We start from the raw sequence: 110,529 nt of genomic DNA, 5'->3' as shown, positions 1-110,529 counted from the left end.
AAACGTATTTGACAACTTTAGCAATTGCCTCAAAACCATCTTCCGAATGTTCAACAGTGACCGTATCCCCCAAAAGAACTCTCTCCAGTACTGCAAATTGCTCGTATTCTTTAGTTTTTGACAATTCAACAAAGTCAACTTCATAGCTTGATTCGGGTGTGTCAATCTCGCCAAATAAAGCACGAGATAACTCTCTCATTTTTTCGTAGGCATCTATCACAGGTATAGCATCCTCATCGTCTGCATACTCCCCAATAGCTGCCTTAACTTCTGCAAATTCAACCTTATCTATCCTCGGAAAAGGATATTGACTTAATCTAGGACTATCTACATATTTCTCTGGCAAAAGCACCCCATTGAAGCCCACAGGCATAATACGAGTAACTACCGTCGAGTCATCAATTTTAGCTTTATAGCCAATCAAATTTTTCTTGTGGACAATCTTATAATTTCGATTAAGCCCCATAGTCTGTTTAAAATGGATTGTAAAGTTGTCTCGGTAGATTTCGCCACCAAAGCGAGATACAAAAGACTGGTCTAAACTATTATCCAGTAAAATCTCAACAAGATTTTTCCGAACCACTCGGGACCCTCTCACATCAGGAATATCACTGAAAAATGTGAACGGATGACTATACTGAGCCGAACGGCTCAACTGCTCCAACCACCCCTGCGCTGACTTCCCAACGATGTTTGTATCCTCCACCAGATTAAACGCCAAATCATAAAAAATATGCAAACAAGTGATAGTCAGCATTCCCATGCTTGGCTCACACTGATATACCCTAAAAAGTTGAGGACCAGATGGAGTAGGCGCTTTGATAAGCATTTGGTTTTTGATAGTTTTTCCGTGTTTAGCAGACAAAGGATACTGCAACGTTAAGCTGTAGAGACCGTTTAATTCCTCCTCAACACTCGCACGTTTACAGGCCTTATCCAAAGTCCCCAAACCATGATGCTCAAAGTTCGTCTCATTAGCTCTATAGAGCGTTATCATACGTGACGCCACCTCCCCTCACCAGTTATACGACGAATACTGCCCGAAAAACTCACTTGGTTATCCCCTGGAGCAAAAACAGGATAATCCCCCAAGACATGATGATTCATATCCTGTCCTCCTTTATAAGCATTCCAAGTTTCGCAATCTAATTCAATAAAATCAGCCACATCACGAATGACAAAGGCTTTTCCGTTGACTGTCAGAGTTCCAGATCCATAAACCTTTAAATAAGGTTGCGAAAAGTACGAGCCCGGATTCCTAAGGTTCCCACTTGTCGATAAGTCAAAATCACTCTCCAAATCATACTGGAAAGGGTCGCAAGTAAAAGTAACTGTAAACGCTCCATATTGCTCCTCTTCGTTATCTATCTCAGATATAACCATGCGTTTTATCTTATAAAGTACAGTGTCATCAGAAAGACGAAGGGTCTTCTTACCAAGGAAAAAGGCCTTGATACGTCGCATCAAAGCCTTGACATTGTAAAGTTCCAGTACGTTGTATTGACAATCAAAGGTAATATCTTGATACCCCTTTTCAATCGTCAGAGAGCCGTCCCTACCTGGTATCTCAATAACCTCATAAGACATCTCTGGAGAGGGAATAACAGGGCGCTCGCTCAAGCAACAAAACAAATCATCAGGAAATTCCCCATCTAATAATGTTTTTAACATCAAAACTCCTTTCTAGCGTGTGCCACTAGTCGCAAATTGTCTAAGACTACTCTTGTCAGCCAGCCACTTATCAACTCGTTCAAACAAACGTTCGCTGCTATAATCGCTATCCACCTGAGCAGTCATATTAACCGTATTATAGATAGTAACTTCCTGACCTGACATTCCAGCCGCCTGAAACTGTGCTCGGCCAATATCCCCTAAGACCTTGCTCGTAAGTGGCAAGATAGCTTCAGGACCTGCTTCGCCACCTACCATCAAATTATTCCCATTTCGCCCAAATGCTGTTGGGTTCATCATAATACCACCGTCCTTATACCAAGAAATGCCAAACTTAGGTACCCGTGGAGGATTGATACTAAATCCGCCTGTAATACTGATGTGCGGTAATTTAAGGTGTGGTAATGACCAACTAAAGTTCATAATCGATTTGATAGTTGAAATAGCATTTGACACGGCATTCTTAGCCCCGTTGATAGCATTCGATATCGTGCTTCTGATGTTTTCGAATACGGATGAAGCTGTGTTTTTTGCACTATTAAATCCATTAGAGATAGTAGACTTAACATTGTCAATGGCCCCTGAGACAGTTCCTCTAATCGTAGACCAAACTGATGAAAGCGTCGAACTGATTGATCTCCATATAGATGATGTTGTTGAAGAGACATTAGACCATGCTGACGAAATGACCCCAGAAACAGCATTAAAGACACTAGAAGCAGTTGACGAAATCTTGTTCCATATTCCTGATAGAAAGCTAACGATAGATTGCCATACCGAAGACGCCACAGATGAGACAGTCTGCCAAGTGGATGATAAGAAATTAGAAATACTGGTGAAAATACTTTCAGCAGTAGCTTTCAGAGTTTCCCATATCGGCATAACGAAACCAACTATAGCTTGCCAAGCGTTAGAAAATGCTGATTTGACAGTTTCCCACATAGTGGCGAACCAGTTTGCCAAACCCATCCAAAATTCTTGCGTAAACGCCCAGAAAATTTCCCAAGCTAGTCTAAGTGGTGTAGAAACCAAGAGCCATCCAATGTTAAAAGCCTCTTTGATTAGTAGCCAAACGAATGTAAACACATTGACAAGGGTATCCCAAAGACCTTTTGCACTTTCAATGAAGCTAGTCCATGTTTCACTTAGCCAAATGGTTATGCCTTCCCAAATTTCGACAGTTTTATCTTTTACAGCTGTCCATTTTTCAGCAAACCACTCGCCAATTGGTTCAAAAAATGCCTTTATTTTTTCCCAAGCTTGACCTACCCAAGCGACAATTTCGTCCCAGTGAGTCACTACCAATGCGACCAATGCGACGAGCGCTGCACCTATCAACACCGGCCAAGAAAAGATAGCTGTGACAATTGATCCTAGTGCAGGTACTAATGTTCCAGTAATCCAAGCCCCTACACCGGCAAGAGCCCCTCCACTGCCAAAAAGAGCGGCTATGCTCCCTATAGCACTCGCTATTTTTCCCACAAAGATTAATACAGGTCCAACCGCCGCCAAAATAGCCCCCACAATCATGATGAGCTCCTGGGCTGGTTTAGGCATATTAGCAAACCCGTTCGCTATATCGCTAATGACTTCAAATACAGGGGTCAAAGCATCAAGAGCTCCAGAGATGGCATCCATCAATGGACCTCCAAACTCTATAGCGATATCATTGATTTTGTTCTTAACGACACCTAGTTTACTTTCAAACGTCTCGTAACGTTTAGCAACCTCTTCAGAAAGAGCTGTATTGTCTCTAAATGCACTGTTCGCACGTTCGAACGCTCCCGGCAGTAAATCACCAGCTGAGGCTAAACGTTTAATCGTGTCTGTCTCACGAATTCCAGTTATACCTAATTCGCTTAGTACCTTGTCTAAGTTCTCTCCGCTTTCGGTTACTTCTCCAAGGCCTTTGACAAATTTAGTAATGGCTTCAGTTGGTTTTTCTTTCCACAATTTCGCAAATTCATCAGAAGTCATTCCTGCTTGTTTTGCGAAAAGGTCCAGACTTTCTCCGCCTTCAAAGACAGCTGTATTGATCTTCTTCATGACTGTGCTCATGGCAGTACCACCAGCTTCGGCACTAAGTCCAACAGAGGACATCGCAGCAGACATGGCCATGATTTCCGCCTCAGTTAACCCTATTTGATCACCTGCAGCAGCAAGCCTTAGACCGAGTTCGACAATTTCGCTCTCAGTGGTTGCCATGTTATTTCCGAGCTCTACAATAGTAGAACCTAGTCTGTCAAATTGATCTTGAGGTAGTCCGGTAATATTTGCTAATCGAGCCAGTGCAGTTGCTGCTTCTTCAGAGGATATGTTGGTTGCCTGCCCCATGTCAATCATGGTTCGAGTGAAATCTAGGACATTTTCTGTCTTAATCCCCAACTGCCCTGCCGCCTCAGCGACGCTAGCTATTTCAGTTGTGCTAGCAGGAATTTCTTTAGCCATCTCACGAATACCAGCTCTCAAGTCATCATAGCTGACAATGACCTTGCCATTGGCATCCACCACTTCATCGTTGGTTTTCATGACGCCAGCAAAAGCGGATTCAAAATCGCTTGCTGCCTTAACTGCCAATCCTGTACCAGCGACGATTGGAACGGTTAATCCTGTTGTCAATGACTTACCAACTGATTGGAGTTTCTCCCCTGTCTTCTTGGCTTTGTCGCCAAATTGACCAATCTTATCATTGGCCTTCTCAGATTCATTGGCATACTCTTGAAATGCGGTCTTAGCTTCAAGTAACTCACGCTCTAGCTTATCAACTTCCTGACTGCTTTCACCATATTCAGATTTTGCAAGTTCAAGTTGCTTTTCCAAATTTTGGACTTGCTTGCCAGTGTTCTCCATCTGATCAGCAAGTTCTCGCTTCTTGATTTTAAGCTTGTCTGATTCTTTGGCATTATTCCCAAGTTCAGCTCTTTCAAGCCTATACTTGGCAGCAATCTTGTCTGTTGATTCATTCAAGCGTTCTTGTTCGGCTTTTAACGTCGCTAATTTCTCTTTTCGGTCCTGCGAAGCCATAGCTGACTGACTAACTGCCTGACGTTCTTTATCTAGAGCACTCTTTGTTTGCTCGATAGAATTCTTGAGGAATTCTTCATTCTTCTTAGCATCTAATAGCTTGTTTGTCCAGAGCTGAGTTTCTTTTGAGTTTTCACCAGTTGCTTTAGTGACTTCTCTTAACCCTTGTTCGACCAACTTCGTCTTTTCTTTAGCAAGATCATACTCACTCGTCAGCTTGGTTAGTTTGCTTTCGAGCTTGTCCGTCTCACTGGCAGTTAGACGCATCTGTTCTTGTTGCAGACGAAATTCTTTGTTTAAGGTAGTCACTTTGGAATTCATCTCGGAAATGCCTTTGTTAAATTCCGAATTGATAACCTTATAGGTAACTTTTACTTCTGATTTTTTAGCCATCCATCCTCCTTCCTAATCGTTTTTCATGGATAATTGGTTACTAAAAAAATAAACAAGCGCTGAGAATCGCAATCTCAGCGCTTGTTTTAGTCACTATTTTTCCAAAGCTCTATCGCAACCTTACAACCTGTCATCTCTTCGATTTCTGTTATAGTCATCTCAAGTAATAGGTTCATTTCAAACTCAAAAACAAAAGCATAGTAATACAGAAATTCCTCAATTTCCATTTTTTCAAAATCGATTTTAGGAGTTCGGCGTTTACTTTTTTCTTTAGGCTTTTTGGTTGCTCTTTCAAACGCTAGTTGGAGTTGGCTTTTTTGGGCTTTTTTCCGCCTTGGACAATCTGGCTATAAATCTGACTAGCGATTTCAAGGTCAAAAACCACATTCTTTTCAAATTCAGCCTGAGAGAGCTGGCCTCCTGCTGCACGATAAGCAACGAAAGGCGCATTCTCCAAATCCTTATCATTAATGTTAGGATTAGCACCACCGTTCTTCATTGCACTCGCAAAGGCATTTTGAGTCAACAAGCCATCTTTCTTAGCTTTTTTCCAGTCGTACATAGTAATAGGAGTCCTGATTGGTACAGTTTCTCCGTTCGCAAATTTAATCTCTGTAATATTTTCAGCCATGCTTTACCTTTCTTAAACTACCTTTGCTACAAGTTCTGGTGTAAATGTTTTATTCCAACCAGTCTTCACGCTATCATCATCAAGATCGCCTTCAAACGCTTCATAGTAACAATAGCCATTCTCATCAAACATGGCAGAGAAATTGATTTCCACTTCGGCAATCTCTTCCTGACCATTCGTGATAGTAAATTTCAAACCATCAGTAAATGTGATGTTAGGGAATGCTATCAACTTCTTGTTCTCACGACCAAGGTCATACACATCAAACGTGATAAGACCGCTAGCGCCAACAGAAGCTTTCCCATACCCGTGAATACCTTTCTTTAGAGCATTGTTTGTCAAACCAAAGACATTACGCAACACACCAACAGGCATGTGCCCCTTGAACGTACCATTTAATTTTTCAATAACAGTAACTTCTTTAGCGACTTTCCCCTCGCATTTTTTAGTGATAGTTTTTGTTTCAGCCTCTACTGAGATTTCCCCAGTACAGCCAAGTTTAACGGCTTCTTGTAGCACGTTCTTGCTTTTTAATCGAAACTGACCATTTGTGATTTCAAACTGATCAAATTGTTCTAAAACATCAAATTCCATTCTGTCCTCCTAGACACTTAATAATTCTTCTTGCGCTCGGACCAGTTCATCAATAACATAGTCCAAGATGATATCTTCCCTCGATGCCAGTCCCTTTTCAAAGAACTGTTGAGCAACAGGGTTGCTCGGACCTCGTCCTTCATTTGGAAAGACCAGGTAACCATACGAGCCTTTATTATTAGCAGCTCCACCTTTAGTAATGACATCAAAGCCGAGATTAAACATGACCTCTTTCAAAGGATTTGAAAATTTGGCATGTTTTTTATTTCTCTTACTCACAGGCATAAAGCCAATAATCCCCTGTATCACTTCCTTAGCGCCCCTGTCTTTCAAGACACGGTTGACCACTTCTTCGGACTTTGAGGGGATTTTAGACATAGCCTCAACTAATCTCTGAGAGCCAGAGTAATCTAAAGTCGCTCTATTAGCCATGTATCACCTCTCAACCTTGATGACCTGATGAAATGTCAAAGTCCTTGCGACAGCTTGCTCCTCAGTGTTAAGCAAACTCCCACGTTCGATTTCTGACCGGTCAAAGACCAAGCGACAAAGCTTCATCTTCTCAATCAATTCCAGTTCGTCAAAGGTCGCGCCCTCTCGACTAATAAACATCAAGATAAAACTCTTAATGTACTGATTAGCGTGCGTAGAGGGTTCCAGCCCTCCATCGTCCATATAGACAAAAAACGATGGGCTATCAGCCACCTCATCCCGTCCAACATCACTGTCAAAGCATGGATAGCCAAAAGAAAGAATTTCTTTTACAATTCTCTCAATATCAAGTGGTTTGGATAAAATTTCCACCATCCCAATACCCCACCTTTCTAAGGAATAAATACATGTACTCCTGATTATGGTCGATGTCCAAGCCTTCAACGTCATAAAGTGAGTGATTGATTTTAACCTTATGAGATTTTTCAAAATCCTTGACATAAAAGCATTTTACTTTAACATCTACGGCAGATAGACTAGACACTTGATAAGTATCAAATCGAGCATTGATAGACTGATAAGAGAAGAAGAGGGAGCCGATTTCAACGAACCCCTCCCCAAGTTTCTTAGCAGTCGCTATATCACGCTTGGTTTTAACTTGACCATATTCAAGCAATCCATCATTGAGAGGTGTTTCATTTCGAGTTCTATTTGCCCTCATTCTTCCTTCCTCTCTTTAAATCGTTTCAACCCATTGTCGTGTTGCAAGCGCAGTAACTGTCTTTTGTAATTTTCCTCAAACATAGACCCTGTACCAGACCAGGTATATCGGCAATAAGCTTTTAAAAGCCTACGAGCGAGACCAGCTTCCGAAAATTCACTGGGACCACAAATGCTGTTAATCTCGGACTTCCCATCCTCAATCAATTCCAAAATTTCAGAGTCTTGATAATTCCAAGTCACCCGAAGATGTAACTTGATATCTTTTAACAAATCTTCTTTCACTTCCTCGCTCATAGCGTCTCCTGTTCTAGCCTAAAAGTTCTAAAAGCTCTGTCTTGTTGGCAGACTTTTTAAAAGCAATACCACGCTCTGTCAATAGGGCTTGTAGCTTAGTGACAGACAACTTCGACAAATCCTCTGTTTGAGTAGCTTCCTCAACTTCAGAGGCATCATCTTTACTAACTTTCTTGACAAAAGGCCTATTGTAGCTGTTTTCTCCTGCTAACTGTCGGAATCGTTCATCACTAACCTCAAACACCTCGCCAAATTGGCGAAGTGTTCCAGTTGCTTTATCTTTAAAACTTTCAGTAACCTCGACGGTAATAAGTTTCATAACTTACCTCCTAAATTTCTGGAGTCGGATTGATTGTATCTTCTGACTTGATTTTGGCAGCATCTTCTAAGTTGGCAACTGTTGCACCATCAACTGATGAGATATCGGCCACGAAGAATGCATTAGGATTCTTAGCGATACCTTTACCAAAGAATTTTGCAACATAGAGGTCCATGTCCTCAATCGCAAGAGTCTCTTTGTACTCTGTAATGGTAACATCGCTAGCAACTACCAAGAGATAGTTCTTCAAGACACCGAACACCATTTTGTTTTCCGGCACAGCATGAGTCGTGATAATGTTTTCACCAGTTGGCAACTGAGCCGTTACCCATACACCAGCTTGTGTTTGATAAGCAAGAGATGGATAGAGCTTAGCCCAGTAGCTCATTGGATTTACAAGAACAGAAACAAGTCCGTTATCTGTTTTAGCTTTGGCGAGTGCTGCACGCACGCCAGCAAGCGTCTTAGGTTCTAAATTCGCTAATGTAATTGTTTCTTTTTCAGGATATACACCACCTGTGTCGCCTGATAGTTTGCGCATCATACCAAGTGGTTTTTTATCCCCATCACCATTAACAATCGCTTCTTCAAGAGATGCAGCCATAACTTCTTGAAGGAAAGTTACAATATAGCTAGCCAACCAAGATGGTCCAAGTTCAAAATACCCTTTAGGCAATGCCACATAGCCAGACAGCTTGGATGCGGAAATGTCCAATTCTTTGAAAGAATCAAGCAAAATTTGCTTAATATCCGCTGGGATAGTTCCCCAGAAAGCACGTTTGGTTGTAGCATCACCGTAGACAAACTTGCCACGAGCAGTCCCTTTCTGCACATCAACCAACGAGATGATTGGGTGCTCTTGGACAAGGTTGCGGTAGATGTCTTCGATGATCGTTTCAGGGAATTGATTTACGAGCCCTGTAATGGTTTGTTTCTCAACAGCTTCGTTAAAGAATTTCTTCTCCTTGCTAGTTAGTTTACGACGCAAACCACGCTCAGCCAAGATAGCTTCATCTTGAAGTCCTTCTTGGAAGGTGTCTGCTGCTGCTTTAATTTGAGACGTTACACTTGTTTCAAGGCCTTCAACAAAGTTTTGGAAAGCAACTTTTTGAGCGCCCTCATCATCAGTCTGTAAAGCCAAGAAAAGCTGTTCACGGAAATCGTTCATGGTTTCGTTAGTGAAATCTGGATTTTTCATTTAGTTTAGTTCTCCTTAATTTTTAGGTGCAAACAAAAAGGCAAATCGTTCGATTGAACGGTTACCTTTTTCAGTAGATTCAGTTGGTCCATATTTAGCCATTAGACTATCTAGGACAGTTTCTTGTTCAGCTTCAGTCTCAGCCTCTTCATCAGGGGTATCACTTTCAGCCGCATCATAAATGCCATCAGCAAGACCAAGCGCAACAGCTTCATCAGCTGTCAAGAATGTTTCTTCATCCAGCAATGCTTTCAACTCTTCTCTCTCGCCCTTGAAGCGTTTGAGATAGGTCTCCTGAATTGACAATTCAGCCTTATCCAAATCATCAGCGACTTTCCGCAATTCCTTAGCATTGCCATAAGCAAAGGTCCAAGGATTATGGATCATCAACTGCGTGTCAGACGGCATAAAAATCTTATCAGCTCCCATAGCAATAATCGACGCTGCGCTTGCTGCTAAACCATCAATAATCACCGTCACCTCTTCAGGTCGTTGGGCTAGATAGTTTTTAATAGCAATGCCTTCAAACATATCACCTCCGTAGGAATTGATATGGACCTCAATAGCTGAGCCGTTGAAGTTGGCTAACTCGTCTCTGATATCAGAAAAATTGATACCTTCCCAGTAGCCACCAACCGTACCATGCAAATAAAGCACGGCCTTATCATCGTTAGCTATTGAAGCTTCAAAACGATATGGAATTGTTTTTTTCATCTAACTTTCCTCACCTCCTTTCATCATCTGATTTTCAGACTGATAATTCTTCGTCACATAGTAATCTCGGCTAGTCTTATCATTGATTTCTTCCTCACCAAGTTTCCTACGGATTTCATCCCGATTGTAAACACCAATTCGGAATAGCCCCTCGGCAGAGCTAGCGAATTTTTCCAAATTATAAACCAAGATTGAATTGGTCTGAATTTTAAATTTAGAACCCTCTTTTACTCGGGCATGGCCGTATAGCTTACGATTCACCTCAGTCTCAATGATGTCGGCCCACGGCCTGACACCAAAGTTCACAAAGTTATCTCGCATAGCCTCGGCATCCGCAACATCACCTTTTAAAATCCCTCGTGGAATGTTAAAGGCATCAGCCGCTAAATTGATCACATCCGAAATCACATCTGCAATATCTCTTGTTGTCACTGCCCCACTTTTAGTATTGGCGCTAGTATTGACAAGATTTGTAATTTCAAGACCTTCTTCTAAGGGTGTGATGGAGTCTTTGTCAGACAAGACAGCAGCAAAGCGGTTCTCATACATCTCATCAATGATTTGATCTGCTTCGGTAATGTCGTTTCCATCTTCGTCCTTGTCAACCACCTTATTTCCAAATTGTTGGTCAAATAAGGTTTTGATATTTAAACCAAGCTTGAGCGCATTCCCCCGATTATAATTTCGGATAGCACCTCCAATCAATTTCCCATACTCAGAATATAGATCGTCTAAGTAGGCCTTGATTTTTGAATCATTGAAAGTAAAGTGAAGTACATCTTCTTCCAAATAGACCCTATCCATCTTAAACCCGCCAGAAACCACAATATTGTGATAAATGTTAGGCTTGAAGGCTCGATAAGTGACTTCAAAGTTTGTTGCCAGTATGAACTCATCATTATGCAACAAGACTAATGCCCCATCAGGATTACGAACCATCTCTCCGATAACCCCTGCTAGAAATTGATTAAGTGTTTGGTTCTGGTTAGGTTCGTAGTTAAACCGCCACCAGATCTGTCCATGGCTTAACTTCTTCTTGTCGTAGGTCTCAAAATCAGCCAAAGACAAAGCGTTTGCTATTCGGTCTATGCATAACTGTAAAGCGTATTCCATAACCTGAATCCGCTGACCAGAACGAGCAATCATCGCTTCCAGCTCTCGCTTAGATACCGTCTTCACTTCTGATTTGTTAGATGAGAAGAAGCCAAAAAAATTGTTTAATATCCCCAAGATCCCCCTCCTTTCTATCTGTATTGGCAAACGGGACAAGTCTCACCGTTATTTTCTGTGTGACAGTAACAACATCTGGTATAACTTATCGAACCACCCCCAATCATTGCAACCGCAACAAATTCATTTCTAGGACTATGAATGATTGATTGAGAAATACTGTTGTCTATCTGATTACCAAAGAATTCATTTTCTAAATTCATCCTGTATAACTCCTTAGTCTGCGATTGATTTTAACGGTTGGTGTGCTGAGTTGTTCCTCAATGGCCATGGCGTGTATCATAGCCATGAATCCATCTGTCTTGCGACGTTCAGGGTCAATCTTCTTATACGTTTTATTTCCCTTACCATCCATGTCAACATAGACATTATTGGTATACCAGCGCATCATGCGGTCTTCTCCAAATGCGATTTCATGGTTGGCAAACATCATATCAACCACAGGAGCAAGTTTAGAGTGAGTTAGTGCCCCACTTCTCACGACTTGTATTGGTAATCCGACCTTATCAAAGGCTTCTTTAACGGTTGCCCTGCGATAGTCGTCCATTGCGATGTTCTTGATAGTGTACTTCTCAGCCATCTTCAAAAACCAATTAGCCACATATTCAGGATCCATGACCTTGCCTGGTACAATAGTCACCAACCCCTCATTGACTGGTATCTGAAAATCCATTTTAAAATCTTGAATCTTCAATGCCTCAGAAACTATAAACGTGTGATGAAGCCAATAACGCATATTCCCACGCTTAAACAAAAGACCCACACCGATAAAATCTCGTACATCCGCATAGTCAATCGCTCCGACACACTCAGCACCTTCTAGATCATCTGGTAGTGGTCTGCTTGCAGCAACAATATCTTCCCATTCAGCAACACCATGTGTCGTGTCCTCCATAGGGAAGTTACATCGTTTTGTCAAAAACTCTAAAAACATTTCTTTGCTTTTCTTAGCCTCTGCATAAGCGTCACGGTATTCTTGCATTAGATTTGGTAGATACGGCAGCATTGGATTGGCTTTAACCCAAGAGGATTCATCTTCCCACTCTTCAAAAGCCTCAATCCGTGACCAGATAGGTAACATACCAGCTCTATAGTCGCATGTTGATAAGATGTCTCTTGCTTCATCTTTGAAGTCGTCCAGCACAGCACCTCTTACATAGCCCTCTGTGGTTAAGTACAACCGTCTAGGGTCAGCAGTCTTTCCCAGCGCTGAAGTAAATACCTTGATGTTCGCATAGTTCTCATACTCATGGATTTCATCAAAGATAATCATTCCAGGACGCAGACCATCTTTGGTTCTAGCGTTTGACGTATGGTATTTAAGATTAGAGTTAGTTTTTCTAAATTTAACCAGCGTGAGAGTGTATTTAAAGGCCTTCTGTAAAGTTTCATTCCCCTTGATGGTATCGTAAACATCATCAAAGGAAGTCCTGGCTTGCAATTCGCTCGTTGCCACGATATCCACATTGTACTTAGGAATGCCGTTTCGGTTACTAAGGGCATAAAAAGAAGCATCTGAAGCGATGCTGTTTTTTCCAAATCCCCTTGCGCACAATAGTAAAAGCCGTCTGAATAACAAACGGCCATCTTTCCAACGCAATCCAAATATAGCTGCATGGATAAACCTCTGAGGAGGCGCCAACTCATACGGTCGGTATTTGTTGATAAAATCAATGCAGTCATTAATTTTCTGGTGGTCAACAACTACATCAGGATCATCAATTGCTGTCATCACTAGCTCAGCCATCTGTTTCATTTCCACATTGACCTTGTAGCGCTCCGACATGATGTCATGAATAAAATCATCGATGTGGCAATTTCCACTGGTCCAACTAAATGTCTTCGCCGTCATCGTTCTTCACCTCGGCGGCCGAAATGTCCAATTTTTCCAGCATGACCATCATCTGCTTGTTGACATTCACCTGTAGGGAGACAGAGTCATTTTTCTTCCCCCCAATCCTAATGCCATTTAACTTAATGTCCTGACGAAGTAGTTGAGAAGTCTCCCAAAGAGATGTGTACTGTTCAACAAAATCTTTGAACGGCTCGACATACTTATTGCGACTTTGTAAAATTCGTATCAATGTGATGCGAAGATCATCTCTTGCCTTAACATATTTTTTTTGACTCGTTAAGGGTCTTTCCCAGTCAAATTCTGGGTACTCTAAAAAACCTGCCATTTCTCCCCTTTCTGTTTATTTTTTTGAGGTCCTTGATAAAATTTGCGTAAATGTTTTTTCCGAGCACCCCCCACCGTTGCACGGCCCCCCAAGAGAATTTGCATTTGGTTTGACCGGGGGGCTTACCAGCGCTCCTCGTTCTCAAACCTCGGTTTTCTGAGTGAACCTAACTTTTCTGGGTGTTCTTTGTTGTGACACGAATTACATAGACACTCGACATTAGCAAGTGTGAGAGCCAGTTCAGGATAGTACCTTACTTCCTTCTTGTGGTGCACCATCTCAGCTGGACTGTGTCGACCTGCTCGCTTGCAACGTTGACACTCGTTGTTGTCAACTTGTCGTCTAACCTTACGCAAAATTCTCCAAGGCTTTGACCAATAGAACTGTTTGATGTTGTCTGTCTCAAGTAGCTCACGAACCCACTCAAGCAACTCAGGCGTCATCAAGTTCATTTCTTCAACAGTCCTTGGCTGTCTAGCCATTCGATGGTCAGTAGCATTTGAATCTGACTAATTGCTTCTGGGTTTAGCTTGCCTGAATCAAGACCTAGCCTGTCAAGTAGTGCTTGATTGTGTGAAGTGGTGAGCACTTGCCTCATCAGCGATGTAAATAGTGCAGCAACTTCTCCAGTTGTTAACTGATTGAGAATGATTGTGTCATAGATATGTTGTTGGATTTCATCCATGCTTTTTTTATTCTCTCGAAGTAGTTTACTGATTTTCTTTTCTGTAACTGAATTACTCATATATTTTGCTCCTTCCTGATATTTTTGCTGATTTCTGTCGCTAAGTTTGATATATCTTATAATCTTTTAAATTCCAGCCATAAGTCGACATCCTTGTTTTAAAGGCTTTTACTTGACTTGGTTTAAATGAGTTTCGTGTTTCCACGTTATATTAAACTGGTTACAAAATAAATAAAAATCACAAGCTAAACTTACGCATTTGATTATCTAATCGGTCTTGAGTTATACCTATATACCTTAGCGTAATGGTTGGGCTTGCATGATTAAATATGACCATCAATTCCGTAACATCACCAAACTTCTTGTAGTAGTGGTATCCAAAGGTTTTGCGCATGGAGTGAGTGCCTATGTTTTCAAGGCCCAGAAACTCAGCAGCTTCCTTGATGATGTTCCAGCATTGATTAGTGGTCAGTGGTTTGTTTTTTCCTTCTCTGCTCTGAAAGATGTAGTGATGATGTGGTCTGTCCTTAACATATTCTCTCATAGCAGACTTGAGAGGTTTCGGCATTCGGAAGGTTCGAATCTTACCTGTCTTCTGTTCTTTAACTCTGATATGCCAACCTTGGACGTCTTTGACTTTTAACTTGACAATGTCGCCAATCCTCAGTCCTGAGTTGATACCAGTCATAAAGATCATATAGTTGCGTATTCGTCTATCTTCATTGATAGCACTCTCAAACTTCAAATAGTCTTTCATAGCTTGGATATCATCCAAGTCTCTGATAGGTTCGACAAGGTTCACATCATCACCCCCTTTCTTTTATACAAAAAAAGCCAATCAATTATTTGATTAGCTTTTTTTCTTTTTTTGGCATAATACAAATATATCAGTTTCTTTTTGTCAATTCTATATGTTTTTTTGACAAGTTACATGAATAATATTTTTGCAAGTGTGTCAAGGATGACTTCACGCCTTCTATAAATCTGTTTGCTATGCTTATACAGATAGCCAGTTTCTCCGTTCTCCATAATGTGCCAGACTTGAATCCAGTCATATCTGGTATGTTCTCCCCACCTAAGATGGAAGATTTTCTTGTCATCTGGCTCAAGAACATCAAGCAGTCTTGAGATTGCTGTTTGAAACTCTTCAAGCTTTAGAATCATTGGATCGCTAGCATAAGCGACGGCTAAGTTTTCAGAAGTATTGGTCGAAGTGCCGCTACGACTAGCCCCTGAATCGTCTATTCCTGACATAGTTAGATTTTTTACCGCATAAGCTCTTTCTAACTCGTGGCGACGCTGTCCAATTAGTTTATCAATTTTAAGATACTTGGCCTCAAGCTCAAACTCAAGGAAATCACGTCTTGTCTTACTCGCTGTTTTCTTTGTCAAATTGTTCTCCCCATCTTTTACAATGTTCAGCTACATTATTAAAGGCTACTGATAAATTGGCGAATATATTACTAAGAGTAGTACCTACCGACTTAAAAGCTTGGCGAATCTGCTCAGGATCCAGTTTCAACTCTTCTAGTTCCTGCCGCCTCCTTAACTCAGCCTGCTTAGCTTTCTTCTTCTTGATTCTTTTGTTCATCAGAATTCCTCCAAATTTTGGTTATATTATCAAAGATGCTCATGATAGTACTACCAATGACAACGGCTAGGAAGCTTGTCAAAAAGGGATGCTGTGCCATAAATTCATATCCGCTCATAGTTGTCTCCTCTCTTATCTACTTTTTACCCACCTGATCACCTTTTTCTGGCAATTACAATGCGGCTCCTGTACAGTAGGTGATTGCGAATTATTGATTTCTAATGAGTAAGTCTCCATTAGCTTTGAGTTGCCCATATCATCACTCCAGCCAACTAACCACGCTGGGCTGACATTATAGGCTTGAGCTATTTTCTCAATTGGTGGAATCAATGGCATCCCACCTTTTTCATAATGGGCCAATGATGTCTGGGAAATCCCAGTCGCCCTGTAGACATCGACAATCGTAAGGTCTAGTTTCTTTCTGAGTTCTTTTAATCGAAATTTCACCTTGCAAACCTCCTCCGTCTCATTCTCTTTCGCCTCTCTGTAAGAGTCATTTTATCCCAAACATATCCAGATAACTCATTGAGTAGATTCTCACATTTTTCCTTCAGTTGCTCAATTTCTTGCTGATCCTCTTCTTTCTCTCGGTAACAAGCATTGAGCTCCTTTTTTAATTCAGCCACTTCCTGGATATACCGATCTTCAGCAAATTGCAAGTCACGACTATTGAAAGTGATTGTTTCAATCGGACGACTTAGCAAAGAGGAAAGCACCATCTCAACATTATCTATGATAACTCCCTCATCTCGTGAAATTAGATTGTATCCTTGGTGATAAAGGTCAAATGGAGTCAATGGATAGTGTATGGTATAACCTAACTGTTTTGCATAATCGAAAGTATGTTTTGCCATTTGGCGGTTAGCACTTATGATATATTTTCCTGTTGCATAACTTTCTAAGATGGCCATTGTTGTTTTACCCAGGCATCTTCCAAATCCTATTAGTTTAGTCATTTATTACCTCCTAAAATGGCAAGTCATCATCTGAAATATCCATAGGCTGGCTATTCCCAAAGGATGGTGGCAGTTGGTCATCCATGCTGGCTTGATTCGCTGAATTATCACGCTTTTCAAGAATCTGGAAGCTGTCAGCAACAACCTCAGTCACATAGACACGCTGACCTTGCTGATTTTCGTAGCTTCTTGTCTGGATTCTTCCAGTAATACCAATTAGCATTCCTTTTCTTGTCCAGTTTGCCAAGTTTTCAGCTTGTTGTCGCCACATGACGCAGTTGATAAAGTCAGCTTCACGTTCACCAGATTGATTCTTGAAATTACGATTGACTGCAAGTGTGAAAGTGGCGACTGCTTGATTAGATGCTGTATATCTTAATTCTGGGTCCTTTGTAAGACGTCCCACTAAAACGACATTATTAATCATTGTTACCTCACTCCCATCTGAAAACTATCCTTAGCCATGCCCTTGATGGCTAATTCTTGCTTACTAATCAATGTCCTGTCACGATTGACTATAGAGTTTGTAACATCATTGATCAGTGTTTGACTGATTGTTACCTTCTCGAAAGTCGGCAAGGGCGAAATATCAAGAGTAACCGTTCCACCATTTGCAACGTGCTCTAACTGGTCATCAGATAATCTGATTTCCAGAGTTGTTTTTCCGTTCGATTTTATACCAGTAAATGTCATTCGCTATCCTCCTTGTCTAACTCTTTCCATTTTGGAAACAGTTGCGTAAACTTACCAGATATTTCCATTTTGGAAAACAACTGAGTATCTGTGTTTCGGTATCATCACTCCACCTCCATTAGATTTAATTTCTTGTGTTGTACCCATAGTCTGGATTAGTAGCATTGTATTCAGAGATATATTGGCTTTCTAAATCCAATAAATCTCTTTCAGTTCCATCTTTCAGTACATCCAGTACTTCACATGCCCAATCTGTGATGTTGCTCTCTTTCATGACTTCATGGAAATAGCTACCTGATTGAGCTTTGAAATGCTGGAACCAACGAAAAATTGGATGATTGATGGTTTTGCCAATGTAAACTTTTCCTGTTGATTTATGGGTGATTTTGTAGATAAATCCAACCACCCCTCCATTTTTATAAGTCCGTTCATCTTCTGCTAACCTATTAGCGTAAAAAGTTTCTTCATGCTCTAAGCAACAAAAATAATAGCCACTGTAATTGTTATTTTTAATATCAATACGATTGACAGGGTTTTGACCACAAAATTGACAAGGGATTTGTTCTGTCCAAAACTTTTCCCAATATTCTCCAAGTGCATAAACATTGACATAGAACATCTCGCCATTAACAGTCCTCTGAGGTACTTTCTCGGTAAAATATTCTGGATAATCTTCTTTTATTTTTGTCAAAACATCCTTTTTTGTATCGATGTCAAAATACAACCTGCGTTCAACTTGCTCTGAGTAAAAATCCGTTTTATTTGATTTTCTGTGGTTTATTCGTACAAACCAGTTCGGCATCACTCCACCTCCTTGAAATCTACCAGTAGACCTCCATCTCGGTGCAATCCCATCCATGTTATTGTTTTTTCTAAAAACGGATCATCTGAAGTCTTACTGGCATATACCATGTAACCTTTGTGCCAATATTCTACAGATACCCCCTCATCAATTACATTTAATAATTCTTTGAGCTTCATTCTTCCACCTCCTTAGCAAACCCCTCGTTCCATGCCCAAGCGTAGCCTGCTTTTTCAAATTCTGATTTCGTCTTCTTTGCGTAAAGCTCCTTACCAGCTATACGATTACCAAAAAACAGCGCACCTGACTCACTTTCACACAGCCCTTGACCGTTTGGTAATTTAATCATATACAGCTTTTCCCGCTCCACCTCGTAGCCGTCTAACCAAGCACGGGCGAATTCGGTTTGGTTTCGTCTTAACCAGATTTGACTCTTTTTTAAATCCCCGTCAAAACCTTCAGCCAAAGCTTCTCCAAAATGTCCAATAGGTTCAATGGCTCCTATTAGGGTTATTCCGGCATCTTTACAAAAATCAATCCACTCCGCCACAAACTTAGGTATTTTGACTTTCTCATCTGTGCGGGTTTCAACTAGAGGAATTTCATTTTTAAAAATACAAAATATAAAATCTTCGCTTACATCGCCAACGATATCTCCTTCATAGTCCACCACACCCTTAACCCAAACTTCTTGTCCTTTTTTAAATTCCATCTCAATCTCCTTTTATGCTTAAAATCGTCGCTATTACCAAAACTAACAGACCGAAAATCGTTGAAATCCATAATGGCGACAGTACCCACCACCATGACCAGTTAATAACACCTAGTAATTTAAGTGTGATAAAAACCAATGTTAATGCTCCAGTAAATCCGATGTTACTACTCGTTTTATTCTCCATCTTCCTTCTCCATTTCTTCAATCAACCAATCAAGGTTCTTTCTTGCTTTTTTCAGGTCTTCCAGACCGTTTTTCTTTTGAAAACGTAGCTGATACTTCAAGGCATTTCCGAGATGAAAGCCTTTCAGCTGTTCTGGTGTCATGAAGTTTCTAAGCACATCAATTGACTCCATGCCATAGTTGCCTTGATAATGACTTGGATTGTTAATGTTGTCATGTATAACCCTGAAACCAGTATAATGACCTTCATCACTCGGCATGTTTAATCGCTTAGTCGTAAAATCACAATGTGTCATCAACTCCCACGTCCTTTCAGAAAATCTGGTATTGGATCGCCTATGTTAATTTGGTCATATTGCTCTTTAGTGACCATAAATTTCCCATAGGATCCAACCGTCACAATGTATCTGCTTTGGATAATTTCCTTGTCCGTCACAGTTCCAACCATTTCAGCACCCGCATTGTCTACTTGATAGACAATGATTTTGGGTTGTTCTATCTTGGCATCTAGCTTGTCAAGCTTATAGATGATCAGCAAAGGTGCCACGAGGATTGATAGTAAAATGCAAAAGTTACCGATACCTGTTAAAGCCTTTCTCACAAGTCTGCCTCCTTCACGAACACCCCATCAACCATCTTGCCCTTTCGGTCTTTGATTTCGTCATAGGCTATCCTTAGACAGGTGTCAGCCGTTGTGCAATTATGGATAGCGACAGAATGGATGTTGCTGTGTAGCATAATCAAATCTGGCTTGATTAGTGGTGTCTTGGTTTCATCGTAAAATACATGCTTGTGTAATTTATTGGCAAGATTGCCAAGACTGGCAACCATTAGCAGCAATTCCATTTCTTCTGGTGTCGCTCGAATATCTGCACCATTCTTGATCTGCAATTCCAGACCAGTCAAAACAACCTGCATGTCACCCAAAGCATCCTTAATCAGATCAGACTTGCCTTTGGCTACACCTTCAAACAATTCTCCAGCCTCTTCCATAAGTTTTTCAAATTGTTTGACTGGATTTGCTTCGTGTAAATTGCGGTCAATAAACCACTGTTCAACCTTTTCTTCAAGTGTCATTGTTTTAGTCATGTTGTTTTTCCTCCATTTTGGGAAATTGTCCCAGTGATTCAATAATCTTATTTAAGTGATTTTTATGTAATGTAAAATAGCGGTTTTTCTTAATCTGTTCTGAAAAAATACATAGCCGTTTTCCAAAATATAAAGCATGATCTGTTCGGACAAACCTTTCATCAGCCTCAATATCCTTTTGATTTGCTAAGCTGAAAAAAACAACCTCATCCTCCTGTCGCCAGTCATTATCCGAAACAGCTTTCATGACATTCTCCCATGCTAAATCTCTAAAAATATCTCTAGCCATTATTTCCCTCCGTTTTATTTTTTATTAAAGTGATTAAGTAGTAGCAAGTTTTAGAACCATAATCAATCCTGATTTCCTTGCTTCGTATTTTCATAGTTGCAACTACCCTGGGTCTAGGTATGCCAGAGTTTTCAATGATGTGGTCAACAATTGCTTGAGCGCCCAACTCTTTTGTTTCAAACTCGCCAATTGTAACAGCTTTGTAACCATATAGCATGAATGTAGCTTCATAGGTCATAGCAATCTCCTTGCAATTGCAGCAATGACGTTGACTGTTACGCTATTACCAGCTTGTTTATATAATTGACTGTTGCTATTGACCTGACTCGCCTTATCAAAAGCCCAGTCTGGAAATCCTTGCAGTCGCCAACACTCACGAGGTGTTAGTTTGCGGATGCGGAATCCGTCAGATACACCAAAAGTACCAGAAGGCGTACTGCCAGAATGTCCTCCTGCTGTCAAGGTTCCAACGATGTCTTTTTCTGACTTGTTATAAAGGTCATAAATCTTAACATGATTGTTCTCATGATAGCTATTGCTGGTGAGAGTTGGTGCAATCTGATGTTCTCCACCAGAATTGAAACCATGCCCACGTTGAATAATCTTCGGTTCACGGTTACCACCACCATTACAGTTCAAGCAGGGAGCCAAACCTTCCGGATCGTATACACGACCTCTGTGTGGATTCCCACCAAAACTGTCTGTATCAATTAAATTCCCGATTTGAACAACTACTTTCAACGGGTCCTTTTGTGTCGTGGTACTACACAAAGTTGGCGCTAATCCATCAGCAGAAACCACATCACCACTCTGAGACTTCCCCATCTTGCGAATATTGCCCACTTTGTTTATTTTTGTAGGTTTACTATTAATCTCTGCACCATCTTCTCCGAAAGGAAATATTTCTCGTCCACCTGATCCTCTAAGATGTCCGATAATAAACACCCGCTCTCGGTTTTGGGGGACTCCAAAATTCTTGCTGTTGAACACTTGCCATTCCGCATCATACCCCAATTCATCCAACGCTCCGATGATGATCTCGAACGTATCTCCCCCTTCGTGGTTGAGGAGTCCTGTGACGTTTTCAAGGAATAAATATCGAGGTCTGAGAATAGATGCAAACCGAGCGATTTCAAAGAATAAAGTCCCTCTAGTATCTTCAAATCCTGCTCGCTTTCCAGCAATGCTGAAAGCCTGGCACGGAAATCCTCCACAGATAATGTCCACACTTCCGATTCCTCGAACAGACTCATCTGTGACTCTTGTGATGTCATGTAATTCAATTTCTCCTTCTGTATCGTGTATTGCTTTGTAGCTAGCTCTGGCAAATTTGTCTATCTCACAGAAGCCAACACATTCATGTCCTGCCGCTTCCATGCCGAGACGAAATCCACCTATGCCAGCAAAGAGGTCTAAAAATTTCATCAATACCTCCTATCTTCCATGTCCTTCGGATAAGCAAAGCTATTACCAGTCACACCCTCAAGAATCCGACTAGAAAGAGCACCGTTGCCATAGTTGTCAGCATACAAGGCCTTAATCTCCTTACTGCTTAGATTAGTGTTGATTATCGTGTTGCTCCGATTGTCCAAAATCTCATACAGAATCTGATGAGTCCACTCATTGTTCTGACTATCCCCTTTGCGACTCTCTTTTCCAAGATCGTCCAGAAAGAGAAAATCAACCTTACTGAGTAGCTCAATCATGTCAGCCTGTCTGTACCCATTGTCAGCTTTGAAGCTTTCTCTGATTTTGGTAAAAAGGCTTACCAGCGATATAAAGAGCACCGACCTCGGATGTCCGTAAGCCTTAAATTGCTCATTCATGTACTTGGCCAATCCGTATGTCAGATGACTCTTGCCAACACCTGACGGTCCAGTCACAATGGCATTGCCGAAGCCTTCATGCCGATAGAATTGCTCAATCCTTTTTGCGAAATTGATAGCCTTCTGGTCAATGTCAGCCTTGACCTCATAATTTTCAAGGCTCTTGCTTTTCAGCTTGTCTGATACCAGACTGTCTCTCTCAAAGATTGCGAAGGTATCAGCAAGCTTATTGTTGACCTTACTCTGACTGTTCAACTTATTTTCAAAGATGTTAATAGCGGCTTTGGTACACTCTGGACATTGCTTGAGTTCTTCAAGCCGTCCCTTAATCAGTACTTTAGTTAGCCACAACTGGCAACCATGCACCTCACAGGTTTCATCCAAGACTTGCCTGGTTTCAAAATTCTTAAAAGGATTCATTTAAAAGCCCAACCTTTCGTCAATTTTATCCACTTCTCTATTTTTTTGGTTTTTCTTAGCTTTTTCTAGATATTCTTCAAATTTTGACACTTTAAAGAGGGTTGACGGACGTAGATATTTCTCCATATCTTGGTCCTTTTGCCACTCTGGTATTCCAATTTTATGTAGCCATTCATCTGTCTTGTCTTTAATAACCAACTTAATATCATCGACAGTATAACCTTCATTCAATCTGGCAGTAATGAGCCTTTGAGTATTCTTATTAGTCACTCTAAAGCTAGAGTTGGTTAGTACATTCAAATAATCAAGAATTTCTGAAATAACACTATTTATATTGTTATTCTCAGTCTTAGTATTCTCAGTCTTGATTGTGTGTACTTTTTGCACTTCCGAAAGTGTACTTTCTACACTTCCAAGGTGTACTTTTTGCACTTCCTGAAATGTATTTTCTACACTTCCATTAAGAGCCTCAAGATAAATACGGTTTGGCAAGTTCATTCCTTGTCTGACTTCTGTCATTAGACCAGCGTCTTTCAATTCCTTTTTGATTTTGATAATCGTCTTGTTGCTATTGCAATTTAAGTCAATCATCAACTGGTCATTTGTGTAATATTGGAAGACATTCCCTTCTTTATCATGCCAACCATTCTTTAGAGAAAGCTCCAATCTATCGAATAGAAGCATATAGAGCATTTTTGCATTGTTGCTCAGTCCTTTATACTTTTCATCATAGATGAATGGTTTTGGAAACTTAAAGAAGGCTAGAAAACCAGTGACGTCATTCTTTTTAATCATCGTCATCATCCCCCTAACTCGTATGGTAAATCTCCATCTGAGATACTTTTCGTATCGATCATCAAGAAATCATTGACACAGTCTTGTGAGCAAAAACAGTTTTCAACATCATTAAACAATGCTAAGATGACATGATTTTCCTGTACTATGTAAAAATCATCTTCGATTTCTTGACAGCAGTTTGAACATTCATATCTCATTTTCATTCCTCCTTCACGCTCGAAAATTTGGTGTACTCCTTATGGAAGTACAGATTGACCGTGCCTAAGCTACCATGCCTATTCTTTTTGATAATCAGCTCCGTCAGGTTACTTGCTGGCTGATTGTCAGTTTTATCTTGATAGTAGTCATCACGATAGAGAAAAGCCACAATATCAGCGTCCTGCTCAATGGAACCCGACTCCCTCAAATCTGACATGATAGGCCTCTTATCCTGTCTCTGTTCCACGCTACGACTGAGCTGAGACAGAGCAATGACTGGCACTTTCAATTCCTTGGCAATAATCTTCAATTGACGGGAAATCTCAGACACTTCCTGTTGTCTATTGTCTGACCGTGACCCTTGTATCAATTGCAGATAGTCAATAACAATCAGGCCTAACCCTCCTGTTGCTTGGGCTAGCTTTCTCGCTCTGGACCTAATTTCAGCTATTCTAATTCCAGCCGTGTCATCGATATAAATTGGTGCTTCTGCTAGTTGCCCTTGTGAATAGATCAACCGTTGCCACTCAATCGGTGTCAGCTTTCCTGTCCTGATGTGATAACTTTTGATAGTTCCTTCAGCTGCAAGCATACGCTCCACCAAACTCTCTGCACCCATTTCCAAAGAGAATATAGCCACAGGCTTATTGGACTTGCAAGCAACATTCTGAGCAATATTGAGGGCAAATGCCGTCTTACCCATTGCAGGCCTAGCAGCTAAGATTATCAACTGATCCTCATGTAGTCCAGTTGTCAGCTTATCAAAATCGGTAAATCCAGTAGCAATTCCCGTCACACCGCTTGACACATTTGAGCGTTGCTCAATCTTGCTATGACTGTCTAAAATCACATCATAGATTGGTTTGAAACCTGTGTTATGATTAGAATTACTAGCATTGACCAAGGCTTGCTCAGTTCTTGCAATCAGGTCATTGGCAGACATTTCGCCAGAATAGGCACCAGAAACAGTGTCCGAAAGATTTGCAATGATTTTCCTTAACAAGGCCTTCTCAGCAACTGTCTTAGCGTAAAATTCAGCGTTGGAACTTGTTGGCACAGCGTTGATAATCTCAGCAATGTAGGCCAATCCTCCAACACCACTCAAGTCTCCCTGGTCTTCCAGAGCGGTCTTCATCGTGACAGCATCAATCGCCTGCCCTTTATCAGATAAGGTCTGCATGGTCCGAAAGATAATCTGATGCCCTGGTCTGTAAAAATCTTCTGGCTTAAGATATTCAGCAACTACAACAATTTTTTCTGGGTCAATAAAGATTGACCCTAAAACTGCCTGCTCGGACATGATGTCCTGTGGCGGTATGTTTGAGATTGCCATATCAACCTCCATTTTGACCATACAGATTAAAAATCAATGTCCGATAAGTATTGAACTCCCCTTGCAGATTGTTAACCTGCTCTTGCAACTGTTCGGTTTTATAAAGGATACCAGCAAGCATCAAAAACATCAGCAAGATAATACTAGCTAAGATGTAATTAATAATTGATTGCCTTTTCATTCTTTCTCCTCCCACATTTCCGTCTGTACTCCCTGATTCCACAGGTCTTGTTGATAGACCCTAGCTTCTTGCCAGGACTCAAAGCATCGTTTCCGATAGAGTCTGCAACCCTTGGCAGTCTTTGTCTTTTTTGCAACAATCCAAACCATATCTAATTGAACTTTACCCTCTCCGTAATCCCCTGGATAGCCTCAAGAGCCGTCTGCAATTCCAAATTTCGCTGGCGCAAATGACAATTTTCCTCATGTACCGCTAAGTATTCATTTAAGGATAAAGTCACCAAGTCATCATGAAAGCCAATAGTTTTAGTTTCTGCCATAGTCCGCCTCCCTCAACTGCACATGTCTCCGATAATTTTCCCGAGCCACTTCCTCGAAAACAGCCCGACGAAACTCCCTAGAGTTCATGGTCTTGGTCAACCGAAAACCATACAAAATAGCAGCTAGAGCCACCCCGCTCATGGCTACAAATCCAATCAATAATACATCTGTCATATTACACTCCTGTTCTATGCCAATTGTTGTGATACCATTCAATCACGGCATCACGAGGAAATTTGTCACGTTTTAATTTAATTCTCGGAAAGTCCTTGTGACAGTTGAAACGCTCGTCAAATGTCCCTGTATCTCTTGTGCCAAGCAACATTTCAGAGCATTCCGATTTGTTTAATTCCATTGGATAACGCCTTTTCTCGTCCATGACAACGTTCATGACTTTCAAAGCCCTATCCATCAAAGCTGATTCAAATTCATCAACCATTTGTAATAATCTACTATCCATGATATAATCCTCTTGTATATTTATTTAAGAGCCTGATTGCCGTCAGGCTTTTTTGTTCACTATTCAACACGTCTATCCTCGATAACATTTTCTAGGTGTCCCTTGTATGTATTTATAAATATATTTGAAATTTCATAATACACACTTCTAGCTATTTCGACATCTCTACCATCTAACTCCCTAACATTTTTTGCTCCAAACATTAAGCAAACAAGTTTTCTGATGAGCGTTTCTGGATCAGCATATGACGACGGTTTAGTGAACATAAAACCATCTCCCCAACGGCTTCTCTCATGCACAAGTTCTGTAAGAGATATGTGATAAGCAGGTGGTCTTTTTGACTGTTCCTGTACATACTGAACAATCTCTGGGTATTCTCTATTTATTTCTGCAACTCTTTTATCAATAATAGCTAGGTCTTTGAAAACAGAATTATTTGCTTGTGAGGTAATTTTTTTAGCCACCTCTTTAGCAATCAACTCCTCTAGTTCATTTTTGTTTATTGTTATTGTTTCTGTATTCATTGTGATACAATACCTTTATATAGTTTTTCATTGAGCCTGATTGCCGTCAGGCTTTTTCTGCGCCATTGAGAGCATAAATGCGCATCTTAGTATTAGTACTTGGCTCCCAGTTCATCCAGTATGCAAAGGCTTGACCTTCAGCTTTCTTTGGTAACATGTCATAGCGACTGATGTTAAAATGGTCCTTGAAGTCAATCTCGGCTTCTCGAAAGACCGATTGAGCAAAAGGCTTATCTGCATAAGCAGGGCTCTCCATACCACCAAGCCACATGACAACACGGGATTTCCGCTTCTTAAGCAAAGCTTGAGCGGTGCTAGGGTGGATAGGTTGCTCACTCTTGAGATAGTCCACATCCTCTTTCAATTGCTTTTGCTGCTCTTTTAGTGCCTTCTGTCCAGAGAATAGACTGATGAAAGCTTCCTCATTCAGATTTTCTGGCACATAAGCGCCCTGTCTGCGAATAGCTGGCAAGACCTCTCTGGTCACCCATCGTTTAAATTCCTTGGCCTGTGGTAACTTGCTGGATAAGATCAGCGAGTACAGACCAGATTCATTGATGATGATTGTTTCTTGAATGCGTCCTAGGCCATCTGTGAGGCCCTGTTTTAGGGCGTCATCTTCATCTACATGAAGAGCGATTGCATTTCTTGATTTTGAGTAACCAAGAATATCAGCCACATCTTTTCCAACAAACCAAGGTTCATCGTCAATGGTTAACGTACGGACTTCCTGTCCGTGAAAATGATAAATTTCGTTCATAAAATGCCTTTCTTTTGATATAATAAAGATAAAATCACTCAGAGGTAATTATGCAATTAACACTGTCTTCATTGGCGATTCAAGATATTATCCAAATACTCTCAATAATTGTATCTACGCTTATTGGCGTCATATCAATCTATTACTCTAGCAAAGCAATCAAAATAGCAACTGAAGCAAATGAACTTACTACCAAGATAACAGCTGAAGCTAATAGACCTGTTATTGTTGCGTATATTGAAACTATTGAAATAAATAACTTCCACAAATACATGGTGATAAAAAACTTCGGTAGCACTCCAGCAACAATACTTGACTTAAAATTTATTAATAGTATTGATGAACTGGACTTCAATATGTCTTCATTGATTGGGTATACTATTGCGCCATCTCAGAAATTTATGCATGTGTTAGATACTAATCTAAAAGGTACTGTCATAGTAAATATCATCTACCAAACTGTCACAGAACAAGTTTTTGATGAAGTGTACCAAGTTAAACTGAATCCGACAGATAAGCTTCTTTGGATTGGCAACGGTGATAAAGATAAAAATTATAAATTATTACAAAACTCTGTTGAAGCTTTAATAAAAGCAATCAAATAAATCACACAGATACGATTGAAAAATTTTCAATATCATTAATTGTTTCCGTGAGGACAATCTTAGCAGTACCGCTTTGTAGACTGTGCTTTACCAATACATTGATGATTTCATTCTTGATGTTTTCAACTTCTGCACTTGATATCGTTATTTGTTTATTCATAAACCTACTCTCCTTATCTCTCCCAACGCCAGCACCGTCTCCCAGACATCTAGCCCCTCAAGACTATCAATCATCAGTTGACTCAGCTGATGATTTTTCTTTTGCCAGTTATCAATCAATTTAGCTGTCATATCACTCCTCCAAGCTTGTCCAGCTCTCAGAAATTCTAAGTTTCTTGTTGACTTTTAGTTTTAAATCATCACTACCATGACCTTCGTTCAAGAGGCGTGTTACCATTGCAGGAGTAACCCCTAAAACAATAGCGAGATCCGTCTGAGACCAACCACGTTCGTGTAGTCGCTTTTTAACCAAATCAATCCATTTTTGATGTTGTTGGCTCATATTTTCCCTTTCTATTTTTGGTATAATTGACTTGAAATCTTTAGTGAAAGGAGGACAAGTCATGAAACAATTTATTCTCGATTGTATTTGTGACCGTGATGATTTTACAATCACAATCACTTTCTCAAACGGAGACAAGATTGACTTTTTCCAAGTCTATGACGACTGCTCTGAAACTGCTAATGCCATAGACCTTGTTGAAGTCGGAACAGATTTCCGTCATCTAGTCAATCTTGACTACGTTGTTCACGTTCGACTGAACGTTTGATTTCTTGACACCTAATCCTTGTGGTTAGGTGTTTTTTGCTGACAAGCCCTACGCTTGATTGCGATTTCTAAACTTTTGATAAGACTCCCTGGCTGATGAATACCTAGGACCGAAATCTTTTTCAAGCTTGAAATAGCTTCTTCATAGGTTTCTGACGAAAGCAAAATCTCATCAACCATATTCTCAAAATGTTTTTCAATGATTTCTTTCATCACTTTCTCCTTCCTTTTTTATAAAATAGTTAAAAAGTTAGTAAATTTTATATTTTTGAGTTGACATTCTTTACACGATGATGTAAAATCATAGCATAAAGAAAACACTTGAAAAAACGTTAGTTCAATCAATGAAGTCGCTCGCCAAAGCTTTTTATTTTTGAATTAGTTTTAACCTGTGTTTTTACTAACTCTTTAACTTACAAGAATTATTTTACACGAAAGAGTAAATGTTGTCAACTATTTTCTCACGATAATGTAAAATATTTTTTGTCATGTCTTAGAAAGGCTGAAATGACAATGTTTGAGCTCTATAAAAAAATAGAAGAACTCGCAAAAAAGAGAGGAGTTTCTCTGCAAAAAGTAGCTATCGATCTTGGTTTGAGCGAAAATTATATCTATAATTTAAAAAATAAAAAGACGGCAAATATGGAACCTATTGAAAAAATTGCAGATTACTTCAATGTTTCAATGGATTATTTAACTGGCCGTACTGATAATCCTCGGATTGCAAAAGAATCCGATGCACCCTCAGAGGTTGACCTCAAGGAATTAGCTAAAGAATCATTCTTTTACGATGGTCACCACCTCAATGATGAGGATATAGACTTGATAGCGTCATTGCTTGAGACAAGAATTAAAAACAGACAGGACTGATGCCATATGACACAAATTGCCTACTTCGATGGCAGAGACACTGGAGTCAACGGTGTCTATAATAAACCTTTTGACACAGTCTTTGTTAACAGTTACCTGGATGACATTGACAAAAAGAAAGTCACCTATCACGAACTGGGGCATAAGCATCACACCAAAGCGGACTATGAGTTCAACCGTGAGCGCTGCGAACTTCAAGCTGATAGAAACATGATCCATCATCTGCTGAAAGAAGAACTGGATCTCATGGACGACCATAAAGAATTCAACTATGTCAGCTTTATGGAAAAATACAGATTAAAAACCATAGCTGATGAGACCATGGTCAAAGAAGAATTTAATAACTTGGCTAATATTATTTAATAAAAAAGGAGATTTATTATGAAAAAGACTTTGCTTAGTGCAGTGATTTTATTATCAACTATCCCATTAGTTGCTTGTTCCACTAATTCTGATAAGACTCCTACAAACTCATCGGAAACTACAAAAGTTACTGAGACAACACAAACTCAAGTTGCTGTTGATAATTCACAATACGATGCCATAGTAGAAGAGATTAAAACAACTCTTGACCCAGAAGGGACTGGAGAAGTATCTGTTGAAATAGAAAATGATGTAGTAGATTCTGAATATCCTGATGGTCACAATATTATTCGTGTTCTGTTATCTGGTGAATCTCAAAAAACAGCAAAAGAAGCGTTAGATGCAGTTTACTCCAATTCAGCAACTACTGATCAAAGTAATGCCATTACATTACTTCGCATGACAATCTCTGATTTGGCTAAAAAACTCCCAGATGATACAACAGTTATTGATTTTGGTTATAAAAAATCAGCTGATCAGTATGACCTGATTGCAAAATCCTCAAAAACAAATGATATCATTCCAGTTGGTGATTTAATTGTAGAATAAAAAAAACCCCACGCTCAAAGTTTGGTCATGAAGAGCGTAGGGCGACAGTATAAGAAAAATTGCCAAGTTGGCAAGTGTTTTCTTGTACTCATTTTATCAAGAAATGAGGTGAAAATCAATGGCATATTTTAGACAGCGTGAGAATGGCTGGGAATATCGAATTAGTTATAAATCCCCCGATGGTAAGTACCGACAGAAATCAAAGAGTGGTTTTAAAACCAAGAAGCTAGCTTCTGCTGCTGCGTTAAAAGCAGAGAGCCAACTTAATCAGACTGTTAGTCTAGACATAGACATTAGCTTTGTTGACTACTTCAGCCATTGGGCGAATACCTTTAAAAAGCCTAACTTAGCTAAAGGAACATGGCGAAACTACGAGCAAACTCGAAAAATTTTAAAAAAGCACTTTGGACAGACTAAGCTAGCCGGTATCACAAATAGTCTCTACCAACGCTTTCTTAATGACTTGGGAGAACAATACTATCATGGCACGATAAGGGTTATTCATCATCGTTTGCGCTCTTGTGTTAAGTATGCCATTGCAGATAGAATCATTACTCACAACTTCACTGATCTAGCCGTTATCAATTCTGAAAAGAAATCAAAACCAATTGATGAAAAATACCTTGAACTGGATGAATACCACAAACTTCTTGATAGCTTAAAAAATAATATTGAGACTAACCGATACATGCAGCTTTATCTGATTGCTGTGACTGGCATGCGGGTTTCAGAGAGCTTGGGGCTTACCTGGTCTGACATTGACATAGAAAATGGTATAATTGATATAAACAAGACTTGGGACATATATGATCAAACAGGATTTATGCCTACTAAAAATCCTCAATCTATCAGAACAGTCCCTATTGATACTACAACTTGCCAACTATTAAGAGATTATAAAGCTAACCGATGGGCCAAGAATGGCCTTAATCGTGTTTTTACAGAGCCTCATCATGTGTGGCTCAATCGTCTTATCAAAAAGCTTGTTGGTAGAAATGTCCACCTTCACTCCTTGCGTCATACCTATACCAGTTATCTCATTACACAAGGAGTTGAGTTGTTGTCCATTTCCAAAATCATCGGTCACAAAGATTTGACCGTTACGCTTCAAACATATGCCCATCTCTTAGAAGATAAAAGAGAGAAAGATTTTCAGAGAGTTAGAAAACTTTTTGAATAAGAATTGGGGCAGATTTGGGGCAAAGTTTTTATAAACACTATTAAATAAAGGATTTTAAGACTATATCATGATTACCAAAGAATTTGATACCATTGCAGCGATAGCAACCCCTCTTGGAGAAGGGGCTATTGGAATTGTCCGCCTTTCTGGGACAAACGCGATTGCCATCGCTCGCTCGATTTTTAAAGGAAAAAATTTGGAGACGGTCGACTCGCACACCCTCAACTATGGCCATATTGTTGATCCTCAAAAAAATGAAGTCCTCGACGAAGTCATTGTTGGAGTCATGAAAGCACCCAAGACCTTTACCCGTGAAGATGTTATTGAGATCAACACACACGGTGGAATTGCGGTGACCAATGAAATCCTTCAACTCTTGATTCGCCAAGGAGCCCGTATGGCAGAACCCGGTGAATTTACAAAAAGAGCCTTTTTAAATGGCCGCGTCGATTTGACCCAGGCTGAGGCTGTCATGGACATTATCCGGGCTAAGACAGACAAGGCCATGAACATTGCGGTCAAACAATTAGATGGTTCCCTGTCTGAACTGATTAACAATACCCGCCAAGAAATTCTCAATACTCTGGCCCAAGTTGAGGTCAATATTGATTACCCTGAGTACGATGATGTCGAAGAAATGACAACAGCCCTTATGCGGGAAAAAACCACAGAGTTCCAAGAACTGTTAGAAAGTCTCTTGCGAACCGCCAAACGTGGTAAAATCCTGCGTGAAGGCCTCTCGACAGCCATTATCGGACGGCCAAATGTCGGAAAATCCAGTCTCTTGAACAATCTCCTGCGTGAAGACAAGGCCATTGTCACAGACATCGAAGGCACCACCCGTGACGTCATCGAAGAGTATGTCAATATCAAAGGTGTTCCCCTCAAGCTGGTGGACACAGCTGGTATTCGAGAGACAGATGATATTGTCGAGAAGATTGGTGTGGAACGCTCCAAACAAGCCTTAGCAGAAGCCGATTTGGTTCTACTCGTGCTCAATGCATCAGAATCCCTCACAGAGCAAGACCGCGCACTTTTAGCCATTTCAGAAATGACCAACCGCATCATTCTGCTCAATAAAACGGATTTACCAGAACAAATCGAGGCCGCAGAAATTCCAGAAGATGCCATTCGAATTTCCGTCTTGGAAAATCAAAATATCGACCAAATTGAAGACCGAATCAACCAGCTCTTCTTTGACAATGCCGGTTTGGTGGAACAAGATGCAACCTACCTGTCCAATGCCCGTCACATTTCCTTGATTGAACAAGCTGTTCAAGCGCTTCAAGCCGTTAACGATGGGTTGGAGATGGGGATGCCTGTTGATCTGCTTCAAGTGGACATGACCCGTTGCTGGCAAATACTAGGTGAAATCACTGGTGATGCTGCTCCAGATGAACTCATCACCCAACTCTTTAGCCAATTCTGTTTAGGTAAATAAAAGAATGCCTCCTTCGGGAAGCATTCTTTTTTTGATATCATCTGCCAACTTTCTACCAATCAACTTGGTAAAAACAAGGTAAATAAGCGAATTCTATTTCTTTCCTTTTTTGGACATTGTTATTGCTGCAATAGCCAGTCCGACAACCACCAAAAATCCAACTATTTTGAAATATTTTGTCACATCTATCATTACAGTTACCTTCTTATAAAAGCATCAAAAGAATCCAATAAACCTGCGTCTTTATTTAATCAACTCATAAATGGCTTCAGCATAGATAGCTGTTGCACGGTACAAATCTTCTACGTCGATAAATTCATTGGCTTGGTGCATGGTATCGGTGTAACCAGGGAACATAGCCCCATAAGCAACGCCACGTTTCAAGAGACGGCCAAAGGTACCGCCACCGATAACTTGTTCATGTCCCCGCAGACCTGTTTGCTTTTCATAAACATCCAATAAGGTCTTCACCAATGGATCTTCCATCGGAACATAATGTGGTGTGTGTTCATGCTCAGAGAGTGTCACACTTTCCACTCCTGGCAAGGTTTCAAGCTGTGCTTTAATGCTAGCAGCATCCGTCCCTTGTGGGTAACGGAAATTAAGGGCAATGGTATTGTCTTCTTGTGCTTGGTCAAAGGAGAAGACACCCGCATTCATGGATAAAGCTCCCATACGGTCATCTGTATAGGCTACACCAAGCTTTTCTCCCTTGTGGTCGTCCAACAAATAACCAGAAGCAAGAGCGATATAATCTTTAGCACTGCCTTCAAAGGCAAAGTCATGTAAGAAGCGGGCCAAGTAAGTTGCTCCATTGATGCCCGATTGTGGGGAAGCACCGTGAGCCGATTTTCCGATCATTTTGACCTGGAACTTTCCATCCTCTTCTGTCACTTCAACTTGAACAGTGTGCTCTGCTTCAAAAGAATTGGCACGAGCCTGTAATTCCTCAAGCGTCATTGGCGCTGTGAAAATAGCTGTCGCGGATTCAGGTACCATATTTTCACGAAGACCACCCTTGAAAGAATGAAGGACATAGGTCTCCCCATTGCCGTTGCCAAAATGGAGGTATTCGGTGATATTTCCTTTTTCCCCGTTGATAATTGGGAATTCTGCATCAGGAGAAAATCCAAAATCTGGTTCTGGTAAACCGACATGCTTGAAATAATACTCCATGTCTCCCCATCCTGATTCTTCGTCCGTACCCGCTACAAAACGAACCCGCTTGGAAACAGGAAGTCCTAATTCCTTGATGATTTTCAAGCCATAGTAACAAGCCATAGTTGGGCCCTTGTCATCTGATGAACCACGGGCAAAGAGTTTGCCATCAATGATTTCAGGTTTGTAAGGATCTGTATTCCAACCACTTCCAGCTGGTACCACGTCCATATGCGCAAAAATCCCCAACTCTTCCTCTCCTTGACCAAAGGTGAAGTGTCCGGCATAATTGTCGACATTTTTGGTTTCATAGCCATCACGAGCTGCGATTTCCAAGAATTTCTCTAGGGCTTTAACAGGTCCAGGACCAAATGGATGCTGGGCATCCGCCTTGCTGTCATCGCGTTCGGAATTGATTTCCAATAGACTGCACAAATCAGCCATCAAATCATCGCGTCGTTTCTCGACTTCTGCTTTAAAATCAATCGTCATATGATTCTCCTTTTTTATTTTTATTGTATCACAAACAGTCTTATTCTGTACGCTAAAAAGAGGCATTTCTGACCGCTGTTTATACTAAATTTTTTCCAAACAACAGACTTATGTTAAGTCATTAAAATCCCAAACATCATGAACCCAACCTTCGTAGAAATCAGGCTCGTGACAAACCATCAGAATGGAGCCTTTGTAGGCTTGGAGGGCGCGCTTCAACTCGTCTTTAGCATCGACATCCAAGTGGTTGGTCGGCTCGTCCAAGATCAAGACATTGTTCTCCCTGTTCATCAGCAAACAGAAGCGAACCTTGGCCTGTTCTCCACCAGAAAGAACTTGGATTTGGCTTTCAATATGCTTTGAGGTCAAGCCACAACGGGCAAGAGCCGCCCGAACTTCTGCTTGATTGAGGGCTGGAAAAGCATCCCAGACTGCTTCAAGAGGTGTTTGACGATTGCCGCCAGGGACTTCTTGTTCAAAGTAACCCAGCTCCAAATATTCGCCACGCTCTACCTCGCCTCCAAGGGCTGGAATCAAACCAAGCAAGCTTTTTAAGAGGGTCGATTTACCGATACCGTTGGCCCCGACAATGGCAATTTTTTGGTTGCGTTCAAAGGTCAAATTGAGAGGTTTACGGGTCAAGACACGGTCGTAGCCAATTTCCAAATCCTTGGCCTGGAAGATAAAGCGACTGGGGGTACGGGCCATTTTGAAATCAAAACTTGGTTTAGGTTTCTCTGATTGCAACTCGATGATGTCCATCTTGTCCAATTTTTTCTGACGGGACATGGCCATATTTCGTGTGGCCACACGGGCCTTGTTGCGGTTGACAAAGTCCTGAAGATCTGCAATCTCTTTTTGTTGGCGTTCGTAAGCAGCTTCCAGCTGCGCTTTTTTCATAGCATGAACTTCTTGGAACTGATAGTAATCCCCAGAGTAGCGGGTCAAGAGTTGATTCTCAACGTGATAAACGATATTGATGACATCGTTAAGGAAAGGAATATCATGTGAAATGAGGACAAAGGCGTTCTCATAGTTCTGTAAATAGCGCTTCAACCAGTCGATATGCTCCGCATCCAGGTAGTTGGTCGGCTCATCCAGAAGTAAAATATCTGGTTTTTCTAACAAGAGTTTTCCCAACAAAATCTTGGTCCGTTGTCCACCAGAAAGTTCTGTTACGTCGGTATCCATCCCATAATCCATAACCCCAAGTGCACGCGCTACTTCATCAATCTTGGCATCCAAGGTATAAAAATCACGGGATTCCAAACGGTCTTGGAGCTCACCGACCTCTTCCATAAGGGCATCCATATCGACTCCTTCGTCTGCCATGGACATGTAGATGTCATTGATGCGGGCTTCTGTTTTGAACAATTCGTCAAAAGCAGTGCGCAAGACATCACGAACAGTTTGACCTTTTTCCAAAACTGCATGCTGGTCCAGGTAGCCTGCTGTCACATAGCGTGACCACTCTACTTTTCCTTCATCTGGTAGCATTTGTCCTGTTACTATGGACATAAAGGTTGACTTTCCTTCGCCATTGGCCCCAACTAGGCCAATATGCTCCCCTTTTAAGAGGCGGAAGGAGACATTCTCAAAAATGGCCCGGTCACCAAAACCATGGCTCAAGTTTTTAACTTCTAAAATACTCATACTATTTCCAACAAAAAATGTTTGTTTTCGATTCCTTTCATTCAAAGAAAGAGAGTGAGACGATTTGTCCCAATCTCTTTTTCTATCTGTACTTAGTCAATGCCGATTTCTGCACGAACCACATCTGCAATGGTATCAACATAATAGTCAACCGCTTCATCGGTTGGCGCTTCAGCCATAACACGAAGAAGAGGCTCTGTTCCACTTGGACGAACAAGAATGCGACCATTTCCAGCCATTTCTTCTTCCATTTTGGCAATAATGGCAGCAATAGCCGGCACTTCCATAGCCTTGTCTTTCATGCTATTTTCCACACGAATATTGACCAATTTTTGTGGGTAAATCGTTACTTCTGCTGCCAATTCGGATAAGGTTTTACCGGTTTCTTTCATGATTTTGGTTAACTGTACGGCGGTTAATTGGCCATCACCGGTTGTGTTGTAATCCATCAAGATTACATGTCCAGATTGTTCCCCACCAAGGTTGAAACCTGACTTGCGCATCTCTTCCACAACATAGCGGTCTCCAACAGCTGTTACGGCCTTGTCAATACCCTCACGATCTAGGGCTTTATGGAAACCGAGGTTAGACATAACGGTTGTAACAATGGTGTTTTGGGTGAGAAGTCCCATGTTTGAAAGGTATTTCCCAATGATAAACATGATTTTATCTCCATCTACCAAGTCACCATTTTCGTCAACCGCAATCAGACGATCGGCATCCCCGTCAAAAGCCAAACCAATCTGACAGTCTTTCTCTTTGACCAATTCTTGTAATTGTTCAGGATGGGTTGACCCTACACCATCATTGATATTAAGACCATCTGGTGTCTCAGCCATGACGACTAACTCCGCACCTAAATCTGCAAAAATCAAGCGAGCAGATGTTGCTGCTGCACCGTTGGCAGTATCGAGAGCTACCTTCATACCTTCCAATTCAAGACCAGTAGAAACCAAGTATTGTTGGTACTTGCGAAGACCTTCTGGATAGTCAACAACGTCGCCAAGCCCTTGTGCTGAAGGACGTGGCAAGCTATCTTCTGCTGCATCAAGCAGGGCTTCAATTTCCAATTCTTTTTCATCGTCGAGTTTAAATCCATCTCCACCAAAGAATTTGATGCCGTTGTCTTGAGCTGGATTGTGACTGGCTGATATCATGACTCCAGCGCTAGCATTTTCGGAACGAACCAAGTGAGCTACTGCTGGTGTTGCAACCACTCCGAGTTTATAGACATGAATGCCGACTGACAAGAGACCTGCTACTAACGCTGCTTCCAGCATTTGTCCTGAGATACGTGTATCGCGCGCTACTAAAACGCGAGGTGTTTCTGTTTCATGTTGACTTAATACATAGCCGCCAAAACGTCCTAATTTAAATGCTAATTCTGGTGTTAATTCTACATTGGCTTCACCACGTACACCGTCTGTTCCAAAATATTTTCCCATTTTTATATCCTTTTTTTATTATTTTATTTATCTTTTGTAATGGTTGCTTGCAAGCGAGCCACCTCTTGTGAAAAGACAACTGGTAAAATGTTGCCCTCGGCATCTACTGCTTGAAGTGTTGCAGTACCAGAATAATCCGTTGAAAGATCACTAGCATCGGCAATAATCGCTTCAACATGATCAATTTTTGAAAGAATCTCCTCGTCTGAAGTCACTTTCACTGTGGCAATGTCCACAACGATTTTTGAAACGGAATATCCTTTTTCAACTTGAGCTGGTGTAATTGTTCCTCTAACTTCAAATGTCTGACTGGCACGCTTTCCAATTTTAACTGGCATCGCAGCTGGTGTCAATACAGCATTTACACCCGTCGGTAAATCGCGAACCTTTAACTGAACGGTGTGCTGACCTGATTTGAGATTCGACAAATCAGCCACCACTGCAAATGATCGGGTTGTTTCATCTGTTTCTTTTTGAAGGATAACACGGTTTGAGCCAATCAAATCGATGTTAACAGTAGATGAGAATCCTGAGATGAAATATTTTTCATTATCATAGCGAATATCAATTGGAACGTTGCTAATACTATGTGTATAGGTTTCTGTTGCTTGATTTTGCTTTGTTGTTAAAGTGTTTTTATAATTGGTTGTTGTGGCGTAGAAAAATAGAATCAAAGAAACCAAAACGGAAACAACAAGATGTCCTAATTTTGTATATTTTCTTGTCATTATCGGATACCTCCTATACGATGCCACCATTTCGTTTTCGAACCGTTGGTTTGAATCAGCACAGACCGAAGAATGGTCTCAAATTCTTCCATGGTTAAGTCATGTCTGAAATTTCCATTTACGACAATGGAAATCCCACCCGTCTCTTCTGAAACTACAATTACCAAGGCATCAGACACTTCTGACAGACCAATTGCAGCCCGGTGTCGTGTACCAAACTCTTTGGAAATAGCTCTATTTTCTGATAATGGGAAATAGGCACTGGCAACAGCCACTTTATTTTCTTTAATAATTACCGCACCATCATGTAAGGGCGTATTTGGAATGAAAATATTGATGAGAAGCTCTCCAGATACATCTGCGTTCAAAGAAATCCCGGTTGAGCGGTATTCCTGCAATGTACGTGCTTTTTCGACCGCAATCAACGCTCCAATTTTACGGGGAGCCATATAGCGAACAGACTTGATGAGAGATTTTACCAACCGTTCTTCAGCACCAATGCTTTCTTGTGAAAAAATCTGAGTCGTCCGTCCTAATTTTTCTAAAATGGAACGAAACTCTGGAGCAAAAATCACAACCAGGGCAATCATCCCATACGCCAAAACTTGATTCATCAGCCATGAAATGGTTTGTAAGCCAAGTAAGGTAGCAAGCAATTGAGCAATCAAAAACAAGAAGACCCCTTTGATTAAGGTCATAATCTTTGTTCCTGCAATCGAGCGACTAAACAAATAGACTATGTAGATCACCAACGAAATATCTAATAAATGGATTAGAATAGTCCACGGACTACTGACAAGACTGGACCAATAATCCATGTCAAATAATTGCGTTAGATTCAATCTGGTTTCCTCTTACTTTCTCATTTCTACAAACACTATTTCCATTATACCATACTTTAGATGGAGTTTTCTTCATTTTGTATAACTTCCTTTCTAGAAAATATAGTTTCTTTGTGATAAAATACTCCTATGAAACTAAATACATTATTGGGCATTATCGCCGGAAAAACAAGTCACTATTTCTTGAAAAAATTAGGAAGAGGATCGACCCTGCCAGGGAAAATCGCCCTTAAATGTGACAAAGACATTCTACACAGTTTGGCAAAGGATTATGAGATAGTTGTCATTACTGGTACCAATGGAAAAACACTCACTACGGCTTTAACAGTTGGCATCTTAGAAGAAGCTTATGGACAAGTAACAACCAATACCAGTGGTGCCAATATGATTACAGGGATTACCACTACTTTTTTAGCTGCAAAAAAAGGGAAGAAGGGGAAAAAAGTTGCTGTTTTGGAAATTGATGAGGCTTCCCTTGCCAAGGTCACAGAATACATCACCCCCTCCCTCATTGTCTTTACCAATATTTTCAAAGACCAGATGGATCGATATGGCGAGATTTATACAACCTATCAAATGATTGTAGATGGTGCTACAAAGGCACCTCAAGCAACTATTCTAGCAAACGGTGATAGCCCACTCTTTCACTCTACTAAGACCTTAAACCCCATTCAATACTATGGTTTTGCAACGGAAGAATCCGAAGCTAGACTGACTCATTACAATACTGAGGGAGTCCTTTGCCCACGTTGTCACCACATTTTGCGCTACAAGCTCAACACTTATGCCAATCTTGGTAGCTATCTGTGTCTCCATTGCGATTTCAAACGGCCAGAACTGAACTATCAACTAACGAGCCTACCAAGTATTACCAATACCTCATCAACTTTTGTGATCGATGGACAGGAATACAGCATTAACATTGGTGGTTTGTACAATATCTACAATGCACTTGCTGCTGTTAGTGTCGCTTCATTCTTGGGGGTTGCGCCAAGCATCATTAAGGCCGGATTTGATAAAAGCCATGCAGTCTTTGGCCGCCAAGAAACCTTCACCATCGGGGAAAAGGAATGCACACTTGTTCTCATCAAAAATCCAGTCGGAGCTACTCAAGCCATTGAAATGATGAAGTTGGCGCCTTATGACTTTACCTTGTCTGTCTTGCTCAATGCCAACTACGCAGATGGTATTGATACCAGTTGGATTTGGGATGCTGATTTTGAACAAATCAACCAGATGCCAATTACTGCCATTGTGGCAGGTGGTGTTCGTGCTTCTGAAATGGCTCGTCGTTTACGGGTTACAGGCTTTAACGAAGACAAAATTAAACAAGTTTCGACTCTGTCTGATGTTATTCAGGCTATTGAAAAACAAGAAACAAAACATGCCTATATTCTGGCAACCTATACAGCTATGTTGGAATTTCGTGATTTATTAGCCCAACGCCAAGCTGTTCGAAAGGAGATGCGTTAATGGTTTATTCTTCTTTAAAAAGCGTACAAACAGACGCTCCTTACCAACTCAACATTGCCCATCTTTATGGTGACTTAATGAACACTTATGGTGACAATGGAAATGTTCTCATGCTGAAATATGTCGCTGAAAAATGCGGAGCCAGCGTACAAGTTGATATTGTGTCATTAGAAGATTCTTTTGATAAAGAATTCTATCAGATTGCCTTCTTTGGAGGTGGTCAAGATTTCGAACAATCTGTTCTGGCTCTTGATCTGCCAACCAAAAAAGAATCCTTAGCAGACTATATTGAAAATGAAGGAGTCCTCTTAGCTATTTGCGGTGGTTACCAATTACTTGGCCAATATTATATTGAAGCTGGTGGCAAAAAAATAGACGGTCTAGGTATCCTAGGTCATTATACGCTTAACCAAAAAAACAACCGTTACATCGGGGATATTAAAATCCATAATGAAGAATTTGACGAGACCTACTATGGTTTTGAAAACCACCAAGGCCGCACTTTCTTAGCTGAAAATCAAAAACCGCTTGGACAAGTCGTTTATGGAAACGGTAATAACAAGGAAGATGGTGGCGAAGGCATGCACTATAAAAATACCTTTGGTAGTTACTTCCATGGCCCTATTCTCTCTCGAAATCCACACCTTGCCTACCGATTAGTCACAACTGCTTTGCGGAAAAAATATGGAGAAGACATCCACCTGCCTAGCTATGACGACATCTTAAGTAAAGAAGTTCCAGAAGAATACACCGATACCAAAAGCAAGGCTGCATTTGACGCATAAAGCAAAAATAGCTCACAAAAGAACCACTTGTATGAATTGTATATCTTGTATGTATATGATTTAAACTAAGAAGGTTCTTTTTTAGCACTTTTTTAGCTCTCTTTTTGGTTTTTTATTCGCCAAATGTTAGAAAATAGATTATAATATTTTTTGAAATCCTTTTTCAGTTTAGGAAGATTCATAAAAATATTCGCTGCAATCCCTAACTCGTTCATCTCACCAAAAAGGAGAAGAAAATGCATTTTCCACAACATTCTTATCATGTCTTTACATTAACTGCAAGTGAAAATTTAGAACAATTGGGCTATTTAATTCAGAACAGTCAGTCCATTCATTTTCATATTGCTACTTATACTACTTTTGGACACGGACTGGCAAAATTCAAAGACTATGAAAATGTAACCCTCTATCCTTCTGTTAATTATAAACAGATCGATGAATTGCTCATGAAGACCAATGCCTATTTGGATATCAATCATGCCTACGAACTGGATAATATTGTCAGTCGCTTCAAGCAATTTTGTAAGCCAATTTTAGCCTTTGAAACTACCAAGCACGGTGAAAAAGGGCAATTTGTTTTTCCAGACCATAAGCCAGAGCAAATGGTTGATAAACTGGAGCAATTAGCCCAAAATTTCTTCAAAACACGTGAGATTGAGAAAGTCACTATCGTTGTTCCTGTCTATAATGGAAAAGCTGGGATCGCCAGATGCCTAAAATCTATTCAAGCCCAAACATTTACTCATTTTGAAGTGATTGTTGTTGATGATGGCTCAACAGATGGTTCGCTGACGATTGCCAAAGAAGCTGTCGGATCAGACAACCGATTTAAATTTTATCGGACACTAAATCAAGGAACATCTGCTGCTCGAAATTTCGGAATTGAGCGTTCCACCACGCAAAATATTGCTTTTATTGATTCTGATGATTATGTTAGTGAAGATTATCTAGAAATCCTCATATTGGCTCTAATCGATACCAATGCCGATATCGTTTCTTGTTCATTTGTCGAAGATTTCAGTGAGTTTAGTCGAAAAGATAGTCCTCTTGCCCGGTATTCCCCAGACCAAGCACAAATGACACATTACCAACCTCTAGAAGCTATTCGCCAGTTGGATTTCAAACAAGACCAACGTTGTATGGATTTATGGCATAGTTGGGGGAAAGTATTTCGTAAGCACTTATTTTCAAACCTTCGTTTTCCTGTTGGAAGAATCCATCAAGATGCTGGTCTTGGTTGGCAGTTATTCCTAATTTCAAATAAAATTGTCCATGTCAATGCTGATATTTACTTTTACTACCACCGTAATGGCTCCATTATGCACACTCCGGCATACTCTAAAAAAAGATTGTATTCTGCAGGTTTTCTAGAAGAACGGATCATTGGCTTAACCCCTTATAACCATCCTATGGGAGAATTAAAAAATAAACTAGCAAATGAGTACCGCTACCATATCCAACAAATGAAAAAACAGGATCAACAAACTTATTCTGCTGAATTAGAAATTTTTACGTACCGGCTGCAAGAACTGGAAAAAGAGAATCTATCCTATCTATTTGATAAGGATTACCGAACCTTATAAGCAGTAAATACAAATCCCGTACTATATCAAAAAATCCAGAATTAACCTACTTCTGGATTTTTTATCTTTAAAAAAACGGCACCTAGAAAATAGTGTCCCTCTTAGCTCAACTATCCTGTCTTTATTTGATGACTATATTGCCATTTTCCACCTATTTTTTAAGCTTTTCTATTCTTGTGTTACAAACAGATTTTCCAGTTAAACAACTTTTGCAACTAATTAAATCTAGTGGATTCTTTTATGCTATTCTATCGACTCAAAGAGATATAAAACTTCGGAAGTTTTGCCCTATTTTTTACAGAAACCCATCAAAATAGATTATAATAAACATATGTATTACCAGATTTTAGAAACCCTTCAACCCACTACCAAAGAGAGCTGTTTACAAGACTCCTTTCCCTTTGTCGCTGTTTTGACCCCCGAAGAATGGCATCAAGAAAAAGAATCTTTTGATATGCCAATTGACTTAGAATTTCATACCAGGCACATTCATGGCAGCAAGGCTGAGGTCAATATCGACGCCATAACTGGTAGCTTTTCTATTCCCGATCGTTTTGCTCTTTCAGAAGAAAATGAACAACAATTTGCCTTTATTTTGGATGAAAAAGGCATCGTCTTTATCGACAGAAGCACTGTCGTCTCAGAAAAGATTACCCAAATCATCCAAACGAAAAAGTGGAAACTACCTAGTTTGGAACGCTTCTTATATGACTTTATGGAATCCATTTTGGCAAAGGATCCCGTCTTACTGGAAGACTACCACATGGCTTTAAATCAATTAGAAGATGAATTGCTAGAAGAGCACAAAGTTCAACACATTCATCAACTCAATGCCATCAAGCGAGACTTTACGGTCCTTAATCGCCATTATGAACAGTTACTAGATGTCTGCCAGGAGTTTTACGAAAATGAGAATGAATTCTTTAAGGAGGAAAATCTCCGCTACTTCCATTTGCTGGAAACTCGAATCAACCGCCTCCAAACAACCTTGTCCAGCCTCAATGAGTTAATTTTCCAAAACCGCGAACTCTATAAATCCCAAATGGACATGAAACAAAATAAGTTAATGGCCATGTTGACCATTGTCACAACCTGCTGCCTGCCTCTTAATATCTTGGTCGGTTGGTACGGAATGAACTTTCACTACATGCCAGAACTCTCCCAAAAATGGGCCTATCCTCTTGTCATTGTCTTTGCCATCAGTATCTTTACTGGAGCTATCTTCTATTTTAAAAAGAAAAAATGGTTATAAAAAACAGAAGTGCCATCACTTCTGTTTTTTTGTATTTTGTTTTCCGTAAACCTTAGGACAGCCACCAACTACCGTCTTCTTTTTCCGTCAGACAACCTCTTTCTTCAAACAAGATATTCCCTTCCCAGTCTTTTATAATTAGTTTTTCATAATAGTCATATGTTGGACAAGGCCGGTCTTTATCATGGTCCCAACCTTCCTCTACCCATTCTGATAAAAAGAGTTTGTCGTCATCGATAAAGATCAGTGATTCTCTCTTCTCTAATGGGAATGATTTTCGGTAAGGATAATAAACCTCTACGCGGTCATCATGGCTGATGACATGGAGATTTTTGCCCATGATTCTTAAATTGTAAAGATGAAGACTGCTCAGTTCAAAAAAGGTGATTTCTTCTACTGATTGGTCCAGGTTGTAGGCATAGAGCGTTACCAGATTACTTGTAAAATCAGCTTGGAGGAAATAATAGCGGTCTTGAAGGAAGACAGGTTTGCCATAAGACACATTTTCTTGCAGTTGAAATGGTGTCACAACTTGTCCAGTATTGAAATCATAAAAGCGAATAATGGCTCCTTTGTAGGCGCCTTGGTGTTCAATGATTTCTGGTATATCATAAAAATCACTGCTGTCACTCAATGCATAGCCCAAACGACTTTGGCCGTCAATTCCTTCAATATAAATCCCTTGAACTTCTGAGAATGACTGATATAGGCCAGACTCTTCTCCTATCAACTCGATTCTTGGTTCTTCCTTGGACAAAATATCCAAGACTTCGTCACCCATAATGACAAAATGATAGATTTTCTCTTCCTGCCCAATTGGGTTGCTCTCTTTGAAAAGGCTCAGATAAGGTGATTCCTCTACTTTGTAAAAAGGCCTCGCCTTTTCTCTGTGCAACTCACTAGCTTTGTCATGACCTGCTCTGGTTCTCATATGGGAATAGAGGCTGTTCCATACTAATTTTAGTTGTTTGCGATTTGTTGGATCAGCACTATTTTTTAACAAGACTGTAAAGCGATCGTCTTGATATCCAGCAAACACAAGCGTTTGGTACAATTCAAAATCTGTATTCTCTAGCCATTTTGGCCAATTAGTTTGCTCCATTCCAACCTCCAATGTTGTAAAATCACAAATAGCGGTAGAAAAAGACTACTGTAATTTCAGTCATAGCAACTAGCCCTCTACCTGTACACTCAAGTTTTCCCATTCTTCCATCAAGAGTTCTTGCTCTTGGTTCAATTGGTCCAAGTCCTTTTGCAAGTCCATGAGACGAGCGGCATCGTTGGATGTCAGCATGTCGTTCTCAATTGCTGCTTGTCTTTGCTCAATGGTTTCCAATTGGCTTTCAATCTCAGCAATCCGTCTGATCAATTTCCGTATTTCTTTCTGGTTGGCTTTTTGCTCCTGGTAAGCATTTGAGCTGGTATCCACAACAGCCTCTTGCTTAACAGTTCTTGCTTCCTCTTTCAAGCGAGCCAGTTCTTCCAGCTCTGCTTTTTTCTCCAAATAGTAATCGTAATCACCAAGGTAAAGGGTAGATCCTGTCTCTGAAATTTCCAGTACCTTGGTCGCTACACGGTTGATAAAATAGCGGTCATGGCTGACAAACAAGAGGGTCCCATCAAAGTCGATCAGGGCATTTTCCAGCACTTCCTTGCTATCAATGTCCAAGTGGTTGGTCGGCTCGTCCAAGACCAAGAAATTATTGTTTTCCATGGACAATTTCGCCAGCAGCAAGCGGGCCCGTTCTCCACCAGATAGCATGGAAACAGACTTCTTCACGTCATCGCCTGAAAAGAGAAAAGCACCCAAGCGATTGCGAATTTCCACTTCTGGTGTGGTTTTAAAGTCATTCCATAATTCATCCAAAACTGTATTGGTGCGCGTCAAATTGGATTGGGTCTGGTCATAGTAGCCGACTTCCACATTAGCACCAAACTGGGCCTGTCCTTTGACAAAAGGAATCTTCCCAACAATGGATTTGATCAAGGTCGACTTCCCAATTCCATTTGGTCCTACAACAGCAATGGCATCCATTTTTTTGATGTCAACTGAAATAGGCTCAGACAAGACCTTTTCTTGGTAGCCGATAGCTGCCTCTTCTACGGTTAAGACGACATTCCCAGAAACTTTTTCAGCCTGAAAAGTCATATTAGCTGACTTTTTATAGGCCTGTGGCTTGTCCAATCGCTCCATCTTTTCCAACTGCTTGCGTCTAGCCTGGGCCCGTTTGGTGGTCGAAGCCCGGACGATATTGCGGTTGACAAAGTCCTCTAGTTTGGCAATTTCTTTTTGTTGCTTTTCAAAATTCTTCTGCTCGGTTGCCAGCTTCTCAGCCTTTAACTCCATAAACTTGGAATAGTTGCCGACATAGCGATCCAGTGAATGGGGATTCAGGTCTAGGGTATGGGTTGCAACCTTGTCCAAAAAATAACGGTCATGGCTGACGATGATGAGAGCGCCTTGGTAATTAACCAGGTAGTTCTCCAACCAGGCAATGGTTTCAATATCCAAATGGTTTGTCGGCTCATCCAGGACCAATAATTCTGGTTTTTCAAGCAGCATCTTCGCGAGTGCCAGACGGGTATTTTGACCACCAGACAGGGAAGCTATTTTCATCTGCCACATGCTTTCATCGAATTGAAACCCATTTAAAATGGAACGGATATCCGATTCGTAGGTAAAGCCTCCCCTAGTCCGAAATTCTTCAGACAAACGATCATAATCCGCCATTAGTTTGTCAAACTCTGGTCCTGATACGGTCGCCATCTGCTCTTCCATGGACCGAAGAGTTTTCTCCAACTGACGCAAATCAGAAAAGACGTGCAACATTTCGTCATAAATCGTCCGTTCTGACTCAAATCGGCTGTCCTGAGCCAAGTAAGAAAGGGTTAGGTCTCGTTTGGTCGTGATTTCTCCACTGGTCGGGGCTTCCTCACCAACTAAAATTTTTAACAGCGTTGATTTTCCAGCCCCGTTTCTTCCGACCAAGGCCAGACGGTCACGTTCATCCACCTGAATTGCAATATTATCAAAGAGAACATCTCCTGAAAAAGAGCGTTCAATTTTATTTCCACTTAGTATAATCATATCTTACTTATTCTATCAAATTTTTCATAAAAAAGGGAGCAGGAAAAAGCTCAAAGATGTGAATTTGAGTTTCTACTGCCCTCTTATTCAATGTAGATGATCAGTCCAATTCCTCGTTTGGAATATACTTGACCATGTAAATCTTGTCCACTCCTTGAAAAGGCATGTCCTTGAGACGGCCAAATTCTCGATAGCCAAATCGCTCATAAAAGGCTTGGGCTTGATAGGATTCGGTGGAAACGGTGATGACTGAGATAGCTTGTTCCTTTGCCCACTTTTCCATCTCCTCCATCAGTCGTGTCCCAATCCCGGACCCACGCCGGCTAAAGTCAATGGCTAATTCAGCCAGGTGCAGACTAGCAAAGGATTTCTTTGCAATCAGGCCACCCACAACCTGACCATTTTCAACAGCTTCTAAGACCAACTGGTCAGCATGTTTATCAGCTTCCAAAGAATGACCAAAGACATGCCGGTCATATTGGTCAAAAAATTGTTGGATGTGGCCTTTTGTTTTCTCCAATTGCGCCTTGCGAATGTCCATTAAGATAGCCTTTCTTCTTCCACATATGGAATCGGCAATTTTCGAAGGAAGATTTCGATTTGTTTTTCCCAATAGTACCATTCATGGGTACCAGGCTCTGTGACATATTCGATATCTAGGCCAGCTTCCTGTAGATCAGCAACCGTTTGATTATTGGCTTCATAGAGAAAATCCCCTTCGCCACACCAGGCATAACATTTGGTCTTTCCATCAAAGTTTCGGAAACTGGTGCTCAGATAAAACTTCTCACGATTTTTCTCATCCTTTAAGTCTCCAAAAATACCTTCCCAGTACTTAAAATCATCCGTTATCAATGTGTCAACAACATCTTTTCCAACTAAGGCACCCGAAAAAGATCCAGCCCAACTGTATTGGTTGGTTTCAAAGGCAATTTTGAGGGCACCGTAACCACCCATGGAGAGACCTGCAATAAAGGTTTTCTCCCGTTTGGTTGTCATGTTTGGAAAGAAACGACGCATGATTTGAGGGAGTTCAATAGCAATGGCATCAAAATAATGTATGCCAGAAGCCGTATTGGTATACCATCCATTGTCACAATTTGGCATGACAATAATGATATTGGTATGGCGGACCAAGCGTTCCAAATTGGTTCGATGGGTCCAAGAATTTTGGTTTCCATTCATACCATGCAAGAGGTACAAAACAGGAATGTCCGTATCAACTGCTTCTTTGTCTGTCACTTCACTGCTATCTGGGTAAATAACCACCGCTTCACGGTATTGTTTCAATGCTTGTGAATTGTATTCAATTTTAAAAATCGCCATAGTGTCTCCTTATAAAGAAAAAGTCCTGCAGTTGTTTGGTAGCAACTTGGGACTTTAATAGCTTTAACGTACTTCCATGATAACTGGTAAAATCGATGGACGACGTTTGGTTTGGTCATAAAGGTACTTGGACAAATCATCCCGAACAGCTGATTTTAATTCTGCCCAATCAAAACTATCTTTGGTAAAGTAAGTTTCCACTGATTGGTTAACGATATCACTGGCTTCACGAAGAATATCCTTGCTCTTTTTCACGTAGATAAAACCACGGGTATGCACACGCGCTTTGGAAATAATCTTCTTCTCACGCTTGTTGACCGTAATAGCCACGATAAAAATCCCGTCTTCTGACAAGAGCTTACGGTCACGAAGAACAATATTTCCAACATCACCCATGGCATTCCCATCAATCATGACATCGCCAGCCGGAACGACTCCATTATGTACAAATTCGCCTTGCTCATAACTCATCACATCTCCACGTTTGACGATGAAAATGTTCTCTGGGTAAAATCCAATTTCAAGTGCTGCTTTTGCATGAGCATCCAATTGGCGGTATTCCCCTTGAACAGGGAAAAGGTATTTCGGTTGCAAGATATTGAGCATCAACTGCAAATCACGGGCATTGGCATGGCCAGATACACGAAGGTTTTTGGTAATGGATTTGACAACACCACCAGCTTGGTAGATCATATTTTCAACCCGAGCCACCACTGCTTCTTTTGAAACAGTTGGAGTCGTTACGATGTAGACCAAGTCACCTTCTTTGATTTCTACATAACGATGACGTCCGACTGACATTTTCCGAAGACCGTTCAAAGGTTCACCCATCCGACCAGTTTCTAAAATAATCAGTTCATGGTCTTCAAACTTGTTCATCTCTTTTGGTTTAATCAAGATTGATTCGTTGATCAAACGTAGTTTTTGATTTTGAATGGCTGTACGAACAATATTTTCAACATCATGACCTGTTAAGACAACGCGACGTCCCGTCGCTTCCGCCGCATCAAAAATCTGTTGGATACGGACAATGTTACTAGCAACCGCCGCAACAATGACGCGGCCTTCCCAATCTTCTATCGTATTGAGAATTTCTTCAGCTTCTTCATGCATACTGGCTACCTGCACACGACTATCTGCGTTGGCAGAATCAGACAGCAAGGCCAAAACGCCTTCACGCCCAATTTCTGACAAGCGGGCAAAATCAGACTTGTAAAAGGCATCGGCAGCCTGGTCAAATTTAAAGTCACCTGTGTAGACGATATTTCCCTCATCTGTTTTTAAGACAATTCCCAAACTCTCTGGAATCGAGTGAGTTGTTTTAAAGAAAGAAATAACCGAATCCCCAAAATCGATCTCAGAACTCTCGTCAATGACATGGAAATCCTTGAATTTCTTGGTGCCATTGTAGCCTTTGACCACCAACTTCGCCAATTCAATGGTCAAGTGCGAGCCAAAGACAGGTACCTTAACCGATTCCAAAAGATAAGGCAAGGCCCCAATCGCATCAGCATGTCCGTGGGTTAAAAAGACCCCTGCTACTCGATTCTTGTTCTCAATCAGATAATCAAAGTTTGGCACAATGACATCTACACCCAATTGCTCGTTCTCAGGGTATTTCAATCCTGCGTCCAAGACAAAAATCGTATCGTTCACTTCAGCGATGTAGAGATTTTTCCCATTTTCTCTTACACCACCGAGGGCAATAATTTTTATATCGCTCATGTTTTTCCTCTTTTTTATCATTTTTTCATACAAACGGTCCTTGCGTCCAAATTGGTTGGCAAGTCGAATTACTGCGTCGCAGAAAACCTGCATATCAAAGATAGTATACCATTTTTTTACTTGAAATGCGACAATCTGAAACAGGCATTGGCCATTTTATTTCTGCTCAACTCATGAAAAAAGCCCAAAAAATTGGGCTTTTATTCGAATATTTGGTAATAATCACTCAACTGCATGTTGGCTTTTTCTATCTGAGATACATCCTTTATAATGTTTCCGTCCTTCATCACAATCAAACGGTTTCCGTATTTCAAGGCGTCTTCCATATGGTGGGTAATCATCAAGGCCGTTAACTGATCCTCCTTGACAAAGGAGTCTGTCAACTGCATCAAAGAAACACTGGTTTTAGGATCTAGTGCAGCAGTATGTTCGTCCAAAAGGAGTAATTCCGGTTGTTTTAAGGTCGCCATTAAGAGGCTGAGGGCTTGACGTTGGCCGCCTGATAAGAGCCCCGTTGGGGTTTCCAAATGCTGGTTCAAACCGTTTCCAGTTCGGGAAAGCAAGGCTAAAAATTCATCTCTATGCTCATGAATATTTCTTGGAACAAAACCACGAGATTCACCTCGGTACTTGGCAATCAAAAGATTTTCTGCTACTGTCATTCTAGGAGCAGTCCCCATTTTTGGATCTTGAAAGACCCGTGACAAGTACTTGGCCCTTTTTTCTGCTGGTAGACTGGTTACATCTTCTCCTAAGATTCGAATGCTTCCACTCGTTAGCATCAGCGTTCCCGCAATCACATTAAAGAGGGTTGATTTACCAGCACCATTTCCTCCCAAAATGGTGAGAAAATCATGCTCATAAATAGTGAGATTAACCTGGTTTAAAATCGTTTTTCGTTCATTGAAGCCATTATCCACCTGGACTGTTGCCTCGACTAATTCTACTATTTTTTTCATCTGGATAAGGAAACCTCCTTAAAGAACTTTTGTTTTAAAACAGGTACCATCAGACAGATCGCTAGGACTATAGCACTGAACAGTTTCAAGTAATTGGTATTGAAACCAAGAGCGATTACCGCTGTAATCAAAAATTGATAAAAAATTGAACCAACAACAATAGCTATCATCCGCTCTAGCAAAGTCAAGCCAGTTGAAAAGAGGACTTCTCCAATAATGATACTAGCTAGTCCGATAACGATCACCCCAATCCCTTTTGAGACATCCGCATATCCATCCTGTTGACTGACTAGGGCGCCAGCTAGGGCGATGAGCCCGTTTGATACGACCAAGCCCATGACTTCCATACGGTCTGTATTGATTCCAAAACTTTTGGCCATATCCCGATTGTCTCCAGTTGCAATATAGGCTTGTCCGAGTCGGGTATACAAGAAATAAATCAATCCAGCAATCACAAGGATAACAGCGACCAAACCTACTAACAAGAGATTGACATCAGTCGAAAAAGGCAATCTATCTTGCAAGGTCGCAATATCTAATAATCCTAGATTCGCCCGTCCCATAATCATCAACATGATGGAATTGCAAGAAGTCATGACCAGTATCCCTGCTAAAATAGTAGGGATTTTCCCTTTGGTATAAAGCATACCCGTTACAAATCCTGCCAAACAGCCCGCCAAGGCTCCGACCAAGGTTGCAAAAAGAGGACTGACGCCATGGTTCATCAAGGTAACGGCCACTGCCCCTCCTAAAGGAAAGGATCCCTCTGTTGTCAAATCAGGAAAATTCAAGATCCGGAAGGTTAAATAAATCCCCAATCCGAGAATACCCCACAATAATCCTTGTGAAATGGATGAAATAATCATATTTTTTCTTTCTATTCTACTTTAACAGCAATATCTGCTGTTTCCAATAAACTATCTGGAATGGTAATACCCAATTCTTTTGCCACTTTTAAGTTCAAGGTTGGTGTACCAGTATCCACGATATTAACTGGTACTTCAGAGACTTTTTTACCCGCTAACAATTTAACAGCAATCTTTGCAGTCTCAGTTCCTAAACCGTATTGACTTTGAGAAACGGCTGCAAGGCTACCTTGTTGCACCATGGTATCAACGCTTGAGTAGACTGGTAATTTCGCTTCTTTGGCTGCAGCTACAACTGTTGGAAAGGCACTGGCAATGGTATTGTCTTGTGGAACAAAGAGGGCATCTACTTTTCCAGACAAGACACTCATGGTTGACGCAATCTCATTGGTCGATGGGACTGCATATTCAACAATGCTAAAGCCAGCTTTTTCAGCGAATTCTGTAAATTCTTTGACCTGAGATACAGCATTGTCCTCACTACTTGCGTAGAGAACACCAATTGTTTTGGCATCTGGTGTCACGGTTGAAATCAACTCAACAGTTTGTTTCAATGGGACGTGGTTGGAAACCCCTGTGACATTACCTTCTGGTTTTTCTAAGTCTTTCACTAATTTAGCTCCGACTGGATCTGAAATAGCTCCCATGACCACAGGAATGTCCTTGGTTGCAGCTGCAAGACCTTGGGCTGCTGGTGTCGCAATGCCGATTACGATATCATTTTTATCTGTCACCAATTTTTTACTCATGGTTTGGATTTTACTTTGGTCTGCTTCGGCATTTAGGACCGTCAATTCAACATTGCTTCCCTCATAGCCAGCATCTGCCAACCCATCTTCAATTCCTTGTTCAATTTGATCCAAGGCTTCGTGGGTGACAAATTGCAAAATACCAATTTTAACCACCTCTTTTTGCTCCGTTGAGAATTCTTCATTTTTATTGCCAAATACAAGAACACCTACTACCAATACTACTAAAGCAGCAACAACACCCATCAACGTTTTGTTTTTCATCTTTTTTCTCCTTAATTCTAAAATGACTACTACTGTTCTACATTACACTATGCTACGCCATCGTTTCATCAGTTTCTCCTTCATATGCAAAAAGCCCCCGCATACACAAATGTATGCGAGGGCGTCAATGACACGGTGCCACCTCACTTATGGGAAAGAGTCTAGAATATCCCCATATCTCATCTCCTCTAACAAGGAGTTGCACGGTAAGGTGTGCCGACCGAATGATCATTGTTTTTCATTCAACTATTAACCTCAGCCCATTTCGTAAAAGTCCGCTACTTGTTCACAATCCCCACAAGCTCCCTGAAAACTTTCTTTTAGTACTTCTTCTGATTAGTAAAGATTATACCCTTTCCATTTTTGCCTGTCAACCATTTTTTGTGATTTTTTTGAAAAATGGTATAATGAACCAGTAGAAACGATAGTGATTCCACAGATTATTAGAAAACAATGAGGAAAGACCATGTCCTTTGACGGATTTTTTTTACACCACATGACAGCAGAACTCCAAAAGGAGTTAGTGGGCGGTCGCATTCAAAAAATTAACCAACCTTTTGAACAAGAACTCGTTCTCCACATCAGAAGCAACCGCAAGAGTCAAAAATTACTCTTGTCCGCCCATTCTGTTTTTGGACGCATTCAATTAACACAAGGAGAATTCACCAACCCCAAGACGCCCAATACCTTCACCATGATTTTGCGAAAGTACTTGCAAGGGGCAGTGATTGAATCCATTAAGCAGATTGAAAATGACCGGATTTTGGAAATTGCAGTCCACAACAAGGACGAAATCGGGGACCATATCCAGGCAACCCTCATCATTGAAATCATGGGCAAGCACAGCAACATACTCCTAGTGGACAAGAAAGAAAATAAGATTATCGAAGCCATCAAACACGTCGGTTTTTCACAAAATTCATATCGAACAATTTTGCCTGGCTCCACATATCTTGCACCACCTCAAACAGAGGCTAAAAACCCCTTTACCATTGGTGATGAGAAACTCTTTGAAATCTTAAGCACCAAAGACCTGTCTCCCAAATCCCTCCAAATCTATTTTCAAGGTCTGGGGAGAGACACGGCAACTGAACTTTCTGAGCGCTTAAAGACTGATAAACTAAAAAGCTTCCGCAGTTTTTTCCAAGAAGAAACCCAGCCCAGTCTGACAGAAAAATCCTTTAGTCCCATTCTATATACTGATAGTAAGGAATCTTTTGAGACACTTGGACAGTTGCTTGACTTTTATTACCGCGACAAAGCAGAACGGGATCGGGTTGCCCAGCAAGCCAATGAATTGATCAAACGGGTCAATAGTGAGTTGGAGAAAAACCGTAAGAAACTGGTGAAACAAAAAGAAGAGTTGTCCCAAACAGAAACCGCAGAAGATTTCAGACAAAAAGGCGAACTCTTGACCACCTATCTTCATCAAGTCCCAAATGACAAGGACAAGGTGACTTTAGATAATTATTATACGGGTCAGCCAATTGAGATTGCCTTAGATATCGCCTTGACACCTAGCCAAAATGCCCAACGCTATTTTAAGAAATACCAAAAATTAAAGGAGGCGATTAAACACCTGACCAGCTTGATTGAGGAAACAAAATCCAGCATCGCCTATCTCGAAAGTGTCGAGACCATTTTGTCGCAAGCCTCTCTTTCTGAAATCGATGAAGTAAGAGAAGAATTAATCGAAACAGGTTACCTCAAGCGCCGACACCGTGAAAAGATTGCCAAACGCCAAAAACCGGAACGCTATCTGGCTAGCGACGGAAAAACCATCATCCTAGTTGGAAAAAACAATCTTCAAAATGATGAAATCAGCTTTAAAATGGCTAAAAAAGGTGAGCTCTGGTTCCACGCCAAGGAGATTCCGGGTAGTCATGTCATCATTACCGATAATGTGGATCCAAGTGATGAAGTTAAGACAGACGCTGCTGAATTAGCAGCCTACTTCTCCAAAGCTCGGCATTCCAATCTAGTCCAGGTGGATATGATTGAAGCTAAAAAACTGCATAAGCCAACAGGCGGGAAACCTGGATTTGTCACCTATCGAGGACAAAAAACTCTTCGGGTTACACCGACAGAAGAAAAGATTCAATCCATGAAAATCGAAAAGGACTGAGAAATTCCTCAGTCCTTTTTTGCTATGACAATCCCTTTTTCTGCTAGATTGTCCAAACATTCTTTAAAGTAGGCGGCATTGTGCTCTGGATAAATGGGCTGGGTAACAGGTAGCTGCTCAACCTGTTCATAAGCTAAACAAGTCTTGCCACGGTAATCAGGAGTCAGCCATTCTGGTGAAACCTGATAACCTCTGCTGGTCATTTCCTCCATAATCAAGGCATGGTACTGAAACAATTTGGTCGGTGAATAATCAAAAACATAATTGACCGTTGCATGTTTTTTGCCCCAACCATTGCCACGCAGGGCACAACATTCTCGGTGCTGGCCTAATAATTGTTGTCTAGGTAATTGAGAGATCATCTCCTCGTGCCATAAACGCATGCTATTTTCCTTTTCTACTCTGATTTCTCAATGTCTTCCCGCACTTCTTTGGCATTAAACTTGGCAAAAAGATAGTTGCGGTCCTGAATCGGAAACCGTTGATCTAATTGATCCACTGCACCAAGCTCCACCACACCTTGTTTAATAGTGTAATCCAAGACATGACCACCAAAACTCAAATCGTCAGAGATAAAATGCAGATGATAGCCCGCCACACTGACACCGTGAAAAATTTCAGGAGTCCAAAAGCCAACGATTGTTCCTGTCACAGCTTCCTTGGTGTATTCTGGTTGGTGACTAGCAACCTCTGCAAATTTCTTGTCCGAAGTAGATTTTGGAATCATCCGAACATGCATCTTGGAAAAATCTCCCCGAATCTTAATGGAACGAAACAGATTTTCACCATCGTAATAAGACTCTATCCGCTTTTCCAATTCCTTGTTGGTCATCTCAAAGCGCTGTTTGAAAATCACTTCTGGTTGATGAAAAATAACGGCTGCATAGGGGACTGTTTCAGTTGGCGAAACTTCTACCACTTCCGGTTTGTCTCCAGATCCTTTTGCTTGATAGGCTTTTCCATCTAGCACTATCAGCTCTCCGTCAATGGAGTCAAGGGTTCCAATTCCTAAATCCCCATGTTCCAGTAGTTCAGAAATGGTCAGACTGCCATCATAGAGACCTGCCATCAAGGCTCCCAAAGTATTGTATTGAAATAATTTATTGACTTCCATTTCTTCTACTCTTCATTTTCATAAAAATCCTGCATATCCATATCATCGGGTACTAAATTCAAATACAGTTTGGCATACGCTTTAGCTTCTGATACTGCACCTTCTTGACGCAAGAGAGCCACGTAATCTGCTAAGAAATCAGGATTTTCCTTCAAATCATCTTTCAGCTGGTCAAAGGCCGCAAGAGCCTGCTCGATTTCATCCAGTGCTATATAAGCTTTGGCAATGTTCCATTTTGCCAGAACACTGTCCAAGTCATCTGAAGCTAAGGAAATTACTTCTTCAAACCGTTCTTCTTCCAGGTATAATTGACTGAGGCGTAAAATCACCTCATCTAAGTCATCTGCTACGTCTTTTGCTTTGATCAAATATTGCTCCGATAAGTCTTTGGCATGATTTTCGTAAGCATACTGCGACGCAAGAAGCAATAGAGCCACATCAAAAGCATTTTTTTCCAATCCTTTTTGAAGGACGAGCAAGGCCTCATCTAGCTGATGCTCGGCATGCAAGGATTGTGCATAGGCATACTCATAGCCTTCAAAGTCGGGGGTAATGGCGTCCAGATGCTTAAAGTAGATATTGGCTTTTTGGTATTGCTCTTGTTCATACAAAAGCGTTGCCAATTCATAAGCGGTTTGGTCTTCATATTCTAACTCCAGCGCTTTTTCCAAAAATTCAATAGCAGCCTCAAACTTCCCCAAACTAGCATACGCCACACCAATCCGTTGGTAAGTTGAAACACCTGTCAATTCGTACATCTCGCGATTGTCTAATCGGGCATACGTTTGAATGGCTTCCTTGAAATTTCCAAGCTCCATGTCCAATTCCGCTAATCCAAAATGAAGGAGGGGCTCATCCGTAAAAGCTAAGGCTTCTACCATTTTCTCACGCGCCACATCAGCCAGTCCTTCTGATTGGTACAAATCAGCCTTGACCACCAAGGATTCTACATAATAAAGACTATCCTGACCAAGGCTCTCTAAATAAGCAAAGGCTTCTTCTGTTTCTCCATCCTCATAGGCAATCTGTGCCAAATTCAAGGCCAATTCCGGATAGATTTCTACCAATTTAAGATAGATTTCCTTGGCATGGGGGTAAAAACCAATGGACTCCAAATAAGTTCCTAATTGATATAAGGTTTCCTCATCATCCAGTGCCAAGGCCTTTTTAAAATACGTTTCTGCCTGTTGTAAATCTTGTCGCTCCAAAGCATCGAGCATTTTCTCACTATTATTCATCTTCTCCCTCAATTATTTGCAATGTTTCCTCTTGGTACAAACTACTAAACTGCTTATACCACTCAAAAATAGCCGATACCACAACCTTGATAGTGGCATAAACTGGAATCCCCAATAAAACACCTAACACCCCATACATTTGTCCGGCAGTCAATAAAATAAAGAGAATCGTGATTGGATGAATACGCAAGGAACTACCAATAATCAGTGGTGTTACAAATCGTCCTTCTATCGTTTGCTCTACCATAAAGACAATCAATACCTTGACAAACATCAATGGACCAGCCACTAAACCAAGCACAACTGCTGGAATCATTGCTAAAAAAGAACCTAAATAAGGAATCAAATTTAAAAATCCAGCTAATATTCCTAGAGTAATCGCATAGTTTAAACCGATGATTGAAAACAAAATAGAAAACATAATGGCTACAATAATCGCAACTGTCACTTGCCCACGAACATAATTGGATAACTGTTGATTCATGTCTGTTAAGACTGTTCCAACTGGTTGTCTCCAAGTCGTTGGCAAATAGTTCGTCACATGCTCTTTTAAATCTTTCCCATCACGCAATAAATAAAACAAGATAAACGGCATAATTAACACCGCCACAATAATCTGAGACGCTTTGGAAATAAAACCACCAGCCCAGTTTACCGCATTTGATGAGAATTTTTGTGCAAAATCCAGTGCTTGTTCATTTAAACTCTCTAACACTTTCAATGCTTCTGGTCGAAATTGCGCAAATCGATCATCTTCTAATAACGTCGTCACTCTAATTTCGATATCCTGAATGTAGCCTGGAAGATTTCGTGAAAAGCTGCTAATTTGCTCTTGGATATTGGGAATCGCAACACCCAAGCCCCAAACCAGTAATAAAACGATTAAGAAAAAAACAATCGAAATACCTACTGTCCGAGACAGCCTATATTTTTCTAACCAATCCACAATGGGATTGAGCAAATAATACAAAAGTCCCGTTAAAATCATTGGCAACAAGATAATTTCTAAAAAATTCAAAATTGGCTTTAAAAGAAAATCAACCTTTGTAAATACAAAAAGATTTAACAAAATTAACAAACAAATGAGCAAAAATGTAACCGATTGGCTATTCATAAACCATTTATAAAACTTAGAAGATAAAAATTTTTTGCGTGTCTCGTTCATGATGATTCCTTTTTCTTATTTTCTTCTATTGTACCATTTTATCAAAAGTTTGAGCAGTATTAGATCGAAAAACCATCCAGATAAAAATTATGATATAATAAACAAAACTAAGAGAGGAAACCATATGAAAGTTTATTTTGGAACCTATACCCGTCGCGAATCAGAGGGAATCTATTCAGCAGATTTTAATGAACAGACTGGTGAACTAAGCAATCTTGAACTCCTAGTGAGCGAGCCAAACCCGACCTACCTTGCTTTTTCAAAAGACAACTATTTGTATTCTGTTGGTGCAACTTCAGAAGGAGGCGGCATTGCCGCTTTTGATAATACCAACCAATTATTGCACCACATCATAGATGAAGGGGCGCCTTTGTGCCACGTTTCAATCGATGAAGAACGCCAACTGGTCTATGGCTCCAATTTCCATAAAGGACAGATTTTGGCATACAAACGCCAAGCGGACGGCCGTCTTTCTCTAGAAGATGTGAAAACGCATATTGGTTCTGGTCCACATCCCAACCAGGGCTCTGCACATGCTCACTTTGCTGGTTTAACCCCTGATAAATACTTGGTAACTTGTGATTTGGGAATGGATCAAGTCATTACCTACCAAGTCTCCTCAGATGGAAAACTCCAATGGCTCGATAGTTACCAAAGCCAAGCGGGTGCTGGCCCACGCCACATCATTTTTCACCCTAAAACCAAAATCGCCTACCTTATTTGTGAATTAAACGCAACCATCGAAGTATTGATTTATGACGGCCTAGGGCAATTCGAACTCATGCAAACCATCTCTACCCTCCCAGATGACTATACTGGTCCAAACGCTACCGCTGCTATCCGTATCTCAGATGATGGCCGATTTGTCTATGCCTCCAATCGAGGACACGATTCAATTGCGGTTTACAAAACATTGGGAGATGCTAGCTTGGAATTAGTTGAAATCGTGCCAAGTCTTGGAAATATTCCTCGTGATTTTATCCTATCACCAGACAATCGCTTCCTCATCGCTGTCCATCAAGACTCTGATAACGCTACTGTCTTTTCACGTCATGCAGAAACAGGTCAACTGACCCCTATTCAAAAAGATTTTTATGTCCCAGAATCCGTCTGTGTCCTTTTTGAACAAAATACTATCTAATTTTAGTGAATTGTGGTTTAATAGAGAAAATAATAAAAAAGAGGTATCCTTATGAACCCACCAGATTTACTCAACCAAGTAAAAGAACTAATCGAGAAAAAAGATTTCTCAGCAGCTCAAGATTTTATCAACGAAAACAAAGATAACCTAGGCGAATACTTCGAACAGGCTAAAGGTCTTGTCGAAGGTGCTGGTGGCCTTGACGGTGTATTAGACAAAGTCAAAGGATTATTTGGTAAATAATACAAAAAGAAGGCTCAAGCCTTCTTTTTGTATCTCTTGACATAGGTAAATTCTGGATAGAGCTCATCTATATCAAACAATTCCAAATCTTCCTCTTTGGATACAATATAAGTTCCCTCTCGCAAATAGAACGGGATTTCTTTTTCATCTCTTGAAAACTTCAATCGTTTCTCATCCAATAAAACCTCAAATTGGAAACTCGGCTCTGATTTTAAACAACCAACCACCAAAAAATCTTTAGCAACAAGCTTGCCCCCCCATTTTTTATAGAGATGATTCGCACTATCTCCATTTCGTGTAAAAATAGCAAGAGCATCAACCTCTTTTTCTATCAATAATTGCTCAGCCTCTTTAAATAAATCAGAAGCAATTCCTTGGCCTTGATAGTCTGGATGTACAGCTAGATTGGCAAAATAGGCAATCTTTTCTCCTGAAACATAACGATAAGCTTGGCTCATTTCTCTTGTGTAAATAGCTATATCCAATAAACCAACGACCTGATCACCCTCAACCGCAATCAATTCAACGGTATCTTGGTAAATATCTGGTGAAAAACAATCCTTTTCTTGGCTTCTATCGTCAAAAAAAGGGGAAAATAAATAACTAAGGGCCTTGGTATAGACCCAAGATTTTTCAAACTTCGACTCATACTCTACAATTTCAATCATTGTACTCTCCTATAACATTAAAGGCAAAAACAACTGCGCCAGACCAAGAAAGGCAAAGTAGCCCAATACATCTGTGGCTGTTGTAATAAAAATGGTGGATGCCAGAGCAGGATCCTGCTTTAAAGCACGCAGCACTAAAGGCACAAAGTAACCAAACACCGCTCCACAGGCCAAATTCACCATCATGGCCAAGACAACAATCAAGGAAAGATAGAAATTTTGATAAAAGAAAAACATCACAATTGCTGCAACCAAACCAGTAGCAAAGCCATTTGTTAAGGCTAAACTAATTTCCTTAAAAACCAGTTTTTTATCTTCTTTTAAATCCAACTTACCAAGAGCAATTCCTTGAATCACTAAGGCCAAGGTTTGCGAGGCAGAATTCCCTCCCATTCCTGTAATGATTGGACTGATGGCTGCCAAGGCTACCACTTGGGCAATCACATGGTCAAACAAGGCAACCGTCGCAGAAGCTAAGAATGCTGTCACTAGATTGATGAGGAGCCAAGGCAGGCGTTTTTTGAGAGATTCCATAAAAGGCGCCCCAATTTCTTCTGTTTCTTGCACCCCACTCATCCGAAGCATGTCTTCTTGGTATTCTTCTTGCAAAACATCAATGATATCATCAATGGTGATAATTCCGAGTATCACATCACGATGATTGACAACAGGGACAACTGAAAGGTCATATTTTGCTGTCAATTGAGCCACTTCTTCCTGGTCTATATCTGGTGTGACACTCACTACATGTGCATTCATAAAATCCGATAATCGAACGTCTAACTCCTGTAAAAATAAATCACGAATGTCAATCCACCCCACCAATGAGAACTGATGGTTCGTGATAAAAAGGGTGTCAATAACCTCCGTATTAGGTGATATTTCCCGTAACTTTTGAAAGGTTTGCTCAACCGTCAGATGTTCCCGAAGCGTGATAAACTCCGTCGTCATCAAACCACCAGCGGTGTGGGCGTCATAGGCCAACATCATCTGCAAATCTTCTCGGTTACTATTTTTCATCAGTCCAAGATATTGCTTGCGCAACTCAACAGGTAGTGTCCCTAAAATATCCACCACCTCATCATTTGGCATAAGGTAAAACAAGGCCGTGGCTCTCTTAAAAGTTAGTTGTTGAATAATCGTCCGTTGCATCACAGGTTCAGCTTCTTGTAAAATCAAATTCAGCTGCTCATCGCTCATCAAATCAATTAAGGATTTTAATTCATCTTCTGTCAAGTCCTCTAAAACCAAGGCAATATCAACAGGATAGTACTCTTGCAGGACATGTTCCAGCATTTCCTTGTCCAATTGGCGAATAATCTGCTGTATAATTTCTAACATCTCATACCTCCATACCTATCTAGTATACCATATTTGAGCAAGGAATTTTTGAGAGTCTTTTCTCTTCTTGTGTTGAAAACACTTTTTTCTGAATATTTATAAAATTTACTATCTTTTTAAGCAGTTTTTTGATATAATGTAGGCTATTACCATATTTACAGGAGGTTTTATGGATTACATTGCTAAAGTTTTACCGAGTCTTTTAAACGGTAGTATGATCACACTTCAAGTATTCTTTATAGTCTTGATTCTCTCAATTCCGCTTGGCGCCTTGCTAGCTTTTGTGATGCAAGTCCATTTTAAGCCTCTGCAATGGCTGATTACACTCTATATTTGGGTCATGCGGGGGACACCTCTACTATTACAATTGATTTTTCTGTACTATGTTTTGCCAAGCGTTGGTATCTCATTTGACCGTATGCCAGCTGCTATTATCGCCTTTACACTAAATTACACAGCTTACTTAGCAGAAATATTTCGTGGCGGTATTGAAGCGATTCCAGTTGGCCAATATGAAGCTGCTAAGGTCTTAAAAATCCCAAAAATCCAAACCATTCGTTATGTCATTCTACCCCAAGTTTTCAAAATCGTATTGCCAAGTGTCTTTAACGAAGTCATTAACCTCGTCAAAGATTCATCTTTGGTCTATGTACTTGGTATCCAAGATTTACTTCAGGCCAGTCAAATCGCTTCCAATCGTGACGCCATGTTGACACCTATGTTTATTGCTGGCGGTATTTATCTTCTAATGATTGGAATCGTAACGATTCTTTCTAAACAGGTAGAAAACCGCTTCAATTATTACAAGTAAAGGAGACAGAACATGCTAGAACTCAAAAACATCTCCAAACGATATGCTGATAAGCAAATTTTTGACAATTTTAACCTGACCATTGAAGAAGGAAAAGTTTTGTCCCTCGTTGGACCTTCTGGTGGTGGAAAAACAACCCTGCTCCGTATGTTAGCTGGTCTTGAGCCGATTGATTCTGGAGAAATTTACCACAAAGGAAAACCAGTTGCCATCAACCACCTAGAAGACAGCAACCTACTTGGATTTGTGTTTCAAGACTTCCAATTATTCCCGCATTTAACAGTCATGGACAACCTGATTTTGTCCCCTACAAAAGCATTAAACATAGATACAGCATCTGCTAGAGAAAAAGCAAGTAGTCTTTTAGAACGACTTGGTCTATCTGGCTTTGCAGATGCTTATCCCCACTCCCTCTCAGGTGGTCAGAAACAAAGGGTCTCCTTGGCACGCGCCATGATGATTGACCCACAAATCATTGGTTATGATGAACCAACTAGCGCCCTCGATGTCGCTCTTCGCCAAGAAGTCGAGAAATTAATTTTACAAAATCGCGAAGCCGGCATGACCCAAATTATTGTAACCCATGATCTCCAATTCGCTGAAAATATTTCTGATACGATTATTAAAATCAACCCTAAATAAAGGAGAATTAGGATGACATTATTGAAAAAGATTGCCACAACTTCTACGATTCTTTTGGCCGGTCTAGTACTTGCTGCTTGTTCACAAACAAAGAAAGACGTCACAAAAGACCAGTGGGATTACTACCAAGAAACAAAGAAAATCACTATTGGATTTGACAATACTTTTGTTCCAATGGGATTTCAAGACCAAAATGGGAAAAATGTCGGTTTTGACATTGACCTAGCCAATGCCGTCTTTGCCGAATACGGTATCGAAGTAGACTGGCACCCCATCACTTGGAGCATGAAAGAAAAAGAATTAGACAACGGAAATATCGACCTCATTTGGAATGGCTACTCTGTTACAGATGAACGCAAACAAAAAGTCCTCTTCTCAGATGTCTATATGGAAACAGAAGAAGTTTTAGTTGTCAAAAAAGATGCTGGTATCCAGAAAATTACTGACATGACGGATAAGGTTCTAGGAGCACAGGCTGGTTCATCTGGCTATGAAGCTTTTGCAGGTAATCCAACTGTTTTAAAAGATATTGTGCAAGACAAAGACGCTGTCCAATATGATACCTTTATGCAAGCCTTTATTGATTTGAAAAATGACCGAATCAATGCCCTACTCGTTGACAAGGTTTATGCCAACTACTACTTAGCACAAGAGAAGGAAACAGAAAACTTCCTCACGATTTCAACCAATCTTGAAAGTGGCGATTTTGCAGTAGGGGCTCGTAAAGCAGACAAGACACTGGTCAAAAATATCAATACAACCTTTAAGGAACTCTACAAAAAAGGAGAATTCCAAAAAATTGCAACAGAGTGGTTCGGACAAGATACTGCTTCTGATGAAGTAAAAGCACCTTAAAGACTATTTCAAAACCTTTGATCAATCAAAGGTTTTTTGTATTATCGCAAAAATGACATCTCCTTCTAAAAAGTATTCAATCCACAAAAGAAAATAATGTCTAAAAGCACCTTGAAATAATATTGTCTAAAAACAAAAAAAAGAAGGCATCTGTACTAGCCAGATGCCTCTTATGATAACCTTCGCTATCCTAGCTCAGGGATAAATCAGTCCATGGACTAATTTATTTTTTCAAGTTGTAGAATGATTGCAAACCTTTGTATGTTGCAACTTCTCCCAATTGATCTTCGATACGAAGCAATTGGTTGTATTTCGCAATACGGTCAGTACGTGACAATGAACCTGTCTTGATTTGACCAGCGTTCGTCGCAACAGCGATGTCAGCAATTGTTGAATCTTCTGTTTCACCTGAACGGTGTGATACAACTGCAGTGTAACCAGCTTCTTTCGCCATTTCAATCGCGTCGAACGTTTCAGTCAAAGTACCAATTTGGTTTACTTTGATAAGGATTGAGTTAGCAGCACCTTCTTTGATACCACGTGCAAGGTATTCAGTATTTGTAACGAAGAAGTCGTCACCAACCAATTGAACACGTCCGCCAAGGCGTTCAGTAAGAGCTTTCCAACCGTCCCAGTCGTTTTCATCCATACCATCTTCGATAGTGATGATTGGGTATTTATTTACCAACTCTTCAAGGTAGTCAACTTGCTCTGCAGAAGTACGAACAGCAGCGCCTTCACCTTCGAATTTAGTGTAGTCATATACACCACGCTCTTTGTCGTAGAATTCTGATGATGCACAGTCGAAACCGATCATGATGCCGTTTTCGCCAGCTTCATAACCAGCAGCTTCAATCGCAGCCAAGATTGTTTCAACACCGTCTTCAGTTCCTTCAAACTTAGGAGCGAAACCACCTTCGTCACCAACAGCTGTTACCAAACCACGAGATTTCAAGATTTTCTTCAAAGCATGGAAGACTTCCGCACCCCAACGAAGACCTTCTTTAAATGAAGGAGCTCCAACTGGCAAGATCATGAATTCTTGGAAAGCGATTGGTGCATCTGAGTGAGAACCACCGTTGATGATGTTCATCATTGGAGTTGGCAATACTTTTGTATTGAATCCACCAAGGTAAGTGTAAAGTGGTACTTCAAGGAAGTCAGCAGCTGCACGTGCTACAGCGATAGAAACACCAAGGATTGCGTTTGCACCCAATTTACCTTTGTTTGGAGTTCCGTCCAATTCGATCATAGCTTTATCGATAGCTTGTTGTTGTGTAACATCAAAACCGATGATTGCATCAGCAATAACGTTGTTTACATTGTCAACAGCTTTTTGAGTACCAAGACCGAGGTAACGAGATTTGTCACCGTCACGAAGTTCTACTGCTTCGTGCTCACCAGTAGATGCTCCTGATGGAACCATTCCACGTCCGTAAGCACCTGATTCAGTGTAAACTTCTACTTCAAGTGTTGGGTTACCGCGTGAGTCAAGGACTTCGCGAGCGTAAACGTCAGTAATAATTGACATGTTGTACTCTCCTTTGAGTTTTAATTTATTACATCTTCTATCATACTGTAAAAACGCTTTTTTTTCAAGGAAAAATCGCTTATTTAACTGAAAAATACGCTTTCTTTATATGGAAACGCTTGCCTTTTCAACCCTCTGTTTTTGTGTTAAAATGAACATATGACAGATTTAAATCAAACTATTTTACAAAAAGCGAGTGGCGAAAACCGCTTCAATCCTGACGAGCAACGCCTCTATATGGGAACCTTTCGTGAGCGTGTGCTCTTAACCATGTCCTTTGACGAGGCAGCCTCTAGTAACGTCCAAAGCCAATTTTCAGATATTTGCCAGAAACTTCAGGCCAATTACCCTGCCTTGTTCTTAAAACTCTCTCCAAAACTCAGTCAAAACTTGCAAATGGATTACCTAAAAACCGCTAAGAATTTGTCTATCACAACAAGCATCATTGAAGAAGATAAAGCCTCTTCGCCTTATGCTCTTCTCTTTCATACTGATTATGCTGTTGATCTCGAAGATGCATCCTTAGAAACGCAATTTCCAAATATCAAAACGAAAAAAGACAATCAAACGGAAACAAAAAAAACTGTTTTTTGGCAAAAGCTATTCGGAGGATAGTATGTATCAAACAATTTTATTTGATTTAGACGGTACCTTAACAGATTCAAGCCTTGGCATTACCAACTCAGTCGCCTACGCTCTAGAAAAAATGGGAATCACCGTTCCTCCCAAACAAAATTTGCTCACTTTTATCGGACCACCCTTGGCAGAATCTTTTCAAGCCAATTTTGGCTTGTCCGAAGAAACAGTAAGAGAAGCTATTGCTTTATACAGAGAATATTTCGCGGAAAAGGGAATTTATGAAAACCAACTATATCCAGATGTTTTACAGACCCTAAAAACATTAAAAGAGGAAGGAAAAACCATTATCCTTGCAACCTCGAAACCAGAACCCTTTGCCCGTATCATATTAGACTATTTTGAATTAAGTAGCTATTTTGATGAAATAGTTGGTGCCAGCTTAGATGGTCGTTTGAGTGAAAAAGGGGATGTCATCCGAGAAGCCCTTCATCGAGCGACTATTTCCGAACCTGCTACTTGTTTAATGGTGGGGGACCGCAAACACGATATCATCGGGGCCCATACCAATCACATGAACAGCGTCGGGGTCCTCTATGGCTTTGGTTCAAAGGAAGAATTGCAAACAGCTGGAGCGACCTATCTGATTCAAACGTTACCAGATATTCTAAAACTCAAAAAAGACTGAGCATGCTCAGTCTTTTTTCATATAAAACAATAGCCATAAGGAAGCATTTGATATGTGCGATTCATCTATTTTAATCCGTACCAAGCAATCCCCTCATATCTCCATCCATGTTTCGCCACAAGGATATCTCTTTCTTGTACACTACTTGTATAGTGATGAGAGCCTGTTTTCATGTTTGGATTGTATAAACGATACAATGGCTTCGTTCCTGCTGAATACCAAGAGATTCCTTCATATTTCCAACCGTGTCTGGCTACTAGGATATCTCTTTCTTTTTCACTCATTGTATAATGGTGGTCCCCGATAATTGGATTATAGAGACGGTAAACTGGTTTTCCTGTAACAGGTGCATGCCATGCAATCCCTTCATATTTTCCCCAACCAACTTTAACCAAATGGTCGCGTTCATAGGCACTAGCCGTATAGAAATGCTCATGATTATTTGGGTTATACAAACGGTACATTGGAATAGAACTTGCTAACACCGTAACTGTTGCTTGTGGCTTCACAGTCGTACTTCTTGAAATGGTCCCATCAACTTTAAAAGTAGCATCAAGCACTAAATTGCTATAAAGTTGCGAGAGAATCTTATTCCATCTTACTGCCTCCTGGCTACGAGTTCCATCCGTCCAGGTTACTGTTACAGTTTTTGGCAAATTTGGTGCAACATTAACCGTTGTCGTTACAGTAATCGGATCAATCTTAGAAATAGCATGTATCAACACAATTGCTTTTGCTTGTAATGGATACCCTTGAACAGTCCCTGTAACAGTTACTTCTTTTTTCGTATCGCTTGTATACTGCGCTTTTGTAAGGATTGGCCAAGTCACAGAAGCTGTTGAAGTCGAACCGTTGCTCCATTCTAAAACAACCTTATTAGGCAATTGAGGCACAAAACTAGATTTTGTTTTCACATATACTGGTCGAACCTTTTTGGCAGTGATGACATTAACATGTGCTTTAGCAGGTAATTTCGTCTTTTTCAAGCTACCTAAAACGGTAAATTGGGTAGGTGATGAAACAGTGTACCGAGAACGTGAAACAGCATTCCATCGAACTTCTTCTTTTGTACTTGTTCCATCTGTCCATTTCACAATGACAGTCGATGGTAGATTCGGTTGAACTCCAGTTTGAGTTGTTCGTTTGATTGCTGATACAGAACGAATACCGTGTACTGTTACTTGAGCTTTTGTCTTAATAGATGTTCCAGATACTGTCCCAACCACATTGATTATTTTGGCTTGCTGACTTGTATTGGTATAATTCGCTGCTTGCCATGTAACAGGAACTTGGGTTTTTGTTCCATCTGTCCAGGTCGCTGTTACAGTTTTGGGTAGAATTAAAGCTGCACCCGATTTGATGGACTGTTTCACAGTTCCTAAAGAACGAATACCGTGTACTGTTACTTGAGCTTTTGTCTTAATAGATGTTCCAGATACTGTCCCAACCACATTGAGTGTTTTGGCTTGCTGACTTGTATTGGTATAATTCGCTGCTTGCCATGTAACAGGAACCTGGGTTTTTGTTCCATCTGTCCAGGTTGCTGTTACGTTTTTTGGTAATGAAGGACTACCGCCTGATTTGATGATTTGTTGATACGTAGACAACGACTGAATTCCATGAACTGTAACGATAGCAGAAACAGATGTGTTCGTTCCTTTGATTGTGCCCGTCACTACAACATTTTTAAGACTAGCAGATGTGTTTCGATAATCAGCCGTATTCCAAATAACTGGTTCTGTCGTCTTACTACCATCTGACCAATTCGCGACCACAGTTGATGGTAATGGTGGAACTTGACCAGACTTAATCTGTAGGGAAATAGGATTTATTGATGTCATCCCCTTTACTACCAGCTCACTTTGTATCGTTTGGCCATTTAGATGTGCACGAAGAAATGTTTTACCAATTTTGTGTGTTCTAATATTCCCATTTACATCGATACTTGCTACACTACCATCACTAGAAGAATAAGTTACACCAGCATAAATCTTAATAGGAAGAATTACTCGTTCGTAGCTCTCTGCAGTTAAAGTAGCTGTTAGGTTTGATTGAGCTGTTTGTTGAACAGATAAACTATTTGGTGTTACGAATTGAAAATTCGATAGTTTATCTTGTGTTACCTCCATCACTTGGTTTCGGAGACCATAATTATTAGTTGCTTCTTCTGTTAATCCTGTCTCAAAGGAAGATAGTTGTGCTGTCGAGGTAAAATATTTCCCAGAAGCGTTGAAAAAACTACCTAATCCTGTATAGATGTATTTAGGATTAATCATATGAAGATAGTGACCTACTTCTCCATGAGGCTCACCCTTCTTCATTTTGATATAGTCTTCCTTTTCCTCATACCATTGTTCCACTGCAATCATCATGGCATTCTCATTACGGCTAAAATTCCATGCAAGATTTTCACCCCATCCCTGAATCCCATTATATGTTACAGAAAAAGGTCGAAGGCCATTTGGTCGTGTATGCGACTGGTAAACTGCAGCTTCTGCTGCTCTTGTTTGAGCAATTTGCTCCAGTTCATATGACCATTTAACAGGAACATAAGAATCCACATATCCTAAATCATAGGCTTCTTTTCTAATTTCATTTAGACGTGAAATTACGCGATTTCGACCTGGATTCACAAATGTTCCATCAACTGTCACCAGGACATTGCCAGGGGAAGCCGTTGAGACATCTGTCGGGCGAATAGTAGCTGCATGTAGCTTGGAGATTGACACTCCAAATAATAAACAGATGGTGAGTATTAAAATACTAATTTTTTGTTTCATTTTCATAATCTTCTTTTACCTTTTACTCTTTTTCTTCCAACCAACGATGATAGGCTTCTAGTAAATTAATCGCCATTTGAGTAGCTAAATCAATCGAAAAGGCTTCTGTGCCTGCTGCATTATCATCTGCTATCTCTATACGACTCTCGTCATATATGGCCTTCAAACTTTCTGGGCTGAGTGTCTGTTTAAACGCTTCAAATTCTTTTTCCATTGGCCCTCCTTCAACTCCTTTCACTTTTTATACAGTATACCACATTTTACATATTTTTCTCTCTAAAAAATTAAAGTTTTATCAAAAAAATAAAAAACCTCGAATCAATTCGAGGTTTCATATAATTAGTCAACAGTGACATATTCTTTTGCCAAGGCAAGAACTTCTTCTGCCGTTGAACATTCTGTTAATGCACGGTTTGCATATTCTTCCATTTTCTTGGTATCGAGCGTTTTCATCAAGCTACGTGTGCGAAGAACTGAAGTTGCTGACATAGAGAACTCATCCAAGCCCATTCCGACAAGAAGTGGAACAGCTTGTTGGTCGCCCGCCATCTCACCACACATACCTGCCCATTTGCCTTCTGCATGCGCTGCTTTGATCACGTTGTTGATCAAACGAAGGATAGATGGGTTATATGGTTGGTAAAGGTAAGAAACTTGTTCGTTCATACGGTCTGCAGCCATGGTGTATTGGATCAAATCGTTTGTACCAATTGAGAAGAAGTCAACTTCTTTTGCAAATTGGTCTGCCAACATTGCTGCTGCAGGAATTTCAATCATGATACCAACTTGAATGTCATCAGAAACAGCTACGCCTTCTGCAAGTAAGTTTGCTTTTTCTTCGTCAAAGACTTTTTTAGCCGCACGGAACTCGCTCAAAAGAGCAACCATTGGGAACATGATACGGAGTTGGCCATGTACAGATGAACGCAAGAGCGCACGAATCTGAGTACGGAACATCGCATCACCAGTCTCCGAAATCGAAATACGAAGGGCACGGAAACCAAGGAACGGGTTCATTTCGTGTGGAAGGTCAAAGTAAGGAAGTTCCTTATCTCCACCGATGTCCATTGTACGAACAACCACAGGTTTTCCATTCATACCTTCCAATACTGCTTTGTATGCTTCGTATTGTTCGTCTTCTGTTGGGAAGTCTTGTGAATCCATGTACAAGAATTCTGTACGATAAAGACCAACTGCTTCTGCACCGTTGTCGTTGACACCTTCAACGTCTTTTGGTGTACCGATATTGGCAGCCAATTCAAAATGTTTGCCATCCGCAGTAACAGTTTGCGCATTCTTCAAGAGGGCCCATTCTGCTTTTTGAGCTGCATAAGCAACACCCGCTTCAACAAAAGCATCAATTTGTTCTTGGGTTGGGTTGATAATCACTTCACCAGTGATACCATTTACCGCTAAAACATCACCGTCTTTTACAATTTCAGTGATATTGTTTGTTCCAAGAACCGCTGCAATTTCAAGGGTACGAGCCATGATAGCAGAGTGACTTGTACGTCCACCAATGTTTGTAACAAAGGCTTTTACAAAGTTTTTGTCTAACTGAGCCGTATCAGAAGGTGTCAAGTCATGTGCAATCACAATCGCCTCTTCAGAAATCGCTGCCGGGTTTGGCAAACGAACACCTAATAAGTGTGCTAAAACACGCTTGGTCACATCACGGATGTCCGCTGCGCGTTCTTGCATGTATGGATTGTCTTCCATACCTTCAAAAATCGCGATAAACATATCCGTCACTTCTTTCAAGCCACTTTCAGCATTGACTTTTTTAGCACGAATCGTTTCTTTGATTTGGCCGACCATTTCTGGGTCAGCAAGTACCATCAAATGGGCATCAAAAACTGCTGCCGCTTCTTCACCTAGGCTACCAACTGCATTCTCACGGATAAGAGAAAGCTCGTCTTGCGACGCTGCCAGAGCAGCATCAAGACGAGCTTCTTCAGCATTTGTATCTTCAACAGTTACTGTTTCAAATGACAAATCCGGTTGAACAAGTAGATATGCCTTAGCAATAGCAACACCATCAGATGCCGCAATTCCTTTAAGCATTTCTGTCATATTTTTTACGCCAATCCTTCTTTGTCCATTGTTTCAGTGATTGCTGCGATTGCGTCGTCAGCATCAGCACCTTCAGCAGTGATTGTCACATCAGCACCTTGGCCAACACCAAGACTCATTACACCCATGATGGATTTCAAGTTAACTGATTTGTCTTTGTAGTTCAATGTGATGTCTGATGCAAATTTGCTAGCTGTTTGAACAAGCAAAGTAGCTGGACGTGCGTGAATACCTGTTTCTGCCACAATGTGGAAATCTTTTGAAGCCATAGTTTGGTTTCTCCTTTATTTTTTCAAAATTGTAGGCTATTGTGATAACCCTTACAAATTTCATTATACCATTTATTGCAATCATTTTCAAGAATTTTTTATTGCTCTTTCAGATTCCCATTCTATTTTCAAAGAAAAAAGAAGCCGTTAAAAATGAGCTTCTTTTATTCGTTTACTTATTTTTTGGCAAAAAACTGCTGTGCTGATAGGCGAAACATCTTGGTCTTGAGCTAAATCAGATGTAAAATATCCCTCTACAAAGTTTGTTGCTATCGCAGCTTGAATCACTTGCGAAACCTCACTCCAGCCAATATAGTCAAATAACATACAACCAGATAGAAGAACAGAACACGGATTAGCCTTGTCTTGGCCTGCAATATCAGGAGCCGTTCCATGGGTGGCTTCAAAAATAGCATGTCCCGTCTGGTAATTGATATTGGCGCCAGGTGAAATCCCAATACCACCTACCTGAGCAGCCAAGGCATCACTAGCATAATCTCCATTGAGATTGGTTAGAGCTACCACATCAAATTGTTCTGGTTTTAGCAAGATTTGTTGCAGGAAGTTATCAGCAATAATATCTGTCACCACTAATTTCTCAGTTGCTAATTCTGTTGCATATTCCCTCTGGGCTAATTCATAGCCCCATTTGCGAAATCCACCTTCTGTAAACTTTTGGATATTGCCCTTGTGGACCAGGGTTACCTTTTGCAAATGATTTTTTAAGGCGTATTCGATAGCAGAACGAATCAAGCGTTCGCTTCCCTCAACTGATATGGGTTTGATACCGATACTGCTGCTCTGTGGAAAGCGAATTTTCTGAACACCCATTTCTCTTTGTAAAAAGTCGATGACTTTTTCTACGTCAGCACTCCCCGCTTCCCATTCGATTCCCGCATAAATGTCTTCTGTATTTTCACGGAAAATCGTAATATTGGTCTTTTCTGGCTCCTTCAAGGGACTAGGAATCGCTTTAAAATAACGAACTGGGCGTACACAGGCATACAAGTCCAAATCCTGTCGAAGGGCTACATTCAAGGACCGAATTCCCCCACCAACAGGAGTTTCAAGCGGTCCTTTAATGGCAACAAGAGACTGCGCTATCATCTCAAGAGTCTGCGCGGGTAACCATTCGCCCGTCTGGTCAAACGCTTTTTTCCCCGCTAACACTTCTAGCCAGTTTACTTTTTTCTGGCCTTGAAAAACCTTGTCCACAGCAAGATCAAAAACTAATTGGGCATGTTTCCAAATGTCTGGACCGACCCCATCTCCTTCAATATAAGGAATGGTTGGAAAATCAGGAACCTGTAATCGCCCATCTTTCATTTTAATTACATTCGTCATATTCTTCCTTTCTAGCTTTAACGTTTTCCAATCGGCAAATAGGCTAAATTCTCTTGCCCCAGATAGTGAGACCGTGGACGAATCAATTTATTGTTTTTTTGCTGTTCTTGGATATGGGCAATCCAACCCGAAACCCGGCTCATAGCAAAAATCAAGGTAAAGATGGAGCTATCAATTCCTAAGATATGGTAGACCGTTGCCGAATAAAAGTCGACATTTGGAATCAGTCCCTTGGTATGTTTCATGTAATCTTCAATTTCACGTGACAATTGGTACCAGACCTCGTTTTCAGTGCCAGAAGTCAACTCCTTGGCCATCTGACGAAGGTATTTTTCTCGTGGATCTTGAGTTTTATAGACGCGATGGCCAAATCCCATGATTTTTTCCTGAGAATCCAATTTTTCCTTTAGGTATTGCTGGGTATCCCCGTGTTCTTTGATTTCTTTTAGCATATCAAAGACTCGTTCATTGGCCCCGCCATGTAAAGGCCCTTTGAGCGTTCCAATAGCTGTTGTCACACAAGAATAAATATCTGATAGGGTCGAGGCGCATACACGAGCAGCAAATGTCGAGGCATTGAGCTCATGGTCTGCATGAAGAATCAAGGAACGATTCAAAGCTTTTACTTCGATTTCTTTTGGCTCAACACCTGTCAACATGTAGAGGAAATTTGCTGCAAATCCCAAGTCTTCTCGTGGCTCAATAGGAGATTGTCCTGTTCTCAATCTCGCAAAAGCTGCAATAATCGTTGGAATCTTAGCCATCAACTGGATTGATTGCCCATAGGTTGCTTCAATCGAATTGTCTTCTGCTTGTATATTATAGACCCCCAAGAGACTAACGGTTGACCGAAGCACACTCATGGGATGAAGGTGTTTCCGAGACTGAATGAGGATACATTGTTCTACCGCATCACTAATCGCATAATTCGCACGCAATTCTTTTGTGAATTGGTGCAGTTCAATCTGCGTCGGAAGATGCAAATTCCACAACAGGTAAATCACTTCTTCAAAACTAGCTTCATGATCCATCAATTCAGATATATCATAGCCCGCATAAGAGAGATTGTCGCCTACTATGGAACTAATTCGAGTATTACAGGCAACCAAATCTTTTAGACCATTTTCTTCTGTCATGCTTTATTCCCTTCTAATTTTTTTCGGACAACCATCGGTAAAATACCCCCGTTTTTGTAGTATCGGATATCGGCTTGGGCATCAAAACGCACAAGTGCTTGGAAACGAATATCTCCTGCTTCTCCGTGTGCCACAACCTCAATCACATCTTGAATACCAGGGTTCTCTGACAGATGAATGTCATAGGTCTCACGACCTGTCAAACCAAGAGTATCTGCAGTTTGACCTTCCAAGAACTGAAGAGGCAAAACACCCATCATCACCAAATTCGAACGATGAATGCGTTCAAAGCTCTCTGCCAAAACAGCCTTAACCCCCAAAAGATTGGACCCTTTCGCAGCCCAGTCCCGACTGGAGCCCATTCCATAATCTTTTCCAGCAATAATCAAGGTTCCAATGCCATCTTTTTTATAGTCCATTGCCGCATCATAGATGGGTACAATCTCGCCCTTGTAATCCGTATATCCCCCAATTTTTCCCGCAGCCAATTCGTTTTTAATCCGAATATTGGCAAATGTTCCTCGCATCATCACTTCGTGATTGCCTCTGCGGCTACCGTAGGAATTGAAATCCATATAGTCAACACCATTTTCCCCTAAGTACTGGGCTGCCGGACTGTTTCGAGCAATATTTCCTGCCGGGGAAATATGGTCCGTTGTCACCGTGTCACCAAACTTGGCAAGGGGCACAAGATTCAACAACGGTTTGATAACCAATTCATCGTCTAATCCATCAAAATATGGAGGGTTTTGGATGTAGGTGGAAGCCTGATTCCATTTGTAAATATCTGTTTTTTCTGTTGGTATCTGGTTCCATTTTTCACTATCCGAAAAGACGTGTTCGTATTCTTTTTCAAAAAGTTCACGTGTCACGTACTGGTCTACAAAGGCAGTCACCTCATCATTTGTTGGCATAATATCATCGAGGTAAACTGCTTGACCATCTCTGCCAATACCTAGCGGCTCACTTGTTAGGTCAATGTTTGTATTTCCCGCCAAGGCATAAGCAACCACCAAGGGGGGACTGGCTAAGAAATTAGCTTTTACCAAGGGATTGATCCGGCCTTCAAAGTTACGATTCCCTGATAAGACACCTGATACAAGTAAATCTGTATCGATAATAGCTTTTGCAACTTCTGGCCTCAGATTGCCCGAATTACCGATACAAGTCGTGCAGCCATAACCAACAATATGAAAACCTAGCTGATCCAAATATGCTTGCAAACCAGAATTGGCTAAATAACCCGTCACAACTTTTGACCCTGGGGCCAGTGACGTTTTGACAGTCGGAGAAACACTCAATCCTTTTTCAACTGCATTTCGTGCCAAAAGACCAGCCGACATCAATACATAGGGATTAGACGTATTGGTACAAGAAGTAATTGCCGCAATCGCCACATGCCCAGTTGAAATCTCTTCTTCATAATCATCAAAAGTAACGCGAGCTTTTTTATCTAATTCCTCTTTGGTCAATCCAAACCCTTGCACTCCCGCTTCTTTTACAATGGAAGCTTGGAAGGTTTCCTTGGCTTGTGTTAAATCAATTAAGTCCTGAGGGCGTTTTGGACCTGAAATACTCGGCGAAATAGTTGCCAAATCTAACTCCACCACCTTTGTATAGACAGGCTGTGTGGACGGATTATAAAAGAGATGATTGCGTTTGGCATACTCTTTTGTCAATTCAATATGGTCCTCGTCACGGTTGGTCAAACGCATGTAATTCAGCGTTTCGTCATCTATCGGAAAATATCCACAGGTCGCACCATATTCAGGCGCCATATTGGCAATGGTTGCCCGATCCGCCAAGCTCAAGTTCGCCAGACCTTCTCCGAAGAATTCTACGAATTTTCCGACAACTTTTTCTGTACGAAGCAACTGCGTCACACGCAAAGCCAAGTCCGTAGCTGTTGCAATTTTTGGCAACTTCCCTGTCAAGTGAACACCGATAACTTCTGGTACTGGGAAATAAGAGGCTTCACCAAGCATAGCCGCTTCTGCTTCAATACCACCAACACCCCAGCCAAGCACACCAATCCCATTGATCATAGTCGTATGACTATCCGTCCCAAACATAGAATCTGGATATAACATACCGTCATTTTCAATTACGACATCACTCAAAAATTCAATATTGACTTGGTGAATAATTCCAGTTGCAGGTGGGACAGCTCGATAGTTATCAAAGGATTGTTCCGCCCACTTCAAAAATTCATACCGCTCATTGTTACGCTCAAATTCTAACTCGATATTTTCTGCTAAGGCAGTCGGCGTTCCATAGGCATCTACCTGAACAGAGTGATCAATAACCAAATCTACCGGAATCTCTGGATTGATTAAATCAGGACTCCCCCCCTGTTTGACAATCGCTTCTCTCATAGAGGCCAAGTCCACAACAACTGGAACACCTGTAAAATCTTGTAAAATCACTCGACTGGGTTTAAAAGGGACTTCTCCTTTTGGACATATAGCTGAATAGTGAATCAAATCATTTATGTGATATCTTGTGACATCTACACCGTCTTTTTTACGTAATAAGCTCTCTAATAGAATTCGAATGGTATAAGGCAATGTATCAATATTAACTTCTTCTTTTTGACAGACAGAAGCAATATCAAAATAAGAATAGTCTTTTCCTTTTACAGTCATAACTTTTTTTGAAAACTCTCTAGCCATAATCTACCTCTTTCTTTGTTTGAATTATTATACACCAATCACAATGATAATGCAAGGTGTTTTTTATTTCTATGTTACTTTTTATAACATTAACTTGTAAGTATCTTTGGACTTGCCATTTTCTGAAAATTAGCCTCGTTTTCTGAAATAGTTGAAATCCCTTGATTTAATAAGGTTTACACAATATATCGTATGTTTTTGGGTTCCCTGACACTATATTTAGTGTTGGAAAGTTGACTTTTTCGCCTATTCAGTGTATCCTATATTGGTATTAAATTTTTTCAAGGAGAAGAAGATGGTAACTGTCTATTCAAAAAATAACTGCGTCCAATGCAAAATGACCAAGAAATTCTTGGACCAACACAAGGTAACCTATAAAGAAATTAATCTGGACGAAGAGCCAGAATACATCGCTCATGTAAAGGAACTCGGCTTTTCTGCTGCTCCAGTTATCGAGACAGAAAACGACGTCTTCTCAGGTTTCCAACCTGGCAAATTAAAAGCCTTAGTATAAAATCTACTATATAAATAGAAAGAAACAGATTATGAGTTTAAAAGAACTTGGCGATGTTTCCTACTTCCGCCTCAATAATGAAATCAACCGTCCCATCAATGGTCAAATTCCTCTTCACAAGGACCAAGAAGCCCTGAAAGCCTTCTTTAAAGAAAACGTTGAACCAAACACCATGAAATTTGATTCAATGGTGGACAAAATCAACTACCTTGTCAAAGAAAACTACATTGAAGCAGACTTTTTAACAGCTTATTCAAATGACTTTCTTGAGAAATTGGCTCAATTTATTAAGGACCAAGATTTCCAATTCAAGTCTTTCATGGCTGCTTACAAATTCCACCAACAATACGCCTTAAAAACAAACGACGGTGCCTACTATTTGGAGAGCATGGAAGACCGTGTCTTTTTTAATGCCCTTTATTTTGCAGAAGGAAATGAAGAATTGGCAATGGATTTAGCCAATGAAATGATCCACCTACGCTACCAACCTGCAACTCCTTCTTTCTTAAATGCAGGCCGTGCCCGCCGTGGAGAATTGGTTTCTTGTTTCCTCTTGCAGGTGACAGATGATATGAACGCGATTGGCCGTTCTATCAACTCAGCCTTGCAATTGTCTCGTATCGGTGGTGGTGTTGGTATCTCTCTTACTAACCTCCGTGAAGCAGGTGCTCCAATCAAAGGTTACGAAGGGGCTGCATCTGGGGTTGTACCAGTTATGAAACTGTTTGAAGACAGCTTCTCCTACTCCAACCAACTTGGCCAACGCCAAGGGGCGGGTGTTGTTTACTTAGACGTCTTCCATCCTGATATTATCTCCTTCTTATCGACTAAGAAAGAAAATGCGGATGAAAAAGTGCGGGTTAAGACCTTGTCACTTGGTGTCACTATTCCTGATAAATTCTACGAATTGGCTCGTAACAATGAAGATATGTACCTCTTTAGTCCCTATTCCGTCGAACGAGAATACGGTGTGCCATTTAGCTACATTGACATCACTGAAAAATACGATGAGTTGGTCACAAATCCAAACATCCGTAAGACCAAAATCAAGGCCCGCGATTTGGAAACTGAAATTTCAAAACTCCAACAAGAATCTGGTTATCCTTATGTTATCAACATCGATACTGCCAACCGCAGCAACCCTGTCGATGGTAAGATTATCATGTCTAACTTGTGTTCAGAGATTCTTCAGATTCAAACACCAAGTGTCTTGAACGACAGCCAAGAATACTTGACTTTAGGAACTGACGTATCTTGTAACTTGGGATCAACCAACATTGTGAACTTGATGAAATCCCCTGACTTTGGTCGCTCTGTTCGTACCATGACACGCGCCTTGACCTATGTCACAGACCACTCCCACATCTCTGCCGTTCCATCGATTGAACACGGAAACAGCCAGGCTCACTCCATCGGTTTGGGCGCAATGGGCTTGCACTCCTTCTTGGCTCAAAACTTAATTGATTACGGATCAGCAGAAGCAGTTGAGTTTACCAACATCTACTTCATGTTGCTCAACTACTGGACCTTGGTGGAATCAAACAACATCGCTCGTGAACGCAAAGAAACCTTCCACAATTTTGAAAACTCAAAATATGCAGATGGTAGCTACTTCGACAAATATGTAACAGGCGACTACCAACCAAGTTCTGAGACCGTTAAAGCCCTCTTTGATGGAATCTTTATCCCAAGTGGACAAGATTGGGCGGATCTTCGTAGCAAGGTTCAAGCAGATGGCTTGTACCACCAAAACCGTCTTGCGGTTGCACCTAACGGATCCATCAGTTACATCAATGACGTTTCTGCTTCTATCCATCCAATTACTCAACGGATTGAAGAACGCCAAGAAAAGAAAATCGGTAAAATCTACTACCCTGCTTCTGGTTTGGCAACAGAAACTATTCCATACTACAAGTCAGCCTATGATATGGATATGCGTAAAGTCATCGATGTCTATGCCGCTGCTACTGAACACGTAGACCAAGGGTTGTCCTTGACCCTCTTCTTGCGTAGTGAATTGCCAAAAGAACTCTACGAATGGAAGACAGAAAACAAACAAACGACACGTGACTTGTCAATCTTGCGCAACTATGCCTTTAACAAGGGCATCAAATCCATCTACTATGTTCGTACCTTTACGGATGACGGCGAAGAAGTCGGTGCCAACCAATGTGAAAGCTGTGTCATCTAATCCCTTAAGCTGGATTGGAGACCTGCTTCGTCAGCCAAGCTAGGTCCTATTTAGGAGCAAGAAGGCACACTGACGAACTTGCAAAAGCTATCCCCGACAAGCTCACCCCGTCTCGTAACAGTGTGAAACATGACGAACTAGTTACGATCCCAGCAATAGCCCAAATCACTTTGGGCTATTGACTTATGTTATAATAGTTGTATCACTCTATTTAGGAGAACTTATGGAAACTTACTACAAAGCCATTAACTGGAATGAAATTGAAGATGTTATCGACAAGTCCACTTGGGAAAAACTGACCGAGCAATTCTGGCTCGACACACGGATTCCTTTGTCAAACGACTTGGACGACTGGCGTAAATTATCCGCTGTTGAAAAAGACTTGGTGGGAAAAGTCTTTGGTGGATTGACCCTCTTGGATACCATGCAATCCGAATCTGGGGTTGAAGCCATCCGTGCCGATGTGCGGACACCTCACGAAGAAGCTGTGTTGAACAACATTCAGTTTATGGAATCTGTCCATGCCAAATCCTATTCTTCTATCTTTTCAACCTTGAACACCAAATCAGAAATTGAAGAGATTTTCGAATGGACCAACAGCAACGAATACTTGCAAACCAAGGCAAAAATAATCAATGATATCTACGAAAATGGTACCCCTTTGCAGAAGAAAGTAGCGTCTACTTACCTGGAAACCTTCCTCTTCTACTCTGGTTTCTTCACACCGCTTTACTACCTTGGAAACAACAAATTGCCAAACGTAGCTGAAATCATTAAATTGATCATCCGTGACGAATCGGTCCACGGTACCTACATTGGCTACAAATTCCAACTTGGATTTAACGAATTACCAGAAGAAGAGCAAGATAGCTTCCGCGAATGGATGTACGACTTGCTTTACCAATTGTACGAAAACGAAGAAGGCTACACGGAGAGCCTCTACGATGCCGTTGGTTGGACCGAAGAGGTCAAAACCTTCCTTCGCTACAATGCCAACAAGGCCCTCATGAACTTGGGACAAGATCCCCTCTTCCCAGATTCAGCCGACGATGTCAATCCGATCGTCATGAACGGAATCTCAACCGGAACATCCAACCACGACTTCTTCTCGCAAGTCGGAAACGGCTACCTTCTTGGAACCGTTGAAGCCATGCAAAACGACGATTACAATTACGGACTATAAACGAAAAAAGAGAACACTGTTCTCTTTTTTATTATGCTAAAAACAAAATACTCAAATACCCCAACAAATTATTAAAAATATGAAGAGCCATACTATGGCGAATATCTTGTTTGTATAAGTAGGTCAAACCAAAAATAATCCCCATGGTGAAATAAGTTCCAAACTGATAAAGTGTCGCACTTTGGTGGACCCATGCAAACAATGCACTCGATACGAAAAGATACAATCCAATTAAAACGAGATTGTTCATCTTGCCAAAGAAGCAAACAGCTAGCGCCTTACGGTAGAACAATTCTTCCGCGATTGGAGCCGCAATCACAATGGCTAGGAAGGCCCAAACTGGTTTTCCTTGTGTCATTTTAATGGCCATCTCTTGGTTTGGAGAAATAGTCGGAAAGATTTGTTGCACTGCCATGTACACCACATAAAGCCCCAAAATAAGCCAGATTGACTTGGTGAGCGGATTTGCTGCTACCTGAATCGGTTTTTCTTTGAACAAGAGCCAGCAAAATAGCCCCAACAAAGCAAACCCAGTCACTACATAAAAGACGAAAACAAACACTGGTATCTCACCGACAGATGATGGGGGTTCTCCTAGAGGCATCTGTACAAGAGCAGAGCCCACGATAGATAAGACATAATATAAGATGGCGAATCCTAGCCCTTTTAAAAATTGTTTCACATTCATGTTCATAAATCTCCTTTTTGACAATTGATTACTTAAAGTACTTCCGAACCATATTCATATTGGTTACATTGATATACACATGGACAATCGCTAGAACCAGGTAAGCCACATACTGTTTTTCTTGTAAAATGAAATCCAAGGCAAAAACACATACGTACAACGTCGGAAGAACACGTTGGTTGAGGTTAAAATTGGTAAGAAAAGCCTGTTCAAAGTTCGCTTGTTTTTCGCCCTCATCCAAGGAATACACATAGTCTTTTACCTCATTGATAGTCGGGAAGGCTGACAATTTGTATTCCCGAATCTTTTGAGTAGTCTTAAACACCAAAATTTGTCCACTAAGCAAAATCCCTATGGTCAAAAGATAATCTAAAATTTGAAAATCCATGCTGGCAGAGTCTTCTTTAAAAATAATAGAAAAACTCATCAAAATAAGTAAAATTGAAAAAACTGTCATAATATTGAAAATAATAGTCGCATATTCGAGATGGCGGTGCATCTGTTTGTAGACCATTTCCAATTGCTCATCCTCTTCGTCATCAATCGTCTGATAAAGAGCATGGCTTTTACGAGAACGATAAATCAGAACTAAAAAGGTTAAAAAGAGTAGAATTACTAGGGTACGTAGGAGAATTTGAAGATTGCCAATATTAATGATTTTTCCTAAATCAACCCCTGTAAATTCAAAATAGCCTGCTAAGAAACCGATGACTCCTCCTACGAGAAATGCCACAACAAAGAAGAGAACATTGCGTAAAATTCGTTTTCCTAGTGTTAATTGTTTTCCTTGTTTCATTCTTCTACCTCCTCAATCCGAAAAACATTTTCTAAGGGCTCATGAAATACTTGAGCAATCTTTAATGCAATAATCACAGAAGGGGTATATTCCCCTCGCTCAATCAGGCTGATGGTCTGGCGTGATACTTCTGCCAGCTTTGCCATCTCGGTCTGGTTAACCCCATCTCTGGCTCGTAATTCCTTGAGCCGATTTTTTAATATGATAGTCATAAGGACCTCCTTTTGTGTTCTTTATTTAGCGAATCACTTGTTTCTTTTTGGTAATCCACACAACAGCCACCACTGATACCAGCAACCAGATAAGGAGCACAAGAAAACTGTTGTGTCCCAACTCATAGCTAGCCAAGTCTTGACTATACTGGACAAAAGAGCCCATATAGGTAAAGCCAACGATTTTTTCCACTGTTTTATCCAACATGGTAAAAAGTGGTAAAAAAGCGGTCGCCATCATAACCGGCATGGCAAGAATAGTCGCACGTGACTGGCTATTTACCAATAGGGCCAAGCCCATAAAGAGCAAAAAGATTATAATCGAGGAGACCAACATCACCGGCAGATAACTAGTCCCCAGGTCACGCCAGTCGATTTTAAGGTAAAAAGGCAACGCAATCAAGTAGATAAGATTGATAACAAAGGGTGGAACCAGACTAGCTAGTATATATTCCCAAGATTTGACACCTGCTAATCGAAGACTGCGTTGGTTATTTTTTTCCGCCTCTTCTGAAACAATAGTCGGCAACATATAGCCGATAAAGGCTGGAACCATGGGTAAGACCAGAAAGAAAATCATCTGCTCCATGTCTTCTTTTCCCTTGAACATAAATTGATAGAGTACAACCATCAAGAGGGGCATCAAGAGATTGGTGACCACCATCTTATTGGCTAAAATGACTTCTTTTCGGCTCCATAAGAGAGCTCCCATACGCTTAATCATGTAGTTTTCCTCCTGTCAATGCGATAAAGACATCCTCTAATGTCGGCTCACACGAATGAATGGTCTCAATCTCTTCGATATTGGCAAGTTGGGCCAATTCGTCGTAGGCCATTTCCACCTCTTGTCCAGATTCGTAGCGAACAAGAACCCGTTTATCCGTATAATACTTTTTCATCAAGGCTTTTGGCCGACCTGTTTCGACCAACTTTCCTTGATAAAGAAGGGATACGCGGTCGCACAAGAGGGTCGCCTCTTGCATATCATGGGTCGTCAAAAAAATCGTTGTCCCTTGTGCTTTCAACTCCAAGAGCAATTTGTGAATCAGACGAGAAGTTGCTGGATCCAGTCCACTAGTCGGCTCATCTAAGAACAAAAACCGCGGGCTATTGATCAAGGCTCTGACTAGCAGCATGCGTTGCTTCATCCCTGTCGATAATTTTTCAGCAGGCTTATTCTTGCTGTCAAACAGACCAACCTTTTTTAGTAATTCATCCAGCTTCGCATTGTCCACACCATGCCACTTGCTGTACACTTGAAGATTCTTGTAGAGGGTCATTTTTTCATAAAAACCACTGGTATCACTGACAATCCCAATCGCTGCAAAATCCTCACTCGTCAGCTCGCTGGCTTTTTTGCCAAACACGGAAGCCTGCCCACTATCTGCGATTAGCTGAGCGGTTAAAATATTGATAGTGGTGGTCTTTCCAGATCCTGATGGTCCCAAGAAACCGAAGATTTCTCCCTCTTTGATGTCAAATGAAATCCCGTCCAAGGCTGTTTGAGGACCAAAGGTTTTGACAAGATTCTTTACTTCAATAATTGCTGTCATTATTTTCTCTCTTTCTTTCCTAAAATATTCAAACTATTCTTTATTTTCATGGTCAAGTGTCACCAAAACAGGAAGGGAACTCACAAATCCACCTCCCAATAAGAGTAGGGTAATCGGATCCACATCATTCTTTAGAATATACCAAACAAATGTTAGCAATGTCAGTATACCTATGACAACAAGAACCTTACTTCCTGTTATGATCAATGGTGATTTGTCTGATGATTTTTTCATAATAAACTCCTTATTGCATCACAATCTTACGACGGTTTGCGATAAAGTGACTGACAAAACCGATGACCGACATCATAGCAACTGTACCTGGAAATACTATTTGGAAATAGACTTGGGCGCTTGTGCCACTCTCTTGTGGAATCCCTGATTGCCATAAGGCCAAGCTCACGATAATGGACAATACTGCTAGCATTCCAGTTTAGGCAAGCGTTCTGCGGAACATTTTTCCCTGTGCCTGCTGCACCTCAGACTTCTGAATATACAATTTATCCACTCCAAGCTTCTTCACAAGAACATCTTGTCGAACCAGTGCAAGAATAATTGTCACAAAGACACTATACGTTACCACATCTTTATTCATAAATAGGCCAATGATAAAGGAAAAGAATATAACAGTTATAAGGGACATATATAGGTCGTCAAAGCCTTGTGGTCTTTTTCTTCCAGTTTTCCTGGAACTCCGTAAAAGAATTGGATAGCTTTCAAATAAATATTTTCTTTTATCATTTTACATTCCTCAATTTCTTTGTCCCTTGATTGTAAAACTAATTAATTTTTTATAAATCAGTATTAAACTAATTCAATCGTCCTGATATCATCTACACGTACCAAGCGCGTCGTTACTTTTCCTTTTTTAGTACTTTTGGTTAATTTTACCCAGTCTTCATCTACTTCTAGTACTGTCCAAACATAGGATTCTAATTCAGAATAAAAGCTAACTTGGACATTTTGATTGATTAATTTGGTGATAAGTTGTGACATGGTGTTTTCTCCTTTATTTTTGCGTTCAAATTTTTTGAGTTTAAGATTAAGTGTCTTCACTTTTCTTTGACTAGTATAGGCATAATAAATTGCCCACAATGCTAAAACTACTTCCATAAATTTATTTCTCCTTACTTGATGATGGATTCATTTTTTATTCACCTGTTTCTTTCCTCTTGTCCTTCTTTGTGTTTTCATCAACTAGCCCAAGTAGGCACACGGGGATAAGCAGGAATTCTGTGCTAATGGCCTGAATCTTAAATATATCTAAGAACAACATGGTAAGAAGCGCTAAACAGATCAATGCTTCTAGTAATGTAACATTTTGTGGGACTTGGTTTAAACATTTCATACTTCTTATCTCCTTACATCTCCTTTTGATGGTTTTATTGTAACACATCATTTTTATTTTGACAATTATCATTGTCAAAAAAATAATAATTTTTGTCAAAAATAATATAAAAATAGTCAAAATAAGCAAGATAATAGTCAAAAACAAAGGCCGATTCGCCAAATCAAGCCTTTTTTTGTATAATATTATTTGAAATAAAACTAGGAGAATGCCATGGACAAAAAAAGAATCGAACGCCGCTCACTCACCATTTCAGCTATCGTCAATCTCATTTCTGGCTTGCTGGGATTGGCAGTCTATATTGTGACAGACTTAAATTCACTTCTATTAGATGCCGTCTTTACCTTGATTGCCTTTGTATCGACCTTAGCTGCACTGCTCATTTCCAAAAATAGCCACCGGACGACCACCGCTTTCCCGAACGGCCTCTACTTCCTTGAGCCTTTATACGGTGTCATCAAGTCCTTGGCCATCTTGCTTTTACTCTTTATTACTTTTTTGGAAACCAGCTCAACGGCTTTTCGTTTCTTCTTTGAAAACCAAGGAATACCGATGACAACGGATTTTGTCCTTCCCTATACGGTTATTACTTCTATCATGTGTTTCGGCTTGGCTTTTTACAATCATCAAAAAAGCAAGGAACTCAACCATATGAGTACTATTGTCCAAGCTGAGAGCAAAGGAAATCTGATTGATGGGTTGATCTCGATGGGGGTTGGTGTCGCTATTCTCTTGCTTCACCTGATTCCTATGGGAAGTTCGCTGGATTTTCTTCATTATACCGGTGACTTCTTCATCACCATCTGCTTGATTGTTCTCTTTATTAAAGAGCCGATTCAAGTCTTAGTCACTTCTTTTAAAGAATTTGCCAATTCTACGATTCAAGGGACTCAATTAGAAGAAAAACTACGCTTATTTTTAGAGGAACATTACGGATCACCACTTTCTGATATGGAAATCTTTGTCTACAAACAAGGAATGCAGTTGACTGCCCGAATCTATGTCGCACCTATCTTACAAGACGGACAGGCCCTAATCCAACTCTCACAGGACCGCATCAAATTATACGATGCCCTAAAAGAAGACTACCCTTATTTAACAATTGAATTTGTGTATTAAAAAAGAACGAACTAGATCAAACTAGTTCGTTCTTTTTAAGCTATTTCCTCGTCCATGTTAGACTTGTAGGGCTCATTTTCACATCACTTGTACTGTAACTCCTTCTTACCGAATCCTCGCTCCAAAGGGCATCAGGCTGAGCATGGCGAGTTTGATACACTGTGGTGCAAATGGAATTCCCACAATACTAATGCATAGTAAGAGAGCAGAAAAGAGGTGCATAAGGGCCAATTCCCAACCGACCAGTAAAATCCAAATGATATTTAAAAGGAGACTGCCACAGCCTGAGGCAGTAGAATTGTCAATGGTTCGTCCAAAGGGAAACAAGCCAAAGTTAGCAATCTTAAAGCATTGCATGCCAAATGGAATCCCAACAATACTCAAACAAAGTAATAAACCGACCATAGACCAGGCAATCCAAGACCAGAGCCCCGCTAGTATAAACCAAATAATATTGCCTATTGTTTTCATGATGTCTCCTATTGTTCTTCCTTTACCAAACGACGAGTTCGTTTTTCCATATACTTATATAAACCCGCATAACGACTGGTATAATCTGACTTCCACGGTTTTTCCCGTCCAGCAAAATGCAGGAAAATGGTATGGTTTATCACCCAATCCAAATCCCAAAGGCCCTTGCTCTTTAATTGGTATACAATACTGTATCTGGCATCGTAATTGTAGATTTCATCAGGGACACCGATGACCAAGTCAGCATAAAGGGCATTGAGCACATCTTGATCCGGTAGAATGAGACGCGTTTTGTTCTTTTTAATGTAGTCCAAGATAGCTTCTCTTTTGACGATACTTCGAATCGCCACCATGTTCATCAAAAGGGTACCAGTATTGTAATAGGACGATTCCATTTCAAAATTTTGCAGGCGCAGCTTATTGACATAATCTAAAATCTTACCATCTTCATTGTGGCTAGCTGCCGCATACAATTGAGTCCCCATCTCCATCTGGTAAAAGTCGGTGAAGTCATTAAGGCAGAGAATATCTGCATCCAGATAGAGGATTTTCTCCACACTTTCTGGTAAAAATTCGTGAGCCAAGAGGCGGTAATAAATGGTATCTGGGTAGCGATCGGTCGTCGGTGCACCAGCAAAGGCTTCGCTTCCAACTACAATGGGAATGTAGGTCACACCCAAAGCCTTTGTGAATGCCTGAATCTGGGTATCTTTTTCCAACAAGGTCTTTTGCAAGACATAGACCTGAAAATGCGTATGAGGCATCTGTTCCACAATGGAAAACAGGGTCACTTGAAACTGGTCTACATAACCATCATCAATAACAAATAACAAGTTCATCTCTTTCATTCAACACTCCTTCTTATCCCTTAATCCTATCACAAATCCAGCAAAAAACCAAACCCCAGATGGGCTTGGTTTATCGATTTCGTATAATCCGCAGGAAACGCTTTGTATAAATTGGATCCAAATCATTCTTCTCCGCATCTTTCTCGGAACTGGTCTTTGGCACACCAAGCGCTACCAAAGCTTGGTCAAATTCTTCCAATTCTTGATAAGTATCTGTGTAGCGATCAATCTCGTCATTAACTGTTGGTTGCGAAAGGGAAATTTTCCTGCCATCCAGCCAAATATCGTAGTAAAAAGTCCCTCGTTCGTTATTGGTTGGAATCTTAAACATAGAGGATCCAAAGCGGGCATGGACTTTTTCGACTTGGTCGTAGGCATAGCGCTTCCCTGTCAGCTGTGTCAGCGAGTAATGAATGACTTCTGACTCCGTTACAACGGTGAGCTGAGTCGCAAAGAGAAAGATCGAAACAAGCATGCTGGTAAGCGTTAGTAAGAATGTTTTCTTGCCTCTTGGAAAATCATAAATCCCAAAAAAATTTAGCAACCAATATTCGATTCCGACTACTATTGTAAAAATCATGGCATAACCCCAAAAGTGATTGTGCTCGTAAAAGAGCCAGTCACTCGGTAAGAAACGCTCGCGTAGACTCGAAATTCCTATAAAAAGAGCAATTGATAATACAATGGCTAAGATCATCAAGGGCCAGACTAGCCATTCTTTCCGATTCTTTTTCTTGACCAGTTGGCGATTGTTTTTTCGAGCTTGCAGGTAATTCTTCCAAGAAAAGATTAAAGCAAAAGAGGCTACTAGTGCAATCGGAAAGAGCCAGTAGAGGCTGGCATAGTCCTGCTCCATCAAGCGATGATAGAAACCGACAATCGGCATAAGCAACATGAGAGTCTGCAACAAGAGTTCCCAAATGGATTGGAGAGTTGCTTCTTTCAAAGCTGTCTTTGCATCAAGGTAGTCTTCACTTTCCAAAAATCCAATTTCTTCATTGAGCTTATCCACCACGCTACTCTCTGACTGTTTCTTCAAAAAGAATCTTCCGAGGGCCACCTGTTCATCAATCACATCTTTCTGGTCCTGCAAGATCAGCAAGCGCTGCTCTAATTTGACAGCCAGTTGCTGCTCATCTAAGGTCAAGAGCTCTGCAATTTCTGAGACCGTAAAGCCCAAATAACGAAAGATTTTGATTTTCTTAAGAGTTTGAACATTGGCTTCTGAGTACTCCCGATAGCTGTTGTTCTGATTGCGACTAACTAGGACCAAGCCCCTGTCTTCATAGAAGCGGATGCTTTTGGCCGTCAAGCCGGTCAGTTTTTCCACGTCTTTAATCTGCATATTCTTCTCCTTTCCAGCTTATTGTACACCATTCTCAAAGGGGAAGGTCAAGGTTTTTTTAATCGTTTTTTGAGAAAAAACCAAGTTTTTTCAAACTTGGTTTGCTGACGCATTAGAGTTGAGTTGACACAGTTGTCAAGAGTTTGTCAATGCTAGACGCATCACTGCCTCCAGCCATGGCCATATCTGGTTTTCCACCACCACGACCTGACACAATTGGTGCCAATTCTTTGACCAGGTTTCCAGCGTGAACATCTGCTGACTTGCTGGCTACCAAGAGGTTGACCTTATCTCCAATCGCTGCAACAAGCACTAGGACATCTGAGTAGTCTTTTTGCTTCCAGTTATCGGCGAAAGTACGAAGGGCTCCTGCATCAGATACCTGAACTTGGCTGGCAATATAGCGAACACCATTTGCTTCTTGGACATCTTTAAAAACATCGCCTGCAGCTGCCGCTGCTGCTTTTTCTTTGAGGCTAGCCGTTTCTTTTTGCAAGTCACGAACTTGTTCTGTCAGGGCCACTACTTTGGCTGGAGCTTCTTTCAATTGAGGAGCTTTCACCGCTTTGGCGATTTCTTTCAAGGCATCTTCTTGAGCCCGGTAAGCTTCAAAGGCTTGTTGCCCCGTAACCGCAATCAAACGACGAGTCCCTGAACCAATCCCTTCTTCTTTCAAAATCTTGAAGAGGCCGATTTCAGAAGTATTTGACAAGTGGGTACCACCACAGAGCTCCACAGAATAATCACCAATGGTAACGACGCGGACAACCTTACCGTATTTTTCACCAAAGAGGGCCATAGCACCCATGGATTTTGCTGTTTCAACATCTGTTTCCACAGTTTCAACCGCGATGGCTTTCCAGATTTGCTCATTGACTTGGGTTTCAATCACCCGCAACTCTTCTGCAGTAACGGCTTCAAAGTGCGTGAAGTCAAAGCGTAGGAAGCTTTCTTCATTGAGAGAGCCAGCCTGCGTAGCGTGTTCGCCAATGATGTTGTGAAGGGCAGCATGCAACAAGTGTGTTGCCGTATGGTTTTTCTCTATCGAACGACGACGGTTGTGATCAATTTCCAGGGTATACACAGTGTCCAAGGCCAGACTTGCCAAGACCTCAACCGTATGAAGAGCTTGGCCATTTGGTGCTTTTTGAACATCGGTCACACGTGCAACCGTGTCGCCCTTGCTGTTTTTGATGACACCGTGGTCTGCAACCTGGCCACCCATTTCCGCATAGAAAGGTGTTTTGTCAAAGACAAGGAGGGCTTGTCCTTCTGATACCACTTCTGAGCGTTCATTGTCCACGATAATAACAGAAAGTTTGCTGTCGAGTACTTCTTCTTCGTAGCTAAATTCAGACGGTTCTACAATTCCTGCCAAGGTTTCATTTTGCATGCCCATTGAGCCACCTTTGACAACTGCCGCACGCGCACGTTCCTGCTGTTCTTTCATGGCAGCTTTAAAGCCTGCGTGGTCAATTTTGTAACCCGCATCTTCTGCCATTTCTTCTGTCAATTCCACTGGGAATCCATAAGTATCATAGAGTTTGAAGATGTCTTTACCATCGAGTGTGTCTTTGCCTTCTTCTTTTAACTGTGCCAACAACTGATCCAAATGACCAGAACCGGCATCAATGGTCCGAGCAAAAGTTTCTTCTTCCCGTTTAACAATTTTCTCGATAAACTCCCGTTTCTCCAAGACTTCTGGATAATAGCTTTCCATGATTTGGCCAACGGTTACCACTAATTTGTAGAGGAAGGTTTCCGTGATGCCCAAGCGGCGACCATGCATGACTGCACGGCGAAGCAAGCGGCGAAGGACATAACCACGGCCTTCGTTTCCTGGGAGGGCGCCATCACCGATGGCAAAGCTGAGGGCACGAATATGGTCTGCGATGACCTTAAAACTCATGTTGTCACTGTCCACCTCATAAGTCTTGCCAGAAAGTTTTTCCACCTCACGGATAATCGGCATAAAGAGGTCGGTTTCAAAGTTGGTTTTAGCCCCTTGAATGACGGCTGCAAAACGCTCCAAACCAGCTCCCGTATCGATGTTTTTGTTTGGCAATTCCTTGTATTCGGAACGTGGCACCTCTGGATCAGCATTGAATTGAGACAAGACAATGTTCCAAATTTCGATGTAACGGTCGTTTTCAATGTCTTCTTCTAAGAGACGGATACCGATGTTTTCTGGATCAAATTCTGGACCACGGTCAAAGAAAATCTCTGTATCAGGGCCGGATGGTCCAGCACCGATTTCCCAGAAATTGTCTTCTAAAGGAATCAAGTGACTTGGGTCTACACCTAGTGCAATCCAACGGTTGTAAGAATCTTTGTCGTCTGGGTAGTAGGTCATGTAGAGCTTGTCTTTTGGAAAACCAAACCATTCTGGACTTGTTAAGAGCTCATAACCCCATTCAATGGCTTCATCACGGAAATAATCCCCGATTGAGAAGTTCCCAAGCATTTCAAACATAGTGTGGTGACGAGCTGTCTTACCAACATTTTCAATATCATTGGTACGGATAGATTTTTGGGCATTGGTAATCCGTGGGTTTTCAGGAATGACTGACCCATCAAAATATTTTTTCAGTGTTGCCACACCAGAGTTGATCCACAAAAGAGTTGGATCATTCACAGGGACAAGATTTGCAGAAGGCTCAACAGAGTGGCCTTTGGATTTCCAGAAATCCAACCACATTTGGCGGATCTGAGCAGAAGACATGTGTTTCATAAAATAAGATACCAAGAGCGTTAAGAAAGCGAGAAGAAAATAGGAGACCACTGCTGTGCACTAGTGTACAAGGAGGTCTATCTTTTTCTCGACGCTTTTAGCTCGGGTTCAATTAGCATTAACTAACTAAACTTTCCTTTCCTAAAATTAATTTTCAATTATGGGGTAAACGTAGTAAAACAGTCTATTATTATTGAGAACTTGCAGCTGAAGCTGCAGCCTCTTGTTCCTTCACATAATCAATGGCTATGACCAGAGAAAGGACTAAATCCGCAAGACTGTCATCAAAAACAGTGATGTTGTAGGTCGATGTCAGACGCAACCATTCTTGTGAAATCTGCGCCACCACTCGGCCGTTTTGAAGCAGGTCAAAATTCATATCCCAGAAATCACCTTGTATGGTCAAGCCCAAGTTATCAATCTGATAACGGGGCTTGAAAAATGTAAATTCCTTTCGAATGGTAAATGGTTGGCCACCTGCTAATTGCACATCAAATTTTGGTAAAAACGTGAAAAATTGTTTTTCAATCCGACTGATGACTTGACCTTTTGGATCATAAATCGTAAAGGATTTGGGGATTTTAAAAAAACTCCCTTCGACTTGATAAGCCAACTGACCATTTTCATCTTGAATGTCAAAACTCCCACCTAAAGACCACATTTTTTGCTTGATGCGAAACTGTTTCATCAGAACCTCCCAAAACTAAAGACAAGCCCACTAAACGAAGGGCGAAAAACCGCGGTACCACCTTCATTCAATGAACTTGTCATTCTCATTTTGTATGCAATTGGAACATCGAGTAGCAAATTGTTTTTCCATCCATGGCTTGCATCAACCGCCACTTTTCTTTATCAGGTGTCAAACAATTATTCTCAATGATTTTATTATACTGGACCTTGTTTATTTGGTCAAGTAAGATTATTTATCAGAACTTTCTTCTGTTTTTTCTGAACTAGCTTCTGATGAAGACGATTCTGAACTAGAAGTTGTTGTAATGTATTGTGAAAGAACATTTTGGAATGCCTCATCTTTTACCTTAACATTTGCATCTTGAAGAGCTTTGGATACAACTGTTGTAATAAAGGCTGAGTCATTTTGCTTTTGCGCCATGATAGACTTCTTCAATACTTTCTTGTAATCTTTCCAGTCTTTAGACTTTTCTGTCTTGGTATTGAGTTTAACGATATAGAAGCTAGAAGTATAGGTTGTCATATCCACTACTGGAACAACGGCTGCACCCACTTGATTTTCATCAAGTGCAAAAATCGCGGTTTGAACTTCTGTTGGCACTTCTGTTGAGGTCGAATCAAAGGTAATTTTGCCACCTTTTTCAGCCGTCGTATCAACAGAATGTTCTTTTGCAAGAGCTGCAAAATCGGCATCTGCCGCCTGTGCTTTAGCCAAAACTTCTTTTGCTTTTGCTTCATCTGTCATCTTGATGATTAGTGCTGTCACTTCAGGTGTGTATGAGTCATACGCCGCTTTATAAGCTTCATCAGTTAATTCTTTTTTGGCTGCCTGCTCAACTGCGTACTCTACTAATTTATTGGCACGAATTTGTGTCTTGTAGGTCTCGTTTGTCAAACCTGCTGACGCCAAGGCTTGTGAGAATGAATCACCATATTGCTCAGCCATCTTATTATAAGCTTCGTCAACTTCTTTATCCGTTACTTTTTTACCGTATTTCGCTTCAAATACATCTTTGATCACCATTTGAAGCAAGACTTGTTGAGCAGCAGTGTTTGTTTTTACTTCTTCATAAAACTCTGCACTTGTAATAGTACCACCTTTCATAGTGATAATGTCTTTACCACCACTGGTTGAACAAGCCGATAAAGTCACAGCTGCAAGAAGCGTTACTGCTCCTGCAATGATTTTTTTTGTTTTCATTTTTAGAAAAAGTCTCCTTTTTGTAATTAACTTTCTTATTATATCACATAAACTTAAATTTCGCTTAAATTTCTTCCAATTTCAAATCAACATTTTCCACATTTTTTCGCAGCATCAAAAGGCCATCGCTCATGGATACCAAACTAGCTGTCAAATCGGGGTTATTCAGTGTTGCATCGAACAACCGTTGCAGGCCACGGTAGATGGTCCGCTGTCCACGTCTGACTTCCATGATGTCTTTGGCGACATCGCCTCCTTGGAAAATATCATCCAAGACAATCAAGCCACCTACTTTTACCTTTTTCAAGACTTCTGGTAGAAAGACGATGTATTTGGACTTGGCCGAGTCCATAAAGACAAAATCAAACTGATCATCTTCAAGAGTTGGCAAGACTTCCAGAGCATCGCCCTCCAGCAACTCAATCTGCTTGCGGCTATCGTATTTGGATAAGTTGTCTCGCGCAAATCCCAACATTTCCTCATTGCGCTCAATGGTTACAATCTGCGATTGAGGACTATTTTCAGCCATCAAAAGAGCCGAATAACCAATGGCTGTCCCAATTTCTAAAATACGGCTGGGTTGCAAGGTCTGCATGAGCAAGCGGAAATAAGCCACTGTTTCATGCGGAATAATAGGAATATTTTCAGCCCGTGCAAAATCTTCTAATTCTCTTAAAAATCCAGTGTGTTGCGCCTGGCGTGTCCGCATAAAGTCCACAATTTCTTCCTTCACAACAGGACGGCGCATATTGTGGTTTGCGTTTTTACTATATGATTCAACCATAAGTCCCATTTTAGCATATTTTTTGAAAAATAGCAGAGCCAATCGACTCAAAACCAGCTAGTTACAAGCTAATCCTATACTTGGCAGCCTCCATCGGACGTCCGAAATAATCAATAGTAGAAATCTGTTCCAGTTGACCACCCATTTTCTCAATCAAAGAACGGCTGGCCAGATTTTCTTTATCCGCTACAAGGAAAATGCGCCTAAAGCCTTTTTCAACAAATTGAGCCATGGCAAAAGCAATCAATTTCTCGACCACTCCTTGTCTTCGATAAGAAGGAGAAGACATGTAACCCAACTGCCCAAGATTTTGCACCATTGGATTGTCTGCCTCCCAAAAACAACGAATGAACCCTGCAATTTCTCCATCGATAAAAGCATAATAGGTTGAATAGGTGGACCAAGTCTGTCCTTCCTCTTTGATTTCCGATTGCTGGCCTGCTGCAATCGCCTTTGGCAAGTCTTCTATGTAGTCTAATTCAACAAAGGGATTGGTTTCTTTATCGGATAACATGGCGGTTTCAAAACGGCGGTAAGCCGCTTGGTCTCCTAGCTCTAATTTTCTGATTTCCATTTGGCTCTCCATTTTCGTAGACAAAAATCCCCGAAGGGATTCCTGTTTATTTTAGATGGGCACCTTTTTCAACAAGGGCTTCTAATTCTGTCAAGCGGACTTCAAAGACCTTAAAGGCATCATTGAGGTAGTCTTCTTTTGTCATATCCACACCGGCTTTTTTCATGACCTCTAGTGGGTAATCGGAGCTACCAGCTTTAAGGTAGTCTAAGTATTTTTCCTTGTCTTCTGCAGTGCCATTGACAATCTTGTCTGCCAAGGCAGACGCTGCTGCAAAACCAGTTGAGTACTGGAATACATAGAAGTTGTAATAGAAATGCGGAATACGGGCCCACTCATATTGGATAAATGGATTTTCTTCAGCCGACAAACCATAGTATTTTTCATTGATTTGACCGTAGAGGTTGTTCAAGAAGTCTGCTGTTAAGACTTCACCTGCTTGGTCAGCTTGGTAAATCGCCTGTTCAAATTCAGCAAATTGCGTTTGACGGAAAACAGTTCCACGGAAACCATCCAAGTAATGGTTCAAAATCGCAAAGCGGTTCTTTTCATCCGTCACTTCTGACAAGAGTTTTTCTGTCAAGAGATTTTCGTTGGTTGTGGACGCAATCTCTGCCAAGAAAATGGAATAATGTCCGTAAACATAAGGCTGGCTTTCACGCGTGTACATGGAGTGCATGGAATGACCTGTCTCATGGATCAAGGTATAGAGATTGTCCAAGGTATCTTGCCAGTTAAGAAGCATAAAGGCATTGGTATCATAGGCACCACCCGAATATGCTCCAGAGCGTTTGCCTTCATTGACATGGACATCAATCCAACGGTCCGCAAAAGCTCGTTCAACCTTTTGGCTGTAATCTTCGCCAAAGATGGTCAAGGTTTCAGCCGCTTTTTCCAAACCTTCTTCGTAGGTGAATTTGTAGTCTGTTTCAGAAAGCGGTGTGTACATATCGTACATCTTCAAGTCATCAAGGCCCAATAATTTCTTACGCAAGTTGACATAACGGTGCAAGAGTGGCAAGTGCTTGTTGACCGCAGAAACCAAGGTATCATAGACGGCCTCTGGCACAAAATTTCGGGACAAGGCTGCTTCACGCGCACTGCTATACTTGCGCAAACGAGCCTGCAAGTTATTAACCTTGACATTGGATTGCAAGGTTTTGGCATAAGTATGCTGGAATTGCTCATAAGTGCTGTACATGGCTTCATAAGCTTCTTGACGAACCTCACGGTTGCTGGATTCCATAAAGGAAATGTAGTTTCCGTGAGACAATGGGACCAAGTGCCCATCTTCATCTGCTACTTCTGGGAAACGCAGGCTGGCATTGTCCAAAATGGAGAAGGTTTCAGACGGCGCTTCAAAGATTTCACTGGTTGCGGCCAAGACTTCTTCTACTTCTTGTGACAAGATATGGTCTTTAGTTGACAAGATCTTTTCCAATTGATGAGCGTATTGTTTCAAGGCTGGCTCAGCTTGGTAAAAACTGTCCAATTGCTCATCGGTAATGGCCATGAGTTCAGGCTCGTAAAAGGCAAAAACTTGAGAGAATTTGGAATACAGGGCGGTTGCTTTTGCTTGAAATTCTTGGTAAGCGGCCACACGGGTATCTTGGTCATTTTTCATGGACGCATAGACATACAATTTTTCAATGCGGCGGCTCAAGTCCAACTGGGTTTCACTGATTGTTAAAAATGTTTTGGCGTCGTCCAATAAGTGGCCTGCCAAATCAGCTGCCGCTTCCGTTTCAGCAGTCAAACTTGCTAATTCTTCTTCCCATGCTTGATCTGTTGGGAAAATCGTGGTTAAATCCCACTGGTATTTTTCATCAATTTCATTGCGTTGTTTACTCATAATATTTCCTCCGTAAGCCTTATTTTAGCATATTATTTGCTTTCTTCCAAGTTTGCTTGGTACTTTTGTAGATAAAAAACAGGTGAATAAAGCAATTGTTTTTGCTTCTCTGTTTGCCTTTGATAATACGCATCAAAAGCCTGATAGACTGGCGTCAAATCAATCTGAACCTGAATAAAATCTGTTTGCCGACTGGGCAATGAAACCTGAGGATAAAAGTCCTCCACGGATTGTGTTAACAAGTTCCGCCCCTGTGCATAGGCTTGACCTTGTAACTGCAACCATTTCTTGTCTTGGTAATAGAGTTTTTTAGCGACATAGGACACCAACTGTGAATCAGTTTTGGCGACTAAAGTGGATAGTTTTTGTGCTTGATATGGCGTTTGTAATACCTGCACCAAATCCCCCTTAAAAAATGGAAATTCTCTGGTCAAACACTGGACCTTGCCATGCAAGTCTTCATGAATCAGGTAACGAAGCCGCAAAACTTCTTTGTCGCTATCCAACTCCCAAAGATAAAAGCCCATGTTCTGACTAAAACGGAGAAATTGACGTTGCAAAGCAGTCAAACGATTTTGTAGCCAAAGCTTTTTTCCAAGAAGCCACAAAACGGATACCTGCTGGCCACGGTAAGCCAAAGTCCGTTCTATAAGGCGTTCGATTGACAAGGGTGAACACTGGACTTCCAAGGCCAAGGTTTGGTTCACCAATAAGTCCGCAACCTGTTGAATGGCTGGCAGATAGGCTTCCACTTGGACAGCATGATGCCTTCTAGCCCATTGAAATAGTTTGGCTTTTAAATCCAAATGTTGTTGGGATTCATTCTCAAAATGGTAATGGCAATCTCCTAGATGAACATGGGCAAAATGGGGCCTTAGGATCTGTCCCTGTTTCAAGCGAACAGCACCTTGACAGCTAGGACAGCGGTAGTTTTGTTTCCTTGAGGCGGTCCTTTCTAAAAGATTGGTGACTTGATTTTCTTCATTTAAGGCTACTAACATCTTCTTCTCCTTCTATTTCTTTTATTCGCATTTGTTGGTAACTCTTTGATTTTCAAATAAAATTGACAGGCAATTCACAATTTTATATAATACTAGAGAAAAGAAAAGGAGATTTTTATGTACCCACCTAAGAAAAGTGTAGCACCACTCGTGCTTGGCATTTTGTCAATGATTTTTGCTTTGTTAATTCCTATTGTTGGTTTGATTTTGGGCATTATCGGTTTGATCTTGTCCTTAAATGGAAACAAAGCACCACAAATTGATGCATTGGGAAATCCAGTTGCGCCATTTAATTACAAGACTGAAATCATTTTGAACAGCCTTGGTATTGTCATCGCTGTTGCCAATATGTTGTATACTTACTTTGTACTTCTTCCACAAATCTTAGGATAAGCTACGAACATACTAAAAACCTAGCAGTTTGAAACTGCTAGGTTTTTTCTTGTATTTTTAACCAATCACACTGCCGTTTGGAACGGATGGATCAACGGTTAGGAGGGTCAATTTGCCGTCATGTTCTGCAGAGAGAATCATGCCTTGGCTGACGTATTTTTTCATCATTTTACGCGGTTTGAGGTTGGCCACGATTTGGACTTTGAGCCCGATCAATTCTTCTGGATTTGGGTAGAAATTGGCAATACCCGACAAGATTTGACGGTGTTCCGCATCTCCTGCATCCAGACGGAACTGGAGCAATTTGTCAGAGCCTTTGACTTTTTGGCAGTTGATAACCTCTGCCACACGGATTTCCGTTTGGTCAAAGTCTTCAAACTTGATTTCAGGCTTGTTGAGGGTCAATTCTACCTCTTCTGGCACCCACTCTTTTTCGGTTGCAGGTTTACCAGCAGCCATTTGGTCTTTGATGTAAGCAATTTCCTCGTCCATATCGAGACGTGGGAAGATTGGGGTCCCTTTTGCCACTACCGTAACGTTTTCTGGGAATTGTCCGAAAGTCAAATCTTCCATTGCTGCTACCTCACCGAGGCCCAATTGGCTAACGATGCTGGCTGCCGTTTCCATCATGAATGGAGCGATTAAGTGAGCTACCACGCGCAAGCTTTCCGCCAAATGCGCCATGACAGATCCAAGGTTGCCTTTTTGGTCCTCGTCTTTCGCCAGAACCCAAGGTGCTGTCTCATCAATGTATTTGTTGGTGCGGGCAATCAAGCTCCAAACCGCCTCAAGCGCACGCGGGTAGTCCACCAAGTCCATGTACTTGTGGTAGTCTGCGATGGCTTGTGTAGCCACAGATTCTAGATCTGCGTCAAAGTCTGTCTGACCGGCAGAGAGGCTTGGGACTTGTCCGTCAAAGTACTTATTAATCATAGCGACTGTACGGTTGAGGAGATTCCCTAGGTCATTGGCCAACTCATAGTTGATGCGTCCAACGTAATCTTCTGGTGTGAAGGTGCCGTCAGAGCCGACTGGAAGGCTACGCATGAGGTAATAGCGAAGCGGATCTAGACCGTAACGTTCCACCAACATTTCTGGGTAGACCACGTTGCCTTTTGATTTGGACATCTTGCCGTCTTGCATAACGTACCAGCCGTGAGCGACCAAGCGTTTTGGCAATGGCAAGTCCAGTGCCATGAGGAAGATTGGCCAGTAAATACTGTGGAAACGTAAGATGTCCTTGCCAACCATGTGAATGTCAGCTGGCCAGAACTTGTCCAAACGGTTTTCCAAGTCATTCTCTAAGCCAAGGGCCGTCATGTAGTTAAAGAGGGCATCCAACCAAACGTAGACTACGTGTTTTGGATTTTGCGGAACCGAAATTCCCCAAGTAAAGCTGGTCCGTGACACCGCCAAGTCTTCCAGTCCTGGCTCGATGAAGTTTTTAATCATCTCGTTCATCCGGCTATTTGGCGTAATGAAGTCAGGATTTTCCTTGTAAAAGGCCAAGAGGCGGTCTGCATATTTGCCCATACGGAAGAAATAAGACTCTTCTGACACCCACTCCACTTCGTGACCGGATGGGGCAATCCCGCCAGTCACTTTGCCATTTTCGTCACGGAAGACTTCGGTCAACTGACTTTCGGTAAAGAATTCTTCGTCTGAAACCGAGTACCAGCCTGAGTATTCCCCAAGGTATATGTCGTCTTGAGCCAAGAGTTTTTCAAAAATCCGTTGAATGGCTCTTTCATGCTCTGGATTGGTCGTGCGGTAAAAAACATCATGGGAAATATCCAGCAGGTCCCAAAGTTTTTCAACCCCTTCTGCCATTCCGTCAACATAGGTTTGTGGATCAAGGCCTGCTTCTGCTGCCTTGGTTTCAATCTTTTGACCATGCTCATCAAGGCCAGTCAAATAGTAGACATCATAGCCCATCAAACGCTTGTAGCGGGCTTGAACATCACAGGCAATGGTCGTGTAGGCAGAGCCGATATGAAGCTTACCAGATGGGTAATAAATCGGTGTGGTAATGTAGAAATTCTTTTCAGTCATTTTTTTCTCCTTCGAGGCGAATGAAACCTCTATTTGATAACACCCTATTATATCATAATTTTGACCAGTGAACAGACCTCTTGACCACTCAAATATGACAAATGTCATCTCCTGTCATGACAGAATCGACTAATTAGCTCCGCCTTTTTCCATTAAACTAAAAACAAGAACGAGAAGGAGATGCTTATGAAAAAACAAATGACACCTACAATCACCGCATATGTGCTAATCTACGCCGCCTGTATCCTGTTTGGTCGTCCACTTGAAAGCCTCCCAGCAACTGCTCTTCAGTACCTCGCTTGGCCCCTGTCTGCTAGTCTCATCACCGGTCTTATTTATCCTCACCTAACCCCTCAGAAAGGAGCTTGCCATGACTACCATTAACATCCAGGCTAACAATCTGTCCAAAATCATTAAAGGAAAAACGATTCTGGCCGATATGAACTTTTCCATCAAAGAGGGGGAATGCGTCGCCCTTATCGGGCCAAATGGCGCAGGCAAGACCACGCTTATGTCCTGCCTTTTAGGTGACAAAAAGGTGAGTACAGGAAATGTCCTCATAAACGAACAGTCTCCCAAATCGATAGCTAACAAGGCTAAGATTGCTTTCTTGCAACAAGAAAATGCTGTGCCGACTAGCCTCAAGGTCAAGGAATTATTAGACTTTTTCCAGTCTATTTACAAGGACCATTTAACCTCAGGGGAAATTGATATGCTGCTGGGTTTTACGGAGAGTCAAAAAAATCTCTTGACGGATAAATTATCCGGTGGGCAAAAACGCCTGCTAGCCTTTGTTCTTTGTCTGATTGGAAAACCAAGCGTACTTTTTTTGGACGAACCGACGGCCGGTATGGACACTTCAACCCGCAAACGCTTTTGGGAGATTGTGACTGATTTGAAAGCCCAAGGTACAACCATCGTCTACTCCAGTCATTATATCGAGGAGGTCGAGCACACTGCCGACCGTATCCTGGTCCTGCATCAGGGAAAGCTTATTCGGGATACGACACCTTTTACTATGCGACAGGAAGCTTGTGAAAAACAGGTGACCTTGCCCCGTCAATTTGCAGCTGCCGTCAACCAGCTTGAAGGGATTTATCAGATGGAGACCAAAACCGACACTGTCAGCTTTATGACCAAGGATATTGAAACCGTTTGGCAGGCCTTGCAAGAAGTCGGTTGCACACTATCAGACCTGGAAGTCCAAAACAAGACCCTGCTTAACACCCTCTTTGACAGCACGAAAGGAGATGCCTCATGAAAGCTTTAGTAAACATCGAATGGGTTAAGACCTGGCGGGAATGGCCAAGTTTTATCCTTGCTATTGGTATGCCCGTTGGTTTCTTTCTTTATTTTTCAGAAATTGTCATGTTCGACGATCCTGAAATGAAAAATGCTTTTGTTCAATCTTACATGTTGACCATGACCGCTTTTTCTATGTCTAGTTTTGGCTTTTTCACCTTCCCTTTCATGCTTTTAGAAGACAAGCGAGAACACTGGCTATCCTATATCGAGCACTCACCTCTTCGAATCAGCCAATATTATCTGTCAAAGGTCATTCGAGTGCTTCTGAACTTTACCGTGTCCATCGCAGTGACTTTCACTGTTGGTGCCATCTTTCGAGGCGTGTCCATGCCAGCTAGCAGATGGCATGGAGCCGTCCTTCTCTTGCTTGTGATGAGTCTCTTGTTTTTAGCCTTCGGCCTCCTAATTGCCCAAATCCCCTCTAGCCAACTCATGTCCATTGTCGGGAACATTGCCTTCTTGGGCTTAGCTATTGTCGGTGGCTCATGGATGCCAATTGAGACCTTTCCAAAATGGCTGCAAAACATTTCCAAACTAACACCGACCTACCATGTCAACCAGGTCGTGGTCCAATACGCCAAAGACGGTGACCTACTCTGGAAGTCCTTTGGAATCGTGCTTATTTATGCTATAATCATCTCAGGAATAGCCCTTGCTATCAAACACAGAACTGAGGTGGATTAATGTTTCGACCCGTTGATAAAACCGATACCCTTTATTATTTAGGTCTCGTTTTTATGCTCTTTCCCATCATCGGTATCTTTATCATAGGATTTCCCGTATGGACACTGCCACTATCGCTCTTATTTATCGTCGCTTATCTGATGATTATTCATATCAAAAACCATTATAAAACGATTATCGCATTCCTGTGGTTTTACTTGTTGGCCTATGTTTTTGGGATGTCCACCTTTATCACCGGAAACATGATTTGGTTTTTCTTTTTTCTAACTAATTTATTAATCTGGCGTTTTGGCGATAAACTGTTTTCCTATCGCTTCCTATCCTTTTTAATTGCCCTTGTCTTGTCTACCCTTGTGAGCATCAACCGAACAACAGATACTTCAAGTCGTATTTTCTTTTTACTGGTTCCTATTTTTATTTTAGCCATGTACTACACTCAGTATCAAAATCAGGTTGAAGAGCAACTGCAAAGAGAACTCTACCAGCAAAATGAAACCATTAACCTCTTGGCAGCTGAAAATGAACGCAATCGGATTGGACGGGATTTGCATGATACACTCGGCCATACCTTTGCCATGATGACCTTAAAAACCGAGCTTGCCATCAAGCAGTTAGACAAGGAGAATTTCACTGCAGTTCAAAAGGAATTAGAAGATTTGAGAGCCATCAGCCAGACCTCTATGAAAGAAGTCAGAGAGCTGATTAACAACCTCAAATACCGGACTATCTCAGAAGAACTGACAGCCATTTCAGACGTCTTCTCCCTGTCCAACATTGAACTCACCATCGACAAACAAGTTGAGACCGACCAGCTATCTCCTGTCTTGCAATCCAGCATCAGCATGATCCTGCGTGAATTAACCACCAATGTCATCAAGCATGCCAAGGCCACTAGCTGTCAGATTAGCTTGCAAGAACTAGACGACATTGTCATTACAGTTACGGATAACGGCCAAGGGTTTGAAGCCTTGACCGGTCAGGAACTTCATTCTATCCGTGAACGCCTGCAACTGGTCAAGGGTGAGGTGCAGATCTTATCTCGTCACAGTCCAACAACCATTCAAGTCCGCTTAGCCAACAAGGAGGTCCGCCTATGAAACTCTTAGTCGCCGAAGACCAATCCATGCTCCGAGATGCCCTCTGCCAGCTCTTGCTCATGGAAGAGGATGTCGAGGCTGTTTTTCAAGCCTCTAATGGTCTAGAAGCCATCTCTGTCTTAGAAAAAGAAGCCATTGATGTGGCCATTCTTGACATTGAAATGCCCCATAAAACGGGCCTCGATGTCCTAGAATGGGTCAAAACCTATCAGAAAACAAAGGTCATTATCGTGACTACCTTCAAGCGGGTTGGCTACTTTCAACGAGCCGTCAAGGCTGGGGTTGATGCTTATGTCTTGAAAGACCGCTCCATTTCAGAGCTGATGGGGACTATTCACACTGTCCTTGCAGGTAAGAAAGAATATTCGCCTGAACTGATGGAAACCATCCTTAGCCATGACAATCCCCTAAGCCCTCAGGAAATCACCCTTCTCCAGCACATTGCCCAGGGAAAATCCAGTAAGGAAATCGCAGAACTGCTCTTTCTTTCACCTGGAACCGTCCGCAATTACACCTCGTCTATTTTTAACAAATTAGGTGCTAGTAATCGCGTGGAAGCCATTACCATCGCCCAAAATCATGACTGGATATAAAACAAGACTCCGTTAAACTTAACGGAGCCTTTTGTTTTAGTCATCAGTTTCTTTTTCTGTCTCTTTCGGATTAACCTTGAACTGTTTGAGGTAGTTGTCCTTGCTCAGTTCGCCTGAGAAGCTGTCTCCGACTTTCAAGAACGGCAATTGGTCTGTCGAGTCTTCTGTCGCCTTGACTTTATAAATCTCACCAGAAGATGAAATATAGTAAACCGTTGAACCATTGATCATTTGGCTGGCTAATTGGTCCACTACTCCTGTGATGATTTCGACTTCGGACTGACCAGCAGCAGAGTTTGCTGTGCCAGATAAGGCCGAGGTGTCTAAATCGGTAAACTGGGAGATCAAGTGCTCAATGTCATTATTGACAGTCACCTGCTGGTAGTCTTCGGCATCAACAAGGGCATAGGACTTCACCAGACCAGCATCATCTTTGAGCGACACCAAATAATAGGCTTTCTCATTGAGCTTGACCAGAGTTGGGGCAGTCGCCACATAGCCTTTTTCTTGGACCTCCCCTTCTGCTGATTCCTTAGCAGCAGATTCCGTCGCGGAAGCCAGCTTGTAGTTAGTCACTTCCCGCGTCCGCATATTGACCAAGATAAAGCCAAGGTTGGACGAATCGGCTGTCGCAGAGGTAATCCCCGTGTAGAGGTAGATATCTGAGCCGATGGAAATGTAGTTGTAGCTATCCGTTGTCTCCTTGACACCGGTCTGGCTAAAGACCGTGTTCCAGAAACCATCTTGATAGGTATAATAGTCATCCACACGGGTCAAGACATTGTTGGCTGAGAAGACCCGGTCCACCCAGTCTGGAATAGCGTCAAGACTGTATTCCTTGGTTTCACCTGTCACTGCATCAAGGAGAATGACTCCAACAGGGTCTTTCGAACTCAGCAGAAAGCGTGGTTTGTAGACCGTTGCTACATAGTAGGGATTGCCATCATCATCGACTTCAAAAGAAGGATCCCCAAAAATTGTAAAAGGATTCTTGAAACGAAGGTAACGCAGGGTATCTCTAAAGAGGTATTCTGAATCTGAGTACTTCATGGGTTGCTCAAGAGGAGCCAACTCTGCCTTGCCTGTCGTTTGATTAACCTTTACATAGTAGCCAATCCCTTCTGTCCGATTGGACAACCATTTCCAGAAGTTCTTGTATTCTAAAGGCGATACGCGATAAGGCTGTTTGCCAATCGTTACTTGACGGTAATCATCTGAAATCCCGAATTGCGACACCTTGTCAATAGTGCCTAGGTAGGTATCCCCTATTTTCTTGGCTGATTTGCGGTCCAATAAAGCCAAGGTCGAAATATCGGTCTCAGGGAAATCCTGTGTAAAATCAGCCTCTTTCACCGTGATGACATTGGCATAGCTTTTAGCACGGAAAATGCGGGAGTTAAAGATAGAAATGACAAACAAGAGACCAACCAGTAGCAAAACAGCAGACCCGATCCAGGACAAGAGCTTATTGCTGCCTTCATTTATCGGAGTGACTTCTTTACGGCCGGTAGCATGTTTTTTCCGTTCTCTTTCCTCGCTGATAGAATCCGCAATAATAACAATGGATACTGCCACAAAAGCCAATATTAGTCCTTCTATGATGTACCACCAAAAGCCCACACTCATAAGGTTCAAGGCCGGTAAAAATATCCAATAACTAATGAGCATGGCCAGAATCCAAGCAACGATTAAACTATTCTTGATAAGTTGTTTCATCATTTTCTCCTCGCAATCTTGTTATTATTATACCATTTTTAACGGAAAATGAGAGAAAAGTAGTCAGTACAACTTTTCTATTTCCTTTAGGCTATCTCCAAAATTAGTTTTGCCCCTTCTTTTAAAAAGAGATTGTACCCAACAAGCCCCAAGGTCGCAAGGTTGGTTCTTTTTTGATACAATAGTTTAGAAAGAAAACTAGAAAGTGAAGACCTATGAAACTCATCTCTTGGAATGTTGATTCCCTAAATGCCGCCCTGACCAGTGACTCGCCACGTGCTCAATTATCACGCGCCGTGATTGAAACCATTGTCGCACACGATGCAGACGTCATTGCCATTCAAGAGACCAAGCTCTCTGCTAATGGCCCAACCAAAAAACACATTGAAGTGTTGGAAACTTATTTTCCAAACCATGCCAATACCTGGCGTTCATCGGTTGAGCCTGCCCGAAAAGGCTATGCGGGTACTATGTTCCTCTATAAAAAAGAACTAACGCCGGTGATTTCTTTTCCTGAAATTGGTGCTCCAACGACCATGGACCACGAAGGACGCATTATTACCTTAGAATTTGAAAACTTCTTTGTCACCCAAGTCTACACACCAAATGCTGGAGACGGTCTCAGACGGTTGGCAGACCGCCAAATCTGGGATGAAAAATATGCGGAATACCTAGCTAGTTTAGATGCGCAAAAACCTGTCTTAGCAACAGGAGATTACAACGTTGCCCACAAGGAAATTGACTTGGCCAATCCTGCCAGCAACCGTCAATCGCCAGGTTTTACTGATGAGGAACGACTTGGTTTTACCAATTTGTTGGCAAAAGGGTTTACAGATACCTTCCGCTACCTGCATGGTGATGTCCTAGATGCTTATACCTGGTGGGCTCAGCGCAGCAAAACCAGCAAAATCAATAACACAGGATGGAGAATTGACTATTGGTTGACTTCTGATCGCATTGCCAACCAAGTCCAAACGTCCAATATGATTGATTCAGGTCCTCGCCAAGACCATACACCAATCCTCTTAGAAATTGATATCTAAAAACAAAAAACTAGACTGAACATACATTTGCAGTCTAGTTTTTATTTTTAAATCTTATGGCAAAATAGCCACTGCTCGAACAGGTGATCCTGTTGCTTTTTCCCAATGCGGAAAGGCAATGGTAATCAAACTTCCTGTTGCCGGCACCTGATCCAAATTGGCCATAACTTCAATCTGGAAAATATCCTGTTCCAAGAGATAATATTCTTCGTGTAATATACCACCACTATTAAACATCGCTAAACCAGAATCCGTGTCCAGCGTTTCATGACCCAAGCCTTTGACCTGACGTTCGTGAATCAAAAATGCCAAGGCGTCACGGCCCCAACCTGGACTACGCTGCGCACCTCGCTCGTCCACATTGGTCATAGCCTCTTGGCTCGGCCAACGTTTGTGCCAGTCACTGCGAAAGGCTACAAAACTACCAGCTGGAATCTGACCATGTTCTGCCTCAAAATCTAGTACATCTTGCTTAGACAAGACAAAGTCAGGATTTTCAGCTACGGCAGCGCTCTTATCGATCACATAGAGTGGTAAAATGAAATCTTTTAAGGAAAACTCATCCAACCAACGGCCGCCTTCTACAAAATGGATGGGAGCGTCAATATGCGTACCATACTGGGTCACCACAGAAAATTGTTGGACATGGAAGCCATCCGCCAAGGTGAAAATATCTTTTTTCTCTAGAGGAGGAAGTGCGGGGAAGCGAGGAATGGTTTCATTGATTTGATGGGTTAAATCCACCCATTTTTTACTTTGTAAGGTTTCGTAAATATGGTGTAATTCAGACATGTTTTTCTCCTTCTTGCTTGAATATCCTTACTATATCAAATTTTGAAAGCGCTGACCAATATATAATCTTTATGGATATTATAGTTTTTTACAAAGCAACTCTTAAAAAACCTGCCCTCGTCTATAAGGCAGGTTTATTTTCTATATTCCGAGTTCTTCGTAGGGTTTACGGTAGCCGATTTGCAGAATCTTGTCCCCATCGACTAAGATCGGGCGCTTGATCAGCATCCCATCAGCTGCTAGGAGGTCTACTGCTTCATCTTCAGAAAGAGTCGGTAACTTGTCTTTAAGCCCCAAGGACTTATAAGAATTTCCGCTGGTATTAAAGAAAGACTTGAGTGGGTAGTCACCAGAAGCCAACCACTCTTTCAGTTGAGACTGACTCGGCGGATTTTCTTTAATATTGATGGTTTCTACCTCAAGACCAAGCATTTTTAATTCCGCTTTGGCCCTTTTACAAGTCGTACAGACAGGGTATTCGTAAAATGTTAGCATGATGTCCTCATTTCTTTTGTAAAATAGCAGAGCTACTAGCATATGTAGCCTGCTCATGGGTTAAGAGCCAGATTTTCTTGTCTAGGCCCCCAGCATAGCCTGTTAATTGACCAGACTGTCCAAGCACACGGTGACAGGGAACAAACAGCGTCAAGGGATTTCTTCCTACCGCTCCTCCAATGGCTTGGGCAGACCTGCATTGGAGTGCCTTCGCCAATTGGCCATAGCTCACCGTTTGCCCAAGAGGAATCCTAGACAATAAGTCCCAGACCTTGACTTGAAAGTCGGTCCCAAATGGACTAACTTTTGGCAATTCAGCCGTTTCCTTTTTAAAATAAGCCTCTAACCAGTTCACAGCCTGTCTCAGTAGCGGGTTATACCCTGGAATAAAAGAAGCCTCTTCAAAACCCTTTTCAAAGTACCTTTGGCCTATAAAATAGGCCGCACACAAAGCATTCTCATTGGCAATTAAACTCATGGCGCCGATTGGACTCTGATAGGTTATCCGATAAAAAACATCAGTCCGTTTCATACAAGTCGCCAATATTTTGCACAAGGGCCCGTTCATGTTTGGCTTTGATTTTCTGATAGGCCAGACGTTCCCCATCAATCGGAACCTTACCACAGTAGACATAACCCAACTTGGTCAAGATATGTTGCATGATGGCATTTTTCTCATGGGTATCGCAGCGAAAATCCCTGGCATTATGCCCCTCAATGAGTCCTTGCAAAAAGGTTTGGGCTACCTGTTTACCAGAATAGTCTGATGCTACTGCAATCCGATGAAAAACCGTATAACGGGGATTGTTATGAACCCACTTTCCGTCGTAAATCTTCTCATAAGCCGGATCTCCGCTATCAATTACGGCAGCATAGGCCACAATGGTACCCTCGATCAAGCCAACATACCCGTATCCCGCTAAAATGTCGTCGATCACATTATCGGCATTAGGGTAGCCATCCTCGCCCTGCCACTGATTACTGCCTGTTGCCGCTAAAAAAGCTTTAGCTTGTTCAAAAATCTCCACAATCCTCCCCACTTCATTGGGGTGCGCTAAGCGAATGTCCATCGATTTTACCTCACTCTTATCTTGTATGCTACTATCATACTATTTTTGATGCTAGGACGCAAGAAAACCCAGCTCTTGCTGGGTCAGACAGTTTATTTTTTCAACTCAATCAAGCGCACACGAATAATATTTTCGTCGGCTTCAAAAGCGGCTACCAAACTATCAATCTTTGTCTTATCACCTTCGTCCAAATCCAAAATGGTGTAGGCATAATCCCCACGTGAACGGTTAATGATATTGTCAATATTGATGTCCAAATCAGATACAGCTGTTGAAATTTTCGCCACAATGTTTGGCACGTTTTTATTGATCAGAGTAATCCGATAAGGAGCGTCTTGCATTTGGTGCATATTCGGGAAGTTAACAGAGTTGGTGATTTCCCCTG

132 protein-coding genes and 2 pseudogenes (2 of these 134 only partly in view) are annotated in these 110,529 nt (G+C 41.2%); 30 read left to right on the top strand and 104 right to left on the bottom strand.

What is annotated here, in order from left to right:
• From ACVR1I_RS06670 to ACVR1I_RS06450, 45 genes are all read right to left on the bottom strand, one after another.
• Positions 1-997 carry the 5' portion of a phage tail spike protein gene (locus ACVR1I_RS06670; protein ID WP_447443248.1) on the bottom strand. 2,207 nt of this gene lie to the left of the window's left edge, so only the first 997 of its 3,204 coding nucleotides appear in the window; it begins with the start codon at positions 995-997; its stop codon lies beyond the left edge, outside the window.
• Positions 994-1,671, bottom strand: coding sequence for a hypothetical protein (locus ACVR1I_RS06665; RefSeq protein ID WP_447443247.1), 678 nt, complete (start codon positions 1,669-1,671; stop codon positions 994-996). Before ACVR1I_RS06665 ends, ACVR1I_RS06670 begins: the two co-directional genes overlap by 4 nt.
• 12 nt (positions 1,672-1,683) lie before the next feature.
• Positions 1,684-5,088, bottom strand: coding sequence for a phage tail tape measure protein (locus tag ACVR1I_RS06660; RefSeq protein WP_447443246.1), 3,405 nt, complete (start codon positions 5,086-5,088; stop codon positions 1,684-1,686).
• Positions 5,089-5,174: 86 nt separating this feature from the next.
• Positions 5,175-5,315, bottom strand: a complete 141-nt coding sequence (locus tag ACVR1I_RS06655) for a hypothetical protein (RefSeq protein WP_447443245.1) — start codon at positions 5,313-5,315, stop codon at positions 5,175-5,177.
• A 71-nt stretch (positions 5,316-5,386) separates the two neighbouring features.
• Positions 5,387-5,719: a hypothetical protein gene (locus tag ACVR1I_RS06650; protein ID WP_447443244.1), complete on the bottom strand. Its 333-nt coding sequence runs from the start codon at positions 5,717-5,719 to the stop codon at positions 5,387-5,389.
• A 12-nt stretch (positions 5,720-5,731) separates the two neighbouring features.
• Positions 5,732-6,313, bottom strand: a complete 582-nt coding sequence (locus ACVR1I_RS06645; RefSeq protein WP_447443243.1) for a phage tail protein — start codon at positions 6,311-6,313, stop codon at positions 5,732-5,734.
• Positions 6,314-6,322: 9 nt separating this feature from the next.
• Positions 6,323-6,745 (bottom strand): hypothetical protein, encoded by a 423-nt coding sequence (locus ACVR1I_RS06640; protein WP_447443242.1) that lies wholly within the window; start codon positions 6,743-6,745, stop codon positions 6,323-6,325.
• Between the two features lie 3 nt (positions 6,746-6,748).
• Positions 6,749-7,120, bottom strand: a complete 372-nt coding sequence (locus ACVR1I_RS06635; RefSeq protein ID WP_447443241.1) for a hypothetical protein — start codon at positions 7,118-7,120, stop codon at positions 6,749-6,751.
• The gene (locus ACVR1I_RS06630) at positions 7,092-7,466 is read right to left on the bottom strand and encodes a phage head-tail adapter protein (protein WP_447443240.1); all 375 of its coding nucleotides are present in this window, start codon (positions 7,464-7,466) and stop codon (positions 7,092-7,094) included. The genes ACVR1I_RS06635 and ACVR1I_RS06630 overlap by 29 nt, the downstream gene beginning before the upstream one ends.
• Positions 7,463-7,762: a phage gp6-like head-tail connector protein gene (locus tag ACVR1I_RS06625; RefSeq protein WP_447443239.1), complete on the bottom strand. Its 300-nt coding sequence runs from the start codon at positions 7,760-7,762 to the stop codon at positions 7,463-7,465. The genes ACVR1I_RS06630 and ACVR1I_RS06625 overlap by 4 nt, the downstream gene beginning before the upstream one ends.
• A gap of 13 nt (positions 7,763-7,775) precedes the next feature.
• Positions 7,776-8,081, bottom strand: a complete 306-nt coding sequence (locus ACVR1I_RS06620; protein ID WP_447443238.1) for a hypothetical protein — start codon at positions 8,079-8,081, stop codon at positions 7,776-7,778.
• A gap of 10 nt (positions 8,082-8,091) precedes the next feature.
• On the bottom strand, positions 8,092-9,279 hold the full coding sequence (locus ACVR1I_RS06615; protein ID WP_447443237.1) for a phage major capsid protein: 1,188 nt from the start codon (positions 9,277-9,279) through the stop codon (positions 8,092-8,094).
• Positions 9,280-9,294: 15 nt separating this feature from the next.
• Positions 9,295-9,993 (bottom strand): head maturation protease, ClpP-related, encoded by a 699-nt coding sequence (locus ACVR1I_RS06610; RefSeq protein WP_447443236.1) that lies wholly within the window; start codon positions 9,991-9,993, stop codon positions 9,295-9,297.
• A complete protein-coding gene (locus ACVR1I_RS06605) occupies positions 9,994-11,223 on the bottom strand; it encodes a phage portal protein (RefSeq protein ID WP_447443235.1) in 1,230 nt (409 codons plus the stop codon).
• 199 nt (positions 11,224-11,422) lie between these two features.
• Positions 11,423-13,075 carry a terminase TerL endonuclease subunit gene (locus tag ACVR1I_RS06600; protein ID WP_447443234.1) on the bottom strand — a complete coding sequence of 551 codons (1,653 nt, stop codon included), beginning with the start codon at positions 13,073-13,075 and terminating at the stop codon, positions 11,423-11,425.
• Positions 13,056-13,403 carry a terminase gene (locus tag ACVR1I_RS06595; protein WP_447443233.1) on the bottom strand — a complete coding sequence of 116 codons (348 nt, stop codon included), beginning with the start codon at positions 13,401-13,403 and terminating at the stop codon, positions 13,056-13,058. The genes ACVR1I_RS06600 and ACVR1I_RS06595 overlap by 20 nt, the downstream gene beginning before the upstream one ends.
• Positions 13,404-13,525: 122 nt before the next feature.
• Positions 13,526-13,885, bottom strand: coding sequence for an HNH endonuclease signature motif containing protein (locus tag ACVR1I_RS06590; RefSeq protein WP_447443232.1), 360 nt, complete (start codon positions 13,883-13,885; stop codon positions 13,526-13,528).
• Positions 13,852-14,148: a hypothetical protein gene (locus ACVR1I_RS06585; RefSeq protein ID WP_447443231.1), complete on the bottom strand. Its 297-nt coding sequence runs from the start codon at positions 14,146-14,148 to the stop codon at positions 13,852-13,854. The genes ACVR1I_RS06590 and ACVR1I_RS06585 overlap by 34 nt, the downstream gene beginning before the upstream one ends.
• Before the next feature lie 178 nt (positions 14,149-14,326).
• Positions 14,327-14,890 carry a site-specific integrase gene (locus tag ACVR1I_RS06580; RefSeq protein ID WP_447443230.1) on the bottom strand — a complete coding sequence of 188 codons (564 nt, stop codon included), beginning with the start codon at positions 14,888-14,890 and terminating at the stop codon, positions 14,327-14,329.
• A 125-nt stretch (positions 14,891-15,015) separates the two neighbouring features.
• Positions 15,016-15,480 carry a DUF722 domain-containing protein gene (locus ACVR1I_RS06575; protein ID WP_447443229.1) on the bottom strand — a complete coding sequence of 155 codons (465 nt, stop codon included), beginning with the start codon at positions 15,478-15,480 and terminating at the stop codon, positions 15,016-15,018.
• Positions 15,458-15,679, bottom strand: coding sequence for a hypothetical protein (locus ACVR1I_RS06570; RefSeq protein ID WP_447443228.1), 222 nt, complete (start codon positions 15,677-15,679; stop codon positions 15,458-15,460). The genes ACVR1I_RS06575 and ACVR1I_RS06570 overlap by 23 nt, the downstream gene beginning before the upstream one ends.
• Positions 15,648-15,797 (bottom strand): hypothetical protein, encoded by a 150-nt coding sequence (locus ACVR1I_RS06565; RefSeq protein ID WP_447443227.1) that lies wholly within the window; start codon positions 15,795-15,797, stop codon positions 15,648-15,650. Before ACVR1I_RS06565 ends, ACVR1I_RS06570 begins: the two co-directional genes overlap by 32 nt.
• A gap of 14 nt (positions 15,798-15,811) precedes the next feature.
• Positions 15,812-16,126 (bottom strand): helix-turn-helix domain-containing protein, encoded by a 315-nt coding sequence (locus tag ACVR1I_RS06560; protein ID WP_447443226.1) that lies wholly within the window; start codon positions 16,124-16,126, stop codon positions 15,812-15,814.
• Complete coding sequence (locus tag ACVR1I_RS06555) at positions 16,123-16,635, bottom strand: hypothetical protein (RefSeq protein WP_447443225.1); 513 nt, start codon at positions 16,633-16,635, stop codon at positions 16,123-16,125. The genes ACVR1I_RS06560 and ACVR1I_RS06555 overlap by 4 nt, the downstream gene beginning before the upstream one ends.
• A gap of 10 nt (positions 16,636-16,645) precedes the next feature.
• Positions 16,646-17,062 carry a single-stranded DNA-binding protein gene (gene ssb, locus ACVR1I_RS06550; protein WP_447443224.1) on the bottom strand — a complete coding sequence of 139 codons (417 nt, stop codon included), beginning with the start codon at positions 17,060-17,062 and terminating at the stop codon, positions 16,646-16,648.
• Between the two features lie 2 nt (positions 17,063-17,064).
• On the bottom strand, positions 17,065-17,328 hold the full coding sequence (locus ACVR1I_RS06545; protein WP_447443223.1) for a hypothetical protein: 264 nt from the start codon (positions 17,326-17,328) through the stop codon (positions 17,065-17,067).
• Between the two features lie 124 nt (positions 17,329-17,452).
• Complete coding sequence (locus tag ACVR1I_RS06540) at positions 17,453-18,130, bottom strand: GIY-YIG nuclease family protein (RefSeq protein ID WP_447443222.1); 678 nt, start codon at positions 18,128-18,130, stop codon at positions 17,453-17,455.
• Complete coding sequence (locus tag ACVR1I_RS06535; protein WP_447443221.1) at positions 18,130-18,309, bottom strand: hypothetical protein; 180 nt, start codon at positions 18,307-18,309, stop codon at positions 18,130-18,132. Before ACVR1I_RS06535 ends, ACVR1I_RS06540 begins: the two co-directional genes overlap by 1 nt.
• Positions 18,306-18,842: a DUF1642 domain-containing protein gene (locus tag ACVR1I_RS06530; RefSeq protein ID WP_447443220.1), complete on the bottom strand. Its 537-nt coding sequence runs from the start codon at positions 18,840-18,842 to the stop codon at positions 18,306-18,308. Before ACVR1I_RS06530 ends, ACVR1I_RS06535 begins: the two co-directional genes overlap by 4 nt.
• Before the next feature lie 176 nt (positions 18,843-19,018).
• Positions 19,019-19,288, bottom strand: coding sequence for a DUF3310 domain-containing protein (locus tag ACVR1I_RS06525; protein ID WP_447443266.1), 270 nt, complete (start codon positions 19,286-19,288; stop codon positions 19,019-19,021).
• Positions 19,289-19,323: 35 nt separating this feature from the next.
• Positions 19,324-19,575: a DUF1372 family protein gene (locus ACVR1I_RS06520; protein ID WP_447443265.1), complete on the bottom strand. Its 252-nt coding sequence runs from the start codon at positions 19,573-19,575 to the stop codon at positions 19,324-19,326.
• A gap of 50 nt (positions 19,576-19,625) precedes the next feature.
• A complete protein-coding gene (locus ACVR1I_RS06515; RefSeq protein ID WP_447443219.1) occupies positions 19,626-20,117 on the bottom strand; it encodes a MazG-like family protein in 492 nt (163 codons plus the stop codon).
• Positions 20,110-20,406: a hypothetical protein gene (locus ACVR1I_RS06510; RefSeq protein WP_447443218.1), complete on the bottom strand. Its 297-nt coding sequence runs from the start codon at positions 20,404-20,406 to the stop codon at positions 20,110-20,112. Before ACVR1I_RS06510 ends, ACVR1I_RS06515 begins: the two co-directional genes overlap by 8 nt.
• Positions 20,399-20,644 carry a hypothetical protein gene (locus ACVR1I_RS06505; RefSeq protein ID WP_447443217.1) on the bottom strand — a complete coding sequence of 82 codons (246 nt, stop codon included), beginning with the start codon at positions 20,642-20,644 and terminating at the stop codon, positions 20,399-20,401. Before ACVR1I_RS06505 ends, ACVR1I_RS06510 begins: the two co-directional genes overlap by 8 nt.
• Positions 20,641-21,831 (bottom strand): DNA cytosine methyltransferase, encoded by a 1,191-nt coding sequence (locus ACVR1I_RS06500; RefSeq protein ID WP_447443216.1) that lies wholly within the window; start codon positions 21,829-21,831, stop codon positions 20,641-20,643. The genes ACVR1I_RS06505 and ACVR1I_RS06500 overlap by 4 nt, the downstream gene beginning before the upstream one ends.
• A complete protein-coding gene (locus tag ACVR1I_RS06495; RefSeq protein WP_447443215.1) occupies positions 21,831-22,652 on the bottom strand; it encodes an ATP-binding protein in 822 nt (273 codons plus the stop codon). Before ACVR1I_RS06495 ends, ACVR1I_RS06500 begins: the two co-directional genes overlap by 1 nt.
• Positions 22,653-23,447, bottom strand: coding sequence for a replication initiator protein A (locus ACVR1I_RS06490; protein WP_447443214.1), 795 nt, complete (start codon positions 23,445-23,447; stop codon positions 22,653-22,655).
• Between the two features lie 5 nt (positions 23,448-23,452).
• Positions 23,453-23,647, bottom strand: coding sequence for a hypothetical protein (locus ACVR1I_RS06485; RefSeq protein WP_447443213.1), 195 nt, complete (start codon positions 23,645-23,647; stop codon positions 23,453-23,455).
• A 2-nt stretch (positions 23,648-23,649) separates the two neighbouring features.
• Positions 23,650-24,981 (bottom strand): replicative DNA helicase, encoded by a 1,332-nt coding sequence (dnaB, locus tag ACVR1I_RS06480; RefSeq protein WP_447443212.1) that lies wholly within the window; start codon positions 24,979-24,981, stop codon positions 23,650-23,652.
• 1 nt (position 24,982) lies between these two features.
• Positions 24,983-25,162 (bottom strand): hypothetical protein, encoded by a 180-nt coding sequence (locus ACVR1I_RS06475; RefSeq protein WP_447443211.1) that lies wholly within the window; start codon positions 25,160-25,162, stop codon positions 24,983-24,985.
• 151 nt (positions 25,163-25,313) lie between these two features.
• Positions 25,314-25,481 carry a hypothetical protein gene (locus ACVR1I_RS06470; RefSeq protein WP_447443210.1) on the bottom strand — a complete coding sequence of 56 codons (168 nt, stop codon included), beginning with the start codon at positions 25,479-25,481 and terminating at the stop codon, positions 25,314-25,316.
• Complete coding sequence (locus ACVR1I_RS06465) at positions 25,468-25,656, bottom strand: hypothetical protein (RefSeq protein WP_447443209.1); 189 nt, start codon at positions 25,654-25,656, stop codon at positions 25,468-25,470. Before ACVR1I_RS06465 ends, ACVR1I_RS06470 begins: the two co-directional genes overlap by 14 nt.
• Position 25,657: 1 nt before the next feature.
• The gene (locus tag ACVR1I_RS06460) at positions 25,658-25,942 is read right to left on the bottom strand and encodes a DNA-binding protein (RefSeq protein ID WP_447443208.1); all 285 of its coding nucleotides are present in this window, start codon (positions 25,940-25,942) and stop codon (positions 25,658-25,660) included.
• A gap of 59 nt (positions 25,943-26,001) precedes the next feature.
• The gene (locus tag ACVR1I_RS06455) at positions 26,002-26,466 is read right to left on the bottom strand and encodes a hypothetical protein (RefSeq protein ID WP_447443207.1); all 465 of its coding nucleotides are present in this window, start codon (positions 26,464-26,466) and stop codon (positions 26,002-26,004) included.
• A 46-nt stretch (positions 26,467-26,512) separates the two neighbouring features.
• A complete protein-coding gene (locus ACVR1I_RS06450) occupies positions 26,513-27,226 on the bottom strand; it encodes an ORF6C domain-containing protein (RefSeq protein ID WP_447443206.1) in 714 nt (237 codons plus the stop codon).
• 50 nt (positions 27,227-27,276) lie between these two features.
• Between ACVR1I_RS06450 and ACVR1I_RS06445 the strand changes: the two genes are divergently transcribed.
• Complete coding sequence (locus ACVR1I_RS06445) at positions 27,277-27,831, top strand: DUF8453 domain-containing protein (RefSeq protein ID WP_447443205.1); 555 nt, start codon at positions 27,277-27,279, stop codon at positions 27,829-27,831.
• 1 nt (position 27,832) lies between these two features.
• On the opposite strand, the gene ACVR1I_RS06440 is transcribed toward ACVR1I_RS06445, so the two are convergent.
• Genes ACVR1I_RS06440 through ACVR1I_RS06430 form a run of 3 tightly spaced genes read right to left on the bottom strand, consistent with a single transcriptional unit; the run spans position 27,833 to position 28,333 of the window.
• Entirely contained in the window at positions 27,833-27,991 is a 159-nt protein-coding gene (locus ACVR1I_RS06440; RefSeq protein WP_447443204.1) for a hypothetical protein, read from the bottom strand.
• Positions 27,988-28,122: a hypothetical protein gene (locus ACVR1I_RS06435; RefSeq protein ID WP_447443203.1), complete on the bottom strand. Its 135-nt coding sequence runs from the start codon at positions 28,120-28,122 to the stop codon at positions 27,988-27,990. The genes ACVR1I_RS06440 and ACVR1I_RS06435 overlap by 4 nt, the downstream gene beginning before the upstream one ends.
• Before the next feature lies 1 nt (position 28,123).
• On the bottom strand, positions 28,124-28,333 hold the full coding sequence (locus ACVR1I_RS06430; protein WP_447443202.1) for a transcriptional regulator: 210 nt from the start codon (positions 28,331-28,333) through the stop codon (positions 28,124-28,126).
• Between the two features lie 61 nt (positions 28,334-28,394).
• On the opposite strand from ACVR1I_RS06430, the gene ACVR1I_RS06425 reads away from it, so the two are divergent.
• A complete protein-coding gene (locus ACVR1I_RS06425) occupies positions 28,395-28,601 on the top strand; it encodes a hypothetical protein (protein WP_447443201.1) in 207 nt (68 codons plus the stop codon).
• A gap of 11 nt (positions 28,602-28,612) precedes the next feature.
• On the opposite strand, the gene ACVR1I_RS06420 is transcribed toward ACVR1I_RS06425, so the two are convergent.
• On the bottom strand, positions 28,613-28,813 hold the full coding sequence (locus tag ACVR1I_RS06420; RefSeq protein ID WP_447443200.1) for a hypothetical protein: 201 nt from the start codon (positions 28,811-28,813) through the stop codon (positions 28,613-28,615).
• A gap of 300 nt (positions 28,814-29,113) precedes the next feature.
• Between ACVR1I_RS06420 and ACVR1I_RS06415 the strand changes: the two genes are divergently transcribed.
• The 5 genes from ACVR1I_RS06415 (at position 29,114) to mnmE (ending at position 33,003) form a co-directional block, all read left to right on the top strand.
• Positions 29,114-29,470, top strand: a complete 357-nt coding sequence (locus ACVR1I_RS06415; RefSeq protein ID WP_447443264.1) for a helix-turn-helix domain-containing protein — start codon at positions 29,114-29,116, stop codon at positions 29,468-29,470.
• Positions 29,471-29,476: 6 nt separating this feature from the next.
• The gene (locus tag ACVR1I_RS06410) at positions 29,477-29,833 is read left to right on the top strand and encodes an ImmA/IrrE family metallo-endopeptidase (protein ID WP_307121246.1); all 357 of its coding nucleotides are present in this window, start codon (positions 29,477-29,479) and stop codon (positions 29,831-29,833) included.
• Positions 29,834-29,851: 18 nt separating this feature from the next.
• Positions 29,852-30,382: a hypothetical protein gene (locus ACVR1I_RS06405; protein ID WP_447443199.1), complete on the top strand. Its 531-nt coding sequence runs from the start codon at positions 29,852-29,854 to the stop codon at positions 30,380-30,382.
• 118 nt (positions 30,383-30,500) lie between these two features.
• The gene (locus tag ACVR1I_RS06400) at positions 30,501-31,562 is read left to right on the top strand and encodes a site-specific integrase (protein WP_447443198.1); all 1,062 of its coding nucleotides are present in this window, start codon (positions 30,501-30,503) and stop codon (positions 31,560-31,562) included.
• Positions 31,563-31,629: 67 nt separating this feature from the next.
• Positions 31,630-33,003 carry a tRNA uridine-5-carboxymethylaminomethyl(34) synthesis GTPase MnmE gene (mnmE, locus tag ACVR1I_RS06395; RefSeq protein WP_447443197.1) on the top strand — a complete coding sequence of 458 codons (1,374 nt, stop codon included), beginning with the start codon at positions 31,630-31,632 and terminating at the stop codon, positions 33,001-33,003.
• 243 nt (positions 33,004-33,246) lie between these two features.
• Here mnmE and pepV read toward each other — a convergent pair whose 3' ends face one another.
• The 5 genes from pepV to cdaA all read right to left on the bottom strand — a co-directional run bounded on the left by pepV (position 33,247) and on the right by cdaA (position 39,321).
• Positions 33,247-34,605 carry a dipeptidase PepV gene (gene pepV / locus ACVR1I_RS06390; protein ID WP_447443263.1) on the bottom strand — a complete coding sequence of 453 codons (1,359 nt, stop codon included), beginning with the start codon at positions 34,603-34,605 and terminating at the stop codon, positions 33,247-33,249.
• 156 nt (positions 34,606-34,761) lie between these two features.
• The gene (locus ACVR1I_RS06385) at positions 34,762-36,306 is read right to left on the bottom strand and encodes an ABC-F family ATP-binding cassette domain-containing protein (protein ID WP_447443196.1); all 1,545 of its coding nucleotides are present in this window, start codon (positions 36,304-36,306) and stop codon (positions 34,762-34,764) included.
• A gap of 92 nt (positions 36,307-36,398) precedes the next feature.
• Complete coding sequence (gene glmM, locus ACVR1I_RS06380; RefSeq protein ID WP_447443195.1) at positions 36,399-37,751, bottom strand: phosphoglucosamine mutase; 1,353 nt, start codon at positions 37,749-37,751, stop codon at positions 36,399-36,401.
• Between the two features lie 23 nt (positions 37,752-37,774).
• A complete protein-coding gene (locus tag ACVR1I_RS06375; RefSeq protein ID WP_447443194.1) occupies positions 37,775-38,479 on the bottom strand; it encodes a CdaR family protein in 705 nt (234 codons plus the stop codon).
• On the bottom strand, positions 38,479-39,321 hold the full coding sequence (cdaA, locus tag ACVR1I_RS06370; protein ID WP_447443193.1) for a diadenylate cyclase CdaA: 843 nt from the start codon (positions 39,319-39,321) through the stop codon (positions 38,479-38,481). The genes ACVR1I_RS06375 and cdaA overlap by 1 nt, the downstream gene beginning before the upstream one ends.
• A 129-nt stretch (positions 39,322-39,450) precedes the next feature.
• On the opposite strand from cdaA, the gene murT reads away from it, so the two are divergent.
• The 4 genes from murT to ACVR1I_RS06350 all read left to right on the top strand — a co-directional run bounded on the left by murT (position 39,451) and on the right by ACVR1I_RS06350 (position 44,414).
• The gene (gene murT / locus ACVR1I_RS06365) at positions 39,451-40,794 is read left to right on the top strand and encodes a lipid II isoglutaminyl synthase subunit MurT (RefSeq protein ID WP_447443192.1); all 1,344 of its coding nucleotides are present in this window, start codon (positions 39,451-39,453) and stop codon (positions 40,792-40,794) included.
• A complete protein-coding gene (gene gatD / locus ACVR1I_RS06360; protein WP_447443191.1) occupies positions 40,794-41,579 on the top strand; it encodes a lipid II isoglutaminyl synthase subunit GatD in 786 nt (261 codons plus the stop codon). The genes murT and gatD overlap by 1 nt, the downstream gene beginning before the upstream one ends.
• 236 nt (positions 41,580-41,815) lie before the next feature.
• Complete coding sequence (locus ACVR1I_RS06355) at positions 41,816-43,162, top strand: glycosyltransferase family 2 protein (RefSeq protein WP_447443190.1); 1,347 nt, start codon at positions 41,816-41,818, stop codon at positions 43,160-43,162.
• A gap of 331 nt (positions 43,163-43,493) precedes the next feature.
• Entirely contained in the window at positions 43,494-44,414 is a 921-nt protein-coding gene (locus ACVR1I_RS06350) for a magnesium transporter CorA family protein (RefSeq protein WP_447443189.1), read from the top strand.
• A 52-nt stretch (positions 44,415-44,466) separates the two neighbouring features.
• On the opposite strand, the gene ACVR1I_RS06345 is transcribed toward ACVR1I_RS06350, so the two are convergent.
• The 8 genes from ACVR1I_RS06345 to trpX form a co-directional block, all read right to left on the bottom strand.
• Complete coding sequence (locus tag ACVR1I_RS06345) at positions 44,467-45,516, bottom strand: hypothetical protein (protein ID WP_447443188.1); 1,050 nt, start codon at positions 45,514-45,516, stop codon at positions 44,467-44,469.
• 69 nt (positions 45,517-45,585) lie between these two features.
• The gene (locus ACVR1I_RS06340; protein WP_447443187.1) at positions 45,586-47,502 is read right to left on the bottom strand and encodes an ABC transporter ATP-binding protein; all 1,917 of its coding nucleotides are present in this window, start codon (positions 47,500-47,502) and stop codon (positions 45,586-45,588) included.
• 100 nt (positions 47,503-47,602) lie between these two features.
• Positions 47,603-48,043, bottom strand: coding sequence for a GNAT family N-acetyltransferase (locus tag ACVR1I_RS06335; protein WP_447443186.1), 441 nt, complete (start codon positions 48,041-48,043; stop codon positions 47,603-47,605).
• A complete protein-coding gene (locus ACVR1I_RS06330) occupies positions 48,043-48,828 on the bottom strand; it encodes an alpha/beta hydrolase (protein ID WP_447443185.1) in 786 nt (261 codons plus the stop codon). The genes ACVR1I_RS06335 and ACVR1I_RS06330 overlap by 1 nt, the downstream gene beginning before the upstream one ends.
• Positions 48,829-48,891: 63 nt before the next feature.
• The gene (locus tag ACVR1I_RS06325; RefSeq protein ID WP_447443184.1) at positions 48,892-50,553 is read right to left on the bottom strand and encodes a ribonuclease J; all 1,662 of its coding nucleotides are present in this window, start codon (positions 50,551-50,553) and stop codon (positions 48,892-48,894) included.
• 200 nt (positions 50,554-50,753) lie between these two features.
• Positions 50,754-51,512, bottom strand: a complete 759-nt coding sequence (locus tag ACVR1I_RS06320; protein ID WP_447443183.1) for an ABC transporter ATP-binding protein — start codon at positions 51,510-51,512, stop codon at positions 50,754-50,756.
• Positions 51,509-52,378 carry an ABC transporter permease gene (locus tag ACVR1I_RS06315; protein WP_447443182.1) on the bottom strand — a complete coding sequence of 290 codons (870 nt, stop codon included), beginning with the start codon at positions 52,376-52,378 and terminating at the stop codon, positions 51,509-51,511. Before ACVR1I_RS06315 ends, ACVR1I_RS06320 begins: the two co-directional genes overlap by 4 nt.
• An 11-nt stretch (positions 52,379-52,389) precedes the next feature.
• Positions 52,390-53,391, bottom strand: a complete 1,002-nt coding sequence (gene trpX, locus ACVR1I_RS06310) for a tryptophan ABC transporter substrate-binding protein (protein ID WP_447443181.1) — start codon at positions 53,389-53,391, stop codon at positions 52,390-52,392.
• A 466-nt stretch (positions 53,392-53,857) separates the two neighbouring features.
• Here trpX and ACVR1I_RS06305 point away from each other — a divergent pair, with 466 nt between their 5' ends.
• On the top strand, positions 53,858-55,516 hold the full coding sequence (locus ACVR1I_RS06305; protein ID WP_447443180.1) for an Rqc2 family fibronectin-binding protein: 1,659 nt from the start codon (positions 53,858-53,860) through the stop codon (positions 55,514-55,516).
• 8 nt (positions 55,517-55,524) lie between these two features.
• Here the strand turns inward: ACVR1I_RS06305 and ACVR1I_RS06300 are convergent, their stop codons facing one another.
• The 4 genes from ACVR1I_RS06300 to ACVR1I_RS06285 are packed head-to-tail and all read right to left on the bottom strand — an operon-like array spanning position 55,525 to position 59,033.
• Positions 55,525-55,899, bottom strand: a complete 375-nt coding sequence (locus ACVR1I_RS06300) for a TIGR02328 family protein (RefSeq protein WP_447443179.1) — start codon at positions 55,897-55,899, stop codon at positions 55,525-55,527.
• A gap of 14 nt (positions 55,900-55,913) precedes the next feature.
• Complete coding sequence (gene budA / locus ACVR1I_RS06295; protein ID WP_447443178.1) at positions 55,914-56,630, bottom strand: acetolactate decarboxylase; 717 nt, start codon at positions 56,628-56,630, stop codon at positions 55,914-55,916.
• A 5-nt stretch (positions 56,631-56,635) separates the two neighbouring features.
• On the bottom strand, positions 56,636-57,868 hold the full coding sequence (locus ACVR1I_RS06290; protein WP_447443177.1) for a tetratricopeptide repeat protein: 1,233 nt from the start codon (positions 57,866-57,868) through the stop codon (positions 56,636-56,638).
• Positions 57,861-59,033, bottom strand: a complete 1,173-nt coding sequence (locus ACVR1I_RS06285) for an AI-2E family transporter (protein WP_447443176.1) — start codon at positions 59,031-59,033, stop codon at positions 57,861-57,863. Before ACVR1I_RS06285 ends, ACVR1I_RS06290 begins: the two co-directional genes overlap by 8 nt.
• 124 nt (positions 59,034-59,157) lie before the next feature.
• On the opposite strand from ACVR1I_RS06285, the gene ACVR1I_RS06280 reads away from it, so the two are divergent.
• On the top strand, positions 59,158-60,174 hold the full coding sequence (locus ACVR1I_RS06280) for a lactonase family protein (RefSeq protein WP_447443175.1): 1,017 nt from the start codon (positions 59,158-59,160) through the stop codon (positions 60,172-60,174).
• Between the two features lie 51 nt (positions 60,175-60,225).
• Positions 60,226-60,417, top strand: a complete 192-nt coding sequence (locus tag ACVR1I_RS06275) for a hypothetical protein (RefSeq protein ID WP_447443174.1) — start codon at positions 60,226-60,228, stop codon at positions 60,415-60,417.
• Between the two features lie 14 nt (positions 60,418-60,431).
• Here ACVR1I_RS06275 and ACVR1I_RS06270 read toward each other — a convergent pair whose 3' ends face one another.
• A complete protein-coding gene (locus ACVR1I_RS06270; RefSeq protein WP_447443262.1) occupies positions 60,432-61,082 on the bottom strand; it encodes a GNAT family N-acetyltransferase in 651 nt (216 codons plus the stop codon).
• Positions 61,083-61,094: 12 nt separating this feature from the next.
• Positions 61,095-62,426, bottom strand: a complete 1,332-nt coding sequence (mgtE, locus tag ACVR1I_RS06265) for a magnesium transporter (protein ID WP_447443173.1) — start codon at positions 62,424-62,426, stop codon at positions 61,095-61,097.
• A gap of 169 nt (positions 62,427-62,595) precedes the next feature.
• On the opposite strand from mgtE, the gene ACVR1I_RS06260 reads away from it, so the two are divergent.
• The 3 genes from ACVR1I_RS06260 to ACVR1I_RS06250 are packed head-to-tail and all read left to right on the top strand — an operon-like array spanning position 62,596 to position 64,734.
• Complete coding sequence (locus ACVR1I_RS06260; protein WP_447443172.1) at positions 62,596-63,237, top strand: amino acid ABC transporter permease; 642 nt, start codon at positions 62,596-62,598, stop codon at positions 63,235-63,237.
• A 12-nt stretch (positions 63,238-63,249) separates the two neighbouring features.
• Positions 63,250-63,879: an amino acid ABC transporter ATP-binding protein gene (locus ACVR1I_RS06255; RefSeq protein WP_447443171.1), complete on the top strand. Its 630-nt coding sequence runs from the start codon at positions 63,250-63,252 to the stop codon at positions 63,877-63,879.
• Positions 63,880-63,891: 12 nt separating this feature from the next.
• The gene (locus ACVR1I_RS06250; RefSeq protein ID WP_447443170.1) at positions 63,892-64,734 is read left to right on the top strand and encodes an amino acid ABC transporter substrate-binding protein; all 843 of its coding nucleotides are present in this window, start codon (positions 63,892-63,894) and stop codon (positions 64,732-64,734) included.
• A 223-nt stretch (positions 64,735-64,957) separates the two neighbouring features.
• Here ACVR1I_RS06250 and eno read toward each other — a convergent pair whose 3' ends face one another.
• Positions 64,958-66,265 (bottom strand): surface-displayed alpha-enolase, encoded by a 1,308-nt coding sequence (gene eno, locus ACVR1I_RS06245; protein WP_447443169.1) that lies wholly within the window; start codon positions 66,263-66,265, stop codon positions 64,958-64,960.
• 159 nt (positions 66,266-66,424) lie between these two features.
• Between eno and ACVR1I_RS06240 the strand changes: the two genes are divergently transcribed.
• Together ACVR1I_RS06240 and ACVR1I_RS06235 are read left to right on the top strand one after the other, a co-directional pair.
• Entirely contained in the window at positions 66,425-66,880 is a 456-nt protein-coding gene (locus ACVR1I_RS06240) for a DUF1694 domain-containing protein (RefSeq protein ID WP_447443168.1), read from the top strand.
• Between the two features lies 1 nt (position 66,881).
• Entirely contained in the window at positions 66,882-67,529 is a 648-nt protein-coding gene (locus ACVR1I_RS06235; protein ID WP_447443167.1) for an HAD family hydrolase, read from the top strand.
• Positions 67,530-67,594: 65 nt separating this feature from the next.
• Here ACVR1I_RS06235 and ACVR1I_RS06230 read toward each other — a convergent pair.
• The 8 genes and pseudogenes from ACVR1I_RS06230 to acnA form a co-directional block, all read right to left on the bottom strand.
• Positions 67,595-68,017: pseudogene (locus ACVR1I_RS06230) on the bottom strand (hypothetical protein); the annotation flags it as partial.
• Between the two features lie 45 nt (positions 68,018-68,062).
• Positions 68,063-70,309 (bottom strand): annotated as a pseudogene (locus ACVR1I_RS06225) (Ig-like domain-containing protein); the annotation flags it as partial.
• Between the two features lie 22 nt (positions 70,310-70,331).
• Complete coding sequence (locus ACVR1I_RS06220) at positions 70,332-70,523, bottom strand: hypothetical protein (RefSeq protein ID WP_447443166.1); 192 nt, start codon at positions 70,521-70,523, stop codon at positions 70,332-70,334.
• Positions 70,524-70,648: 125 nt separating this feature from the next.
• Positions 70,649-72,382 carry a phosphoenolpyruvate--protein phosphotransferase gene (gene ptsP, locus ACVR1I_RS06215; RefSeq protein ID WP_447443165.1) on the bottom strand — a complete coding sequence of 578 codons (1,734 nt, stop codon included), beginning with the start codon at positions 72,380-72,382 and terminating at the stop codon, positions 70,649-70,651.
• Positions 72,383-72,387: 5 nt separating this feature from the next.
• On the bottom strand, positions 72,388-72,651 hold the full coding sequence (locus ACVR1I_RS06210) for a phosphocarrier protein HPr (protein ID WP_018378296.1): 264 nt from the start codon (positions 72,649-72,651) through the stop codon (positions 72,388-72,390).
• A gap of 147 nt (positions 72,652-72,798) precedes the next feature.
• Entirely contained in the window at positions 72,799-73,995 is a 1,197-nt protein-coding gene (gene icd, locus ACVR1I_RS06205; RefSeq protein ID WP_447443164.1) for an NADP-dependent isocitrate dehydrogenase, read from the bottom strand.
• A 17-nt stretch (positions 73,996-74,012) separates the two neighbouring features.
• Positions 74,013-75,131, bottom strand: a complete 1,119-nt coding sequence (locus ACVR1I_RS06200; protein ID WP_447443163.1) for a citrate synthase — start codon at positions 75,129-75,131, stop codon at positions 74,013-74,015.
• On the bottom strand, positions 75,128-77,803 hold the full coding sequence (gene acnA / locus ACVR1I_RS06195; protein WP_447443162.1) for an aconitate hydratase AcnA: 2,676 nt from the start codon (positions 77,801-77,803) through the stop codon (positions 75,128-75,130). Before acnA ends, ACVR1I_RS06200 begins: the two co-directional genes overlap by 4 nt.
• Before the next feature lie 295 nt (positions 77,804-78,098).
• Between acnA and nrdH the strand changes: the two genes are divergently transcribed.
• The 3 genes from nrdH (at position 78,099) to nrdF (ending at position 81,691) form a co-directional block, all read left to right on the top strand.
• Positions 78,099-78,317 (top strand): glutaredoxin-like protein NrdH, encoded by a 219-nt coding sequence (gene nrdH, locus ACVR1I_RS06190; protein WP_447443161.1) that lies wholly within the window; start codon positions 78,099-78,101, stop codon positions 78,315-78,317.
• Between the two features lie 31 nt (positions 78,318-78,348).
• Positions 78,349-80,508 carry a class 1b ribonucleoside-diphosphate reductase subunit alpha gene (gene nrdE, locus ACVR1I_RS06185; RefSeq protein ID WP_447443160.1) on the top strand — a complete coding sequence of 720 codons (2,160 nt, stop codon included), beginning with the start codon at positions 78,349-78,351 and terminating at the stop codon, positions 80,506-80,508.
• A gap of 223 nt (positions 80,509-80,731) precedes the next feature.
• Positions 80,732-81,691: a class 1b ribonucleoside-diphosphate reductase subunit beta gene (gene nrdF, locus ACVR1I_RS06180; protein WP_447443159.1), complete on the top strand. Its 960-nt coding sequence runs from the start codon at positions 80,732-80,734 to the stop codon at positions 81,689-81,691.
• A gap of 31 nt (positions 81,692-81,722) precedes the next feature.
• Here nrdF and ACVR1I_RS06175 read toward each other — a convergent pair whose 3' ends face one another.
• The 10 genes from ACVR1I_RS06175 to ACVR1I_RS06130 all read right to left on the bottom strand — a co-directional run bounded on the left by ACVR1I_RS06175 (position 81,723) and on the right by ACVR1I_RS06130 (position 86,288).
• Positions 81,723-82,379, bottom strand: coding sequence for a CPBP family intramembrane glutamic endopeptidase (locus ACVR1I_RS06175; RefSeq protein ID WP_447443158.1), 657 nt, complete (start codon positions 82,377-82,379; stop codon positions 81,723-81,725).
• Positions 82,380-82,407: 28 nt separating this feature from the next.
• Positions 82,408-83,175, bottom strand: coding sequence for a DUF3169 family protein (locus ACVR1I_RS06170; RefSeq protein ID WP_447443157.1), 768 nt, complete (start codon positions 83,173-83,175; stop codon positions 82,408-82,410).
• Positions 83,172-83,387 carry a helix-turn-helix transcriptional regulator gene (locus tag ACVR1I_RS06165; protein ID WP_447443156.1) on the bottom strand — a complete coding sequence of 72 codons (216 nt, stop codon included), beginning with the start codon at positions 83,385-83,387 and terminating at the stop codon, positions 83,172-83,174. The genes ACVR1I_RS06170 and ACVR1I_RS06165 overlap by 4 nt, the downstream gene beginning before the upstream one ends.
• A 25-nt stretch (positions 83,388-83,412) precedes the next feature.
• The gene (locus ACVR1I_RS06160) at positions 83,413-84,111 is read right to left on the bottom strand and encodes an ABC transporter permease (protein WP_447443155.1); all 699 of its coding nucleotides are present in this window, start codon (positions 84,109-84,111) and stop codon (positions 83,413-83,415) included.
• The gene (locus tag ACVR1I_RS06155; protein WP_447443154.1) at positions 84,104-84,940 is read right to left on the bottom strand and encodes an ABC transporter ATP-binding protein; all 837 of its coding nucleotides are present in this window, start codon (positions 84,938-84,940) and stop codon (positions 84,104-84,106) included. The genes ACVR1I_RS06160 and ACVR1I_RS06155 overlap by 8 nt, the downstream gene beginning before the upstream one ends.
• A gap of 33 nt (positions 84,941-84,973) precedes the next feature.
• On the bottom strand, positions 84,974-85,174 hold the full coding sequence (locus ACVR1I_RS06150) for a hypothetical protein (RefSeq protein ID WP_447443153.1): 201 nt from the start codon (positions 85,172-85,174) through the stop codon (positions 84,974-84,976).
• A gap of 10 nt (positions 85,175-85,184) precedes the next feature.
• A complete protein-coding gene (locus tag ACVR1I_RS06145; protein WP_447443152.1) occupies positions 85,185-85,367 on the bottom strand; it encodes a hypothetical protein in 183 nt (60 codons plus the stop codon).
• 6 nt (positions 85,368-85,373) lie between these two features.
• On the bottom strand, positions 85,374-85,523 hold the full coding sequence (locus tag ACVR1I_RS06140; protein ID WP_447443151.1) for a hypothetical protein: 150 nt from the start codon (positions 85,521-85,523) through the stop codon (positions 85,374-85,376).
• Positions 85,524-85,744: 221 nt separating this feature from the next.
• On the bottom strand, positions 85,745-85,936 hold the full coding sequence (locus tag ACVR1I_RS06135; RefSeq protein WP_447443150.1) for an aspartyl-tRNA synthetase: 192 nt from the start codon (positions 85,934-85,936) through the stop codon (positions 85,745-85,747).
• A gap of 154 nt (positions 85,937-86,090) precedes the next feature.
• A complete protein-coding gene (locus ACVR1I_RS06130) occupies positions 86,091-86,288 on the bottom strand; it encodes a hypothetical protein (RefSeq protein WP_447443149.1) in 198 nt (65 codons plus the stop codon).
• A 213-nt stretch (positions 86,289-86,501) separates the two neighbouring features.
• On the opposite strand from ACVR1I_RS06130, the gene ACVR1I_RS06125 reads away from it, so the two are divergent.
• Positions 86,502-87,407 carry a cation transporter gene (locus tag ACVR1I_RS06125; RefSeq protein ID WP_447443148.1) on the top strand — a complete coding sequence of 302 codons (906 nt, stop codon included), beginning with the start codon at positions 86,502-86,504 and terminating at the stop codon, positions 87,405-87,407.
• A gap of 105 nt (positions 87,408-87,512) precedes the next feature.
• On the opposite strand, the gene ACVR1I_RS06120 is transcribed toward ACVR1I_RS06125, so the two are convergent.
• The 10 genes from ACVR1I_RS06120 to ACVR1I_RS06075 all read right to left on the bottom strand — a co-directional run bounded on the left by ACVR1I_RS06120 (position 87,513) and on the right by ACVR1I_RS06075 (position 98,904).
• Positions 87,513-87,878, bottom strand: coding sequence for a YccF domain-containing protein (locus ACVR1I_RS06120; RefSeq protein WP_447443147.1), 366 nt, complete (start codon positions 87,876-87,878; stop codon positions 87,513-87,515).
• 8 nt (positions 87,879-87,886) lie between these two features.
• Positions 87,887-88,717 carry a glycosyltransferase family 8 protein gene (locus ACVR1I_RS06115; RefSeq protein ID WP_447443261.1) on the bottom strand — a complete coding sequence of 277 codons (831 nt, stop codon included), beginning with the start codon at positions 88,715-88,717 and terminating at the stop codon, positions 87,887-87,889.
• A 79-nt stretch (positions 88,718-88,796) separates the two neighbouring features.
• A complete protein-coding gene (locus ACVR1I_RS06110; RefSeq protein ID WP_447443146.1) occupies positions 88,797-90,071 on the bottom strand; it encodes a MerR family transcriptional regulator in 1,275 nt (424 codons plus the stop codon).
• A gap of 112 nt (positions 90,072-90,183) precedes the next feature.
• Positions 90,184-92,802, bottom strand: a complete 2,619-nt coding sequence (alaS, locus tag ACVR1I_RS06105; RefSeq protein ID WP_447443145.1) for an alanine--tRNA ligase — start codon at positions 92,800-92,802, stop codon at positions 90,184-90,186.
• Positions 92,803-92,992: 190 nt separating this feature from the next.
• Positions 92,993-93,490 (bottom strand): LURP-one-related/scramblase family protein, encoded by a 498-nt coding sequence (locus ACVR1I_RS06100; protein WP_447443144.1) that lies wholly within the window; start codon positions 93,488-93,490, stop codon positions 92,993-92,995.
• A gap of 231 nt (positions 93,491-93,721) precedes the next feature.
• On the bottom strand, positions 93,722-94,693 hold the full coding sequence (gene prsA / locus ACVR1I_RS06095; RefSeq protein ID WP_447443143.1) for a peptidylprolyl isomerase PrsA: 972 nt from the start codon (positions 94,691-94,693) through the stop codon (positions 93,722-93,724).
• A gap of 64 nt (positions 94,694-94,757) precedes the next feature.
• Positions 94,758-95,477 carry an O-methyltransferase gene (locus tag ACVR1I_RS06090; RefSeq protein WP_447443142.1) on the bottom strand — a complete coding sequence of 240 codons (720 nt, stop codon included), beginning with the start codon at positions 95,475-95,477 and terminating at the stop codon, positions 94,758-94,760.
• Positions 95,478-95,538: 61 nt separating this feature from the next.
• Positions 95,539-96,051 carry a GNAT family N-acetyltransferase gene (locus ACVR1I_RS06085; protein ID WP_447443141.1) on the bottom strand — a complete coding sequence of 171 codons (513 nt, stop codon included), beginning with the start codon at positions 96,049-96,051 and terminating at the stop codon, positions 95,539-95,541.
• Positions 96,052-96,097: 46 nt separating this feature from the next.
• Positions 96,098-97,903, bottom strand: coding sequence for an oligoendopeptidase F (pepF, locus tag ACVR1I_RS06080; protein ID WP_447443140.1), 1,806 nt, complete (start codon positions 97,901-97,903; stop codon positions 96,098-96,100).
• Between the two features lie 32 nt (positions 97,904-97,935).
• A complete protein-coding gene (locus ACVR1I_RS06075) occupies positions 97,936-98,904 on the bottom strand; it encodes a competence protein CoiA (protein ID WP_447443139.1) in 969 nt (322 codons plus the stop codon).
• 117 nt (positions 98,905-99,021) lie between these two features.
• On the opposite strand from ACVR1I_RS06075, the gene ACVR1I_RS06070 reads away from it, so the two are divergent.
• Positions 99,022-99,297, top strand: a complete 276-nt coding sequence (locus tag ACVR1I_RS06070) for a hypothetical protein (RefSeq protein WP_447443138.1) — start codon at positions 99,022-99,024, stop codon at positions 99,295-99,297.
• Positions 99,298-99,354: 57 nt separating this feature from the next.
• Here ACVR1I_RS06070 and metG read toward each other — a convergent pair whose 3' ends face one another.
• Positions 99,355-101,349: a methionine--tRNA ligase gene (metG, locus tag ACVR1I_RS06065; protein WP_447443137.1), complete on the bottom strand. Its 1,995-nt coding sequence runs from the start codon at positions 101,347-101,349 to the stop codon at positions 99,355-99,357.
• Positions 101,350-101,535: 186 nt separating this feature from the next.
• Between metG and ACVR1I_RS06060 the strand changes: the two genes are divergently transcribed.
• Genes ACVR1I_RS06060 through ACVR1I_RS06040 form a run of 5 tightly spaced genes read left to right on the top strand, consistent with a single transcriptional unit; the run spans position 101,536 to position 105,028 of the window.
• Positions 101,536-101,733, top strand: coding sequence for a hypothetical protein (locus tag ACVR1I_RS06060; RefSeq protein ID WP_447443136.1), 198 nt, complete (start codon positions 101,536-101,538; stop codon positions 101,731-101,733).
• Entirely contained in the window at positions 101,720-102,610 is an 891-nt protein-coding gene (locus tag ACVR1I_RS06055) for an ABC transporter ATP-binding protein (protein ID WP_447443135.1), read from the top strand. The genes ACVR1I_RS06060 and ACVR1I_RS06055 overlap by 14 nt, the downstream gene beginning before the upstream one ends.
• Positions 102,607-103,338, top strand: coding sequence for an ABC transporter permease (locus ACVR1I_RS06050; protein ID WP_447443134.1), 732 nt, complete (start codon positions 102,607-102,609; stop codon positions 103,336-103,338). Before ACVR1I_RS06055 ends, ACVR1I_RS06050 begins: the two co-directional genes overlap by 4 nt.
• Entirely contained in the window at positions 103,338-104,435 is a 1,098-nt protein-coding gene (locus ACVR1I_RS06045; RefSeq protein ID WP_447443133.1) for a sensor histidine kinase, read from the top strand. Before ACVR1I_RS06050 ends, ACVR1I_RS06045 begins: the two co-directional genes overlap by 1 nt.
• Complete coding sequence (locus ACVR1I_RS06040; RefSeq protein ID WP_447443132.1) at positions 104,432-105,028, top strand: response regulator transcription factor; 597 nt, start codon at positions 104,432-104,434, stop codon at positions 105,026-105,028. The genes ACVR1I_RS06045 and ACVR1I_RS06040 overlap by 4 nt, the downstream gene beginning before the upstream one ends.
• A 36-nt stretch (positions 105,029-105,064) precedes the next feature.
• Here the strand turns inward: ACVR1I_RS06040 and ACVR1I_RS06035 are convergent, their stop codons facing one another.
• Positions 105,065-106,744: a hypothetical protein gene (locus ACVR1I_RS06035; protein ID WP_447443131.1), complete on the bottom strand. Its 1,680-nt coding sequence runs from the start codon at positions 106,742-106,744 to the stop codon at positions 105,065-105,067.
• A 215-nt stretch (positions 106,745-106,959) separates the two neighbouring features.
• Here ACVR1I_RS06035 and ACVR1I_RS06030 point away from each other — a divergent pair, with 215 nt between their 5' ends.
• Complete coding sequence (locus ACVR1I_RS06030; protein WP_447443130.1) at positions 106,960-107,787, top strand: exodeoxyribonuclease III; 828 nt, start codon at positions 106,960-106,962, stop codon at positions 107,785-107,787.
• 54 nt (positions 107,788-107,841) lie between these two features.
• Here ACVR1I_RS06030 and ACVR1I_RS06025 read toward each other — a convergent pair whose 3' ends face one another.
• From ACVR1I_RS06025 to ACVR1I_RS06005, 5 genes are all read right to left on the bottom strand, one after another.
• Positions 107,842-108,579: a cyclase family protein gene (locus ACVR1I_RS06025; RefSeq protein WP_447443129.1), complete on the bottom strand. Its 738-nt coding sequence runs from the start codon at positions 108,577-108,579 to the stop codon at positions 107,842-107,844.
• A 141-nt stretch (positions 108,580-108,720) separates the two neighbouring features.
• Positions 108,721-109,074: an arsenate reductase family protein gene (locus ACVR1I_RS06020; protein WP_447443128.1), complete on the bottom strand. Its 354-nt coding sequence runs from the start codon at positions 109,072-109,074 to the stop codon at positions 108,721-108,723.
• 7 nt (positions 109,075-109,081) lie between these two features.
• The gene (locus ACVR1I_RS06015) at positions 109,082-109,606 is read right to left on the bottom strand and encodes a methylated-DNA--[protein]-cysteine S-methyltransferase (protein WP_447443127.1); all 525 of its coding nucleotides are present in this window, start codon (positions 109,604-109,606) and stop codon (positions 109,082-109,084) included.
• The gene (locus ACVR1I_RS06010; RefSeq protein WP_447443126.1) at positions 109,593-110,144 is read right to left on the bottom strand and encodes a GNAT family N-acetyltransferase; all 552 of its coding nucleotides are present in this window, start codon (positions 110,142-110,144) and stop codon (positions 109,593-109,595) included. Before ACVR1I_RS06010 ends, ACVR1I_RS06015 begins: the two co-directional genes overlap by 14 nt.
• A gap of 92 nt (positions 110,145-110,236) precedes the next feature.
• Positions 110,237-110,529, bottom strand: the final stretch of a protein-coding gene (locus ACVR1I_RS06005; RefSeq protein WP_447443125.1) for a phosphoglycerate dehydrogenase. It continues 889 nt past the right edge of the window; the window shows 293 of its 1,182 coding nt (coding positions 890-1,182); its start codon lies beyond the right edge, outside the window; it ends in the stop codon at positions 110,237-110,239.

The organism is Streptococcus cameli (assembly GCF_053207365.1).
The sequence above is the reverse complement of the archived record's forward strand: the minus strand, read 5'-3'. Positions and strand labels throughout refer to the sequence as shown.

Excerpts from the sequence above, each read along its gene's own strand:
- alaS (WP_447443145.1), bottom strand. The coding sequence starts at position 92,802 with ATGAAACACATGTCTTCTGCTCAGATCCGCCAAATGTGGTTGGATTTC.
- ACVR1I_RS06510 (WP_447443218.1), bottom strand. The coding sequence starts at position 20,406 with ATGGCTAGAGATATTTTTAGAGATTTAGCATGGGAGAATGTCATGAAA.
- ACVR1I_RS06340 (WP_447443187.1), bottom strand. The coding sequence starts at position 47,502 with ATGATTATACTAAGTGGAAATAAAATTGAACGCTCTTTTTCAGGAGAT.
- ACVR1I_RS06485 (WP_447443213.1), bottom strand. The coding sequence starts at position 23,647 with ATGAGATATGAATGTTCAAACTGCTGTCAAGAAATCGAAGATGATTTT.
- ACVR1I_RS06650 (WP_447443244.1), bottom strand. The coding sequence starts at position 5,719 with ATGGCTGAAAATATTACAGAGATTAAATTTGCGAACGGAGAAACTGTA.
- ACVR1I_RS06020 (WP_447443128.1), bottom strand. The coding sequence starts at position 109,074 with ATGCTAACATTTTACGAATACCCTGTCTGTACGACTTGTAAAAGGGCC.
- ACVR1I_RS06050 (WP_447443134.1), top strand. The coding sequence starts at position 102,607 with ATGAAAGCTTTAGTAAACATCGAATGGGTTAAGACCTGGCGGGAATGG.
- ACVR1I_RS06595 (WP_447443233.1), bottom strand. The coding sequence starts at position 13,403 with ATGGCAGGTTTTTTAGAGTACCCAGAATTTGACTGGGAAAGACCCTTA.
- ACVR1I_RS06665 (WP_447443247.1), bottom strand. The coding sequence starts at position 1,671 with ATGTTAAAAACATTATTAGATGGGGAATTTCCTGATGATTTGTTTTGT.
- mnmE (WP_447443197.1), top strand. The coding sequence starts at position 31,630 with ATGATTACCAAAGAATTTGATACCATTGCAGCGATAGCAACCCCTCTT.
- ACVR1I_RS06120 (WP_447443147.1), bottom strand. The coding sequence starts at position 87,878 with ATGAAAACAATAGGCAATATTATTTGGTTTATACTAGCGGGGCTCTGG.
- ACVR1I_RS06500 (WP_447443216.1), bottom strand. The coding sequence starts at position 21,831 with ATGAAATTTTTAGACCTCTTTGCTGGCATAGGTGGATTTCGTCTCGGC.
- ACVR1I_RS06430 (WP_447443202.1), bottom strand. The coding sequence starts at position 28,333 with ATGAGCCAACAACATCAAAAATGGATTGATTTGGTTAAAAAGCGACTA.
- ACVR1I_RS06505 (WP_447443217.1), bottom strand. The coding sequence starts at position 20,644 with ATGACCTATGAAGCTACATTCATGCTATATGGTTACAAAGCTGTTACA.
- ACVR1I_RS06280 (WP_447443175.1), top strand. The coding sequence starts at position 59,158 with ATGAAAGTTTATTTTGGAACCTATACCCGTCGCGAATCAGAGGGAATC.
- ACVR1I_RS06060 (WP_447443136.1), top strand. The coding sequence starts at position 101,536 with ATGAAAAAACAAATGACACCTACAATCACCGCATATGTGCTAATCTAC.
- ACVR1I_RS06630 (WP_447443240.1), bottom strand. The coding sequence starts at position 7,466 with ATGAGGGCAAATAGAACTCGAAATGAAACACCTCTCAATGATGGATTG.
- nrdE (WP_447443160.1), top strand. The coding sequence starts at position 78,349 with ATGAGTTTAAAAGAACTTGGCGATGTTTCCTACTTCCGCCTCAATAAT.
- dnaB (WP_447443212.1), bottom strand. The coding sequence starts at position 24,981 with ATGGCAATCTCAAACATACCGCCACAGGACATCATGTCCGAGCAGGCA.
- ACVR1I_RS06040 (WP_447443132.1), top strand. The coding sequence starts at position 104,432 with ATGAAACTCTTAGTCGCCGAAGACCAATCCATGCTCCGAGATGCCCTC.
- icd (WP_447443164.1), bottom strand. The coding sequence starts at position 73,995 with ATGACGAATGTAATTAAAATGAAAGATGGGCGATTACAGGTTCCTGAT.
- ACVR1I_RS06335 (WP_447443186.1), bottom strand. The coding sequence starts at position 48,043 with ATGGACATTCGCAAGGCGCAATTGGAGAAAACAAAAGGCCACATCCAA.
- ACVR1I_RS06585 (WP_447443231.1), bottom strand. The coding sequence starts at position 14,148 with ATGAGTAATTCAGTTACAGAAAAGAAAATCAGTAAACTACTTCGAGAG.
- ACVR1I_RS06590 (WP_447443232.1), bottom strand. The coding sequence starts at position 13,885 with ATGGCTAGACAGCCAAGGACTGTTGAAGAAATGAACTTGATGACGCCT.
- ACVR1I_RS06645 (WP_447443243.1), bottom strand. The coding sequence starts at position 6,313 with ATGGAATTTGATGTTTTAGAACAATTTGATCAGTTTGAAATCACAAAT.
- ACVR1I_RS06525 (WP_447443266.1), bottom strand. The coding sequence starts at position 19,288 with ATGCCGAGTGATGAAGGTCATTATACTGGTTTCAGGGTTATACATGAC.
- ACVR1I_RS06545 (WP_447443223.1), bottom strand. The coding sequence starts at position 17,328 with ATGACATTTACTGGTATAAAATCGAACGGAAAAACAACTCTGGAAATC.
- ACVR1I_RS06620 (WP_447443238.1), bottom strand. The coding sequence starts at position 8,081 with ATGAAACTTATTACCGTCGAGGTTACTGAAAGTTTTAAAGATAAAGCA.
- ACVR1I_RS06400 (WP_447443198.1), top strand. The coding sequence starts at position 30,501 with ATGGCATATTTTAGACAGCGTGAGAATGGCTGGGAATATCGAATTAGT.
- ACVR1I_RS06425 (WP_447443201.1), top strand. The coding sequence starts at position 28,395 with ATGAAACAATTTATTCTCGATTGTATTTGTGACCGTGATGATTTTACA.
- ACVR1I_RS06495 (WP_447443215.1), bottom strand. The coding sequence starts at position 22,652 with ATGAATCCTTTTAAGAATTTTGAAACCAGGCAAGTCTTGGATGAAACC.
- ACVR1I_RS06515 (WP_447443219.1), bottom strand. The coding sequence starts at position 20,117 with ATGACTAAAACAATGACACTTGAAGAAAAGGTTGAACAGTGGTTTATT.
- ACVR1I_RS06210 (WP_018378296.1), bottom strand. The coding sequence starts at position 72,651 with ATGGCTTCAAAAGATTTCCACATTGTGGCAGAAACAGGTATTCACGCA.
- ACVR1I_RS06385 (WP_447443196.1), bottom strand. The coding sequence starts at position 36,306 with ATGAGTATTTTAGAAGTTAAAAACTTGAGCCATGGTTTTGGTGACCGG.
- ACVR1I_RS06455 (WP_447443207.1), bottom strand. The coding sequence starts at position 26,466 with ATGAATACAGAAACAATAACAATAAACAAAAATGAACTAGAGGAGTTG.
- ACVR1I_RS06030 (WP_447443130.1), top strand. The coding sequence starts at position 106,960 with ATGAAACTCATCTCTTGGAATGTTGATTCCCTAAATGCCGCCCTGACC.
- ACVR1I_RS06115 (WP_447443261.1), bottom strand. The coding sequence starts at position 88,717 with ATGAACTTGTTATTTGTTATTGATGATGGTTATGTAGACCAGTTTCAA.
- budA (WP_447443178.1), bottom strand. The coding sequence starts at position 56,630 with ATGGAAGTCAATAAATTATTTCAATACAATACTTTGGGAGCCTTGATG.
- ACVR1I_RS06015 (WP_447443127.1), bottom strand. The coding sequence starts at position 109,606 with ATGAAACGGACTGATGTTTTTTATCGGATAACCTATCAGAGTCCAATC.
- ACVR1I_RS06435 (WP_447443203.1), bottom strand. The coding sequence starts at position 28,122 with ATGACAGCTAAATTGATTGATAACTGGCAAAAGAAAAATCATCAGCTG.
- prsA (WP_447443143.1), bottom strand. The coding sequence starts at position 94,693 with ATGAAAACAAAAAAAATCATTGCAGGAGCAGTAACGCTTCTTGCAGCT.
- ACVR1I_RS06135 (WP_447443150.1), bottom strand. The coding sequence starts at position 85,936 with ATGTCACAACTTATCACCAAATTAATCAATCAAAATGTCCAAGTTAGC.
- ACVR1I_RS06055 (WP_447443135.1), top strand. The coding sequence starts at position 101,720 with ATGACTACCATTAACATCCAGGCTAACAATCTGTCCAAAATCATTAAA.
- ACVR1I_RS06260 (WP_447443172.1), top strand. The coding sequence starts at position 62,596 with ATGGATTACATTGCTAAAGTTTTACCGAGTCTTTTAAACGGTAGTATG.
- ACVR1I_RS06290 (WP_447443177.1), bottom strand. The coding sequence starts at position 57,868 with ATGAATAATAGTGAGAAAATGCTCGATGCTTTGGAGCGACAAGATTTA.
- eno (WP_447443169.1), bottom strand. The coding sequence starts at position 66,265 with ATGTCAATTATTACTGACGTTTACGCTCGCGAAGTCCTTGACTCACGC.
- ACVR1I_RS06635 (WP_447443241.1), bottom strand. The coding sequence starts at position 7,120 with ATGGTGGAAATTTTATCCAAACCACTTGATATTGAGAGAATTGTAAAA.
- pepF (WP_447443140.1), bottom strand. The coding sequence starts at position 97,903 with ATGAGTAAACAACGCAATGAAATTGATGAAAAATACCAGTGGGATTTA.
- ACVR1I_RS06565 (WP_447443227.1), bottom strand. The coding sequence starts at position 15,797 with ATGAGCGGATATGAATTTATGGCACAGCATCCCTTTTTGACAAGCTTC.
- ACVR1I_RS06250 (WP_447443170.1), top strand. The coding sequence starts at position 63,892 with ATGACATTATTGAAAAAGATTGCCACAACTTCTACGATTCTTTTGGCC.
- ACVR1I_RS06155 (WP_447443154.1), bottom strand. The coding sequence starts at position 84,940 with ATGACAGCAATTATTGAAGTAAAGAATCTTGTCAAAACCTTTGGTCCT.
- ACVR1I_RS06530 (WP_447443220.1), bottom strand. The coding sequence starts at position 18,842 with ATGGAATTTAAAAAAGGACAAGAAGTTTGGGTTAAGGGTGTGGTGGAC.
- ACVR1I_RS06090 (WP_447443142.1), bottom strand. The coding sequence starts at position 95,477 with ATGGTTGAATCATATAGTAAAAACGCAAACCACAATATGCGCCGTCCT.
- ACVR1I_RS06330 (WP_447443185.1), bottom strand. The coding sequence starts at position 48,828 with ATGGCGATTTTTAAAATTGAATACAATTCACAAGCATTGAAACAATAC.
- ACVR1I_RS06350 (WP_447443189.1), top strand. The coding sequence starts at position 43,494 with ATGTATTACCAGATTTTAGAAACCCTTCAACCCACTACCAAAGAGAGC.
- pepV (WP_447443263.1), bottom strand. The coding sequence starts at position 34,605 with ATGGCTGATTTGTGCAGTCTATTGGAAATCAATTCCGAACGCGATGAC.
- ACVR1I_RS06640 (WP_447443242.1), bottom strand. The coding sequence starts at position 6,745 with ATGGCTAATAGAGCGACTTTAGATTACTCTGGCTCTCAGAGATTAGTT.
- ACVR1I_RS06355 (WP_447443190.1), top strand. The coding sequence starts at position 41,816 with ATGCATTTTCCACAACATTCTTATCATGTCTTTACATTAACTGCAAGT.
- ACVR1I_RS06125 (WP_447443148.1), top strand. The coding sequence starts at position 86,502 with ATGGACAAAAAAAGAATCGAACGCCGCTCACTCACCATTTCAGCTATC.
- ACVR1I_RS06345 (WP_447443188.1), bottom strand. The coding sequence starts at position 45,516 with ATGGAGCAAACTAATTGGCCAAAATGGCTAGAGAATACAGATTTTGAA.
- ACVR1I_RS06240 (WP_447443168.1), top strand. The coding sequence starts at position 66,425 with ATGACAGATTTAAATCAAACTATTTTACAAAAAGCGAGTGGCGAAAAC.
- ACVR1I_RS06045 (WP_447443133.1), top strand. The coding sequence starts at position 103,338 with ATGTTTCGACCCGTTGATAAAACCGATACCCTTTATTATTTAGGTCTC.
- ACVR1I_RS06025 (WP_447443129.1), bottom strand. The coding sequence starts at position 108,579 with ATGTCTGAATTACACCATATTTACGAAACCTTACAAAGTAAAAAATGG.
- ACVR1I_RS06540 (WP_447443222.1), bottom strand. The coding sequence starts at position 18,130 with ATGCCGAACTGGTTTGTACGAATAAACCACAGAAAATCAAATAAAACG.
- ACVR1I_RS06110 (WP_447443146.1), bottom strand. The coding sequence starts at position 90,071 with ATGCAGATTAAAGACGTGGAAAAACTGACCGGCTTGACGGCCAAAAGC.
- ssb (WP_447443224.1), bottom strand. The coding sequence starts at position 17,062 with ATGATTAATAATGTCGTTTTAGTGGGACGTCTTACAAAGGACCCAGAA.
- ACVR1I_RS06285 (WP_447443176.1), bottom strand. The coding sequence starts at position 59,033 with ATGAACGAGACACGCAAAAAATTTTTATCTTCTAAGTTTTATAAATGG.
- gatD (WP_447443191.1), top strand. The coding sequence starts at position 40,794 with ATGGTTTATTCTTCTTTAAAAAGCGTACAAACAGACGCTCCTTACCAA.
- glmM (WP_447443195.1), bottom strand. The coding sequence starts at position 37,751 with ATGGGAAAATATTTTGGAACAGACGGTGTACGTGGTGAAGCCAATGTA.
- ACVR1I_RS06200 (WP_447443163.1), bottom strand. The coding sequence starts at position 75,131 with ATGACAGAAGAAAATGGTCTAAAAGATTTGGTTGCCTGTAATACTCGA.
- ACVR1I_RS06440 (WP_447443204.1), bottom strand. The coding sequence starts at position 27,991 with ATGAATAAACAAATAACGATATCAAGTGCAGAAGTTGAAAACATCAAG.
- ACVR1I_RS06475 (WP_447443211.1), bottom strand. The coding sequence starts at position 25,162 with ATGAAAAGGCAATCAATTATTAATTACATCTTAGCTAGTATTATCTTG.
- ACVR1I_RS06655 (WP_447443245.1), bottom strand. The coding sequence starts at position 5,315 with ATGGAAATTGAGGAATTTCTGTATTACTATGCTTTTGTTTTTGAGTTT.
- nrdF (WP_447443159.1), top strand. The coding sequence starts at position 80,732 with ATGGAAACTTACTACAAAGCCATTAACTGGAATGAAATTGAAGATGTT.
- ACVR1I_RS06075 (WP_447443139.1), bottom strand. The coding sequence starts at position 98,904 with ATGTTAGTAGCCTTAAATGAAGAAAATCAAGTCACCAATCTTTTAGAA.
- ACVR1I_RS06150 (WP_447443153.1), bottom strand. The coding sequence starts at position 85,174 with ATGAAAAAATCATCAGACAAATCACCATTGATCATAACAGGAAGTAAG.
- ACVR1I_RS06415 (WP_447443264.1), top strand. The coding sequence starts at position 29,114 with ATGTTTGAGCTCTATAAAAAAATAGAAGAACTCGCAAAAAAGAGAGGA.
- ACVR1I_RS06305 (WP_447443180.1), top strand. The coding sequence starts at position 53,858 with ATGTCCTTTGACGGATTTTTTTTACACCACATGACAGCAGAACTCCAA.
- ACVR1I_RS06035 (WP_447443131.1), bottom strand. The coding sequence starts at position 106,744 with ATGAAACAACTTATCAAGAATAGTTTAATCGTTGCTTGGATTCTGGCC.
- ACVR1I_RS06625 (WP_447443239.1), bottom strand. The coding sequence starts at position 7,762 with ATGAGCGAGGAAGTGAAAGAAGATTTGTTAAAAGATATCAAGTTACAT.
- ACVR1I_RS06320 (WP_447443183.1), bottom strand. The coding sequence starts at position 51,512 with ATGAAAAAAATAGTAGAATTAGTCGAGGCAACAGTCCAGGTGGATAAT.
- ACVR1I_RS06325 (WP_447443184.1), bottom strand. The coding sequence starts at position 50,553 with ATGAGCGATATAAAAATTATTGCCCTCGGTGGTGTAAGAGAAAATGGG.
- ACVR1I_RS06275 (WP_447443174.1), top strand. The coding sequence starts at position 60,226 with ATGAACCCACCAGATTTACTCAACCAAGTAAAAGAACTAATCGAGAAA.
- ACVR1I_RS06660 (WP_447443246.1), bottom strand. The coding sequence starts at position 5,088 with ATGGCTAAAAAATCAGAAGTAAAAGTTACCTATAAGGTTATCAATTCG.
- ACVR1I_RS06165 (WP_447443156.1), bottom strand. The coding sequence starts at position 83,387 with ATGACTATCATATTAAAAAATCGGCTCAAGGAATTACGAGCCAGAGAT.
- ACVR1I_RS06535 (WP_447443221.1), bottom strand. The coding sequence starts at position 18,309 with ATGAAGCTCAAAGAATTATTAAATGTAATTGATGAGGGGGTATCTGTA.
- ACVR1I_RS06160 (WP_447443155.1), bottom strand. The coding sequence starts at position 84,111 with ATGATTAAGCGTATGGGAGCTCTCTTATGGAGCCGAAAAGAAGTCATT.
- ACVR1I_RS06600 (WP_447443234.1), bottom strand. The coding sequence starts at position 13,075 with ATGACGGCGAAGACATTTAGTTGGACCAGTGGAAATTGCCACATCGAT.
- ACVR1I_RS06375 (WP_447443194.1), bottom strand. The coding sequence starts at position 38,479 with ATGACAAGAAAATATACAAAATTAGGACATCTTGTTGTTTCCGTTTTG.
- ACVR1I_RS06410 (WP_307121246.1), top strand. The coding sequence starts at position 29,477 with ATGACACAAATTGCCTACTTCGATGGCAGAGACACTGGAGTCAACGGT.
- ACVR1I_RS06145 (WP_447443152.1), bottom strand. The coding sequence starts at position 85,367 with ATGCTAGCAGTATTGTCCATTATCGTGAGCTTGGCCTTATGGCAATCA.
- ACVR1I_RS06615 (WP_447443237.1), bottom strand. The coding sequence starts at position 9,279 with ATGAAAAATCCAGATTTCACTAACGAAACCATGAACGATTTCCGTGAA.
- ACVR1I_RS06490 (WP_447443214.1), bottom strand. The coding sequence starts at position 23,447 with ATGATTAAAAAGAATGACGTCACTGGTTTTCTAGCCTTCTTTAAGTTT.
- ACVR1I_RS06465 (WP_447443209.1), bottom strand. The coding sequence starts at position 25,656 with ATGACAGATGTATTATTGATTGGATTTGTAGCCATGAGCGGGGTGGCT.
- mgtE (WP_447443173.1), bottom strand. The coding sequence starts at position 62,426 with ATGTTAGAAATTATACAGCAGATTATTCGCCAATTGGACAAGGAAATG.
- ACVR1I_RS06610 (WP_447443236.1), bottom strand. The coding sequence starts at position 9,993 with ATGAAAAAAACAATTCCATATCGTTTTGAAGCTTCAATAGCTAACGAT.
- ACVR1I_RS06470 (WP_447443210.1), bottom strand. The coding sequence starts at position 25,481 with ATGGCAGAAACTAAAACTATTGGCTTTCATGATGACTTGGTGACTTTA.
- trpX (WP_447443181.1), bottom strand. The coding sequence starts at position 53,391 with ATGAAAAACAAAACGTTGATGGGTGTTGTTGCTGCTTTAGTAGTATTG.
- ACVR1I_RS06255 (WP_447443171.1), top strand. The coding sequence starts at position 63,250 with ATGCTAGAACTCAAAAACATCTCCAAACGATATGCTGATAAGCAAATT.
- ACVR1I_RS06235 (WP_447443167.1), top strand. The coding sequence starts at position 66,882 with ATGTATCAAACAATTTTATTTGATTTAGACGGTACCTTAACAGATTCA.
- ACVR1I_RS06085 (WP_447443141.1), bottom strand. The coding sequence starts at position 96,051 with ATGGAAATCAGAAAATTAGAGCTAGGAGACCAAGCGGCTTACCGCCGT.
- ACVR1I_RS06450 (WP_447443206.1), bottom strand. The coding sequence starts at position 27,226 with ATGAACGAAATTTATCATTTTCACGGACAGGAAGTCCGTACGTTAACC.
- nrdH (WP_447443161.1), top strand. The coding sequence starts at position 78,099 with ATGGTAACTGTCTATTCAAAAAATAACTGCGTCCAATGCAAAATGACC.
- ACVR1I_RS06315 (WP_447443182.1), bottom strand. The coding sequence starts at position 52,378 with ATGATTATTTCATCCATTTCACAAGGATTATTGTGGGGTATTCTCGGA.
- ACVR1I_RS06100 (WP_447443144.1), bottom strand. The coding sequence starts at position 93,490 with ATGAAACAGTTTCGCATCAAGCAAAAAATGTGGTCTTTAGGTGGGAGT.
- ACVR1I_RS06555 (WP_447443225.1), bottom strand. The coding sequence starts at position 16,635 with ATGACTAAACTAATAGGATTTGGAAGATGCCTGGGTAAAACAACAATG.
- metG (WP_447443137.1), bottom strand. The coding sequence starts at position 101,349 with ATGACTGAAAAGAATTTCTACATTACCACACCGATTTATTACCCATCT.
- murT (WP_447443192.1), top strand. The coding sequence starts at position 39,451 with ATGAAACTAAATACATTATTGGGCATTATCGCCGGAAAAACAAGTCAC.
- ACVR1I_RS06070 (WP_447443138.1), top strand. The coding sequence starts at position 99,022 with ATGTACCCACCTAAGAAAAGTGTAGCACCACTCGTGCTTGGCATTTTG.
- acnA (WP_447443162.1), bottom strand. The coding sequence starts at position 77,803 with ATGGCTAGAGAGTTTTCAAAAAAAGTTATGACTGTAAAAGGAAAAGAC.
- ptsP (WP_447443165.1), bottom strand. The coding sequence starts at position 72,382 with ATGACAGAAATGCTTAAAGGAATTGCGGCATCTGATGGTGTTGCTATT.
- ACVR1I_RS06405 (WP_447443199.1), top strand. The coding sequence starts at position 29,852 with ATGAAAAAGACTTTGCTTAGTGCAGTGATTTTATTATCAACTATCCCA.
- ACVR1I_RS06010 (WP_447443126.1), bottom strand. The coding sequence starts at position 110,144 with ATGGACATTCGCTTAGCGCACCCCAATGAAGTGGGGAGGATTGTGGAG.
- ACVR1I_RS06300 (WP_447443179.1), bottom strand. The coding sequence starts at position 55,899 with ATGCGTTTATGGCACGAGGAGATGATCTCTCAATTACCTAGACAACAA.
- ACVR1I_RS06170 (WP_447443157.1), bottom strand. The coding sequence starts at position 83,175 with ATGAAACAAGGAAAACAATTAACACTAGGAAAACGAATTTTACGCAAT.
- ACVR1I_RS06130 (WP_447443149.1), bottom strand. The coding sequence starts at position 86,288 with ATGAAATGTTTAAACCAAGTCCCACAAAATGTTACATTACTAGAAGCA.
- ACVR1I_RS06460 (WP_447443208.1), bottom strand. The coding sequence starts at position 25,942 with ATGGATAGTAGATTATTACAAATGGTTGATGAATTTGAATCAGCTTTG.
- ACVR1I_RS06220 (WP_447443166.1), bottom strand. The coding sequence starts at position 70,523 with ATGGAAAAAGAATTTGAAGCGTTTAAACAGACACTCAGCCCAGAAAGT.
- ACVR1I_RS06175 (WP_447443158.1), bottom strand. The coding sequence starts at position 82,379 with ATGAATGTGAAACAATTTTTAAAAGGGCTAGGATTCGCCATCTTATAT.
- ACVR1I_RS06570 (WP_447443228.1), bottom strand. The coding sequence starts at position 15,679 with ATGAACAAAAGAATCAAGAAGAAGAAAGCTAAGCAGGCTGAGTTAAGG.
- ACVR1I_RS06420 (WP_447443200.1), bottom strand. The coding sequence starts at position 28,813 with ATGAAAGAAATCATTGAAAAACATTTTGAGAATATGGTTGATGAGATT.
- ACVR1I_RS06445 (WP_447443205.1), top strand. The coding sequence starts at position 27,277 with ATGCAATTAACACTGTCTTCATTGGCGATTCAAGATATTATCCAAATA.